This window comes from Actinomycetota bacterium, assembly GCA_040757835.1.
Taxonomy (GTDB): domain Bacteria; phylum Actinomycetota; class Geothermincolia; order Geothermincolales; family RBG-13-55-18; genus SURF-21.
In genome coordinates, this window is the sequence record JBFLWJ010000002.1 from 234922 (window position 1) to 337144 (window position 102223).

Below are 102223 nucleotides of genomic sequence, written 5' to 3' on the forward strand. Positions count from 1 at the left end.
ACCGTTACCTGGAGGCTCGGGCCGTCAGGAAGCCGTCTGTGCAAACACCAGCCCGAGAACTACCAGGTCGGTCTCCGCGAGGCCCCGCGAGCGGGACCGTTACCTGGAGGCTCGGGCCGTCAGGAAGAGGGAGGGGATGCAAAGGGGAGGGGCGGAGCCCCTCCCCTTTGGAGCTACTTAAATTACATCATGCCCGGGGGCATGCCGCCACCCGGCATTCCCATGCCGCCGCCGCTCTCTTCCGGCTTCTCCGCCACCACGGCTTCGGTGGTGAGCAGCAGGCCGGCGATGGAGGCCGCGTTCTGGAGGGCGGAACGGGTGACCTTGGCGGGGTCGATGATGCCCTCCTTCATCATGTCCACATAATCGCCGTTGATGGCGTTGAAGCCCTGGCCCTTCTTCAGGCCCTTGACCTTCTCCACCACCACGGAGCCCTCGGCGCCCGCATTGTTCGCGATCTGACGCAGTGGCTCCTCCAGGGCGCGCCGTACGATCTCGGCGCCTGTCTTCTCGTCGCTCTCGAGGCTGTCGGTCTTGATGGCCGCCACGGCGTTCACTAGAACCACGCCTCCGCCGGCAACGATTCCCTCCTCAACGGCGGCCTTAGTCGCCGAGAGTGCGTCCTCGATGCGGTGTTTCCGCTCCTTGAGCTCCACCTCGGTGGCGGCCCCGACCTTGATCACGGCTACGCCGCCCGAGAGCTTGGCCAGGCGCTCCTGCAGCTTCTCGCGGTCGAACTCCGAGTCGGAACGGTCGATCTCCGACTTGATCTGGTTGACGCGGCCCTTGATGTCCTCCGCGGCGCCGGCGCCCTCCACCACGATGGTCTCTTCTTTGCTGACCTTGACCTGGCGGGCCCTACCCAGCATGTCCAGGGTGATGTTCTCCAGCTTGATGCCCAGTTCCTCACTTATGGACTGACCGCCGGTGACGATGGCGATGTCCTGCAGCATGGCCTTGCGCCTGTCCCCGAAACCGGGGGCCTTGACCGCGGCGGACTGGAAGGTGCCACGGATCTTATTGACCACCAGGGTAGCCAGGGCCTCTCCCTCCACGTCCTCGGCGATGATCAGGAGGGGCTTGCCAGCCTGCATGACCTTCTCGAGCACGGGCAGAAGGTCGGCGATGGCGCTGATCTTCTGGTTGGCGATGAGGATGTAAGGGTCGTCCAGCACCGCTTCCATGCGCTCCGGGTCCGTGACCATGTAGGGGGAGAGGTAGCCCTTGTCGAACTGCATACCCTCGACGACCTCGAAGTTCATCCCGAAGGTCTGGCTCTCCTCCACGGTGATGACGCCGTCCTTGCCCACCTTGTCCATGGCGTCGGCGATGATCTGGCCGACCTCGTCGGAGTCGGCGGAGATTGCGGCAACGCGGGATATCTCCTCCTTGGTCTCGACCTCCTTGGAGTTCTTCTTGATGTCCTTGACCACCATTTCCACGGCCTTCTCGATACCGCGCTTCAAGGCCATGGGATTGGCGCCCGCGGCTACGTTGCGAAGGCCTTCGCGCACGATGGCCTGGGCCAGAACGGTGGCAGTGGTGGTGCCGTCACCGGCCACGTCGTTGGTCTTGGTGGCGACTTCCTTGGCTAGCTGCACGCCGCAGTTCTCCCATACGTCCTCCACCTCGATCTCGCGGGCGATGGTCACGCCGTCGTTGGTGATCACGGGAGCGCCAAACTTCTTCTCCAGTACCACATTGCGTCCCTTGGGGCCCAGGGTCACCTTGACCGTGTTTGCCAGCTTGTTCACACCTTCCTCGAGTCCGCGGCGCGCGTCCTCGTCGTACATTATCTCCTTGGCCATTTCCTCATTCTCCTCCTTTAAAAGGGTTTCCCGTCGGATGTTTACGGGTTTACTTCTTCTTCTTTTCCTTCTCGACCACGGCGAGAATGTCGCGCTCGCTGAGGATGAGGTGCTCCTCTCCCCCGATCTTGACCTCGGTTCCGCCGTACTTGGAATAGATGATCGTGTCCCCCTCTTTCACCTCCAGGGGAACGTACTTGCCGTCTTCCCACCTGCCGGGACCTACGGCGATGACCGTCCCCTCCTGCGGCTTCTCCTTGGCGGTGTCGGGTATCACCAATCCGGACGCGGTCTTCTCCTCGCCCTCTCCCGGCTTGACGATCACCCGGTCGCCCAAAGGCCTCAGTTTCATCTACACATCCCTCCTATCCTCGTTCTTTCCTCCGAAAAACAACCCGGCAATCCTAACACTCTTGCACTCAAGAGTCCAGAGTGTTATCACTCACCGGCTCTGACTGTTAGCACTCAGGGTGCATGAGTGCTAAGCATGAGGATAGTACAGGGGGAGCGAAAAATCAAGTGGGATAATCAGAATGGGGTCAGTCCCTGACTCGCTGACCCCAGGGGAAGGACGGCGGCGGCATCCACGTCCAGCGGGGAGATCTCGCCTTCCTCGAGCATGCGCCATCCCAGGGCGGCGATCATCGCGGCGTTGTCCATGCACAGGTCGAGGGGAGGGTAATAAAGCTCGATGCCCCTTCCTGCAAGCGCGGCCCCCAGCTCGCCGCGCAGGTGGCGGTTGGCGGCCACGCCGCCCGCCAGGAGCACGCTTTCCACCCCCGTCTCCCTGGCCGCTTGCACGATCTTGTGTACCTGCACTTCGACCACCGCTGCCTGGAAGGAGGCGGCGATGTCCGCTACCGGCACCTCCTGCCCACTCTCCCGCAGCTTACGCACGTGATTTATCACCGCGGTCTTCAGCCCCGAGAGGGAGAAGTTGTATGTACCGTCGCGCATGATGGCTCGGGGAAAGGCCACGGCTTCCGGGTTCCCCTGCGTGGCCAGGCGATCGATTGCCGGACCGCCGGGATAGCCCAGGCCCAGGAACCTTGCCACCTTGTCGTACGCCTCCCCGGCGGCGTCGTCCAGGGTCTCACCGAGCACGCGATAATCGCGGTGGGCCCTCATATGCACCAGCAGGGTATGGCCGCCAGAGACCACGAAAGCTACCAGGGGAGGCTGCAGCCCCGGGGAGGAGAGAAAATTGGCGTAGATGTGCGCTTCCAGGTGGTTCACGGCCAACAAGGGCTTATCCAGGGCGAAGGAGATGGCTTTGGCGGCGGTGAGCCCCACGAGCAGGGCCCCGATGAGTCCCGGGCCCCTGGTGACGGCCACACCCTCCAGGTTCGCAAGGCCTACGCCGGCGAGGTCCAGGGCCTCATATATCGCCGGAAGGACGGCCTCCAGGTGAGCACGGCTCGCCAGTTCCGGCACCACCCCTCCATATCGCGCGTGCAGGTCGGCCTGGGAGGATATCACCAGGGACAGTATCTCGTCACCGCCGCGCACCACCGCCGCGGAGGTCTCGTCGCACGACGTCTCGATGCCCAGCATCAGACCACGTTCACGAACAGGCATCGCCGTACCTCCTCCGCAGTCCCTCCAGGAGGCCGCGGTATTCCGGCGCCGTTATGTCCTCCGTCCACATGATCAAGGCGTTCTCCATGTTGTCCAGGTAGTAATTCTTGCGTTCCCCCATGATCTGGAAACCGAACCTGGCATAGAGGTCGATAGCCTCGCGGTTTGATTTCCTCACCTCCAGGGTGAAAAAACGCGCCCCCATCTCCCGTGAGGCGTCTATAATCTCCAAGAACAGGCGCGCGCCCAGCCCGCGGCGGCGGTAGTCCCCCCGCACCGCCAGGGTCATGACATGGGCCTCGTCCAGGATGAGCAGCGTACCTCCGTACGCGGCCAGGATCCCGTCATGGCGGGCCGTCATGTAGCAGCCCTCGCTCTTCTCCAGCTCGTGCAGGTACATGCCCCTGGTCCAGGGGCTCGAGAAGGACTTCCTCTCGATTTCCATGACCTCATCCAGGTCATTGATGTCCATACGCTGCACGGTCAACAATTCCCGCCCCTTGCCTCGTCCCCGCATCTCTCGCGGGTGTCCGGACGCCTTAGGTAAAAGGGAAGGAGCGTCATGGGGTCCGCGTCCTCCCCGCGGTCCCGAGCCAGCCGGCACATGCCCACCAGGCCTTCGGCGCAAGGATGGCGTCCGCCGACGGGTCTCATTTCCCGAGGCCAGGCCGTGCGATACGCCTCGATACCGCTCCCTGTTCCGATGACCGCATGCCCTTCCCCCTCCATCCAGGAAAGCAGGGATGCTGCCGCCGACTCTGGAGTAGCCACGCTCGGCTCCATCAAGACATGGGGGCGGCCACCTTCGACGCGGTAGAGAGCGTGATAGACCTCTCCCCTGCGGGCGTCGATGGCCGCGAAGACATACCGGCCTTCCTCCCCTCCTCCCCCTGTCTCTCCTGCCCCCGCCGCCAGGACCATCAGGCTGTCCGGGGCGACCAGGGGGACATGGAGGGCTGCCGCCAGGACCTTGGCGGCGGTCACCGCCACCCTGACGCCCGTGAAAGAGCCGGGGCCACATCCGACCCCGAGCAAACCGAGCGCGTCCTTCGCTATCCCCGCCTCGGCGAGTAGCTCTCCCGCCACGACGAAGAGGCGGGAGACGCGCATCGCGCCAGCGATCTCATGCCGCAGGGTCGTTCCGGGTCCGTCCAGGGCCAGCACCCCCCGCGGAGCGGACAGGTCCCAGGCCAGGAGCCAGGCCTTTTCCCCGGTCATGGCTCATCCACCCCCGAGCGCCGCTCCGAGCGGGCGGCGCGACCAGCCATCACCGCGCGCCGTGATGACGAGATTCCTCTCCTCATCGCCGTCGCCGAAGAAGATCGCGATCTCCAGGTGGTCGCCGGTGAAGAAATCGCGTGCACGGTCTCCCCACTCCACCAGCAGGACGCCGCCCGCGTCCAGATATTCTTCCACCCCGATGGCGAAAAGGTCCGCCGCGCCCTCAAGCCGGTAGGCGTCCAGGTGATACAAAGGCAGGCTGCCTCGGTATTCCCGCATCAGGGTGAAGGTGGGGCTGGTAACCTGTTCCGCGACCTCCAGCCCCTTTGCCACGCCCTGCGCGAAACAGGTCTTGCCCGCGCCCAGCTCCCCGACGAGCAGCACCACATCACCGGCCCGCAGCAGGGCCGCCAGGGCTACTCCAAGCTCCCGGGTCTCATCAGCGCCATGTGTGATACGGACAACAGACCCGACAGCGTCATCCCCAAACATCATCCCTCCGCTCCCCGGGGTTTCAGAAGAGGCCCATCTGTTCGGGCTCAGGCTCGGGCGGGGCTTCGGGTTCCGCGGCTGGGGCCGCCTCCTCCCTCCAGCGCACCCTCTCCGAATCCAGGTGCTCCCGCAACCTCTGGAAGTCCTCGATGAGGGTGTTCTTCAGGGGCGGCTTATGCAACGCCGCGGCGGGATGAAACAGCGGGACGTAAGCGAGATCCCCTTTGCGAGTGAGCCTGCCGTGCAGCTGGGTTATACCGGTGCTCGTGGCGAGCAGGGTCTTGGTGGCATGGTTGCCCAGGGTGCAGATTATGCGCGGACCGATTATCTCGATCTGTTTAAAGAGAAACGGGGTGCAGGTCTCCAGTTCCAGGGGCTGGGGGTCACGGTTCTCCGGAGGCCTGCACTTCAGGGTGTTGGCGATGTAGACCTGGGAACGCTTGAGGCCTATGGAGCCCAGGAGCTGATCCAGCAACTGCCCGGCCGGACCCACGAAGGGTATGCCCTGCTTGTCCTCGTGAAAACCGGGCGCTTCTCCCACGAACATTATCTCCGCCCGCTCGTCCCCCGTGCCCAGGACCAGGTTGGTGCGGGTTGCGCCCAGGGGGCATCGCATGCAGTCCCTGATGGCTTCGAAGAGATCGCCGAGGGTTGAAGCCCGTTCCCATTCCTCCCCCATGGCGCCACCTAGTGGGAGCAGCTGGTGCAGCTCGAGGAGGTGCAGGAGCCGCATGCCGACGGGCCCGCCGAGGAGCGATAATCGCCGGAGGAGGCGCTGCCGCTCTTAAAGCCGAAGGTGGACAGGAGCTTCCTTATCTTCTTCTTTCCGCATGCCGCACAGCACTCGGCCTCGTCGGACATGTTGCGCGCGAAATGCTCGAATCTCTCCCCGCAAGCCTCGCACTTATACTCGTAGAAAGGCATCCTCGCTCACTTCCTCTCAGGTTCTCTACCGTCATTGTAAACGCCGTGGCTTGGGCGGGCAACGAAGCCCGTCAGTACCCGGTTGCGTGTCAGGCCGCTATGTGACAATGTTTTCAATATGTATCCAAGCAAGGCAACGGCATCAGGTGCGGGATGAAGAGATCGCATTCCGATCTGATCGTGGAGGAAAGCCCCCGCAGGATATGGCCCCTGCTGGTCATCACCCTGGTCATAGCCATCTTCTTCCGCTCCATGCTCACCCTGGGCAAGGTACCCTATATATCGGATATCAAGACCTATTACTACCCGGCCTGGACCTATTTCTCGCAGGCCTTTCGCGCCGGATGGCCGTCCTGGTGGAACCCGGGCATGTACTGCGGTTTTCCGCTCTTCGCCGACAGCGAGATGGGGCTCTTCTACCCCCTCAACCTGCTGCTCTTCCAGCTGCCGGCCACGGCGGGGTTCAACTACTCCATCATCCTCCATTATCTCCTCGGAGGGTGTTTCACCTTCGCCTACTGCCGCCGCATCCGCCTCAGCCGGCCCGCCTCCCTGTTCGTCTCCATCCCTTTTGTCCTGGGGGGCTTCTTCCTCGCCCACATTGTCCACCCCAACGCGGTGGCCACGGCGGCGTGGATGCCCATCTTCCTCTACTGCCTGGAGGGTGCCCTTGAGGACAGGAAGCTCTCCCTCTTTGTCGCGGCGGGGGGTGTGCTGGGCCTGCAGTGTCTCTCCGGTTTTTTCATGCTTCCCCTCATGGAGTTGATGCTGGGTTTCTTCTACGTCATCTTCCATCCCTCACACCGGGGCGAAGACCGGGGCCGCCTTGTCCTGCGCTCCCTGGGCGGGTTGGCCCTGGCCGCTGGGCTGGGCATGGGTCTGGGTATGATCCAGAACCTGCCCGCCTTCGACCTGGTGCAGAACTCCTACCGTGCCGGGGGACTGAACGACCAGGTGGCGAACATCGGCAGCCTGCCGCCTGCCCAGCTCACCGGGATGGCCTTCCCGCGCCTCTTCGGCATGGGACTGGCCCAGGGGAGCTACCTCGGCGCCTGGACCTTCGAGGAGACCTACTCCTATATCGGTATCCTTCCCCTGCTCTTCGCGCCGGCCGCATTGTACAGGCCGCGGCGATGGCACGCGGTGTTCTTCTTCTGGATCGGCGTGGTCTCGCTGCTGTTGAGCCTGGGCAACCGCGGGCTTCTCTGGCCCCTGCTGCGCATGTTCCCCGGCTTCAACGTGCTCAAGGGCTCGAGCCGGTTCATCCTCACCATGAACCTGGCGGTTCTGATCCTGGGGGGCATCGGTTTCGACCGCTGGCGGGAGGGCAGGCTCTCGCGCCCCACGCGTTCACGCCTTGCCCGTTTCTGGGTGGTCGTCACCGCCGTGGTTGCGGGACTCATCGGACTCTGCGTGCTCCTCTACCGTCTCGATCTCCTCTGTTTTCGCGAACTGGCGGAGGCGGTGGTCGGGCACCTGGCGGTGGGGATAAACACGGCACCAGGCAAGCTGACCGAGGGCTTATATGCTTTCTTCTCCAAACCCCGGTTGGATATCCTGTTCCCGCTGGTGATAGTCCTCCTCTTCTTCCTGCTGCTGCGCAACGGGGAGGCGCAGCGGGGCCCTAACCGCCTCAAGGTCGGCCTGGCGGTCTTCATCGCCGTCGTCGATGTCTTCGCATTCGGGAGCTTCGTGCTCAAACCCGTCCCGCGCGCCCGGGTCGAATTCCAGCCAGAAGTCATCGAAGTGCTCGCGGAGGAGAGCGAGGGAGGCAGGGTTACGCTGCTCAAGGAGCCGGGCATAAACCGCGGGGAGTTCTCCCTGGCTCCCAACCAGCTCCTGCCCTACGGGCTCGAGGACGCCTTCGGGTTCTCGACCATCCCCCCCGCACGCCTGGACCGCTTCCTCGGCAACCTGAACAACAACGCGTCCGCACCCGCCTTCGAGCTCCTGGGGGTGAAGCTGCTCTACAGCAACCTCGTGCGCATCAAGGGGGTGCCCTTCGACCTGTCTCTGCCCTACGGATTCCCCGCCGGGCTGGGGATCCGCCGCTACCTCTATCCGGAGGACACCGTGGGCAAGGAGCTGCGCTTCCTCATCGACGGTAAGATTCTGGAGGCTGATGCGGCGGGCCGTATCTACCTCCAGCTCAGCTCCATCAATCACGGACAGGTCCGCGACCATCCGTCCCTCATGCTGGAGAAAGAGGCGGGGAGCGAGGGGTACCTGCTGGAGGTGATCGGCGGCGACCAGCCGGTATCCTTCAGGGAAACGACCTTCAGGTCACCTGGTCACGGAGACGGGCGAAGCGCGCTGGAGATGCGGGTTCCGCTGGGACGCCTGGGAGAGGCGGACGAGATGATCGTGACCACGGCCTGCGACCCCACACTCGAGGGCACGCGCCTTGCGGCCGTGAGCGTCATCGACGAGGACGGCCGGGGGATCCCCCTGGGGACGTGGCCGCATATCTACTCAGACAGCAGCTACGCCGTTTACAGGCTGGAGGACTCGCTGCCCCGCGCCTTCGCGGCTTCGGACGTCATCTGGGCGCGGGACTGGAAGGAGGCAGCGGACCTTACGTGGAACGAGAGCATCCTCCCTAACCGGGTGGTGCTCGCGCTCGACGAGGTCGATGCCGCAACGCGCGCGGCCATAAAGGAACTTGATGCGGATGACCCGGGCACCAACGTCAATATCGAAGAGGAAGGCGAGGACCACGTGTTGCTGCATGCCGAGGGAGACGATGACGCCATCCTGGTCATCGCCAGGGACCATCTCCCGGGCTGGAGCGCCCGCATAGATGGCAAGGAGACCGAGCTGTTCTCGGCCTACGGCTTCTTCAGCGCCATCTACCTGCCGGCGGGTGACCACGAGATAGCATTGTCCTACCGCCCGCCGGGACTGGCGGCGGGCATCCCCATCAGCGCGGCTTTCCTGATCGTTCTGTGCGCGTTGTACTACTTCTTCAGGAGAAGTGAGCGCATGGCGGCGAAAGCCGGCGCCCACGAACCCGTGATCCCGCCGCCAGACGGCGGGGGGATCAGCGCCTTCTTCCCCTGCTATAACGACTCCGCAACCCTGCAGGCACTGATAGAGAAAGCCCTTGAGGTCCTGGATGACCTCGGCGTGGACCACGAGGTTATCGTGGTAGACGACGGCAGCTCCGATGCCTCCGGCGAGGTCATAGACGCTCTCGCCGCCTCGTACGATAAGGTGCGGGTGGTCCGCCATGACCGCAACCGGGGCTACGGCGCGGCTTTGCGCAGCGGCATCAAGACCTCGACCAAGGAATGGGTCTTCTACACCGACAGCGACGGCCAGTACGACGTCGAGGACCTGCGCCGCCTGCACCGGCTCAGCGGGGCGGCCGACGTGGTCAACGGCTACAAGCGCAGCCGCAGCGACCCCTGGTATCGCATCTGGCTGGGCTCCGTCTATAACGCGGCCATCCGCCTCATCTTCGCCATCCCCGTCCGGGATACGGACTGCGATTTCCGCCTCATGCGCGGAGACCTCGTGCGCGGCCTCGAACTGCGCTCCGAGGGAGGTGCCATCTGCGTGGAGATGGTCAAGGGCTTGCAGGCTGCCGGAGCCAGCTTCGCCGAGACGCCCGTCAGCCATTACCCCCGCGAGGAGGGGAAGAGCCAGTTCTTCCGGTTGAAGAATCTGGTTGTAATGGGCGGCGAGCTTGCGTCATTATGGTGGAGGTTACTGAAAAGAGGTGAGGTATAGTATGCGGGAAGCGCCGGTTCCGGACGGTTTCTACAACGGCAAACGGGTCCTGGTCACCGGTGGGCTCGGTTTTATCGGAAGCAACCTGGTGCAACGGCTCGTGCGCAGCGGGGCCAGCGTAACCGTCATCGACGCCTGCTTTCCCGACCAGGGAGCCAACCTCTTCAACCTCAAGGGCGTCCTGGAGGACCTGGTGCTGGTGGTCGCGGACATCGGCTCGCTGGACGAGATCTCCAGCTTCATCGTCGACCAGGAGGTCGTCTTCAACCTCGCGGCGTGCATCAGCCACATCGGCTCGTTGCACAATCCCCTGCAGGACCTGGAACGCAACTGCACCAGCCAGCTCCGCTTCCTCACCGCCCTCACCGAACTGAGCCCGCGGACCCGCATCATCCACACCGGCTCACGCAGCCAGTACGGCAACCCGGTTTATTCGCCCATCGACGAGGAGCACCCTTTGAGGCCGGTGGACATAAACGGCGTCCACAAGACAGCGGTGGAGGAATACCACCGCATCTTCCACGATCTCGGCAAGATGCGCTTCACGTCTTTGAGGCTCACCAACATCTACGGGCCGCGCCACCAGATGCACCACGACGGCCAGGGGTTCCTCAACTGGTTCATCCGCCAGGGTCTCTCGGGGCAGGAGATCTGCGTCTTCGGGGACGGCAGCCAGGAGAGGGACTTTCTCTACGTGGAAGACGTGGTCGAAGCGCTATTGCTGGCAGCCCCGGACAGCAGGTGCGAGGGCGGCATCTTCAACCTCGCCTCCGGGACCCCCGTATCGGTGGCCGAAGCCGCCGAGGCCATATGCAGCCTCACGGAGACGTCCTGGCGCTGCGTCCCCTATCCCCCGGAGCGCAACTCGGTCGAGCCCGGCAGCCTGCGCATTGACGGTTCCCGCCTGCAGGAGCTCCTGGGTTGGAGGCCGCGATCCGATTTCCGCGCCGGCCTGGAAGATACCATCTCCTACTACCGCCACTTCGGTTCCCGCTACTTCTACGGCCGTATGGGAAGCGTCTTCTATTCCGAGAAAGGCGTCGATTGAACGCGGCCGCGGTGCCCTTCCTGGACCTGTCACGCCAGGACAGGGAACTCGCCGATGAGCTGGGGCTGGCCTTCTCCCGTTTCCTGCAGGGGGGCATCTTCATATTGGGCCCGGAGGTCTCCAGCCTGGAGAAGGAATTCGCCTCGTCATGCGGTGCAAGGGCGGGAGTCGGAGTGGCCTCCGGCACCGACGCCCTGCTGCTCGCGCTCAAGGCGGCGGGAGCTCGCCCCGGGGACGGGGTCATCACGCCGGCACTTTCAGCCCCCCCCACCGCTGTCGCCGTATCGCTCTCCGGCGCCGAGCCGGTATTCGTCGATATCGACGCGGATACGCGCTGCATGGACCCCGAGGCGCTGCGCCGGGGCATCACCCCGCGCTCCCGCTTCGTCCTCGTGGTCCATCTCTACGGGCGCATGGCGGACATGACGTCGTTGGCGCGGGCCGCCGCTGAAAACGACCTGGTGCTCATAGAGGACTGCGCCCAGGCCCATGGCGCCGCCATGGCCGGCAGGGCCGCGGGCACCTGGGGCAAGGCGGGCTGCTTCAGCTTCTATCCCACCAAGAACCTGGGCGCCTATGGAGACGCCGGCATGATCGTCACCGCTGACGAGGAATACGCATCACGCTTGCGCGGCTTGCGCGATTACGGGCGTGTTGACCGCGACCACCTGGGAGAGATCGGCCAGAGCAGCCGCCTGGACGAGTTGCAGGCCGCGCTGTTGCGGGTGAAACTGCCTCGCCTCGACGCCTGGAACCGGCGGCGGCGGGAACTGGCGAGCAACTATCTGGACGGGCTGGCGGGCCTGCCCTTGCGCCTCCCGCAGTGGGACAGGAAAGAAGACCATTGCTTCCACCTCTTCGTGGTGGAATGTGAGCGCCGCGACTCGCTGCGCTCGTACCTGGAGGGCCGGGGAATCCAGACCGCGGTGCACTATCCGCTTCCGCTGCACCTGCAGCGCCCCTACCTGCGGAGCGGCTTTGACACCGGTTCGTTCCCCGTCGCCGAGCGCCTCGCGCAGCAGGCTATCTCTCTGCCCCTCTATCCCCACCTCACCGACGCGGAACAGGAGATGGTGATCGGGGCCGTGCGCGATTACTTCCGTCGCTCACGCAGTGGCCGTTAGAGGAAGGTGACCAGGCGGCGGCAGTCCATCTTGCGCGGGGGCTGCGTCTCGCCAGAGGCATATCCCACGGGGATGAGCGCCAGGGGGCGCAGGTCCTTGACCAGGCGCAGCGCCCGGGACGCCATTTCCTCATCGAACGCACCCACCCAGCACGCGCCCAGTCCCAGGGCCGTCGCGGCCAGCAGCATGTTCTCGGTGGCCGCGGCCGTATCCTGGATGGAGTAGAGCTCAACCCCCCTCCGGCCGTAGCTGAGGGAGTGGGATGAGAGATCGGCGCAGACCACGATGACCACCGGTGCCGAGGCGACGAAGTCCTGGCCGTGGGCCGCCGTGGCCAAGGCCTTCTTCAGCTCCCCGTCCCTGACCACGATGAAGCGCCATGGCTGCACGTTTCCCGCCGAGGGCGCCTGGCAGCCGCAATTGAGGACCTCCTCCACCAGCTCCTCCGGCACCTCCCGGCTCGCATCGAACGAGCGCACGCTGCGCCTTTTCTCAATCGCCTCGAAGACATCCACTTGGATCTTCTCCTCTCAGGCCAGATCAGAGCTGGCGGGTATGCCCGCCACCGCCGTCGCGTGCCTGACCGCGTTGCGCACCGCCTGCGACACGGCCACCGAGCCCACCACTCCCACCATATCCGCAGAAGCTTCCACCTGCCCGGTGGCGGCCGCGAACACCAGGTCTCCGTCTAGCTTGGTGTGGCACGGCGAGATAGCCCTGGCGAAGCCGTTGTGGCCCCTCTGCGCAACCCAGTTGACATCGGTCTTGGAGAGCCTGGCGTTGGTCACTATGACCCCCAGGGTGGTGTTGGTGAGAGGCGGGGGTTGGCAGGTGGCGCAGAGCATGGACTCGATGCAGGCCTCGGTGCAGGCGAACCCCCCTTCGGGCGAGCGGGCGCCGGCGATGATCCTTCCCCTCTCGTCCACAACGTCCCCGAAGGCGTTCACCACCACCAGCGCGAAGACCTTCAGGGCCCCGGCCTCGATGAAGGCCGTCCCCAGGCCGCTCTTGGTACAGTTGGCCGCCCCGAACATCATCCCCACAGTGGCCCCCATACCCACGCCCACGTTTCCCTGTCGGGTGATGTCTTCACTGGTATCCAGGCAGGCGCGGTAGCCCATCTCCGCGTCCGGCCGAGCGTTGGGATCTCCGACTCCCAGGTCGAAGATGACCGCCGTGGGCACTATGGGAACGCGTGCCACTCCCGTCTCGAAACCGATGCCCTTTTCCTCCAGGTACCTGACCACGCCGATGCTGGACGCCAGGCCGAAGGCACTGCCGCCCGTTAGTACAAAGGCATGCACCTCCTCCACCAGGTTGACCGGGCTGAGCAAGTCGGTCTCGCGCGTCCCCGGGGCGCCGCCTCGCACGTCCACACCGCCCTTGCTCCCCGGCGGCAGCAGGACCACCGTGCACCCCGTAAGGCCCACCTCGTCCTGCGCGTGTCCCACCGTGACCCCGTCCATCCTGAAGGCCATGCTTCCCCCTTTACTCCTCTGATCCCTTCGGCGTACGGCCGAAACAGGTGGCGATGAAGGTCCCCATCTCCGCGTTGAGCTCATCGGTGCGTTCCAGGTGGGTGGAATGGCCGGCGCCCTCGTAGACCACCAGGCGGGCGTCGGGAAGGAGATCGCAGGTGCGCCGGTTGGCCTTTGCGCTGGTGAGCTTGTCCTTTGTCCCCACGAACATGATCACCGGGACGTTCACATGGGGCAGGTGCTCCTCCACGTGATAGTCGAAACATGCCTTCGCCGCCAGGCAGGTCGTCGGCACCGGGGTGGAAAAGGACATCTCGCGCTGCATCTCCACCGCCTCCGCCGGGGGCTTTGCGCCGAAGGCTGCCCAGCGGCAGATGAGATAGGCGGCGGACGAATCGCGCAGCACCTCTCGCCCCCACTCCACCAGGCGGTTTCTCCGCCCTCCAAGGACCAGGAACGGCGAGAGGGGAAGGGGGTAGAAGCGCCTGACCACACCGCTCATGTAGATGCTCTCCAGTACATCGGTCCCGGTGGAATCGATCATCACCATCCCTTTGAGCCTGCCGCGGTACTCATCCCCGAAACGCTGGTGGAACTTGAACGCTGTGAATCCGCCCATGCTGTGTCCTACGATGACGAACTCCTCGGGGCCCGCTGCGTCTATCACCGCCTTGAGGTCCTCCGCCAGGCGGTCGATGCTGTGGTCCCCGCTCGCGGGGGCGCCGGACTTGCCGTGGCCGCGCTGGTCCATGGAGATCACCCGGTAATCCTTGCAGAGAAAGGACATCTGGTGCCTGAAGACATCGTGGCGGCAGGTCCAGCCGTGCGCGAAGAACACGGTGGGGCCGGGCTCGCCGCAGAACTCCGCGTACAGGCGGGTCCCGTCCCGAGACACCACCCCACCCAGGACCTCCTTGCCCGCGCTGCAGCGGGATCCCTCGCCGCCGTCGCCCGACCTTGCGTGATCGAGGCGCCTTATCGCCGTCGGGACCGCCAGCAGGCCCAGTGAAACTGCGGCAGCACCCAGCGTGGTCTTCTTCATAACCCCTCCTTGAGATCCCACGGTCACTCGACAGCCCGGTGCGGTGCTAGTCTCCGAAACGGATGAGGTCGCCCGCGAACCTCAATGCGTCCCCCCTGTGCTTGAGCGCTCCCTCCAGCTGCGCGATGCGCACTTCCTTGAGTATCTCCCCGATGGCCGGCCCTTCGGGCAGGCCCAGTTCGTCCATGAGGTCCCGCCCACCTATGAGGGGTGGGACCTCCTTCTCCCGGTAATATGCGTCGAGGAGGCGGCCGCATGCTTCGACATAGGACTGCAGTTCCTGGGGGGTGGACAGTGGTCCCCTGGTCGCACGGCGGTCCGCCACGGACAGCAGGACGATGTCGACCAGCTCGTCCCCCAGGTTGGCAACGACCCTCCTGAGCTGCCGTTCCGAGGCGCGCTCCGGGGTGGTGATGCCGATGTCCATATGTTTCCCGACCGTCACCGCCAGGTAATCCAAGGCCTTGCGCGACAGGCGCAGCCTCTCCGCGAGATCGATCACGGCATCCTGGCTGTGCCTCTGGTGGGAGTAGAAGTGGATGCGTCCCGAGGCATCGGTGGTCGAGGTATCCGCCTTGCCCGCGTCGTGATACAGCGCCGCAAGCCGGAGGAACGAGCTGCGCGGCTGCAGGTCCTGTATGGTCTGTGCCATATGCTCCGCGATCCTCGCCGCGTGGCCTGGGAACACCCGGCCCGGGTCCTTGAGCAGGATGTCCAGTTCCTCGATGGTGAGCAGGGTATGCGACCAGACGTCCAGGTGGTGGTAGGCGTTCTGCTCCAGTCCCACCGTTTCGGTTAGTCCCGGGAACACGTAATGCAGAAGTCCGGTGGATTCCAACTCCGCGAAGATCCGTGAGGTGTCCGGGAAGAGTAGGGTCTCCAGAAGCTCAACGCTCACACGCTCGCCCGGAGCCTTGGTCACCAGGGAGGCGTATTTCTTCATATGGTTCAAGGTGCGCTCCTCGTACTCCAGCCCCAATACGTGCCGGAAACGCATGGCCCTCATCAGGCGCACCGGATCCATGAGGAAGGTCTCGTTGGAGCATTCGCGAAGGATGCCTCGGGACAGGTCCCTCCAGCCGTAATGCTTGTCGATGAGATCGCGCGGCAGCCTCAGTTCCTCGCGCGTCAGCCTCTCCACGTCCACCGCCATGGCATTGATGGTGAAGTCCCGGTAGGAGAGGTCCTCCTCGACGCTTATGCCTTTGATGGGCGAGAAGTCGATGGTCCTCCTGCGGTTATCGCTGTCGATGACCACGCGGTGGGTCCTCTCCTCCTCTTGGAGCACGAAGGTCTTGCCGCTCCATCTTTCGGCTACTCCTCCCGCGACTGTCTCCGGGTCGGCCGAGGTGATGAAGTCTATGTCTTCCGGTATCTCACCCAGGAAATAATCCCTCAGGTAGCCGCCTACCAGATAGACCTCGCCGGATTTTATGGAGGCCAGGTGGGTCATGAGGGCGCCTAGAAACGGATCGGCACGGCCCAGGTCGTCCATGGTCAAGGCATTGGGGAGGACCTTCAACTTCCCTCCTTCACGCTTTAGTGACGGCTCCGCCCCGCGCCAACATTATAGCTCATGGCCATACAGGAATTGGCCAAATCCACGATATCATCGTGGACCCCAGGTAATATTGCCCGGAGACGATCCTGCCTTGTAGCCCTGACCCCCCCGCAATAAACTTACGGAAAGGCCTGCCAGGACAACTCCGCGCCCTTAAGCGTTTTACAGCATCCCCTAGACCCGCAATAAACTTACGGAAAGGCCTGCCAGGACAACACCGGAGGGCTTTCGGGCGTCCGCTGAGGAAAGGAGAAGGAAATGCTCATGCTGTCCACGGTCACATTTCCGGCAACGTCGGCGGCGGAGTTCGTCAAGAAAGCGATTGAAGAGCTGACCAACAATCCATATCCCGAATTCACCAAGAGGGACTATTACTTCAAGTTCAGCGGGGAAGGCCTGGTGATGTACATCATCTACGATATCGCAGCCGGCAACGAGGAAGCCGCCCTTCGCGACATCAACGAGAGGATCTTCAAATTCTCGAACGCCATCGACGGGTTCAAGCCTACGCTCGAGCCACTCATCGGATTCGAGGATGCCTTCTCCCTGATAAACATGACCGCCCCCGAGCAATAAGCGGTTAATAGCACGGCGGACACGGCGTTCGGGCAAAAACCATCCGCGCTGCCCCCAGCCCGGCGAGCAAGGTGCTCGGAGGAGCCTGCGACGACGACCAGCCTTGTCGCCGGGCCGGAAAAGCACCCCGCCCGAACGCCCAAGCCCCGGGCTAGTCCCGTGTCCAGTATACGCGGGCGAAATCCGAATGCTGCTGCCACTGTATGTCCAGATGGCCGGAGTACGCCTTCTCGAACTCCTTTCCCAGCCGTTCAGCCAGTACACGGTCGGTCGTCTCGATGACGATCTCGTCCTTTTTCTCCTCGATGTGGTAGATGCGTGCGGCGATGTTCTTGCGCAGTTTTTTCTGCGCCACGCTGCGGATGAGGTTTTTCGCCTCTTCGCGGTGTGTATTGAGGAAGTCCCCCCTGAGATAGACCACGCCGTCCACTTGACCCTTCGCCACCCTCTCGCAACCGGGGCAGAGGTGCTTCTGCCACCCGTTGCCCTTCATGGCCTTGGCCCTGACCGCTTCGTCGAAATCCCATTTTTGGTCGATGCAGACGGCGTAGCAGGAAGGACATATCTTCATGATCCTCTTCCTCCTTCAGGCTCTACGGAAAATCAGTTGTCCGTCAAGATCCTGCTCAGTGAACCATCGATCACCTCCAGAAGCCTTTCTCTCTCCGTGGGTCGCAGAACGAAAGGGGTCACATCCCCTCTCGCAAGGATGTCCGCCAGGAAATCGCCCTTCCCGCTCTGCGCGGTGGCCAGTACGGGTACGGGAGCGTCCAGAAGCCGTGGCAGCATATCGCGGAAATGGCGGGAGAACAGTTCCATGCGTCCTATCTCGTCGATGATGAGCAGGTCGGCTTCATCTCTTCCCACCTGCATAGCGGGTATGGCGACGCCCTCGAATGCCGCTGTATCTACACCGTACTTTCCCACGCGCTGCTTTCCTTTGTAGGCGATATGCGCCAGCACCGCCGCGTCTCCCCTCAGGTCCCGCACGCGGAAACCCACGCGGTGGGGCCCTTCCCTTATCTCCTCGGTAACGAAACCTCCCGCCTTGAACCCGCGGGCGGCAAACCTCTCCGCCAGGCTCACGACCATGGTGGTCTTTCCGCTTCCGGGCCTTCCGGTCACCACGATGTTATCGGGCATATAGAAATCATACCCTGGGGGGGCTTTTATAAACGGTTGAGATATACACGCGGGACGCGCTTCCCGATACCGCATATGACCTCGTAGTTTATAGTGCCCAACACCTCCGCCGCACGCTCGGCCCCCCATTCTTCCGCGCCGTACCCGCCGATGACCGTGACCTCTTCGCCCGGTTCGCGGACGTCCTCTCCCAGGTCCACCATGCACAGGTCCATGCACACCGTACCTACCAGCGGGTAGTGTTTTCCGGCGATGAGCACTTCCCAGCGGTTCGAGAGGGCGCGCGGCAGCCCGTCCGCGTATCCTATGGGCAGGACCGCGATCCAGGTGTCGTGTTTGCACCTGTAGGTGAGCCCGTAGCTGACGCCTTCCTCCTCGCACGCCCTGAACACGTGGCTCACGTGCGTCTTAAGCGCGAGGGCGGGGTGCAGATCGATGCAGCCGCGGTAACCGCTGCCCGGCAGCAGGCCGTACATGGCGATGCCCAGCCTGATCATCCCCAGGCGAGACTGCGGGAAAGAAAGGGCCGCCCCGGAGGCCGCGGCATGGCGCAGCGGCGCCTTTATGCCTCTCCCCTCCACCTCCCTCAATACACCCTGAAAGATCTCCCATTGTCGCAAGGTAAAAGGGTCTCCGGGAACGGAGGCGTTGGCCAGGTGGGTGTATATACCCTCCACCTCGAGATGGGGAAGGGATGCGGCTTCGGCGGCCAGTGGCGCCGCCTTCCCCGGTTCGACGCCGACGCGGTGCATGCCCGTGTCCACCTTGATATGCAACTTCAACCCCTTGCCGCTCGCCGTGGCCGCGCGCGAGAGGGCATGCGCGTAGGCAGAGGTATAGACGCTGGGTATGAGGTCCAGTTCGGCCACCCTGGCGGCGGCATCTGGCGGCGGCTCGAAGAGGAGGTGTATGGGGGCGGTTATCCCGGCCGCCCTGAGCGCCTCGCCCTCCTCCACCAGCGCCACCCCCAGGCGGCTGGCCCCGGCCTGCAGCGCGGCGCGGGCGGTCTCCACCGCTCCATGTCCGTACCCGTCCGCCTTGACGATGGCCATCACCTGGCAGCCGGGGCTAACGAGACCGACGAAAATGCCTACATTGTGGCGGATGCATTCCAGGTCGACCTCGGCGCGGGTGGGACGCCAGGCGGCACTCCCGGTCATGGCCTTCAACCCTCGGTCAGGGTCTTGAGGATATCGGCCCTGGTGATCACGCCACGTAACTTACCGCCCTCGACGACGAGCACGTATTCGAGGTCCTTCTTGACCATCAGGGTGGCGACCTCCTCCACGCTGTCCGTCGGGCTCACCGCCTCGTACTCCTCCTCCATGACGTCGTGGGCTACCGCGCCCACGGCCTGCCGCAGCTCTTTCTGGAAGCGGTTGAGCGAGGAGGGCAGCATGATATAGCTGTCCAGAAAGTGGATGAAGGAAGGAAACTGTATCTTGGCGTCCTGGTGGACCAGGTCCTCCTCGTCCACCACACCGAGCACGTTTCCGTCGGGGTCGACCACGGGCAGGCAGCGTATACGGTTGTCCAGCATCGTCTGGGCGATATCCTTTACCGGGACATCGGGGTCCACGGTCAAGGGGTCGGGGCTCATGATCTCTTGCGCCGATTTCATATCACTCTACCTTCCTCTCATCACGCGGGATCTACGACGACAAAGCCAGGGGCAGGTGGGAGATGATGTCACCGGCCACCATGCCGACGGGGCCCACAAGGTGGCTGGCCAGCTCCGCCGCTTTTCCGTGTATGAACACGCCGCACACGGCCGCATCCAGGGGATCGAGCCCCTGGGCACAGAAAGCCGCGATGCAACCGGTCAGGACATCCCCGCTCCCCGCCGTCGCCAGTCCCGGCAGCGCCAGGGTGTTTATATATATCCTTCCTTCGGCCTCTGCGACCAGGCTGTTTGCGCCCTTGAGCACGACGGTGCAGTCGAACCTGCGCGCCGCCTCCGCCGCGGAGTCCACGCGCGATGCCTGGATTTCGCCGGCCTCGCGTCCAAGCAGGCGGCCCAACTCGCCGGGGTGAGGGGTGATCACCGTCGCACCCTCCCTGCCGGAGAGGCCATCCCTGCCCGCGGAACAGTTGATGCCATCTGCGTCCAGGACCACCGGCACGCGTGCCCGGCGCAGCAGTCCGTCCACCACCTCACATGTGGCTGGCGCCGTCCCAAGGCCGGGTCCCAGGGCCAGCACGTCGTAGGACTGCAGCTTATCCAGCACCGCCTCTACGGCTCCGTGGCCCAGGTATCCCCCGCCCCCATCGGGCAGTGGCAAAGTCATCACCTCGGTCAGCTTGACCTCCATGATAGGATTGAGCGACGAGGGGATCCCCAGCGTCACCACCCCCGCACCGCACCGCAAGGCCGCCCGTGAACAGAGGGCGGCGGCTCCCGTGAGCCCGACCGAACCGGCCACCACCAGTACGCGCCCGCTGTTTCCCTTATGAGCATCGGGGCTGCGGCGGGGCAGCCTGGCCGCCACTTCATCCTCCTCTATCGTATATATCTCGCTCTCCACCACCTCGGCCAGGAGGTGGCCTGGTATCCCGATGTCCACCACCACTATCTCCCCGGCCTGACGCGCCCCCGGGAAGAGGTAGAGCCCCACCTTCGGCCAGGCGAAGGTGACCGTGCGCGCGGCGAGAACGGCGGGACCGCCCACTGCCCCGGTCTCGGCGTCTACCCCTGAAGGGATGTCAACCGCCAGCACCGGGGCCGCGCTGGCGTTCACCGCCGCGATGGCCGTGGCGTGATCGCCCTCCGCAACTCCGCGAAACCCCGTCCCGAAGATGGCGTCTATGACCAGGTCCGAACCGATAAGCTCCTCGGCCAGCCGGGACGGGTCGCACCTCTCCACCACACCGACCTCCTCCCGGTAGCGGCGGTAGTTGGCGGCAGCATCCGCGGACAGCTCGTCCTCGTCGCCCAGCAGGTATATCCCGACCTCAGCCCCCCAGGATGCCAGGTAGCGCGCGGCGACGAAGCCGTCTCCCCCGTTGTTGCCTTTTGCCGCAACCACGTTTATCTTCTTGCCGGCACAGAGGCCCACGAGGTCCCGCGCCTGCTCCGCAACGTGCCTCCCTGCCCTCTCCATGAGGTCAAGGGACGGTGTTCCGCCCTCGATGGCCCTGCGGTCCAGGGCCGCCATCTCGCGCGGCAGCACCACCCTCATGGCCGCTGCCCCCCTCCCAACGCCTGGGCCACCGCCACCGCCATTCCCCCGCTGTGGGACACGCTCACCACGATCCGCTCCACGCCGCGGCGCGCCGCCACCTCGCGGGCGTGCCCTGACAGCTCCATGTAGGGGGCCCCGTTCTCTCCCGCGAGCACCTCCAGTTCCGGCCAGGAGAACCCCCTGATGCCGGTCCCCAGGGCCTTGGCCGCGGCCTCCTTTGCAGCGAAGCAGGCCGCGTATCGGCGACCGGGCCGCCTGCAGCCATCACACCTCTCCTGCTCACGCGGCGAGAAAACGCGCGACACGAAACCCTCGTGGCGCGCCATGGCTCTCTCTATCCTTGCGACCTCGACCAGGTCCACTCCTATGCCCAGGATATCCATAAGCCCTTTCTCGAGATTGCGCCCGGTTACCGGGTGCCTGAGCGTTTATATCTTCATTCTCCGCCCCGCCGCGCTTCCCTCCCCCTACTCCACCGTCACCGTCTTGGCGAGGTTGCGCGGTTGGTCCACGTTGCAGCCCCTCAGCTTGGCGATGTTGTACGCAAGGAGCTGCAGGGCAGGGGCCAGCACCACCGGATTGAAATGAGGTTTTACCTCCGGCACGAAGATGGTCTCCTCGCAGCATCCCGCGACTTCCTCATCCCCCGTGGTGGCCAGGGCGATTACCGGGGCCTGGCGGGCGCGCACCTCCTCGATGTTGCTGCGCACTTTGTCATAGACGGGGTCCCGGGGGATGAGCACCACCACCGGGAAGCCGGGGTGGAGCAGGGCGATTGGCCCGTGCTTCATCTCGCCAGCGGGATAACCCTCGGCGTGTATGTAGGAGATCTCCTTGAGCTTTAGTGCGGCCTCCATGGCCATGGGGTAATTGATGTTGCGCCCCAGGAAGAGGAAGTCCTCGCAGCGGCAGTACCTGTCGGCGCACCGCTCCACCGCCTCCGTGTTCTCGAGGACCTTCTCCACCTTGCCGGAGAGGGACTCCAGCTCCCCGAAGGTCTCCCTCACGAAGCCCTCCTCCAGCAGGCCGCGCTCCTGGCCCAGGTAGAGACCCAGCAGGTAGACCGCCGCGATCTGGGTGAAGAACGTCTTGGTGGCCGCGACACCTATCTCCGGACCCGCGTGGGTGTAGAGCACGGCATCGGATTCCCGCGCCATCATGCTTCCCACCACGTTGACGATGGACAGGGTATGCGCGCCGCTGCCCGTCGCCCAGCGCACGGCGCTCATGGTGTCCGCGGTCTCGCCGGACTGGCTCACCGCCACCACCAGGCAGGAGGGGTCCAGACGGGGCTCGCGGTAGCAGAACTCGGAGGCGATGTCCACCTCCACGGGTATATCCATCCAGGTCTCGATGATATAACGGCCCAGGAGGGAAGCGTGGTATGAGGTACCGCAGGAGACGAAGATGATCCTCTGTATGGAGCGGAAGTCCAGCCGCGCCTCGTCCAGCTCCTCGATGCGCAGCTCCCCCGTCCTGGACAGCCTGCCCCTCAGGGTGTCCGTCCAGGCCTGGGGCTGTTCGAATATCTCCTTGAGCATGAAGTCGGCATAACCGCCCTTCTCCACCGCCGCCACGTCGAAGGGGACCTCGTAGAGCTCCCGCTGCACCCGCTGGCCCCGTGCGTCGATTATCCGCCAGTCCTGGCGCGTGATCCTCGCCAGCTCGCCGTTCTCCAGGGCTACCGCCTCCCGGGTGCTGTCCAGCAGGGCCGGGGTGGCGGAGACCAGGAAGTTCTCATCCTTGCCTATGCCCATGACCAGCGGGCTGTCCTTGCGCGCCCCCACCAGGACTCCGGGCTCACGCGCGCACATCAGCACCAGGGCATATGCGCCCTCCATGTCCTGCAGTGCACGGCGCGCCGCCTCCAGCAGGTCCCCCTGGTAGTACTCCTCCACCAGGTGGGCCACGATCTCGGAGTCGGTCTGTGAGCGGAAGCGGTGGCCCCTGGCCTCCAGCCCCTCCCGCAGCTCGCGGAAGTTCTCGATGATGCCGTTATGGACCACGGCGATCTCCTCGTTGCAGTCCAGGTGGGGGTGGGCGTTCTCCATTGACGGCTGGCCATGGGTGGCCCAACGGGTATGCGCTATGCCCATCTCGCTCCCGCCCTGGAACCAGTCCAGGTTGGGCTCCAGGCTGTCCAGGTTGCCCTTGCGCTTGAGCAGGGCTATCCTCTCGCCGTCATAGACGGCGATACCGGCGGAGTCGTATCCACGGTATTCCAGGCGGCGCAGCCCTTTGAAGAGGGTCTGGGGCACATCACGCTCTCCGACGTATCCGATTATGCCGCACATCTCAGCCTGTCTCCTTCTCGATGAGGGACGCCAGCGTCTCGGCAGCCTCCCTGGCCAGCTCGGGGTCGGTGGCTTCCACCATCACCCTCACCACCGGCTCGGTGCCGGACGGGCGCAGGAGCACGCGGCCCTCTTCCGCCAGCCTCTCCTCCCACTCCCTCACCGCCCGGACGACGGCCGGTGACTCGAGCGCTGCCTCCCTGTCCCTGACCCCGACGTTGATGAGCAGTTGAGGGACCCGTTGCATGATGCCGCTGAGGGAGGAGAGCGGCTCGCCGGAGCGGATGAGCGCCTCCAGTAACTGGAGGGCGGTGAGCAGGCCGTCTCCGGTGGTCGCGTGGTCTCCGAAGATGATATGGCCTGACTGTTCCCCGCCCAGGTTAAGGCCTTCCTGCAGCATCATCTCGAGGACGTAACGGTCCCCGACCTGTGTGACCATCACCTCTATGCCTTCCCGTTGCATGGCGCGGTGAAAGCCCAGGTTGGTCATGACCGTGGTGACCATGGCATCGCGCGCGAGCAGGCCTTCGTCCTTCATGTGCAGGGCACAGATGGCCATGATGAGATCCCCGTCCGCCAGCCGACCCTTCTCGTCCACCGCCAACAGGCGGTCGGCATCGCCGTCGAAGGCCAGGCCCAGGTACGCTCCGCTTTCCACCACCGTCCGCTGCAGGGCTTCGGTGTGGGTGGAACCGCAATCGCGGTTTATGTTCAACCCGTCCGGTGCGGCGTTCATGACCACCGTCTCCGCTCCCAGGCGCTCCAGCAATACGGGGGCGAGGCGGTATACCGCCCCGTGGGCGCAGTCGACCACCACCTTGCGTCCGGCGAGGTCCGGGCTGGCTACGGAGAGCAGCCTTTCCAGATACAGGTCCTCGGCATCCAGCGCCTGGCTCACGCAGCCCACGGCATCTCCGTCGGGACGTTCCGCCGTCTCCGCCGCGGCGATAAGGGCCTCCATCTCCTGCTCGACCTCGTCGGGCAACTTGTATCCGGTGCGGTGGAAGAACTTGATGCCGTTGTCCCGCGCCGGGTTATGCGAGGCGGAGATGACCACCCCCGCGTCAGCCCCCCTGTGCGCGGTCAGGAAAGCCACCGCCGGCGTGGGGATGACCCCCAGGCTCTCGACCCTCCCCCCGCTTGAGCAGATCCCGGCCACCAGCGCCGCCTCCAGCATGCTGCCGGAGATGCGGGTATCCCTTCCCACCAGCAGGAAGGGCCGGGTATTGCCGGTTGCCAGCACCTTTACCGCCGCATAGCCTACCCTCAGGGCGAGTTCGGGGGTCAGTTCGAGGTTGGCCGCTCCCCTAATGCCATCGGTCCCGAAGAGCCGGGTCCTCTCCTGTGGTCTATGCATGACTCGCTCCCCTTCCATCCATACCAGGACTATAGCACCGTTTTTTTCGGACCTTCAATAAGAGGTGAGCCCGGACGTTCACACGACGTGGTCGGTGCATGGGCGGCGGCATGAAACGCCCGTAAGGGCATGGGATCAGCGCTTCGAGAACTGTGGGCGCTTGCGGGCTTTCTTCAACCCGTATTTCTTGCGCTCCTTCATGCGCGGGTCGCGCCTGAGGAGGCCGGCCTTCTTGAGGTCCGTACGCAGGGTCTCGTCGCAGTCCACCAGGGCACGGGCTATGCCGTGGCTGAGGGCTCCCGCCTGCCCCGATATCCCGCCGCCCTTGATGGTGGCGAACACGCGGTAGCGGCCGGAGCTGCCGGAGACCTCCAGGGGCTGCATGACCTGATAACGCAGGGTGGGGCGTGGGAAATAGGCCTCGATGCTCTTGCCGTTGATCTCGAACTCGCCTTCTCCGGGGAAAAGCCATACCCGCGCCACGGCTTCCTTGCGCCTGCCCGTTCCGTAACCCAGTTGCTGTGGCAAAACCTCCACCCTCTCTTTCAGTCCGCGCTGGAAGCCAGGGACATCTTCTCCGGCTTCTGGGCCTGGTGGGGATGATCGGGACCGGCGTAGACGTGCAGTTTCTTGATCATCGCGCGGCCCAGGCGGTTCTTGGGCAGCATGCCCCTTACCGCCTTCTCCACCACCAGCTCGGGCTTTTCCCGCATGAGCACCTCGTAAGGCGTCTCCTTGAGGCCTCCAGGATAACCCGAATGACGATAGTATATCTTCTTCTGGAGCTTGTTCCCCGTTAGCAGCACTTTTTCCGCATTGACCACGATGACGTTGTCGCCAACGTCCAGGTGGGTGGTGTATATGGGTTTGTTCTTCCCCTTGAGGATCTTGGCCAGTTCCGCCGCCAGCCTTCCCAGGGCTATGCCATCCGCATCGACCAGCCACCATGACCTGGTTATATCCGCCTGTTTCACGCTGTAGGTCTTCATCTTTCCGGGAGCCTTTTTCCGTCTGTTTCTTCGCACGACAAACAATAATGATAGAGGTCAGAAGGGGTGCTGTCAAGGAAATACGGCCCGGATGCTACCTTGCGCTGAGCACGCCGTCGCTCATGTGGAAGGCCTTGTCCGCCACCTCCAGGATGGACTCGTCATGGGTCACGATGAGCACGCATTTCCCGTCCTCACGGGCCAGCCTGACCAGGATGTCCACAACCGTCCTGCCGCTGGCCGAGTCAAGGTTGCCGGTGGGCTCGTCGGCCAGGATGATGTCGGGGTCGTTGGCCAGGGCGCGGGCGATGGCCACGCGCTGTTTCTCCCCGCCGCTCATCCGGTTGGCACGGGTGCGCTGCAGCCGCCTGTCGATACCCATCCTCTCCAGGAGGTCCACCGCCCGGCGGCGCTGCTCCTCGGCGGACACCGCAGACAGGTCCATGGGGAGGGTGACGTTCTCCAGGGCGGTGAGGGCCGTCACCAGGTTGAAGAACTGAAAGACGAAACCCACGCGCTCCCGGCGGTAGGCGATGAGGTCGGCGCCAGGGGCGCAGATATCCACGCCGAAGACCCTGACCTCGCCTCCGTCGGGGCTTTCCAGGGAGCCGATGAGGTAGAGCAGGGTGGTCTTGCCCGAGCCGGACGGCCCCACGATGACCACCACCTCCCCCCGGCAGGCCGCGAGGTCCGCCCCGTCCACGGCCGTAACGCTCCCGGCCTTGGCCCGGAAGGTCTTGGAGAGCCCCTTGACCTCCAGGACGCAGCCATTGCCTTCCCATCTCTCCGCCCGCCAGCCGTTCTTGCCGCTCTGCATAAGCTCCCCTTCATTCCATGCTCAGGACCCGGGCCGGCCTGAGGCGGGTGATCCACACCACTGGTATGGCCATGCCCAGCAGGCTGATGCCCAGCAGGATGAGGATCCCGTAGAGCAGCATCTCACCCTGGTACACCACGTCGAGCTCCGCCTTCTCCTCCTGCCCTACAGGCGTGGAGAAGAGACCGCCTTCCTTGTAGAGGTTGCGTTCGGTGAGGCGCGACATCATCGCCGCCGGCCCGGAGGCTTCCTCCTCCTGCACCATTGCCGTCTCGTTACCGGAGAGCAGCCAGTCGCCTATCTTCTGGCTGACGAGGGCGGTGGCCCCCGTGGCCAGGACGGTGGCGACCAGGCATATGCATACTACCTCCACGGCGAACTGGGCGATGACCTGGCGGTCCGTGGCGCCGATGGCCTTGAGCACCCCCAGCTCCCGCGTGCGGCCGCCGACGATTATGGCCATGGCCAGCAGGATGATGAGGGCGCAGGCCCCCAGCGCTCCCGCCAGGCCGATGGCCGAGGTCTTGCCCACCTTCTGCAGGGGGCCGGATATGATCTCGTAATCGGCATAGTCGGTGACGAACTCGTACTGCCCGCTGCCGCCGCTCAGGTCCGCGAAGGCCTGTTGCAGCTCGTCGGTGTGGTCGACGTTGTCGAAATAGAACGAACCGAGCTCGACGTATCCCGGTGTCTTGTTGAGCGCCTGCACCACCGAGAGGGGGGCGAAGAACTTGTTGCCCGCCGGGTTGAAGGTGGCAAAGGAACCGCCCTGGCTCTGGCGTTCCGCCTCGATGGTCTCGTAGATGCCGACCACCTCCAGCTCCATCTCAGCGTCGGAGCCCCTCTCGCCGCTCACGGTGGCGGTTACGGTGTCGCCTACCTCCAGCCCGTTCTCCTCGGCCAGGTTCTTCTCGACCAGCACCACCCGGTTTCCAGCCTGCTCGTCCGCGTAGGTATAGTAGGTCCCGGCGATGAGTCTCTTGCTCCCGTTCAGGAACTCCGAGGCGGAGGCACCGTTGGTGTTGCCCTCGAAGACGAAGGTGTTCCCGGTGATACCGGAGGCGGCTGCGCTCTCCTCGATCTCCTTGCTGATGCCGAGCATGGTTGCGAGCTCGACGTTCTCGAGGCCGGGCATGGTAACTCCCGCGGTGAGCACCTTGTCGTAGGTGATGAGGTAAGGGTCGCGCGAGAAGGCGTCGACCAGTTCCTCCGGCACCAGCGTTTTGGCCCTCTCCGCCAGTTCCTCCTCCTCCGACATCCCCCGGGCCTCCTTCGCCCTCTCCGCCTCGCTCTTCTCACGCTCCGTCTCGAAGGTGGACATCATGAAACCGGAGCTGGAGCGCACCTCCGCGTAGTTTCCCACCCTCTGTTTCACCGCCTCGGTCTGGCTGTCGGCGGCCAGCTCCACAGCCAGCATGGAGAGGGAAAAGGCGAGGCAGACGAAGAGCAGCAGCACCACCACCAGGTTGGCGGCTGGATGGCGCCTGAAGCTGCGAAAACCTCTCTTCACCGCGCGCATACCCGAATCCCCCTAATCGGGGTATCCGGCCAGGTTGGCCTCGACCTGCTCTCCCGCATCATCTCCCCGCTCCTTGTAGATGACCAGGTTGGTGCCCTCTTTGGATATACCCTGGTTGCGTGCAGTGTTCTTGGGATTGAGGTCGTAGAAGAGGAAGACCCCGTCCACGGTCTCCCCCATCTTCAGGGTGTACGCGGCGGGCTGAAGGGTGGCGTAGTCGAGCAGCACCGCCGAGATCATGTTCTCCGACACGTATGCGCCGAAGGCGCCGCTGGTGCGGTAGTAATCCGCGTAGTCGTCAGCCGCTATGCCCTCGCTCCAGATACGGAAAGAGAACTCGGAGAGGTCTACGAGGTCGTCCCCGATGTTTTCCACCAGCAGCTCTATCTCGAGGTAGTCCCCCTCCACCTCCCTCTGTCCCGAGGTGATCGCGTCCGCGTTGGAGCCCTGGCGTGAGGCCTCCACCACCGTGAAACGCGCACCAGCCAGCTCCAGCGTTGCCGCGGGAGGTCCGCCTGTGTCATCCTCCATCTCTTCCTCCTCCGTGGCCGCGGTCTCCTCGCCGCCCTCCAGGACCAGGCCCGCATCGCCGGTGGTCTCGGCGAGCATCTCCTCGCTGGTGCCGGGGGGATATTTGGCGGCCTCCGCTCCGGCTGGTGGCGCATCGCCTCCGCCGCAGGATACGGCCAGTACCGCGATGAGACCCAGGCAGAGCACGGCCGCCAGCGTCCCGCAATATCTGCACGTTTTCCTTCTCTTCATCCTCGCATCAACTCCCGTTTTCTACGCCAGGTATCGTTCATCTGACGGACCGCCCGCCCTGGCGGTTACAACGATTAGCATTGCTAACATTGAACCCCCCACGTGTTAAACGTCTGTTAAGGAATCGTTAGGTTTGGCTTAAAGCTGAAGTCCCGGGCGATACGGCCGGCAGCTGATCGAAAAGTGCCCGGAAGCTCACGGCTTCCGGGCCGTCATGGCACCGAGTTCATGCCGTCGCTCTGAATCCCCGCCCCGGAGGTACCTCCATGACCTTGCCGACCGCGAGGAGCTTCGCGACGAACTCTTCCTCCAGCACGCGCAGGCTGCTCGCCTCCTCTGGGTCGAGCCGCTCAGGGGCTCGGCCCCTGAGCTCCGCGGATAGCTTGCCCGGGCGGGCCAGGGTGATGCGGTCAGAATCCCAGCCAGGCAGCGATGACCTCGCGCAGCCGCGGCGCTGCCTCTTCCGCCGTTTTCAGCACCTCGTCGTGGGAGGTGGGATAGGGCCTGCGCAGGTCCCGGACGTTGGTGATCACGCTCACCGCGGTCACGGAAAGACCCAGGTAGCGTGCCATGAGGGCCTCGGGCACCAGGCTCATGGAGACCGCGTCACCTCCAACCAGGCGCATGTAGCGCAGCTCGGCACCGGTCTCGAAGCTCGGGCCGCAGACGGCTACCAGCGTGCCGCCCTCCATGGGCCATCCGGATGCCTTGCTCGCGTCCATGAGCCTGTCTCCAGCGGTTTCGTCGTAGAGGGAAGATACATCGAGGAAGGCGGGGACGCCGTCCTCGTCCGCCACGCCGCGCAGGGGGTTCACCCCCATGAGATTGATGTGATCACGCACCAGCATCAGGTACCCGCAGCCGTAGACGGGGTTGAGGGCCCCGGCGGCATTGGCCATGAACACCCTCTCCACGCCCAGGGAGGCCATGACCCTCACCGGCAAGGTCACCTCGTTCATCTCACGGCCCTCGTAGTAGTGGACGCGCCCTGCCTGTATCATCAGGGCCACGTCCTCAAAGGTGCCGAACCGCAGGACGCCCGCGTGCCCAGGCACGCCGCATCGCGGCCAGCCGGGGACGTCGCTCCACTCCACCTCCAAGGGTCCATCGAGAGGCGGGGCCGCATCCCCGAGACCGCTGCCGAGCACGACCCCCACACGGGGCGCCGGCAGGCCGGCTTCGCGCAGGCATGAACTCAGATACTTCCGGGCCTCTTCCACCCGCAAGTCCGACCCTCCTTCCCGCCGCCGTCCCTGGAAGTGCCCGCCTATCCCTCCTGTGCCATGCGCTCCTTGAGCAGGGAGATGCTCTCCACGGGAGTGGGGTCCACGCCGCCCAACAGGGCGAGGTATGCCGATACGAAATCCCCCAGGTGGATGGCGGAGAAGAGCTTGTCGGTGCGGGTGCGGCCGCCCACACGGATCACCGTCACCCCGCCCACCTTGTCCTCGATGATCTCCGCGGTCACCTCGACCCTTTTGGCGACGCGCGAGTCGTCGTCGTCCTCCAGCAGGAAGATGACCTCGACCCGCCTGGAGATGTCGTCCAGCTCGTGCCATCCTACGATCTCGTTGTGGTTCATCTCTGGCAGGGTGTGGTTGAAGGCAGGGACCTTGGAGTTCTCGTTGAACTGGCACTTCCAGCGGTAGGCCGCCACCGACAGCACCCCCTCGGTACCGTAAACGACCGGTATCTTTCCCTGCAGCCTCTGGGCGAGCTGTTTGGCGAAGTTCTTGCTCACCGGCGCCAGGCGGCCCCAGACCTCCCGCTTCCCCTGCAGGAAGTCGGCCGTCTCGTAGGCTACCTTCGTAAAGCCCTGCAGCAGTTTCATCTTCTCGAGGACCGCCGCGGCGGGGAGGGAGAGATAGGCCAGGGCCGCGCGGGGCTGCAGGCCGCCCGGGACCACCACGGCGGGAAAGCGGTACCCGCGGGCTTGTTCGAGCAGCGTCCCTCCGGTGGTGATGGCCATCACCCTGCACCCCAGGTAGACGGCGTCGTCCAGGGCGGACAGGGTCTCCTCGGTGTTGCCGGAATAGCTGGCGAAGATGGCCAGGGTATCGGGCCCGAGCATGCATGGCAGGCGGTAGGAGCGGTGCACGGTCACGGGCAGCCCCAGCGCGTCCTCCAGGAGCGAGCGCAGGATATCCCCACCGATGGCGGACCCGCCCATGCCCACATAGGCGATACGGTTGATGCCCTCCGCGTCGGGGATGTCCATCTGGTCCCTCCCCAGGTGCAGCGCCTCCGTGCAGTGCCTGGAGAAGGACTCGACGGCCGCGAGCATCCCGCCGGGATCTTTATCCTCCAGGACCATCACGTCGTCCAGGTTGATCGGCTCGGCCATGAGAACCCCCTTGCTGTTCATCTCACCGGCATCGCCGCGGCACCCAGCCGCGCGGAGAGGCCTTGGAAACGGGCTTTCCCGCGACGATTCTTCGCCCTTCACCTCTATCTGCCCTTCCTCGCGGCTGTGATAGAATTCTATCATGCGAGAGAAAAGGAGGAATATGCAGGACATGGACGCCGCCATCTTCAAGGCCTACGACGTCCGGGGCATCTACCCCGATCAGCTCGACGAGGATGTCGCCTACCGCATCGGGAGGGCCTTCGTCGTCTTCCTCGGCGAGAAAGGGATAGTCACCGGAAGGGACATGCGCCTTTCCTCCCCCGCGCTCTCCCGCGCCTTCATCGCCGGGGCCACCGACCAGGGGGCGGAAGTGGCGGACATCGGGCTGTGCTCGACGGACATGCTCTACTATGCCTCGGGCGCGCTCGACCGGCCGGGCGCCATGTTCACCGCTTCCCATAACCCCAAGGAGTACAACGGCCTAAAGCTGTGCCACCGTAAGGCTGGCCCCATAAGTTCCGACACCGGTATCCTGGACATCAGGGACCTGGTGCTGGGCGGCGACTTTCCCGAACCGCCCAACAGGGGGACGGTGGAGGAGATAGACATGCTGCCGCGCTATGTGGACCACGTCCTCGGGTTCATCGACGTCTCCGCCTTGCGGCCCCTGAAGGTGGTGGCCGACGCGGGCAACGGCATGGGGGGCCTCATCCTCCCGGCCCTCTTCGAACGCCTGCCGTGCACCCTGGTGCCGCACTGCTTCGAACTGGACGGCTCCTTCCCCCACCATCAGCCGGACCCCATAAATCCAGAGAACATCAAGTTGCTATCGGGGTGGGTACTGGAGGCCGGAGGCGACCTGGGAATGGCCTTCGACGGCGACGCCGACCGCGTATTTCTCGTGGACGACCTGGGGGAAGCGGTGAGCGGTTCCCTCACCACGGCCATGGTGGCCAAGCGCATCCTCGAGACCCACGCGGGCGAGAACATCATCTATAACTGCATCAACAGCTGGGTGGTGCCCGAGACCATACGCGCCTACGGCGGCACTCCCGTCCGTGAGAGAGTGGGCCACTCCTTTATCAAGCAGACCATGGCCGAGACCGGCGCCGTCTTCGGAGGAGAGCATTCAGGCCATTATTACTTCCGCGACAACTACCGTGCCGACTCCGGCCTCATCGCCGCCATGTTCATCCTCGAGATAGTCAGCCTGGAGGAAAAACCCCTCTCGGCCATCCTCGCGCCCTTTAAGAAGTACTTCGCCTCGGGGGAGATAAACAGCCGCGTCGAGGACATACCGGCCAAGCTGGAGGAGATCGCCCGCCTCTACGCCGCGGGCAGGGTGGACCGTCTGGACGGCATAACGGTGGAGTTCGACGACTGGTGGTTCAACGTGCGCCCCTCCAACACCGAGCCGCTCATCCGCCTCAACCTCGAGGCCAGGTCCGCGGAGCTCATGGAAGCGAAGCGCGACGAGGTCCTGGCGGTGATACGTTCCTGATGGCTGTGCTGCGCCATTTCATCATCCCCGTCCTGCTCGTGGCGCTGCTCGCTGCGGTTTCAGGCTGCGGCGCCGGGGAGAGCGAGGAGGAAGCCGCCTGGAGGCAGGAGGTCGACTCCTCCTTGCGGGGCCTCAAGGACGCCCGTTCCTTCCGCTACCTTACGCACCTGGAGACCTGGATCGGAGTGTCGGGGCAGAGCGTTTTCGGGGACGAGACGGGGGAGGGCCTTTACCGGGACGGCGACTTCTCGGTGTCCATCACGCGCACCTCCCCGGAGGGAGAGGAGCGCCTCGAGCTGTCCTCTGGGGATGGGGGATATTACCTGCGCGAGGCGGACGCGTGGAGCGCCATACCCCCCGGCAGCGCCCCCAGCCCTCTCCATGATCCCGCTGTGGCGGTGGAGCTAGCTTCCTCTTACGGCTCCGTCTCTCTACAGCGGGAAGAGGAGCGCTCCGGTGTCGGCTGCCGGCGTTACCTCCTGCGCCTAGAAAGCGGGAGGGCACGTGAAGCCCTCACCGGGGCCGCCTGGTCCTATTTCTCGTCCCTGAGCTTCGAGCTCAGCTGCACCTTGTGGGTATGCGATGCGTCCGCGCCGCCCGTGGCGCTCCAGATCGAGGTTGTCGGGTCGGATCCCAGGGAGAGCCTGCAGCGCTACCGCACCTTGGCCTCTACGGACTTCAGTGACTTCGATTCCCCCGACATCCAACCCGCCTCGCCGAGCGAATAGGCCTCATCCTTCGGCCTTGAGTATCATCACCGGGCGTTCGCTCTTGCGCATGACCTTCTCCGTTACACTGCCCAGGAGGTCCTTGGTTATCCCTCGCGCGCCGAAGGCACCCAGTATGATCAGGGATGCGTCGATCTCGTTGGCGTAGGCAAGGATGGCCGAGGGAGGATCGCCGTTTACGATGTCCATCCTGACGTTCTTGCAGAAATCGCCCAGCTCGTAGCTCAACTCCTCTAGTATCTGCATCTTCTCTTTTGCCTGTTCCTTCTTGTATTTGTCCAGGAGCTGGTATCCACCATCGCTCTTCCCCTCCACGACGTGCAACAGGGTCATGGGAGTGCACAAGGTCCTGGCCAGGTCGATGACAATTGGCCTGACGCTTGCTGCATAATTCGAGAAATCGGTCGCTACCAGGATATTCCCGAAGAGGGAGGAGCAGACGTTCTCGCAGGTATAGGTCTTACTGTCTTTAACCATCCGGCAGAACTGGACCATCACCGAGCGGTCGGCGAGCTTCACCACCTGTTCGCTAACGCTGCCCAGGAAAGCCCGGCTCATGAACCCCTTGCCCTTCGCGCCTAGGAATATGAGGTCGGAACCCTCTTCCCTTGCCGTATCCACGATCTCCGCTGCCGGGTTTCCATGTTTAAGGACCCGGTTGACCTTCATCCCATCGGCCTCGAGCTCGACTGCGAGCTTCTCCAGGTGTTCCTCCGCCTCCCTCATCTCCGCCTCGAAGGCGGGGTTCTTGTGATCGCCGAAATCGGCTTGCTTCTTGGACTCGAGCACGTAGAGCAGGTCCACCTCGTTGAGTCCGTATTGCGCCAGCTCGCCGGCGCAGCCCACGAGTTTCTCCGTGTAGGGTGAGAAATCCACCGCGAAAAGCAGTTTGCGCGCCATTGTCTCTCCTTTCTTCGAAAAGAGCTGCCTGAACAATATTATTGCCCCAGCGAGAGCCTCTAAACCGGCTGGCCGCAGCGTTCGCCGGACCTTATCGCCGCCGCAGGAGCCTATATAGCCCGATAATAGACCTTTTCCAGGAACAGTCCCCGGGGGGGCAGCGCCGGCCCGCTGGCGGCATTGTCCCGCGCCTCCAGGACCTCCTTGAAGTGGTCCACGGACCATTTCCCTCTCCCGACCTCGAGCAGGCTGCCGCAGAGTATGCGCATCATCATCCACACGAAGGCGTTGGCCTTGACCCTGATACTCAGCGTATCTCCGCTCTGCCGCAGTTCCGTCTCGTAGACCTCCCGAACGTTCGATCTGCTCTCCTCGCGGCGGCAGAAGGCCGCGAAGTCGTGCACACCCATGATGGCCTTCAGGGCTTCCTCCATGGCATCCTGGTCGAGCTTCTGCGGGTAGTGCGATGTATACCTGCGTTTGAAGGGCGACGGGTGCTCGCCGCGATGGATATAATACCCGTACTCCCTTGCCAATGCGCTGCGGCGGGCGTTGAAACCTTCCTCCACCTCCTCGCAGCCCAGCACCACGATATCGCCGGGGAGAAAGGAGTTGAGGGCGGCGGCCATGGCCGCCGGCGCCGGCTTGATCGCGCCGTGGAAGCTCACCACCTGCCCCCTGGCGTGCACCCCGGCGTCGGTGCGTCCAGCCGCATAGAGCGGGGAGTCGAGCACCGCGACCCGGGCCAGGGCCTCCTCCAGGACTCCCTGCACCGTGGAAAGCCCCGGCTGCCTCTGCCACCCGCTGTAGTCGGTCCCGTCGTATTCCAGTATCAGCTTGTAATTGGCCATAGACCGATTCTACCCCATATGAGCTGCCACCAGCCCGGTATCCTGGGGTCGGCACTTTATCGGTACGAAGCGGTTTTCGCGAGCAGCAAGAGTGCGTATATAGACGCTGACTGGATTCATTCCGCCCGGGTGTCGCCTGTATCGAAAAAACATCCGTCTGAGCAATGACTGGCCCGGGGAACTACCAGGTCGGTCTCCGTGAGGCTCTGCGAGCGGGACCGTTACCTGGAGGCCCCGGGCCGGAAAACGACGGTGCATTCGATCAGGCAGCGAAAGCAAGGGGGCGCCCGGGTGTCGCCTGTATCGAAAAAACATCCGTCTGAGCAATGACTGGCCCGGGGAACTACCAGGTCGGTCTCCGTGAGGCTCTGCGAGCGGGACCGTTACCTGGAGGCCCCGGGCCGGATATAAAGCTCAGACGAACTCGATGACCGCCATGGGAGCGGCGTCGCCCTTGCGCGGTCCGGTCTTGACTATGCGGGAATAGCCGCCGTCGCGGTCGCTGTAACGCGGCCCTATCTCGTCGAAGAGTTTGTGCACCACGTCACGGTCGTGGATTATCGACAGGGCCCGGCGGCGAGCGTGCAGGTCGCCGCGCTTTGCCAGCCCCACCAGCTTCTCCACCAGGGGCTGCACCTCCTTGGCCCGCGTCTGGGTCGTCTCCAGCCTCTCGTGCTCGATGAGCGACTTGGCGAGATTGGACATCATCGCCTTCTGGTGGGAGGCACTCCCTCCCAGTCTCTTGCCTTTCCTCGGTTGCGGCATTTAGCTACCCCTCGTATCCAGATCAATGCGGGCCTTCAGTCCTCCTTGGAACGGAGCTTGAGCCCGCGCTTCTCCAGTTTCTCCTTGACGTCCTCTATGGAGCGCGCCCCGAAACTGCGCAGCGCCAGCAGGTCGTCCTCGGTCTTCTCCACCAGCTGCCCCACGGTGTTGATGCCCCCGCGGTGCAGGCAGTTGAGCACCCTCACCGGGAGCTCGAGGTCCTCGATGGAGAGCTGCCAGTCCTTGCTGCCCGGTGGCTTGGCGTCCGTCCCGAACAGGGTCTCGGCCATATCCTCCTCCCCCTCGGCGAGGGAGGTGAAGATGTTCACGTGCCCGGCCAGGATCTGTGCCGCCTTGAGCAGGGCCTCCTTGGCGTCTATGCTGCCGTTGGTGTTGATGTCGAGCACCAGCTTGTCGTAGTCGGTGCGCTGCCCGACGCGGGTGTCCTCCACCTGGTACGACACCCGCACCACGGGTGAGAACATGGCGTCCATGGGGATGCTGCCGGCGACGTCACGGTAGCTGCTGATGTGCTCGGCGGACACGTAACCCCTGCCCTTCTGTGCGGTCAGCTCCATCTTCAGGCGGGCCTTCTTGTTCAGGGTGCATATCTTCAGATCCGTATTTACTATCTCCACGCCCGCCGGCACCTCGATGTCCTTGGCCTTGACGTCCTTGGGGCCGGTGACGTCCAGAGTGAGGGCGAACTGGCCTTCACCCTCGATCCTCAGGATGACCCCCTTGAGGTTGAGGATGATGTCCATGGTGTCTTCCTTGACGCCCTCGATGGTGGAGAACTCGTGCATGACTCCCTCGATGCGTATCGAGGTGATCGCTCCCCCGGGTATAGAGGAGAGCAGGATGCGGCGCATGGAGTTGCCCAGGGTATGGCCGAGGCCCCTCTCCAGGGGTTCGATGATGAACCTGCCGTAGGAATCCTCCAGCTTGTCCACCACGATGTGGGGTTTCTGCATCTCAAGAACCAATGCCTAATCCCTCCTTGTAACGGCTCGAGAACAAGAGCCCTGCTGGATACACCGCCTACTTGGAATAGAGCTCCACAATGAGGTGTTCCTTTACCGGCAATTCTATATCTTCCCGCTTGGGCTGGGAGGTCACCTCGACCCGTCTCTTGTCCAGGTCCACCTTCAGCCAGGGCGCGACGGGTCGCCCTTCCGCGAACTTGACCGCCTGCAGGACCCTCACCAGGTCCCTGCTCTTCTCTTTCAGCTCCACCACGTCCCCTTCCTTGGTCTGGTAGGAGGGGATATTGACCTTGCGCCCGTTCACGGTGACGTGGCCGTGCAGCACCATCTGCCGTGCGTCCTTACGCGAAGACGCGAGCCCGCCCCGGTACACGATGTTGTCGAGCCTGCTCTCCAGCAGGAAGAGCAGGTTCTCGCCGGTGATGCCCTGCTGCCTGGAAGCTTTGCCGTAGTAACGGCGGAACTGCTTCTCGAGCACGCCGTAGATGCGCTTGGCCTTTTGCTTCTCGCGCAGCTGCAGCAGGTATTCCGTCTCCTTGACGCGTCCGCGGCCGTGTTCGCCCGGCGCGTAGGGGCGCCTCTCCATGGCGCATTTATCGCTCTCGCAACGCGCGCCCTTGAGGAAGAGCTTGTCTCCCTCGCGGCGGCACTGCTTGCAGGACGGATCCGTGTTTCTGGCCATGGGATCCCCTTTATACCCTTCTTCTCTTTTTGGGACGGCAGCCGTTGTGCGGCTGCGGCGTCTCGTCGGTGATGCTGGCGACTTCCAGCCCGTTGGCCTGCAGGGTCCGGATGGCCGTCTCCCGGCCCGAGCCCGGGCCTTTCACGAACACGTCCACCTTCTTCATGCCGAATTCCTGGGCAGCCTTCTTGGCCGCGTTCTCCGCGGCCTGCTGCGCCGCGTAGGGGGTACTCTTGCGCGATCCCTTGAAACCTACCGTGCCGGAACTGCTCCAGGTGAGGGTATCCCCACCTTTATCGGTGATGGTGATGATGGTGTTGTTGAAGGTCGACTTGATGTGCGCCTCACCATGCAGCACCGTCTTCTTCTCCTTCTTCTTCCCTCTTCCTCTACCACGCGTGGGCTTGGCCAAATCTCAACCTCCTGTCGCGGTCAGCCTGCAAGCGGCCGGGCCTTCCTCTTACTTCTTCCTCTTCACGCCCACCGTCTTGCGCGGCCCCTTGCGGGTGCGCGCGTTGGTGTGGGTGCGCTGCCCCCGCACGGGAAGGCCCACGCGGTGGCGCAGTCCCTGGTAACACCCGATCTCCATCTTCCTCTTGATGTTCTGCGCTACCTCGCGCCTGAGGTCTCCCTCCACCTTGAGGTTCTGGTCTATATAGGAGCGCAGGCGCACCACTTCCTCGTCGGTGAGGCTGCGCACCTTGGTGTTCGGGTCTATCTGGCAGTTCGCCAGGATGAGCTTGGAGGTGGTCCTTCCGATCCCGTAGATGTAGGTGAGAGAAATCTCCACCCGCTTGTCTCTGGGAAGATCAACACCCGCTATACGTGCCAAGACCTCATACCTCCCTCGGGATCAACCCTGCCTCTGCTTGTGACGCGGGTTCTGGCAGATCACCAGCACCCTGCCGTGGCGGCGGATAATCTTGCATTTGTCGCACATCTTCTTGACCGACGCCCTGACCTTCATCTCCGTTCCTTCCAGATCCTTGCCTACTTGTACCTGTAAACGATACGACCGCGGTTGAGGTCGTAGGGGGATATCTCCACCACGACCCGGTCACCGGGAAGGATGCGTATATAATGCATCCTCATCTTGCCAGAAATATGCGCCAGCAGCTTGTGGCCGTTTTCCAGTTCCACCCGGAACATGGCGTTGGGCAGCGGCTCCAGGACTGTTCCCTCGACCTCTACGGCGCCTTCTTTCTTGGCCAATCCTCACTCTCCCGGCGCTGCCGCGATATCACCAGCGGCGAGCGATAATTTTTTCGCACCAGCCTTGTATTCTAACAAACTCCGTTAGCTACGTCCATATGACCTGCTCACGGCAGGGTAAGCACGTACGGGCCGTCGGCGGTCACCGCGACGGTGTGCTCGTAATGGGCCGAGAGCATGCCGTCGGCGGTGCGCACCGTCCAGCCGTCGCCTGAGTCCACCTCCACCTCGTAGGTGCCCTCGTTCACCATGGGTTCCAGGGCGAAGGTCATCCCTTCCTCCAGCAACGGGCCCCTTCCCGCCGGACCGAAATTGGGTATCTGCGGCTCCTCGTGCATCTCCCTGCCGATGCCGTGGCCGACGAACTGGACCACCACCGAGAAACCCTCCTTCTCCACGGTCCGCTGGATGGCGTTGGATACGTCACCGAGCCTTCTGCCCGGGCGGCACGCGTCGATCCCCGCCTGCAGTGAATCCCGGGTCGTCGCCATGAGATGGCTGGCCACGTCGCTGACCTTGCCCACGGCATAGGTGCGGGCGGCGTCGCCCTGGTAACCGTCCAGGATGACCCCCACGTCTACCCCGACGATGTCGCCTTCCCTGAGGCGGGTCCTTCCCGGTATGCCGTGCACGACCACGTCGTTAATGGAGGTGCAAATGGAGGCCGGGAACCCGCGGTATCCCAGAAAGGAGGGCACACCGTCCCTTTCCCTGATGAACTCCTCGGCGAGCTCGTTCAGGGTCTCCGTCCTCACGCCGGGCTGGATGTGCTCCTCTAGCATGTCCAGGACCCCGGCGACGATGCGGCCTGCTTCTCTCATCTTCCCGATCTCTTCCTGCGACTTCCTGATGATCATCCTTCCACCACACCGCGTATGGCCTCGAAGACCTCGTCTGCCTCCGCGCTCCCGTCTATGTCACGCAGCAGGCCCTCCCGGCCATAATAGTCGATGAGGGGCTGGGTCTTCTCCTTGTATTCCTCCAGGCGCGCGCGGACCGTCTCCTCGCCGTCGTCGTCGCGGCAGTACAGCTCCCCCCCGCAGTCGTCGCAGACGCCCTCCTGGTGCGGCGGGTCGTAAAGGAGGTGACAGACGCTGCCGCAGGAACTGCAGGTCCTGCGAGCGGTCAGCCTAGCCACCACTACCTCGTCGGGTACCTGGATGTTGAGCACGTGGTCGATGCTCAGACCGCTGTCAGCGAGCATCTTTCCCAGCGCGTCCGCCTGTTCGACGGTACGGGGGAACCCGTCCAGGATGAACCCCTTGCCGCAGTCAGGGGCGCACAGCCGGTCCTTGACGATGCTGATCACCAGCCCGTCCGGTACCAGCTCTCCCCGGTCCATGTACCCCTTGGCCTCCAGCCCCAGCTCCGTGCCCTTCCTGAGGTTCTCACGGAAGATGTCCCCGGTGGAGATATGGGGCAGGCCGTAGAGGGAGGCTATCCTATCGGCCTGGGTGCCCTTTCCGGCGCCCGGCGGTCCCAGCAGTATCAGGTTCACGGATATCGCCTCCTCCGTCGCCGCTACCCGAGGAAGCCCTCGTAGTGCCGCATCTGCAGTTGGGCCTCGATCTGTTTCATGGTCTCCAGGGCGACGCCCACGATGATCATGATGGCGGCGCCCCCGAAGGGGATCTGCCTGGTTCCGAAGAAGTAGAACATCACCGCCGGCAGCAGCGCGATGGCCGCCAGGGCGATGGACCCCGGCAGGGTGATACGGTTGATGACCTTGCTGAAATATACCGCCGTGGGGGTGCCCGGACGGATGCCGGGCACGAAAGCTCCGTACTTCTTGAGGTGTTCCGCCTGGGTGAAGGGGTCGAAGACGATATATGTATAGAAGTAGGCGAAGAAGATGATCATGCAGGTATAGAGGACGAAGTATATCCACCCCTGGGTTATCCTCTCCGCGAAACCCTCCAGCGCCGGGATGAACTGCGCCAGCATGGTGGGGAAGAAGATGACCGACGAGGTGAAGATGATGGGGATGACCCCCGAGGTGTTCAGCTTCAGGGGGATATAGGTGGTCCCGCCCATGGTCATGCGTCTCCCCCGGATCTGCTTGGCGTACTGCACCGGGATACGCCTCTGCCCCTGGTCCAGGTATATGAAGAACACCACCACGACCAGGGTCATGACCACTGATATGAGGATGCCGTAGACCTCGCTGCCGTAGCGAAGGTCGGTCTGCTCGGCGAGCGTCTTGAACTCGCTGGGGACGCGGGCGATGATGGAGGTGAAGATGAGGATGGACATGCCGTTGCCTATTCCACGCTCGGTTATCAGCTCGCCGAACCACATCAGCAGCGCCATCCCCGCCGTGAGGGTGACCACGATGATGATCCCCTTGAGCCAGGTGAACTCCAGTATCTTCAGGTTCTCCGCCCCCACCGTCTGGTTGGAAAAAGTATAGACCAGGCCGATGGACTGCATGAGCGCCAGCCCCAGGGTGAGGTAGCGGGTCACCTGGGTGATCTTCTTGCGTCCCGACTCACCCTCCTCCTGCCACTGCTTGAGTTTGGGGATCACCGCCACCAGCATCTCCATGATGATGGCCGAGGTGATATAAGGCATGATACCAAGCCCGAAGATGGCCAGCTGGGCCAGGGCGCCCCCCGAGAAGAAGTTGAGGAACCCCAGGATGCCGCCCTCCTGCACGAGCAGGTCCAGGGCGGTGGTGTTGATTCCCGGTGACGGTATGGCGCAACCAAGGCGGTAGAGGAGGATGATCAGCAGCGTAAACAGTATCTTTTTGCGAAGGTCTGCGATCTTGAATATATTGCGGAAGGTCCGGAGCAAACTATACCACCTCTGTGCTTCCCCCGGCGGCCTCGATCTTGGCCACTGCGCCGCGGGTAAAGGCATGGGCCTTCACCGTCAGCCTGCGCTCGAGCTCTCCCCTTCCCAGTATCTTGACCTCTTTGTCCAGTCTCTTGAGCAGTCCCCTCTCCACCAGGGTCTCGGGGGTTATGGTCTCGCCGTCCGCGAAATCATTCAACCTCTCCACGTTCACCAGGTGGAATTCCTTCTTGTTGCGCGGCTTGAACCCGCGCAGCTTGGGCACGCGTCTCTGCAGGGGCATCTGGCCTCCCTCGAACCCGATGCGTGTCTTGGAGCGCGCTTTCTGGCCCTTCATCCCCCGGCCACTGGTCTTGCCGTGCCCCGATGAGCGCCCTCTCCCCACGCGCTTCGGCGCCTGCACCGAGCCTTCCGCCGGTTTGAGGTCGTTGATCTTGATTGTCATTCGCCTAAACCTCTTCTTCTGCGCAGGGCTCCACCTTGACCAGGTGGCTTATCCTGCTGATCATGCCCTTTATCTCCGGGGTGCTCTTCTGCACCACGGAGTGGTTCATCCGCTTCAGTCCCAACGCGCGCACCGTCCGCCTCTGTACGGCGGGGCGCCCGATGGGGCTGCGGACCAGCGTTATACGCAGCATCTTCTCCCTGGTGCTCACGCTTCCACCGCCTCCCCTGCCTTGCGCAGTTGGGCCTTGCGCAGCTGGGCCACTTCCCGTGTATGGTTTATGGACTTCAGGCCCTCCACCGTCGCCTTGACCACGTTGACGGGATTGCGCGAGCCATAGGTCTTGGTCAGGATGTCCTGCACGCCGGAAAGCTCCATGACCGCACGCACCGGGCCGCCCGCGATCACTCCCGTGCCCTCGCTGGCCGGCTTGAGAAGTACGCGCGAGGACTCATATTTCCCTACCACTTTGTAGGGGATGGTCGTCCCGCGCGTCGGTACCTTGAACAGGTTGCGCTTCGCTTTCTCCACGCCCTTCTGGATGGCCAAGGGCACCTCTCGCGCCTTGCCGTAGCCGTAGCCCACCATACCCGCGCTGTCCCCCACCACCACCAGGGCGGTGAAACTGAAACGGCGCCCGCCCTTGACCACCTTGGCCACGCGGTTTATATGTATGACTCTCTCCTCCAGCTCGAGGACCGTCGGGTCTATCTTGGGCATATGCAACCTCCGCGCTCTTCTTCGTACTCGGGCATCAGAACACCAGGCCTCCCTCGCGGGCTCCGTCGGCCAGGGCCTTTACCCTGCCGTGATACAGGTTACCCCCGCGCTCGAAAACCACTCTCTCCACGCCTTTTTCACGGGCCCTGCCCGCAAGGACCCGGCCCACCTCCGCGGCTACGCCGCTCTTGTTCTTGCCCGCCAGGTCGAGCCCCTTCTCCATGCTGGACGCGCTGACCAGGGTCCTGCCCGCCCTGTCGTCGATGATCTGGGCATAGATGTGCCGGTTGCTGCGGAACACCGAGAGTCTCGGCCTTTCCGCGCTACCGGAGACCTTCTTGCGCACGCGCCGGTGGCGGCGCTGCCTGCCCAGCTGTTTCGGGTCCGTCTTCTTCATCCCGCGCTCACTCTCTCCTGTTCCTTGCGCGGCATCACACCGCGGTCTTGCCCGCCTTGCGCTTGATGTACTCGCCGGCGTAGCGCACTCCCTTGCCCTTGTAGGGGTCTGGCTTGCGCAGCGCCCTGATCTTGGCCGCCATCTGGCCCACCTTCTGCTTGTCGATGCCCTTTACCCTGATCTTAGTGGGCGTGACCACCTCGAATTCGATTCCCTCCGGCGCCTTTACCAGGACCGGGTGCGAGAAACCCAGTGTGAGCTCCATATCCCTATCTTTGGCCACGGCCCTGTAACCGACACCGTGTATCTCCAGGTTCTTCTCGTAACCGTTGGTTACCCCCTCCACCATATTTGCGATGAGAGTACGCGTTAGGCCGTGCAGCGACCTGTGCATCCCGGAATCGGAGGGCCGCTTCACCACCAGGTTCCCCTCCTCGATAGCGAGGAGCATGTCCGGATGGAATTCCCGGGTCAGCTCTCCCCTGGGTCCCTTCGCGGTCACCGTGTTTCCCTCTATCTTCACCTCTGTCCCCTGCGGGATGGGTATGGGCATCTTTCCGATCCTCGACAACTCTGACCTCCAGCTCTATCCATTACCACACGTAGGCTATTACTTCGCCACCGACGTTCATCTCCCGCGCCTCTCGGTCGGTTATCACGCCCTTGGAGGTGGAGATGATGGCGATCCCGATCCCGCCGAGCACGCGGGGCACGTCCGTCCTCTTGCTGTAAACGCGCAAGCCGGGCTTGCTGATCCTCTTGATGCCGTTTATAAGTTGCTCGCGGTTGGGCCCGTACTTCAGGGTCATCTTCAAGGTATCGTAACTCTCGCCCTTGATGACCTCGAATCCGGCGATGTAACCTTCCCTCTGCAGTATCTCCGCGATGGACTCCTTGATCCTGGAGAACGGCATCTCCACCACCTCGTGGTGGGCGGTGTTGGCATTGCGTATGCGGGTCAGCATGTCCGCGATGGGATCGGTCATTGTCATTCGCTACACGCCTCCTTACCAACTCGATTTGGTCATGCCCGGGACCTCGCCCTCGTGGGCCAGTTCACGCAGGCAGATGCGGCAGAGGTTGAACTTGCGGAAATACCCCCGCGGCCGTCCGCAGCGCGCGCAGCGGTTATACGCACGCGTACTGAACTTGGGGGGCCTCTTCTGCTTGGCAACCAGCGACTTCTTCGCCATGAAGTCTCTCCTTATCACTTGCCGCGGAAGGGCATGCCCATGGCATCCAGCAGGGCCAGCCCCTCCTCGTCCGTCAATGCGGTGGTCACGATGGTGATGTCCATCCCTCTCACCCTGTCGATGTCGTCGTAGTCTATCTCCGGGAACACCAGCTGCTCGTCGAGGCCCATGTTGAAGTTCCCCCTGCCGTCGAAGGACTTGGGGTTCAGTCCCCGAAAGTCCCTTACCCTGGGGATGGCCAGGGAGGTGAGGCGGTCCAGGAACTCGTACATGCGGTCGCCGCGCAGGGTGACCTTGCAGCCCACGGACATGCCGGTGCGCAGCTTGAACCCGGCTACCGACCTGCGGGCCCGGTTCAGCTTCGCCTTCTGGCCGGTGATCACGGCCATGTCCTTCATGGCTCCGTCGATGGCCTTGGGGTCGTGCGCGCCCTCTCCCACGCCCATGTTAACCACTATCTTCTCCAGGCGCGGGACCTGAAGATCGTTGCTATAACCGAACCTCTCCTTCAGCGAGGGAATGATCTCCTCGCGATACTTCTGCTTTAACCTCGGCACCATGTTTCCTTCCTCGGCCTGAAGTATCCGCCTAATCCAGGTCCGCCCCGCACTTGCGGCAGACACGCTTCTTGCCCCCATCCGCGTCGACCCGGTATCCCACCCGGATCCTGCGGCTGCATGAATCGCAAACGAGAGCGACGTTGGAGACGTCGATGGGCGCCTCCTTGGTGACGATCCCGCCCTGGGGGTTCTCCTGCGACGGACGCGTGTGCCTCTTCACCAGGTTGATCCCCTCAACGACGACGCGGGCGCTCTCCGGGATGCTCTTGAGCACCTTGCCCTGCTTTCCGCGGTACTTGCCGGCGAGCACCTCTACCTTGTCGCCTCTCTTTATCTTCATACCAGCCATCGCATCTCTCCTCGTCACCCTTACAGGACCTCGGGGGCAAGGGATATGATCTTCATGAACTTCTTCTCACGCAGCTCCCTGGCCACCGGTCCGAAGATACGCGTACCTCGCGGGTCCTTGACCTCGTTGATGAGCACTACCGCGTTCTCGTCGAACTTGATATAAGACCCGTCCTGGCGGCGGCGTTCCTTCCTGGTCCGCACCACCACCGCCCGCACCACTTCGCCTTTCTTCACCGCGCCGCCCGGCGTGGCCGCCTTCACCGTACCGACCACGATGTCGCCGGCGTAGGCGTAACGGCGCCCCGAACCCCCCAGGACCCTGATGACCAGGAGTTCCCGGGCGCCGGTGTTGTCGGCTATCCTGACTCGCGATTCCGCCTGTATCATGATCTTCCTCCGAATCGCGGTGCTCTACCGCTATTCCGCCTTCTCCACGATCTCCACCAGGCGCCAGCGCTTGGTGCGGGAGATGGGCCTCGTCTCCATGATACGCACCAGGTCTCCGACACCACACTGGTTGCCCTCGTCGTGCGCCGTGTACCTCTTGCTGCGGCGGACGATCTTACCGTAAAGCGGGTGGGGCATGCGAGTCTCCACGTTTACGACGATGGTCTTGTCCATCTTGTCCGATACCACCGTGCCTACTCGCACCTTCCTCCTGCTCGTCCTCTCCGCCATGTTCCGGTTCCCTTCCTCTATACGGAGGCCGCCGCTCGCCCGTACCGGGCGCTCAGGACGCCTCCTCGCTGAGCTCCTGCTCCCTTATGACCGTACAGATGCGCGCGATATCCCTCTTCGTCTCGACAATCTTCGATGTATTGTCGAGCTGGCCGGTGGCCGCCTGAAAGCGCAGGTTGAACAGCTCCTCCTTCGCCTCCTTGAGCCTGGCGGTCAGCTCCTCGTGGGAATACTCGCGCAGTTCTCTCGCCTTCAAGATCATTCACCACCCGTGCTCTCGCGCTTGACGAAACGGCACTTCATGGGCATCTTGTGAGCCGCCCTGCGCATGGCTTCGGCAGCGGTCTGCTCGGGCACGCCCGAGAGCTCGAACATCACGCGCCCCGGCTTGACCACGGCTACCCAGTGGTCCGGGTTGCCTTTTCCGCTTCCCATGCGCGTCTCCGCAGGCTTCTTCGATACCGGCTTGTCTGGAAAGACGTTTATCCACACCTTTCCGCTCCTCTTCACGTGCCTGGTGATGGCCACCCTGGCCGCCTCGATCTGTCGCGCCGTCACCCAGGAAGGCTCCAATGCCTGCAGGCCGTAGTCCCCGAAATGGACCTTGGTCCCGCCCTTGGAGCGCCCTTTCATGCGGCCGCGCTGGACCTTCCTGTGCTTGAATTTACGAGGCATCAGCATGAGCTGTCAGACCTCCTCGACCTCTTTCTCCTCGCCGGCTTTCTCTTCGCTCTCCGCGGCTTCCTCCACTGCCGCTGCGGCTCCCTCACCGGCCTCCTCGGCGACTGGCGAGCCGGTGGCCGCCGCGGCGGCCTCCTTCTCCGCCACCGGGACCTTCTCGGGTTCCATGGCCGTCTTTTCCCTGGGCTTGCGCTCGGGCTCGGCGATGAGCCCCTTGTAGATCCACACCTTGACGCCGATGACCCCCATGGTGGTGCGGGCCACGTAGTAGCCGTAGTCGATGTCCGCCCGCAGGGTCTGCAGGGGCACCTGGCCCTCGCGGTACCACTCCCGGCGCGCCATCTCGGCGCCGCCCAGCCTTCCCGAGCAGGACACCTTGATGCCCTTGGCCCCGGCCCGGATGGCGTTCTGCACCGACCTCTTCATGGCGCGGCGGAAGGACACCCTGCCCTCCAGCTGCTCGGCGATGTTCTGGGCAACCAGGTAGGCGTCCAGCTCCGGCGTGTTCACCTCCTGGATATTCACCTGCACTTCCTTGCCGGTCATCCTGGCGAGGTCACGCTTGATGCGGTCCACCTCCGCTCCGCGGCGACCGATGACGATGCCGGGACGGGCGGTGAAGATGTCAACCTTGATGCGCTTGGTAGTGCGCTCTATCTCCACGCGTGAAACCGCGGCCCTCCTCAGGTGCTGCTTGACGTAGCGGCGTATGGAGAGGTCCTCCTGGAGCAGGTCGGCGTAGTCCCGGTTGGCGAACCAGCGGGACTTCCAGTCATATATCACTCCCAGGCGAAAACCGTATGGATGGACCTTCTGACCCACGCTCTCATCCTTTCCTTCGCGCTCCGGCGCGCCGTCTCGAACCCCGGCGGCCTTCCCCGGCGAGCTCTTCGCGCTCGCCGACTACCACGGTGATATGGCTGGTCCGCTTACGGATGCGGGTAGCCCTGCCATAGGCCCTGGGCCTCCAGCGTTTCAGCGTCGGCCCCTCATCCACGTAACAGTTGACCACCATGAGGTCGTCGGCGCGCAGCCCTTTGTTGTGCTCCGCGTTGGCCACCGCCGACTCCAGCACCTTCCCCACCAGACGCGCGGCGTTGTGCGGAGAGAAGGTGGTGATGTACCGGGCCTCCTCCAGGTCCTTGCCTCGCACCAGGTCGGCGATCTGCCTGGCCTTATAGGGCGATATGCGCACGTGTTTGGCCACCGCGCGCACCCTGACGCCTTCGCCTGCTTCCGCCATCTCTCTCTCCGCCTCCTGCTCTTTCCTCTTCGTCTACTTCAGGCGGGTGGGTCGTTCGTGGGCGTGCCCGTGCCTGGTGCGCCTGCGCGTGGGGGCGAACTCCCCCAGCTTGTGCCCGACCATGTTCTCGGTCACGTATACCGGCACGTGCCGCTTGCCGTCATGCACCGCTATGGTGTGCCCCACCATCTCGGGAAAGATGGTGGATCGGCGTGACCAGGTCTTGACGACCCTCTTCTCGTTGCGCCGGTTCAGCTCCTCGATCTTGAAGTAGAGCTTCTCGTCGATAAAGGGGCCTTTCTTCAGCGACCTGCCCAAGACTACCTCCCTGTCCCTCAGCTCTTCCTGCGGCGTACGATGTATTTGTCCGACGGCTTGTTCTTCTTGCGTGTCCGGTACCCCAGGGTCGGCTTGCCCCAGGGGGTAACGGGATGGCGCCCGGAAGAACTCTTGCCCTCGCCGCCGCCGTGGGGATGGTCCACGGGGTTCATCACCGTGCCGCGCACGGTGGGACGGCGGCCTTTGTAACGCCCGCGGCCGGCCTTGCCCTCGGAGAGGAGCTCGTGCTCCACGTTACCGATCTGGCCGATGGTCGCGCGGCACTTGATATTCACCAGGCGCACCTCGCTGGAGGGGAGGCGCACGTGCGCGAAGTCCCCTTCCTTGGCCATGAGCTGCGCCGACGCGCCTGCGGAGCGCACCATCTTGCCTCCGGCTCCCGGCTTCAGCTCGATGTTATGGATGGTCGTGCCCACCGGGATGGATGAAAGCGGCAGCGCGTTGCCCGGCTTGATGTCCGCGTCGGGCCCGGACATCACGCGGTCCCCCACTTTCAGCTTGAGGGGAGCGAGGATGTAGCGCTTCTCGCCGTCCTCGTAGTGCAGCAGGGCGATGCGCGCGCTGCGGTTGGGGTCGTATTCTATGGCGGCCACCTTCGCCGCGATATTGTCCTTGTCCCTCCGGAAGTCGACGATGCGGTATTTGCGCTTGTTGCGCCCACCCTTATGCCGGGTGGTGATCCGGCCCTTGTTGTTGCGGCCCGCCTTGTAGTTCATGGGGGCGAGCAGGGTCTTCTCCGGCTCCTTCTTGGTTATCTCGGAGAAATCGGACACCGAGGCGAAGCGCCTCCCCGGCGAGGTGGGCTTGTATCTCTTGATGCTCATAACCTTACCGTCCTGTGCTTATCAGCCCAGCGGGCCCTCGAAAAACTCTATACTGTATCCCGGCGCCAGCGTGACCACGGCCTTCTTGCGCGCCGTGGTCTTGCCGGAGGTCCAGCCCTGCCGCTTCGGCTTGGGCGGGACCTTGATGGTGTTCACCCCGGTGACCTTGACGTTGAATATCTCCTCCACCGCCTTGCGCACCTCGGTCTTGTGGGCCTTGGGGTGCACCTCGAAGGTGTACTTGTTGTGGTCCAGGAGGGTGTAGCTCTTCTCCGAGATGATGGGCCGGATGATCACGTCATGCGCGTCCTTCATCTTCCACCCCTTCCTGCAGCTTATCCAGGGACGAACGCGTAAAGATCACCCTGTCGCTCGCCAGTATGTCGTAGGTATTGAGCTTCCACACCCAGGTCACCTCCACGAAGGGGAGGTTGCGCATGGACCTGACCAGGTTATGGTCCTCCTCCGCCAGCACCAGGAGTACGTAGTCGTCCACGCCCAGCGCCTGGAAGACGGCCGCGGCCAGCTTGGTCTTGGGTTCGGAGAGGGTGAAGTCCTCGAGCACCATCACCCGCCCCTCCTCGGCCCGCGCGCTCAGCGCGGATCGCAGGGCCAGCTTGCGCACCTTGCGGTTGACCTTGAAATCGAAATCGCGCGGCTGTGGCCCGTGCACGGTACCGCCTCCCCGCCACAACGGTGAACGGGATGAGCCGGCGCGCGCCCTGCCGGTGCCCTTCTGGCGCCAGGGCTTGCGCCCCCCGCCGCTGACCAGGCTGCGGGACTTGGTCGAGGCGGTGCCGCTGCGCGCGGCGGCCAGCTGGTGTCGCACCACCAGGTGCATGACGGGTATGTTCACCTCGCAACCGAAGAAGTAGTCGTGCAGCTGCACGTCTCCCTTCTCGTTGCCCTCTATATCGTAAACCTTCACTTCCCTCATGGTCTTTCCCGCCTATCAGGTGAGCACGTGCGCTCTTTTTTTACGCTTTTTTACCGACTTCACCGATTCCCTGATCAGCACCAGGCCGCCGTCCGGGCCCGGAACGCTGCCCTTGAGCAGCAGCAGGCTGCGCTCGGGCTTGATGTCCACGATCTCCAGGTTGAGGGTGGTGACCTTCTCCGCCCCCATGCGGCCCGGCATTCGCGCGCCCTTGAAAACGCGGGAGGGTGTAGCGCACGCGCCGATTGCGCCGGGGGCGCGGTGGAAGTGCGCTCCGTGGGAACCTGGTCCGCCCGCGAAATTGTGCCGCTTGATCACACCCGCGAAGCCCTTGCCCCGCGACCTGCCCGTGACGTCCACGCGATCGCCCTTACTGAAGGTGTCCACGGTTATCTCCTGCCCAACCCGGTAACCCGAGGGGTCATCGACTCGCAGCTCGGCCAGGTGACGCTGGGGCTGCAGTTCCCGGCTGGAGAAATGGCCTCTCTGCGGCTTGTTCAGCTTCTTCTCGCTGACGGGGCCGAAGCCCAACTGCAGGGCGTTGTAGCCTTCCTTCTCCACCGTTTTGATCTGGGTGACCGTGCAGGGCCCTGCCTCGACCACCGTCACCGGGATGACCTGGCCTTCCTCGGTGAAGATCTGCGTCATGGCTATTTTCTTGCCTAGTATTCCCTTCAACTTACCCACCTCTCAGCGGCGTCCCGCCCTCCCGGGCGGCGCCGGGGAAGAGTCTACAGTTTTATCTCGATATCCACTCCGGCTGGAAGGTCCATGCGCATGAGCGAGTCCACCGTCTTCGGCGTGGGCTCCATGATATCTATGAGCCTCTTGTGCACGCGCATCTCGAAATGCTCCCGTGAATCCTTGTTCACGTGTGGCGAACGTATCACGCAATAGACGTGCTTCTCCGTGGGCAGAGGCACCGGCCCGGAGATAGAAGCCCCCGTGCGCTTCGCGGTCTCCACGATCTGTCGCGCGGACCGGTCGACTATCTCGTGATCGTAGGCCTTCAGCCTGATCCTTATTTTCTGCTTCGCTTTCGCCATATCCCTACTTCTTTATCTCCGTTACCCTTCCCGCTCCCACGGTGCGGCCGCCCTCGCGGATGGCGAAGCGCAGGCCTTCCTCCATGGCGATGGGGTTGATGAGCTCCAGCTCCATCTCGATGTTGTCGCCGGGCATGACCATCTCCACGCCCTCGGGGAGCATGGCGGTGCCGGTGATGTCGGTGGTGCGGAAATAGAACTGGGGACGGTAGCCGCTGAAGAAGGGGGTGTGGCGGCCGCCCTCCTCGCGGGATAGCACGTACACCTGGGCCTTGAACTCGGTGTGGGGGGTGATGGAGCCGGGTATGGCCACCACCTGGCCGCGCTCCACGTCCTTGCGGCCGATGCCCCGCAGCAGCAGGCCCACGTTGTCGCCGGCCTGGCCCTCGTCCAGGATCTTTCTGAACATCTCCACCCCGGTGACCACCGTCTTCTTGGTGGGGCGGATACCCACGATCTCCACCTCGTCCCCGGTGTGGATGGCCCCGCGCTCGATGCGGCCGGTGACCACGGTGCCGCGGCCGGTGATGGAGAAGACGTCCTCGATGGCCAGCAGGAACGGCTTGTCCACGTCGCGGGCGGGGGTGGGGATGTAGTCGTCCACGGCGTCCATGAGCTCCATGACCGAGCCGCAGGACTCGCACTCGCGCTTGCCGCAGCCGCACTCCATGGCCTTGAGCGCCGAGCCGGCCACCACCGGGATGTCGTCGCCGGGGAACTCGTACTCGGTCAGGAGCTCGCGCACCTCCATCTCCACCAGCTCCAGCAGCTCGGGGTCGTCCACCATGTCCGCCTTGTTCAGATAGACCACCATGGCGGGGACGCCCACCTGGCGGGCCAGCAGGATGTGCTCGCGGGTCTGGGGCATGGGGCCGTCGGCGGCGGAGACCACCAGGATGGCCCCGTCCATCTGGGCGGCGCCGGTGATCATGTTCTTGATGTAGTCGGCGTGGCCGGGGCAGTCCACGTGGGCGTAGTGGCGCTTGTCGGTCTGGTACTCCACGTGGGCGATGGCGATGGTGATGCCGCGCTCCTTCTCTTCCGGAGCGTTGTCTATGGAGTCGAAGGACCGCACCTCCACCTCCTGGCCCTGGCTGGCCAGGCACCTGGTGATGGCCGAGGTGAGGGTGGTCTTGCCGTGGTCCACGTGTCCGATGGTGCCCACGTTCACATGTGGCTTGGTCCTTTCGAATTTCTTCTTGGCCATTTTATCTTCCTCCTGAATCGACTACGTGTCGCGCTCTGGACACAACTTCCCTATTCTAAATGCCTTAAGACCTGGAAACAAGCCTCATTTATTCTCCCCTGATACGGCGGACGATCTCGGCCGTGATCCCCGACGGCACCTCGCTGTAGTGCGAGAACTGCATGTGATGGGTGGCCCTTCCCTGGCTGAGCGACCGGATGTCTGTGGCGTAGCCGAAGGTCTCGGCCAGGGGGATGAGGGCGGTTACGATCTGCTGTTTGCCGCGCGTCTCCATGCCCTCGACCTTGCCGCGCCTGGCGTTGACATCGGCGATGATGTCGCCCAGGTATTCCTCCGCCACGGTGATCTGTACCTTCATCACCGGCTCTAACAATATGGGCTCCGCACGGCGCAGCGCCTCCTGCATGGCCGCTGAGCCCGCCGCTTTGAAGGCCAGCTCCGAGGAGTCGACCTCGTGGTAGGAGCCGCCTTTCAGGGTGACCTTCACGTCCACCACCGGGTAGCCGGCCAGGCTCCCGAACTCCATGGCGCCCTTGACGCCCTGCTCCGCCGCGGGGATGAAGTCCTTGGGGATGGCGTTACCGGTCACCTTGCTCTCGAACTGGAAGCCCTCTCCCGTGGGCAACGGCTCGATGTCGATGACCACGTGGCCGTACTGCCCGCGCCCCCCGGTCTGGCGGATGAACTTGCCCTCCACGCCACGGGCACTGCCCACGATGGTCTCGCGGTAGGAGACCTGGGGCCGGCCCACGTTGGCGCCCACCCCGAACTCCCTCAACAGGCGGTCCACGATTATCTCCAGGTGCAGCTCCCCCATACCCGAGATGATGGTCTGCCCCGTCTCCGGGTCCAGTTTCACCCGGAAGGTGGGGTCCTCGTCAGAGACGCGCTCCATGGCCGTGCTCAACTTGTCCTGGTCCGCCTTGGTCTTGGGCTCGATGGCCACTGAGATCACCGGCTCCGGGAATTCCATGGACTCCAAAAGGATGGGGCGGTGGGCAGAGCAGAGCGTATCCCCGGTGAAGGTATCTCGCAGCCCTACGGCGGCCACGATGTCCCCGGTGTAGATCGTCTCCCTCTCCGCGCGGTGGTTGGCGTGCATCTGCAGAAGGCGGCCGATGCGCTCTTTCCTCCTGCGGGTGCTGTTGTAGATGGTCGATCCCGCGCGCAGCGTGCCGGAATACACCCTAAGGTAGATGAGCTTGCCCACGTAAGGGTCGGATACCACTTTGAAGGCGAGGGCCGCGAATGGCTCGTCGTCCGAGGCCAGCCTGGTCTCCTTCTTCTCCTCCCTGCCCAGGTGGATACCCTCGACGGGTGGCACGTCCAGGGGGGAGGGAAGGTAGGCCACCACCCCGTCCAGGAGGGGCTGCACCCCCTTGTTACGGAAGGAGGAGCCGCAAAAGACCGGGGTTATCTCGCACGCGAGGACGCCGGCGCGCATGCCGCGCATGATGTCCTCGCCGCTGACCTTCTCCTCGCCCTGCAGGTATTTGTCCATGAGCTCATCGTCGTAGTGGGCGCAGGTCTCCACCATGGCATGGTGATAGAGCTCCGCCGCCACCGCGAGGTCCTCGGGGATCTCCCGCCACTCCCACTGCGTGCCCAGCTCGTCGGTGTATACGAGGGCGCGCATCTCCACCAGGTCCACGAACCCCCGGAAGTCGCCCTCAATGCCGATGGGGATCTGCACCGCCACCGGGCGGGTGTCGAAACGGTCCTCGATCATCTCCAGGCACTCGAAATAGTCGGCCCCGGGACGGTCCATCTTGTTTACGTAGCAGATACGCGGCACGCCGTAGTGGTCAGCCTGCCTCCACACCGTCTCCGTCTGCGGCTCCACCCCGGCCACGGCGTCCAGGATGGCGATGGCCCCGTCAAGCACCCTCAAGGAGCGTTCTACCTCTACCGTGAAGTCCACGTGGCCGGGAGTATCTATAATATTTATCTTATGGTCTTCCCAGAAACAGGTGGTCGCGGCGCTGGTGATGGTGATACCACGCTCCTGTTCCTGTACCATCCAGTCCATGACCGTAGACCCCTCGTGGACCTCGCCCATCTTGTAGGTCTTGCCGGTATAGAAGAGGATCCTCTCGGTCGTGGTGGTCTTGCCCGCATCGATATGGGAGATGATGCCGATATTGCGCACGCGCTCGAGGGGAAAGCGTTCCTCTTCCTGGGTCAATTTCTCCACCCTGCTCGAAGTCGTAACCTTCATGCTACCACCGGTAATGGGCAAATGCCTTGTTGGCCTCGGCCATCTTGTGCAGGTCTTCTTTTTTCTTGATCGAGGCGCCCATGCCGTTGGAGGCGTCCAAAAGCTCGTTCGCCAAGCGTTCCTTCATGGTCTTCTCCTTGCGCTGGCGCGTATAGTTGACGATCCACCGTATTGCCAGGGTGGTGCTGCGCCGCGGCCTCACTTCAACCGGCACCTGGTAACTGGCGCCGCCCACGCGGCGTGAGCGCACTTCCAGCACGGGGCGGACGTTGTCCGTCGCCTTGCGCAGAATCACCAGCGGGTCGTTTCCCGTCTTCTCGTGCAGGATATCCAGGGCACCGTAGACCACCTTTTCCGCCGTGCTCTTCTTGCCATCCAGCATGATCTTGCGGATATATTGCTCAACCAGGACGCTGTGATACCTGGTATCCGGCGGTATCTCCCGCTTTGGCGCTGGTCCTTTTCTCGGCATCTTAACTCCTCGATTCCTCGGCCTACAGGCCGGCCGTCTTCTTCGTCCCGTAACGGGAGCGCGACTGCTTGCGGTCCACCACTCCGGCAGCGTCCAGGGTGCCGCGGATGATCTTGTAGCGTACTCCCGGGAGGTCCTTAACCCTGCCGCCCCTCACCAGGACTATGGAATGTTCCTGCAGGTTATGCCCTATCCCCGGTATGTAGGAGGTGACCTCGATGCCGTTGGTGAGCCTGACCCTGGCGATCTTGCGCAAGGCCGAGTTGGGCTTCTTGGGGGTCGATGTCTTTACCTGCGTACAGACTCCCCGCCGCTGCGGGCATCCCTGCAGCGCCGGCGTCTTGGTCTTCTTACGCTTGTCCGTGCGGCCCTTGCGCACCAACTGGTTTATGGTCGGCAAACCTACCTCCTCCGGAGAAAAATTACCTTCTCTACCTGCTTTTTTACAATAAACACACCAAGGCGAAAGTTTACCATCACCCTATACGGGTGTCAATCGACCGCGTTTCCGCGGGATCAGGACTCTTCCGCCTCCTCCTCTTCTTCCACTTCCTCGGCTTCCTCCAGCACGATCTCCTTGAGCAGGCCCGATTTCTTCAGCTCCTCAACGTTGCTCTTGCCCAGGCCGGCTTCATAGAGGTCGTCCTCGTTCACCCTCAGCAGGTCCCCCCTGGTGTTGATGTTCGCCGCCTTGAGCATATTCTTGGTGCGTGTAGAGAGCTCCAGGTCAGCGATGGCCGTCTCGTCTGCCTCCAGCACCGCCGAAACTGCCTCGGCTCCGAAGAGGTTCTCCAGCTCCTCCACCGTAGGCGCACCTGTCCTTCCGGCGCCGGTGGTCAAGGCCTCCACCTCTTCCAGGAGACTGATGCCCACGTGCTTGGGTTTGACCTTGATATTGCGGTAGCAGCTCATCCCGGTCCCCGCTGGGATCAGCTTGCCGATGATAACGTTCTCCTTGAGCCCAAGCAGGGGATCCACCCTGCCAGATATGGCCGCGTCGGTGAGTACCCGTGTGGTCTCCTGGAAGGAAGCCGCCGAGAGGAAAGAATCGGTGGCCAGGGAGGCCTTGGTGATGCCCAGCAGCATCTGGCGTGCCGACGCCGGCTCGCCTCCCTCCGCCGTCACCATCTCGTTGACCTCGGCGAAGACTTTGCGGTCCGACTTCTCCCCGGGCAACAGTTCCGTGTCGCCGGCCTCCACCACTTCCACTTTCTTCATCATCTGGCGCACGATGAGTTCGATGTGCTTGTCGTGGATATCCACGCCCTGGCTCCTGTAGACCTCCTGCACCTCCTGGACCATGTACAACTGGGCCGCCTGCGGGCCGAGCACGCGCAGTATGTCGTGGGGATTGGCCGAGCCCTCGATGAGCTGGTCTCCGGCCGCCACCTCCTGGCCATCGCGCACCCTCAAGCGGGCACGTCGCGGCACCTGATAGGAGCGCTCCTTGTTGCCTGAGCCGGTGATGGTTATCTTGCGCGCCTTCTCCGACTCCTCGATCTCCACCTTGCCCGAGATGTCCGCGATGACCGCCTGGCCCTTGGGCTTGCGCGCCTCGAACAGCTCCACCACCCTGGGCAAGCCGTGGGTGATGTCCTCCCCCGCTACGCCCCCGGTATGGAAGGTGCGCATGGTTAGCTGGGTGCCGGGCTCTCCGATGGACTGGGCGGCGATGATCCCCACCGCCTCACCTATCTCCACCAGCCTGCCGGTGGCCAGCATGGTACCGTAGCAGCGACTGCATACTCCGTTGCGCGCCTCGCAGGTCAAGACCGAGCGCACCATGACCTCCTCTATACCTGCCTTGGACAGCCTTTCCGCCGCCTCCAGGTCGATCTCGGCGTTCTTGGCCAGCAGCACTTCCTTGGTCTTTGGGTGGGATACCCGCTTCAGGGTGACCCGGGCGGCAAGCGAGTTGTTCAGCTCTCCCTGGGCGTTGAGCACCTTGACCGGGATGCCCTTGTCGGTGCCGCAATCGAGCTCCCGCACGATCACTTCCTGGGACACGTCCACGAGTCGCCGGGTGAGGTAGCCGGAGTCCGCGGTCCTGAGCGCGGTATCGGCCAGGCCCTTCCTGGCCCCATGGGTGGAGATGAAGTACTCGAGCACCGTCAGCCCCTCGCGGAAGTTTGACTTGATGGGACGGTCGATTATCTCTCCCTTGGGGTTGGCCACCAGGCCGCGCATGCCTGCCAGCTGGCGTATCTGCTTGATGTTGCCGCGCGCTCCCGAGTTGGCCATGAGGAAGATGGGGTTGAAGGTGTCGAAACTGCGCTCCATGGCCTCGGTCACCTCGTCGGTGGCCTCGGTCCACAGCTCCACCACCCGCTGGTGGCGTTCGTCATCGGTGATGAGACCGCGCTTGTAGTTCTCCTCTATTTTCTCCACCTCCGCCTCCGGGGTCTCTAGGATGCGTTCCTTATCCGGAGGGACGGTAATATCCTGCACGGAGATGGTGATACCGGCCAGGGTGGCGAAATGGAAACCTACCCGCTTGATGTTGTCCAGGATCTCGGCCGTCTTCACGGTGTCATAGCGGACGGCTATGTCCGTTACGATGTGCTGCAGGTTGGATTTGTTTATGGGCTCGTTGATATACGGGTAGTCCTCGGGCAGCGCCGAGTTGAAGATGACCCGGCCCACCGAGGTGTCGATGATCTTGTGGGGACGGCCCTTCTTGCGGATGCGCACTTTCACCGGGGCGTGCAGTGCCACCTCCTTGAACTCGTAGGCCATGACGGCTTCGTCCGCCGAGGCAAAGATCTTGCCCTCGCCCTTCTCCCCCTCCTTGATCACCGTGAGATAAGAGGCCCCCAGCACCATGTCCTGGGTGGGGGTGGTGATGGGGCGCCCGTGGGCCGGGGAGAGGATGTTGTGGGCCGAGAGCATGAGGATGCGCGACTCCGCCTGCGCCTCGCTTGACAGCGGCAGGTGGACGGCCATCTGGTCGCCGTCGAAGTCGGCGTTGAAGGCGGTGCACACCAGGGGGTGTATCTGGATGGCCTTGCCCTCCACCAGCACCGGCTCGAAGGCCTGGATACCCAGGCGGTGCAGGGTGGGGGCACGGTTCAGGAGCACCGGGTGCTCCTGGATGACCTCGTCCAGCACGTCCCACACCTCGGGGCGCTGACGTTCCACCATGCGCTTGGCGCTCTTGATGTTCTGGGCGTATTCCTTGTCCACCAGTAATTTCATCACGAAAGGCTTGAACAGCTCCAGGGCCATCTGCTTGGGCAGGCCGCACTGGTGCAGCTTGAGGTTGGGCCCCACCACGATGACCGAGCGGCCGGAGTAGTCGACCCTCTTGCCCAGCAGGTTCTGGCGGAAGCGTCCCTGCTTTCCCTTGAGCATGTCGGAGAGGGACTTCAGCGGCCGATTGCCAGGTCCGGTCACCGCGCGGCCGCGGCGTCCGTTGTCGAAGAGGGCGTCCACCGCTTCCTGCAGCATCCGCTTCTCGTTGTTGACGATTATCTCCGGGGCCCCCAGGTCGAGCAGCCTCTTCAGGCGGTTGTTGCGGTTGATTACCCTGCGGTAGAGGTCGTTCAGGTCCGAAGTGGCGAAACGCCCGCCGTCAAGCTGCACCATTGGGCGCAGGTCGGGAGGGATCACCGGGATGCAGCCCAGGACCATGGCCGTGGGGTCGTTCTCGGTTGAGAGGAACGCCGCCACCACCTTGAGGCGCTTGGTGGCCCTCTGCCTCTTCTGCCCCTTGGAGGTGCGGATGGCCTCCCGCAGCTCGGCGGCCTCGGCCTCCAGGTCCACCCCCGCCAGCATCTCCCGCATGGCTTCGGCGCCCATGCCGCCGCGGAAGTAGTCGCCGTAGCGCTCGCGCATCTCGCGGAAGAGCATCTCGTCCCCCACCAGTTGCCTGACCTCGAGGGCCTTGAACTCCTCGAAGACCCGCTTAAGCTCCTCGACCCGGCGCTTGGCCTTGTCCTCGATGGACTTGATCTCCTTCTCCAGGGCCTGTGGCTTGGGCTTGGGGGTTATCTCCTCCTCCTCCTCGGCCTCCTCGGCCTCCTCCTCCTCGGCCTCCTCCTCGGGGGGATTGCGCAGCTCTTCGATCCTCTCCCGCGCCGTCTCCTCGATCTCGGAGATCTCCTCGTTCAGCTCCTCCTCCAGCATGGAGAGGTCCTTATGCCGTTTCTCCTCGTCCAGGTAGGTGACGATATAGGAGGCGAAATAGAGTATCTTTTCCAGGTCCTTGGGGGCGATGTCCAGTAGGTAGCCCATGCGCGAGGGCACGCCCTTGAAGTACCAGATATGGGCGACGGGGGCGGCCAGCTCTATGTGGCCCATCCTCTCACGGCGCACGCGGGCGCGGGTTACCTCCACCCCGCAGCGCTCGCAGATGATGCCCTTGAAGCGTACCCGCTTATACTTGCCACAGTAGCACTCCCAGTCGCGGGTGGGGCCGAAGATCTTCTCGCAGAAGAGCCCGTCCTTCTCCGGCTTGAGGGTGCGGTAGTTGATTGTCTCAGGCTTCTTCACCTCTCCATGGGACCAGCTCCGTATCTGATCCGGAGTGGCCAGACCGATCTTGAGCTTGTCGAAGTCGTTGACGTCCAGCAAGGGACCAACCTCCTTAAAACGTCGCCTTTATCGTTTCACGCGGCGTGATATCCGTCACGGTCAGAAATCCTCCGGCCTCTCGGCCTCCAGCTCCTCCTCGGTGCGGGTGGAGAGGAGGGCCGCCGATGCGCTGCGCAGGTCGATGCCCAGGTCCTCTGCGGTGCGCATAAGGTCCTCATCGGACTCCCGGATCTCTATCTCCACGCCCTCCTCGGAGAGCACCTCCACGTTGAGGCAGAGGGCCTGCATCTCCTTGACCAGGACCTTGAAGGACTCCGGGATGCCCGGCTCGGGGATGTTCTCACCCTTGACGATGGCCTCGTACACCTTCACCCTGCCCATGACGTCGTCGGACTTCACGGTGAGCAGCTCCTGCAGGGTATAGGCGGAGCCGTAGGCCTCCAGGGCCCACACCTCCATCTCCCCGAACCTCTGGCCGCCGAACTGCGCCTTGCCTCCCAGGGGCTGCTGGGTGACCAGGGAGTAGGGGCCGGTGGAGCGGGCGTGTATCTTGTCGTCCACCAGGTGGAGCAGTTTCATGACGTAGATGTAGCCCACGGTGATGGGCTGGTCGAACGGTTCCCCGCAGATCCCGTCGTATAGCACGGTCTTGCCGGACTCGGGGAGCTCCGCCTGCCTGAGGGCTTCCTCGATCTCGTGTTCCCTGGCGCCGTCGAAGACGGGGGTGGCCACGTACACCGGGCCGTCCGCCCTGTTCGCTCCCTTCTTTGGCCAGCCCTCGAAGGCGGCCCAGCCCAGGTGGGTCTCGAGGATCTGCCCGATGTTCATGCGCGAGGGCACGCCCAGGGGGTTCAATACCAGGTCCACCGGGGTGCCGTCCTCCATGAAGGGCATGTCCTCCAGGGGGAGGATTTTGGAGATGACCCCCTTGTTGCCATGGCGCCCGGCCAGCTTGTCGCCGTCGGAGATCTTGCGCACCTGGGCCACGTAGGCCCTGACCATCTGGTTGACGCCCGGCGGCAGCTCGTCGCCGGCGTCGCGGGTGAAGACCTTGACGTCGATGACCTTGCCGGACTCACCGTGGGGCACCTTGAGGGAGGTGTTGCGCACTTCGCGGGCCTTCTCCCCGAAGATGGCCCGCAGCAGCCTCTCCTCCGCCGTGAGCTCGGTCTCGCCCTTGGGGGTCACCTTGCCCACCAGGATGTCGCCCGGGTTTACCTCGGCTCCCACTCGGATGATGCCCATCTCGTCCAGGTCCTTGAGCATCTCCTCGCTGACGTTGGGGATGTCGCGGGTTATCTCCTCCGGGCCCAGCTTGGTATCGCGGGCGTCCACCTCGTGCTCCTCGATATGGATACTGGAGAGCAGGTCGTCGTAGACCATGCGCTCCGATACGATGATGGCGTCCTCGTAGTTGTAACCCTCCCAGGGCATGAAGGCCACCAGCAGGTTCTTGCCCAGGGCTATCTCCCCGCGGTCCGTGGAAGGGCCGTCGGCGATGATCTCGCCCTCCGTGACCTTCTGCCCCTCGTCCACGATAGGCTTCTGGTTGACGCAGGTGCCCTGGTTTGAGCGGCGGAACTTGGCCACCCTATATATATCTGTGTCGCCGTTCTTCCTCTTGACCTCGATACGGTCTGCGTCCACGTAGGAAACCGTGCCGTCGGCCACGGCGATGATGACGTCGCCGGTGTCCTTGGCCGCCCGGTATTCCATACCCGTGCCGATGAGCGGGGCCTCGGAGCGCAGCAGCGGCACCGCCTGGCGCTGCATGTTGGAGCCCATAAGCGCCCGGTTGGCGTCGTCGTGCTCCAGGAAGGGTATGAGCGCGGTGGCCACGGATACGATCTGGCGCGGCGAGACGTCCATGTAGTCCACGTCCTCGGGGTGCGCCGCCACTACGTTGCCGCCCTTGATGCGGCAGAGGATGGTGGGGTTCTCGAAGCGCCCCCGCTTGTCCACCGGCGCGTTGGCCTGGGCGAGGACGTACTTCTCTTCCTCGTCGGCGGTGAGGTAGACGATCTCGTCCGTGACCCTTCCCTTCACCACCTTGCGGTAGGGGGTCTCGATGAAACCGAACTCGTTCACCTGGGCATAGGTTGCCAGGGACCCGATCAGCCCGATGTTGGGGCCTTCCGGGGTCTCGATGGGGCACATGCGCCCGTAGTGCGAGGGGTGCACGTCGCGCACCTCGAAGCCGGCCCGCTCGCGCGAGAGGCCTCCCGGCCCCAGGGCGGAGAGGCGGCGCTTGTGGGTGAGGCCCGCCAGCGGGTTGGTCTGGTCCATGAACTGCGAGAGCTGGCTGGAGCCGAAGAACTCCTTGATGGCCGCCACCACCGGCCTGATGTTGATGAGGTTCTGGGGGGTGATGGCCTCCACCTCCTGGGTGGTCATCCTCTCCCGCACCACCCTCTCCATACGGGCCAGGCCGATGCGCACCTGGTTCTGTATGAGTTCCCCCACCGAACGCACGCGGCGGTTGCCGAAATGGTCGATGTCGTCGGCCTCCTCCACGTCGCTCTCGATGATGTTGAGCAGGTAACGGATGGTCTGCAGAACATCATCGAAGGTGAGAGTGGTGATGGACAGGTCGATGTCCAGCCCCAGCTTCTTGTTGAGCTTGTAGCGGCCCACCCGGGCCAGGTCGTAACGCTTGCGGTTGAAGAAGAGGTTATCGAGCAGGGTGTTGGCCGAGTCCGCCGTGGGCGGCTCGCCGGGCCTGAGCTTGCGGTAGATGTCCACCAGGGCTTCCTCGCGGTTGCCGGTATGGTCCTTCTCCAGGGTGGTCTCGATGAGCGGCGAGTTCCCGAAGAAGGAGAGGATCTGGTCGTCCCCTTCGTAACCCATGGCGCGCAGCAATACCGTCACCGGCTGCTTCCTCTTGCGGTCTATCCTGACCCCGATGACGTCGCGCTTGTCCGTCTCCAGCTCCAGCCATGCCCCCCGCGATGGGATGATCTTGGCGTAATAGAGCTCCTTGTCCGAGGCCTTGTCCAGCTCCTTGTCGAAGTAGACCCCCGGGGAGCGCACCAGCTGGGACACCACTACCCTCTCGGTGCCGTTGATGATGAAGGTGCCCTTGTCGGTCATGAGGGGGAAGTCCCCCATGAAGACCACCTGTTCCTTGATCTCGCCCGTCTCGCGGTTGATGAACCGCACGGTGGCGAAGAGTGGCGAGGAATAGGTCATGTCCTTTTCCTTGCACTCGTCGACATCGTACTTGGGTTCCTGGAACTGGTGGTCCCCGAACTCGACCGCAAGGTTGCCCGTGAAGTCCTCGATGGGCGAGATGTCCTCAAAGACCTCGCGCAACCCCTCGGTGCGGAACCACTCGAAGGACTTTCTCTGGATGTCGATGAGGTTGGGCACGGTCAGGATCTCCGGGATCTTGGCGAAGTTTCTTCTCACGCGACCGCCATGGGTTTGGTTCACCGTTTCCCTCACTCCTTTTCCCTCGCAAGGCGCAAAAAATCCCTACACATACGCAAAGCCTAATATTATGATAAATAAGGGTGGGGTGTCAAATACAAGGTAGGCATAAGACACCACGCTCCGGGCGCGATCCTCGCTAACCTACAGGATAGCATCTCCGCGGTCATATGTGCCATTTTCTTTCGGACCTCGGCCCCTGGAGGAAGGGGTTCGCCGCGTAGTCCGGAGATCCATGGAGCCGACGCAGGTCTCATGTGATGGCGAGTGGGCCATGAAAAACACTGGACCCAGCGACGCGGGAGGATGCTCAATGCGCTTTCCTGCGATAACGGTTATATTAGCTGCATGAACATAAAGGAGAGGCTGCGGGAGAGAGCGCTTGAACTGGGTTTCGCCGCGGTGGGTTTCACCACTGCGGGGCAGATGCCGGTCTATACGGCCGAGGTCGCGACCAGGCCGGAGATGTATGCCTGGGTAAACACCGATTTCTTCAGCACCCTGCGCGGGGCGGATCCAGCTTCCAAGCACCCCTGGGCCCGTTCCCTGATGGTACTGGCGCGCAACTATTACCGGCGCGGTTTCCCCGATGAGTTGATCGGGCTCTATGGACGGTGCTACCTCGTGGACGAGCGCAAGGTACGGGGGGAGGAGTTCGCGAGGATCAAAGCCCTGTTTGACTTCGCGCGCCTGGAGGGAATAAGGATACAGTTCGACGACGAGATACCGGCGCGCATGACGGCTGCCCTGGCAGGCATCGCCACCTATGGCAAGAATTGCTTCGTTTTCTGCCGGGACGCCATAAAGGGCTCGTCCTGGCTGGAGAGCATCCCCCTGCTACTGGATGCCGATCTGGACCCGGACGAGCCTTCACTGGAAGTGGATTGCCCTCCCAATTGCGACAATCGCTGCATCAAAGCCTGCCCGACCGGCGCCCTTTACGAGCCCCTCAAGATGAACCCCTTCCGCTGCATCGCGTTCAACTCATATTATGGGGCGGACATCACCCCGAAAGAGCTGCGTGAGCCCATGGGCGCCTGGGTCTACGGCTGCGACCTGTGCCAGGAGGCCTGCCCCCGCAACCGCCCCTGGATGAGGACGGTACTGCCCCCCGACCAGGACCTGGCATCCAGGGCCGCCGATTACCGCCTTGCCTCCCTGCTCCACATGGACCAGGATTTCTACGAGGATAGAATATGGCCGAGGTTCTTCTATATGTCCCGTTCCCGGGTTGACCGCTGGCAGATGAACGCCGCCAGGGCGCTGGGCAACCTCAAGGATCCAGGTTTCGTACCCGACCTGGAGAGATCGCTCTGTGAGAGCCCCTTCTACAATGTCAGGGGCATGAGCGCCTGGTCCCTGGGTCGCATCGGCGGGAGCAAAGCCCGCTCCCTTCTGGAGAGGCGGCTGGGGATGGAGGAGGGCGTCGTCGCCGAGGAGATCCGGGCAGCGTTGGAGGGGGAATAACCGGGAGCGCCGTCCCTGGCAGTCCGGATTTACAATACCGCCTGGTGGTCAACAGGTCTAACGCGGTCCTTACGCAATGGCGACCGGGGCCGGCATGGACGGTGGCCCCAGCGCCATGCATCGCTGGCAAAAGCGCGCGGATGCACCTACTTCCGAACGTAAACGTGCCAGGCCCGGCCGACCGGAATCGGCCGGGCCTGGCACCGTCGCGTCATCCTCCGGGTGCTGCTGTCGCTTACGCGATGCAGTCTGCCGAGGGGGGCCCAAAAGACCCGGGTTACTTTATCTCGACCTGGGCGCCGGCGTCGCGCAACTGTTCCGCGATGCGGTCTGCCTCGTCCTTTGAGATCTTCTCCTTGACCGCCTTGGGGGAGTCGTCCACAAGGGCTTTGGCCTCTTTCAGGCCCAGTCCGGTGATGGCCTTGACCTCCTTGATGACCTGCACCTTACGGTCACCGGCAGCCAGAAGGACGACGTCGAACTCCGTCTTCTCGCCCTCCTCGGCAGCGGCCTCTCCGCCCGCGGCAGCGGCCCCGCCGGCCGCCATTACCGCCATGGGCGCCGCGGCGGTCACCCCGTACTTCTCCTCGAGGGCCTTCACCAGCTCGTTGAGTTCGAGCACGGTCATGGCGTCTATGGCCTCGAGCATCTCATCCAGACCGATCTTCTTCTCCGCCAATTCTCACACCTCCAGGTTGCATATCGCCTCGATTCCCGCATACCCCAGGTAGGGACACGGCGACATCAGGCGGCCTCCGACTTTGAATCCGCCACCGCCTGCAGCGCGTACACCAGCTTGCGGCAGGGGCCGGCAAGCACGTTGTGCAGGCCGTATATGGGCGACTTGAGGGCGCCGCTGACCTTGGCCAGCAGTACCTCGCGGGAAGGCAGCAGCGCGAGGCTGCGCACGTCGGCCGCCTCCAGCACCTTGCCCTCCATGAACCCGCCCTTGATCTCGAGCTTCTGATTGTTGCGCAAGAAGGCCACCAGCTCCTTGGCCACCACCATGGGGTCGCCAGCGCAGAAGGCGGCCGCCACCGGCCCCACCAGCAGACTGCTCATTCCCTCGTAGCCCGTATCCCTGATGGCCAGCAAGGTCAGGGTGTTCTTGAGCACGCGGTACTCCGCGCCCAGGTCCCGCAGATGAAAGCGCAGGTTGTTGATCTCCTCGACGTTCAAACCGCTGAAGTCCGTGAGGAAGATCACCTGGTGGTCAAGGAACATCTTCCTGATCTCTTCCACCCTGGCTATCTTCTCAGCTCTGGCCACATCCTCCTCCTTCCTATCTTCCCGGCGTGTCAGCCGCCCGGCCGGTTCCGATCAGCCGGGCCTGATACCCGTTAAAACAATACCCCTCGCGGAGAGCGAGGGGTGACATGCATATGCGTGTTCATCCAGCCTCCGCGGGTCGGTATTAAGCCCTTACGGACGCCCGCTTCTCAGGCAAACAAGAAATTATCATGCGCGGCCGGGTGCGTCAAGCGGTCGCTTCCTGCTGCTCCGCCAGGACATCCCTCACCGCGAGGGTATCCACCTTGACGCCAGGCCCCATGGAAACCGAGAAGGTGATGCTCTTGAGGTAGCGACCCTTCGCCGCCGCCGGCTTGGCCCGGATGATCTCCTCCAGCACCGCCACGTAGTTCTCGAGGAGGCTGCGCTCGTCGAAGCTCTTCTTGCCCAGGATGAGATGGAGGTTTCCCTGCCGGTCCACGCGGTACTCTATCTTGCCCGCTTTGATGTCCTTGACCGCCTTTTCCACCTCGAAGGTCACCGTGCCCACCTTGGGATTGGGCATGAGGCCCCGCGGCCCCAGCAGTTTGCCCAGCTTTCCCACCTGGGACATCATGTCCGGGGTGGCTATCATGGCGTCGAACTCGAACCAGCCGCCCTGGATCCGCTCGAGGACCTCCGGACCCCCTACGACATCCGCTCCCGCGGCCTCCGCGTCCCGTGCCTTGTCCCCCTGGGCGATCACCAGCACGCGCATCTCCTTGCCGGTGCCGTGGGGAAGGCTCACGGTGCCGCGGATCATCTGGTCGGCCTTGCGGGGGTCCACGCCCAGACGGAAGGCCACCTCGACCGTGTCATCGAAGCGGCTCCCCGGCATCTTCTTGATGATGGCCATGGCTTCCCGGGGATGGTATAGCTTCTGGTGGTCGTAAAGCTCCAGTGCCTGCCGGTAACGCTTACTTCTCTTCTTCAATCCGTTCACCTCCGTGGTTCACGCGGGTTTTCACCCTCCCACACCGTTCCGTATTGGTACATCTTCCTTTAGCTCAGGGGGTTCCCGTCGCGGGGGACGCGGCCCACTGGCCGCCTTGCGCCTCCGTGGTCATGCCGGGCCTGCGGCCCTCCCACCTGAGTTACTCGTTACTGCTCGACGGTGATGCCCATGCTGCGGGCAGTACCCTCGATGATGCGCGCGGCCGCCTCCAGGTCCTTGGTGTTGAGGTCGGCCAACTTCTGCTGGGCGATATCCAGCACGTCCTGGCGGGAAAGGCGGGCTACCTTCTGCATGTTGGGCTCGCTGGAGCCCTTATCGATACCCGCTTTCTGCTTGAGCAGCACCGCCGCCGGCGGGGTCTTGGTCACGAAAGAGAAACTGCGGTCTTCGTAGACGGTGATCTCCACCGGGATGATCGTCCCCATCTGGGACTGGGTCTGTGCGTTATAGGCCTTGCAGAACTCCATGATGTTCACGCCGTGCTGGCCCAGGGCCGGACCCACCGGGGGTGCCGGGTTCGCCTGTCCGGCGGATATCTGCAGCTTGATCTTGGTTATGACCTTCTTGGCCATCTCTCTCCTCTTCCTCCTTACAGTTTTGTCACCTGGTCGAAGGTGAGTTCGACCGGCGTCTCGCGCCCGAAGATGGACACCATCACCTTGAGCTTGCTCTGATCGATGTTGATCTCGGAGATGGTACCGCTCATGTCCGCGAAGGGTCCGGCGGAGACCCGCACGCTCATCCCGTCCTCGAACTCGGTCTTGGGGCGGGGCTTCTCCGCCGCCGGCCGTTTGAGCAGCTTGATCGCCTCGGTTTCGGTCAACGGCGTCGGCTTGGCGCTCGAGCCGACGAAGCCGGTGACGCCCGGGGTGTTGCGCACCACATACCAGCTGTCGTCGTCCAGCTCCATGTTCACCAGGATATATCCCGGGAGCATCTTCTTCTGCACCACTTCCTTCTTGCCCGCCTTGATCTCCATGACGTCCTCGGTCGGGACCACTACCTTGAAGATCATCTCCCCCATGTCCATGGATTCTATGCGGTGCTCGAGGTTGCTCTTCACCTTGTTCTCATAGCCGGCGTATGTGTGTATCACGTACCACTTGGGGTCCATTCTCGCTCTCCCGATCTACAAGATGATCACGTCCACCAGCTTGGTGAACAGGATGTCGGCAAAGTACACGATTCCGCCCATGAGGACCACGGTCACCAGCACCACTATGGTGTACGACACCACCTCGTCCCTGGTAGGCCAGGTCACCTTCTTCATCTCCGCGCGGACCTCCGTCAGAAACTGGGAAACGGTCACCCTCTGCTTCTTGGGTCCGCCTTTCTTGCGGCCGCCGCCCGACTTCTTCAGCTGGGCCTTCTTCTTCTCCATGCCCAGCTTCTGCTGCATGCGGCGCATCTCTCGGCTCGGCACTTCGCCTCCTCTTTCTCACAAAAATAATGGCAGGCCTGGAGGGATTCGAACCCCCAACTTCCGGTTTTGGAGACCGGCGCTCTACCAGTTGGAGCTACAGGCCTACACTTATCCCTTAAGCCGGGTGCTCACTCTCAGGGCAGTTGGAAGCACCCTCCTCGCTTTCATTATATTAGCCTAGCGTGTCTCCCGGTGCAAAGTATGCGTGCGGCACCACGGACAGTATTTCTTCAGTTCGATCCTGTCCGGGTCGTTGCTCTTGTTCTTCTTCGTCGCGTAGTTGCGCCGCTTGCACTCGGTGCAAGCCATCGTCACCAGTATCCTCATCTGCTTACTCCTGCCGTATTCTGGAACCGAAGAGTAAAGCTACCACCGCCTCAGAGCGCTGTCAATCCCGCCGCCACGCGCGATAGCCCGCACCGCGCAAGCGATCGTGCCGTTATTTAACCGCGGGTAAGCGCCTCCGCACGGGAGGTGTCGCGGCCTGGCCCCAGTCATATCTTTTTCGCGGCGGTGTCCCGGCGCCATGACGTTTCCGAATATCGTGGCCCGGCACGCATGCGATCGCACTGTCATCGAGCCTCCGGTCCTTGTGATCACTTCTTTATCTCCGTTACCCTTCCCGCTCCCACGGTGCGGCCGCCCTCGCGGATGGCGAAGCGCAGGCCTTCCTCCATGGCGATGGGGTTGATGAGCTCCAGCTCCATCTCGATGTTGTCGCCGGGCATGACCATCTCCACGCCCTCGGGGAGCATGGCGGTGCCGGTGATGTCGGTGGTGCGGAAATAGAACTGGGGACGGTAGCCGCTGAAGAAGGGGGTGTGGCGGCCGCCCTCCTCGCGGGATAGCACGTACACCTGGGCCTTGAACTCGGTGTGGGGGGTGATGGAGCCGGGTATGGCCACCACCTGGCCGCGCTCCACGTCCTTGCGGCCGATGCCCCGCAGCAGCAGGCCCACGTTGTCGCCGGCCTGGCCCTCGTCCAGGATCTTTCTGAACATCTCCACCCCGGTGACCACCGTCTTCTTGGTGGGGCGGATACCCACGATCTCCACCTCGTCCCCGGTGTGGATGGCCCCGCGCTCGATGCGGCCGGTGACCACGGTGCCGCGGCCGGTGATGGAGAAGACGTCCTCGATGGCCAGCAGGAACGGCTTGTCCACGTCGCGGGCGGGGGTGGGGATGTAGTCGTCCACGGCGTCCATGAGCTCCATGACCGAGCCGCAGGACTCGCACTCGCGCTTGCCGCAGCCGCACTCCATGGCCTTGAGCGCCGAGCCGGCCACCACCGGGATGTCGTCGCCGGGGAACTCGTACTCGGTCAGGAGCTCGCGCACCTCCATCTCCACCAGCTCCAGCAGCTCGGGGTCGTCCACCATGTCCGCCTTGTTCAGATAGACCACCATGGCGGGGACGCCCACCTGGCGGGCCAGCAGGATGTGCTCGCGGGTCTGGGGCATGGGGCCGTCGGCGGCGGAGACCACCAGGATGGCCCCGTCCATCTGGGCGGCGCCGGTGATCATGTTCTTGATGTAGTCGGCGTGGCCGGGGCAGTCCACGTGGGCGTAGTGGCGCTTGTCGGTCTGGTACTCCACGTGGGCGATGGCGATGGTGATGCCGCGCTCCTTCTCTTCCGGAGCGTTGTCTATGGAGTCGAAGGACCGCACCTCCACCTCCTGGCCCTGGCTGGCCAGGCACCTGGTGATGGCCGAGGTGAGGGTGGTCTTGCCGTGGTCCACGTGTCCGATGGTGCCCACGTTCACATGTGGCTTGGTCCTTTCGAATTTCTTCTTGGCCATTTTGACCCTCCTCGATAAAGCTCCGGACTTCTCTATATCTGGGCGACTCGCGCCCTCTCCTCTCCTGGTAGCGGTGAGAGGATTTGAACCTCTGACCTCACGGGTATGAACCGTGCGCTCTAACCAACTGAGCTACACCGCCTTGCAGGTGGAAAAAATGGAGCCCGCTAGCAGATTCGAACTGCTGACCCCATCCTTACCATGGATGTGCTCTACCTGCTGAGCTAAGCGGGCTCGTCAATCCTCCAGCGCGTTAATTATGTTACACCAACGTATGTGGTGAAACAACAATCCCGGCCCTTTGTAAAAGAGCAAGCGGGTGAGACTTGCATCTGAGCGTTGGGCGTGAACGCGTGAACCCGCCTGACCGCCTATTGGTCCGATGCGACCAGAAACATCGCCAGGGTGGTCTCCTGCCCGGGTTCGACCACGACGTATTCCGAGTTCCAGTCCCCGTCGAGCATGGCGCGCAACATGCGGTTGGACCCCGGTATCTCCTCGTAGTTGAGCTCCAGGGTATCGGCCATGGACTTCGCCGCGGCCCGGAACTCGTCCAGGAGGTAGTTGCCGGTGTTGATGAGCACCACGCGCTTGTAATTGGCCAGCATCACCTTGGTGACACGCATCGCTCTATCCTCGCCGTACTTCTCCACCAGGCGCATGTAATCGTTGATAGGCAGTTCCGCCGCCTTGATCCACCCCTTGGTGAGGAAATAAGTGCCCGGCTCCTCGCGCAATCTCCGCAGGTGTTCCTGCCTGGAGCCCAGGAAGAGAGCGATGCAGTCATCCACCCGGGGGATGATGATACGGTGGTCCCGCGATACCAGCCCCACCGCCGCATTGGAGCACAGTCCGTAACCGAGCACGACGTCACCTTCTCCGGGCACGGCGTCTATCTCTCTCTGCAGTGTCTCGCGCAACTTCTCGGGGTGGACGTGCAGCCCGAACTCCAGCTCCCTGAGCTCCTCTTCAGGCACGCCCATGAGGCGCAGCTCCTCCGCCACGGTGGCGCAGGCTATGATCTTCCTGCCGTTGCCGCCCGCATCTTTCATCTCTTCTCTCCTGGCCTCGGCCTGACGTCTTCGCGCCGTCCCCCCGTGTCCGCGCTGCCACCTATTTTACCCCCGGCATGCGTCGCGATACATGATGCGTTCAGGCCACGCGCCGTGCGGCGCCGTCGTTCCGCGGCAATATCGCAAGCCGCCCTCATCGGGCAGCGGCGCGGTTGAGCCTGGCGCATGCGCCGGACAGCCTGGGATAGAGACATCGAAAGGCACCGTACAGTTCGTCATAGATAGGGCAGCAGTCAGGCCGCGGCTCGAAAGACTTCCTGACCCGCACGGCCTCCTTGATCAGTCGGAAGGACCCGCGTTCCCCCACGGCCAGCGCGGCGGCCAGGGCGCAGCCCATGGCCCCCGCTTCCTGGGGATGCTCCACCGCCTCCACGCGACGCCTGGTGACGTCGGCTATGATCTGCATCCACACGTCGCTCTTGGCGCCGCCGCCGATGGCCCGGAGGGGATCGCAGGCGAATCCGGCCCCCGCCGCCGCATCCAGCAGCCAGCGCAGGTTGAAGGCGACGCCCTCGTAGATGGCGCGCAACATGTGGTCCCTGCCATGCTCCAGGCTGAGGTTGACGAAAGAGGCGCGTACGCTGGTGTCGGTCACCGGGGACCTCTCGCCGAACATCCAGGGGGCGAAGAGCATCCTGCCGGCGCCCGGTCCGGTGCCAACGACGATGCCGTCCAGGGCGCGGAACACGTCGCCTTCGCCATCCTCCCGTCCCATGGCATCGGGAGGATAGAGGTTGCCCGCGAACCACTCCAGGCAAGCCCCCGCCGTCTCCGATTCCCCGATCATGAGGTACATATCCGGGTCGGCGGATACCACGGGCGCGATGCCGTTCCTGCCGAGGTTGCGGGGGCGTGAGACCGAGAGGCAAAGCCAGCTCGAGGTGCCGATGTTGATATGGGCATCGCCGTCATCCAGCGCACCCGAGCCGGCGGCGGCGGCGGGGATATCGGACATGCCCGCGATGACGGGCGTACCGGCGTCCAGGCCCATCTCCCGCGCTGCCTCCTCCCGCAGGGTGCCCACGACATCGATGCTCGACCTGATGGGCGGCATCTTCTCCAGGTCCAGGCCCACCAGTCTGGCCAGCGGGCGGGACCACTCCCTCCTGCGGCCCGCGAGGATGCCCGTGCCCCCCGCCCCGGTGTGGTCCATGGCCATCTCACCCGTGGCGCGGTGGACGAGGTATCCCGTGGCATCGAGAAAGCAGCGGGTGGAACGGAAGAGCTCCGGCTCGTTCTCCCGCAACCAGGCCAGTTTGCAGATGACGTCCTTCCCGGAGGGCTCCGCTCCCGCCACGCGGATGACCACCCTGCGGCCGCCGAACCTGCGGATTATGCGGGCCGCCTGTTCGTCGGCCCGGCTGTCCAGCCATATGATGGCCCGGCACAGGGGGGCTCCCTCGCCCCCCACGGGCACTATCCCCAGCATCTGGCCCGCGAACCCCAACCCCACCACCCGGCCGGGGTCGATGCCGCTCTCTCCCATCATGCGGCGCGTGGCCGAGGCCGTCGCCCGCCACCAGTCCCCGGGGTCCTGCTCCGCCCAGTTCGGCCGGGGATGGTAGATGGGGTAGGGCTCGAAGCTGCGTGCCAGCAGTTCGCCTCCGGTGGTGGCCAGAACGCTCTTGCATCCTCCGGTCCCGATATCGTGGCCTATCACGTAGCCATGCAAGCTCTTGTCCTTTCTCCTCCCGCCAATGACATTGTAATCCATCCATCGCGCCGGCCCCCAGACAGGAGATCAGGGTGCGTTAGATGCCGCCTGGCATCCGGGAACGGTTCGCTTTGCTGCATGAGGCTGCCATGGCGGCATCGCGGTCTCTTTCCTTTATATGGGGAAGGAATAAACCGGCTGAAGTGGAAATATATATCAGGAGAACGTGAGATCACGAGAGCACAAGGGAGGCCGAAGATGGAGATCAAATGCATGGGGTTGTGCGATGAATGCCCCATATCGTCCTGCTCGCTGCATCCGAGCTTCCAGCTGTTCATACAGGCGTACCTGAGGGACATGACCATGAAGGCCCGTCGCCGTTGAGGGACCGGGTGCGGCCCGGGAAGGGCGGAGGCGGGATGACATGGTCCCGCCTCCGCTTTGTCTTTCGCCGGTGTGATATCGGCTGCCGGCGTATAGCCGCTGAGGTTCAGGTCATCAGGTTGCCCAGGGACATGGCGAAGGGCATGTCGCCCTCGATCTTCATCTTCCCGGTCATGAAAGCGGTGGGACCCGCCAGCTCTCCCCTCTGCATCGCGGCCCAGTCCTCGAGCGCGATCTTGAAGGTAACCTGGGGCGAGTCCGCGTTATTGAAGACCACCTTGAGATCGGCCACCGACCCGTCCGGCACCGTCATCTCCACGTTCATGGTGCCCTTGGTGGATGCAAGCGTGTCGTACCTCTTGCGGTTGGCGTTCTGGCTCATGTCCGTGAACATGTCCATGGCGCCTTCCATCTTTCCGGTTACCGCCTTGCGCCATACGTCCTCGCTGATGACGACCTTGATCATGGGGCTGTCGAGGGCGCCCTCGCTCACCGTCAGCTCCTTGGCGTCCTTGACGGTGATGCCGTACTTGTATTCCTGATCGCCCTGGATGTCGAACTCCACCGACATCTCCGTGCCCTCCATGCCGGTGATGGCGGAGCCGGAGAGCTGCTCGTCGACCATCTTGGGCACTACCTCCTCGAAATACTCCTTCACGCCGATGTTCTCGGGAACGTCCATTCCGACCTCCTTCTTATTACTGCCTCTAAACCGACGTGGATAGATCCACGGATCATGGCCTGGCACGCTGCGCATCCGTAACCTACCCATATGCCGCACCTTTTGGTACTGACATGTCATTACTATAAATATATGTTACCATAATGTCAACAATACAAACGGGACGGTTACGTACGGGGGGTGCGGGAACGCGTTCCCCGTCAGCCAGCTCACCTGCAGGGCCTTGCGAAAGGGGGAGGAGGGTACACATGGAGGTCACGGCATCCGGCATCAAGGACTTCCTCGGCACCGAGGGCATGGACCTGGTGGGTATCGCGGACGCGGAAGCGCTCATCCTGGCCTCTCCTCCCCGCCCGGCCACGGACCTCATGCCCAAGGCACGCAGCGTCATCGTCATGGCCGTCGCGCACAGCCTTGGTGCCGTATACGCGCCGGACATCCGCATGTGGACGCGCAACAAGATGCAGACCTCGCGCCTGCTGGACCAGGCGGCGGAGAGGTTGGGGCGGCTGCTGGAGGGAGAGGGGTTCCTCGCCCTGCCGGTCTCCGCCGACAAGCCGGTGGAGATACACAAGCTGGACCCGGCGACGGGAAGGAAGCTGCCGCACACGCGTACCGTGGGGCACATCTCCCTCAAGCACGCGGCGGTCAGCGCCGGGATGGGGCAGCTCGGCCGCTCCAACCTCCTTCTCACCCCGGAGTTCGGGCCCCACCAGCGCCTGGGGGGCATCATCACCGCGGCCCCCCTCGACCCAGACCCCTCCCGGGAGTGGGACCTCTGCATCCCGGGATGCTCCAGGTGTGAGGACGCCTGCCCTGTTCGGGCCCTGCGGGGAGGGCGCTACGACGTCGACCCGTGCTTCGACTTCTGGTCCCTGGGGTTTGAGCGCATGCTGCCGCGGCGGCTCTCGGAGTGGCCTGGCTTCCTGGCGATGCTCCGCCGCCACCTGCGGCGCCGGGACCCGCTGATCGAGAGCGGGCAGCTCTACATAACCGACGTCGACTTCTGCATAGAGTGCATGAAGGCATGCCCGGTGGGCGAGAGGTGGGCGGGCATCAGGCCGGCCTGAAGGCTGGCGGGGACGCACCGCGAGAGAATGTCTTGTTAATGGGGCGCCTGGCGGGTTTAATATTGTCTGGACAGAGCGCGGCCGCCGGCACGGGCCTGTGGCGGCAGCGATCAGCCATTAACGGCAACGTTCGCCGCAACGCAAGCAGTAAACGCGGGCGAAACAGCAGGAACGTGATGCGCAAGGAGCGGGAGCAGTAAATGGACGAGCGGCTGAGAAACCTCGATTACGCCTTCGACCCGCGTTCCATAGCCTTCATCGGGGCGACGGAATCCATAATGAAATGGGGGTACCTCATCCTCAACAACCTCATGACTGGAGGGTACGGGGGCGAACTCTACCCGGTGAACCCCAGCCGCGAGACCATCCTGGGCCGGCTGGCCTATCCCAGCGTGCGGGACATCCCCGGCGAAGTGGACCTTGCCGTCTTCACCGTGCCGGCCGGCCTGGTGCTGGAGGCCCTGGACGACTGCATCGCCAAGGGGGTCAAGGCCGGCCTGGTCATCACCGCGGGTTTCAAGGAGCTCGGCGACGAGGGCGCCGGCGTGGAGGCGGAGCTGCTGCGCAGGGCACGCGAGGCGGGAATGGTGCTCATCGGGCCCAACTGCCAGGGCATCTGCTGCCCCAAGAACCGGGTCTTTCCCTGGATGCCCATCCTCTACCATCCCCCGCACGGCAACATCAGCTTCGTCGCCCAGAGCGGGAACGTCCTGAACATGCTCATCGGCCCGACGGTGATCTCCGGGCTGGGGGTGGCGAAGGCGGTGTCGAGCGGGAACGAGGCGGATATCTCTACCGAGGAATATTTCTCCTATTTCGGGGAGGACCCCGACACCGAGGTCATCGTCGCTTATATCGAGGGCCTGGACGACGGCCGCCGTTTCATCGACCTCTCCCGCGAGGTGACCCGGCGGAAACCCATCATCGCCTTGAAGGGGGGGCGCACCCAGTCGGGCATGTCGGCGGCCCGCTCGCACACCGGCTCCATGGCCGTGAGCGAGTCCCTCTTCGAGGCCGCCTGCCGCCAGGCGGGGATCGTCCTCACCTCCACCATCGAGGAGGCGGCCGTGACCGCCGGCGCGTTCGTCAACCGCCCCCTCCCGAAGGGTAAGCGCGTCGGCATCGTCACCGGGGGAGGCGGCCTGGGGGTCATCGCCTCCGATTTCTGCACCGAGATCGGCCTGGACGTCGTCCCGCTGTCGGCCGGCGTCCTGGCGCAGCTCACGGACCTCCTCCCTGACTGGTGGGTGCCCGGCAACCCCGTCGACCTCGTGGCCGGGCTCGATTTCCGCGTCCTCAAGCCGACAATCGAGATACTCATGAGGAGCGGAGAGGTGGATGCGGTCATGTTCCTGTGGATAGGCGCGCCCCGCCGCGAGGCCGGGATCGAGGCCTTCAAGTCGCTGCACGGCACCGACGTCACCTCCATCTGGGACTTCATGGACAACATGCTCCGCAAGACCTATATCGAGCTGCATGATCTTATGCAGGAAGTACAGGTCCCCCTGTACATGGCGTCCGGCTTGCGCTACTCCGATGACGGGGAGGACCCCATGGTGAGCAGCGGCCGACCGCTCATCTTCACAAGCGTGGAATCCGCCTGCCGTGCCCTCAGCGCCATGGCCGACTACCAGGAATATCTGGCGGCAAGGGACTGACCGCGGAACGACGGCCGACTGGGATGCTTTGGTCAAGAGGATAGATTGACATAATATGGCTGCTAGTCATAGCCATGAACGGGGGCGCAGTCGGTTGCGGGAGCCTTGGTCGTATACCTAATATCCACCTTTCGAAGCTCTCGGCAGACAGCACAGGAGGAGGTCCAGGCATGGATAAGGCGCAATGCGTGGTGGTGGGCGCGGGGCCGGCCGGTTCGGCCTGCGCCCTCAGCCTGGCGAGGAAGGGCATAGAGACCGTGCTGCTCGAGCGCGGGCAGCGGGCTGGCGAGAAGAATGTCGCCTCCTTTGTTCTGATGACGCCGGTGCTGGACCGCCTCGTTCCTGACTTCCGGGACGAGGCTCCACTGGAGAGGCTGGTCTCCGACCACTGTCTTGTCTACCTGGGAGAGAAGGACATGCTGCAGTTGCGCTGGCGGATGCAGGAGCACACGGACAAAGGGCTTGCCTATACCGCCTACCGCAGCAAGTTCGACGCCTGGCTGGCCGGGAAGGCCGAGGAAGCCGGGGCAGAGCTCTTGACCGGCGTACTGGTGACCGGCCTCATCACCGAGAACGGCAAGGTGGCCGGGGTGAGGATAGGTGACGAGGAACTGCGCGCCGACGTCGTGGTGGGAGCCGACGGATTCCACACCGTAGTGGGCAGGGCGGCCGGGCTGGTAGTGGACGACCCGCGCGCCTGCATGCTGGGGGTGAAGGAGGTACTCGATCTTTCTCCCGAGGTCCTGGAGGAGAGATTCCAGCTCGCCCCGGGGGAGGGTATCTGCTACGAGATGGTGGGGCATGCCGTCGAGGACATCCTGGGGGCGACCACCCTTTATACCAACCGGGACAGCATCTCGCTGGCCACTTTCGGATGGGTCGACCGGCTCAGAGATGTAGGGATAGACCTCCACGACCGGTTGCAGCGAGTGAAGGAACACCCCTTCATCGCATCCCTCATCGCCGGCAGTGAACTGCGCGAGTACCAGGCCCACATGATCTCCAACGGGGGGAGGCTGGGTTTTTCCAACCTGTACTCCCACGGCGTGCTTCTGTGCGGGGAGGCCGGCGGATTCATGGACTACGCCTACATCGGGGTACCACCGGGGATGCTGTCAGGGATGATGGCAGCGGAGACCATCGAACGTGCGGCGCGAAAGAGGGACTTCAGCGCCGACACCTTGGGCGGTTATGTCTCTTCGCTCGAGAAGACGGGCCTGGCGCGCATGCTCTACAACTCCAGAGCGGCCGGCAACTACCTGGTGAACAGTGGCAAGGCGAACCTGCCGGGATACCTGGAACACCTGGTCGATATCATGGGCAACATCTTCGAGGACGAGGTCACCTTTATGGATCCCGAACCGTATGCGTACGGCAGGGATCTCTATGAACGAATCGCCGAGAACTGGGTGCCGGGGCCGTTGCGGCGCCCGTTGCGCGCCGCCGTCAAGGCCTATGCCCCCCTGGGCTCGGCCATGCGCAAGAGGAAGATCGGAAAGGCGATGCGATGAAAGAGCGCCGGCAGGAGATCGAGAACAAGCTCTCCAAGGTCAAGATCGAGAGGGACAAGGAAGCCCATATCCTGGTCAAGAAAGAGTTGTGCCCGGCATGTCCCACCAGGCCCTGCATCCCCGCCTGTCCGGCGGCCAACTACGAATGGGATGAGGGCACGGGCCAGCTCGCCTTCAACTATGAGGGCTGCCTGGAGTGCGGTACCTGCCGCTTCATCTGCCCCCTGGACGCCATCGACTGGTCTTACCCACGCGGGGGATTTGGGGTCCGTTATCTCTGGGGGTAGACCTTCCGGTTCAAAGGGCAGGCCTTGAGGCACTCGTCGCAGTCTATCCAGTAGTTGTAGCCAGTGGTGTTGATGATCCGCTCGATGAATTGGAGATCCTCCGCGCCGCTGAGGGCCAGTTTATAGATACCGTGTTTTATAGTGTGGCCCAGGCAGACCATCTTCCGAAAATCACCGCCGGTAAAGGCCCCGGGCGGGCAAGCCTCCTGACAAGCCCTGCTCTTGGGCGGGCAGGGTTCCTCCTCCATCGCCGTATCGCCCGGCAGTTCCGCGGCGGTGATCACCGCCCCCAGGCGCAACAGTGAGCCGAAGCGTGGATGGTAGACCAGGCCGCTGCGGCCGAAAGTTCCCACGCCCGCGAGGGCCGCCGCGTGCTTGAGGGAGATGAGCCCCCACGGCTCGAGCCCGTGGAAGACCATGGGGGCGTAGGACGGTATCACCACCGCGGGAAACCCCCCGGCCTCGATATGGTTGGCCAGCCGCAGGCCCACCTGGTCCAGGTAGGGGTAGGCGGTGTGGTAGCCGCGCTGCAGGAGGTGCAGCCCGTACCCGGGCGAGGTCAGCACGGCCTGGGGCACGGTGACGCCGTAGACGATGACCGTGGCCGCATCCTTGCACACGAGCGAGGGGTGATGTTCCCGCGGCGCTTCCGAGAACCTGTCCACGGGCGCATACCCGAACGCGTCGACATGTTCACAAAGCCAGTCAGAGATGGAATCCTTGAACTCCCCCATCCTCCATACCCCTCCTTTTTGCGCCGCCAGGCGCACGGGCGCCGCACGAAATCGCCTGGTTCCCATCCACGCCTCGCGCAGCCGTACACCACATGAAGAGACACTTACGCCGGGACCATCAATATAATACACTCAACTCTTGACCGGCAGAGCGGCGAAGCGAGGTACTACTCATGTCCGGTGGCAAGCGGTTCATCTCCAAGGCCAGGCAGGCGGAGCTGTCTCTTATAGCCATAACCGTGGTGTGGGGGCTGACCTTCTCCATGGTCAAGGAGACCCTGGCCTCCATGCCGCCCTTCGTCTTCATGTCCTACCGCTTCACCCTGGCCTTCCTGGTCGTGCTCGCGGTATGCGGCAGGCGCTTGAGGGACATCGACTGGGGAACGGCGGCCGCGGGGCTGCTGCTGGGGGTGTTCCTCTACGCCGCCTATTCCTTCCAGACCTTCGGGCTGCAGCGCACCTCTGCCGGCAACGCCGGCTTCATCACCGGCCTCTTCGTGGTCTTCGTGCCCATCCTCTCCACCGTCATCCTGCACAAGCGGCCGGGCATGCGCTCGGTGTTCTCGGTGATCGTGGCCACCATCGGGCTGGGCCTGCTCTCCCTGCAGCCGGGGCTCAAGGTGAACACGGGGGACATCCTGGTGCTCGCCTGCGCCTTCACCTACTCTCTGCATATCATCTACATGGACCGCTTCGTGCGGCGCCACGACCTCCTCCTGCTCACCCTGGTGCAGATGGGGGTGGTGGCGGTGCTGCAGACCGCCTCCGCCCTGGCTTTCGAGGAGTATGTGCTGCCCGGCGGGGCTTATGCATGGATCACCATCATCGTCTGCGGCGTCTTCGCATCCGCGCTGGCCTTCTTCGTGCAGGCCTGGGCCCAGCGGGAGATCTCCCCGGTGCGCACCTCGGTGGTGCTGATCATGGAGCCGGTCTTCTCCGTCTTCTTCGGGATCATCCTCCTGGGGGAGACGCTGACCTGGAGGGGATGGCTGGGGTGTGCCCTCATGCTTGCGGGGATGCTCATCAGCGAGATCGCGCCGGAAAAAGCGGCGGCTGAAGCCGTCCCGGTGTTAGAATGATCCCATCGACAAGGGTAGATGAGAGAAGGCAAAACATCTCTTGTAAGCAGTCCGCTCGCCAGGGAGGGGGTCGAGATGGCCGAAACGACCGTGGGCAAGGACGTCTATTCCAGGCTGCGCCAGTACCTGGATGAGCTGCCGGCCGGGTATCCTGAGACTCCTACGGGGGTGGAGATACGCCTGCTGGAGCGGATTTTCACCCCCGAGGAAGCGGAGCTCTTCCTTCACTGCAAGCTCGTGGCCGAGCCGCCCGCGGTGATCGCGAGGCGGGCCGGGATGCCGGAGGCGGAGGCGGCCGAGATGCTCCCCCGCATGGCCAGCAAAGGCCAGCTCTTCCCGGTGGAGAGCGGCGACCATACCCTGTACATGGCCCTGCCGTGGATGCCCGGCATCGTTGAGACCCAGATCAAGATAATGGACGAGGACTTCGCGCGCATGTTCACGGAACACAGTGAATATTACTTCCCGAGCTGGACCTCCCTGGACACCCAGATGTTCCGGGTAGTCCCGGTGGAGTCGGCCATCGAGGCCGCTCCCGCCGTCGAGACCTACGACCGCATCCGCGACCTGGTGAAGCAGCAGACGCAGATCTCCGTGATGACCTGCCTGTGCCGCGCCACCAGGGACAACCTGGACGGAGGCTGCGAGGCCCCCCGCGACTCCTGTTTCGTGTTCGGCCCGTACTCGAAGCACTTCGTGGAGAACGGGGACGGGCGCTACATCAGCGTGGAGGAGGCCCTGGAAAAACTCGACGAGTGCGAGAAGTCGGCCCTGGTCATCCAGCCGGTGAACGCCCGCGAGCTCAACGGCATGTGCACCTGCTGCTCCTGCTGCTGCCTGATGCTCAGGAACCTGCGTGGCCTGCCGAACCCCGCCGAGGTGGTGCAGTCGTCCTTCCAGGTGGCCATAGACGGCGGCTTGTGCAGCGACTGCGGGAAGTGCCTCGGGCGCTGCCAGATGGACGCCCTTATCGAGGGCGACGGCTGCATGGAGGTGGACATAGCCAGGTGCATCGGCTGCGGGCTGTGCGTGTCGGCCTGCCCCGAGGGTGCCGTGGCCCTCGTCCCCAAGGGCCAGGCCGCCGGGATCCCGGCCAACGTCTTCGACACCCTGACCCGCATCGCCAGGGAGCGCGGCCAGCCGTTCGGGAAGTTCAACTTCTTCATGAAGCACACCTCGTCGCCGGCGTTCTTCCGTAACTGGCGGCTCCTGGACAGGACGGGCCTCGCCCGGCCCATCGTCAAACAGCTCGAGAAGCGCGGCCTGGTATAGGGATCAGAGAAGAGCCCGTTGCTATGGCTTTATCCTGCAGCCGTAGTCTTCGGCTTACAGCCGCGATAATCTCTCCAGGAAAAGGTCCATGAAGCGGGTGCCGTCGAGTTTGAGGGGCATGTTCACCGGCCTCTTCCCGTTCCCGGCCTGCATGCCGCCCGCCCGCTTGACGTTGACCAGACGGCCCCTCCCAAGCCCCTTCTCCACGATTTCGAAGGTGCAGGGGTTGTCCTCGAAAAGGGTGTGGTCCACAAGGTAAGAGGCCGCTACAACGTCCCAGGGGAAAAAGCCCTTCTTGCGGAAGAAGACCTTTCTGTTCAACTTGAGCCACGGCTCTATGAAATCAGCGCATAACCTGGATACATCGCTCTTGTTTCTTCTGAGCCTGGCCAGGTGTTCGTCCCTGAAGACGGCCTGGGAGCAGACATCAGCGGTAATAAGGGTCTTGGCTACCGGTTGAGATATTACCACGGCCGCCGCCCTGGTGTCCTGGTGGAGATTGAACTCGCCGATGTACTTGAAGACCCAGAAATCGAGGGTTCCGCCCATGATCACCAGTCCCGCGAGGCCGGCCGCGAATCCCTTGTCGAGCATGCAGGCGGTGGCGACGTTGGTCAGCGGGGCCAGGGCCAGCAGGGTCATCTCGCCCGGGTTTTCCCGCACGGTGTCGATGAGGAATTCCACCGCCTCGTTCGCCCTGCCCAGGTCGTCCGGTCCGGCGGCACCCTGAAATACGGGTATGTCCGCCCCCGCGGCTCTCAGGATGTCCCCCGCCGCCTGGAAACCCACCGGCGTCTTGACGTTGCCGAAATTGACGGTGATCCCCTCCACCTTTACCTCCGGGGAGGCTACGCAGAAGAGGATGGCCAGGGCATCGTCGATGTCTCTCATGCGCAAGTGGATGTTGGGGTCGGTGTCGATCAGAAGGCGTCTGGTCAAGATCGCCCCTCCTTTCTCGAGGCAGCCTCCATCTCATCCCTGGTGACCGGACGGATGCCGGGCCGGTGGTACTGCAGGGTGCCGGCAAGCACGGCCGCCTCGCTTGCTTCCCAGAGGCTTTTCCCCCGCAGCAGCTCTACGCACAGCACCGCCGTCACCTGGTCCCCGCATCCCGTTTCGTCGCTGACGCCCTCATCCGGCAGCCGCGGCGCCGGGATGTGCCTGCCCTCTTCCCCGGCGAACACGTAGGCCCCGTTGCTTCCATGAGTGAGCACCAGGCTATCGATCCCACGGCCGCGAAATATACGGGCGGCCTCCCGCGCCGTTTCCATATCCGATATCTCGACGCCTGTCAGTATGCGGGCTTCGTGTTCGTTCGGGGCCAGGACTTGGATGCCCAGGCCCAGGAGTTCGCCGTAGTCGTCGCGCTCGTTGACATCGCCGGGGTCGAGGACGACCCTCATCCGGCAGGAGCACGCCTTGCGGACGGCGTGGATGACTGTCTGCAGCGGCGGTCCGAGGGTCAGGGCGAGCATGCGCGCTCCGGCGGCCCCGTCGAACAACACAGAAGCGTCATCTATGTCCCGGGGCTCGAAGGCATCGTTCATCCCCGGCAGGGAATATATCTGGTTCTCACCTCTGCCGTTCACCGGGATCAGGGCGATGCCCGGATATGCCCCCGCGGTATCGAAATCCTCTACCTTCACGAACCCGGTATCAACTCCGGCGCCTTCGAGGGCATCCACCGGCACCCTCCACAGCCCGTACGGGTCCCGTGCCGTCTTGCCCACCATGGCCACCTTGCCCGGCCCCATCAAAGCGGCCGCCATGCGCGCGATGTTACATGATTTGCCGCCGGGACCGATGAGCAGGTTTCCGCTGTGCGTGAGCTCACCCGCAGAGAGGAGCCTGTCCACACCCAGGGCGACGATATCGGTGTTCAGGTTTCCCGCGACTACGAGGTCGATTCCCTGACCGCTCACCTTTCCCCCTGTCCTGATGAAGGGATGAAAGACTATCCGACTAGAGGTGGCTCAATATCTTGGAGAAGAAGTCGATGGCACGAGGGCTCTTGGGGTTGGAGAAGATCTCCTCCGGCGGCCCCTCCTCCACGATAATACCGTCGTCCATGAAGATGAGGCGGTCCCCCACCTCCTTGGCGAAGCCCATCTCGTGGGTGACCACCAGCATGGTCATGCCCTCTCTGGCCAGGTCCTTCATGACGTCCAGAACTTCCTGTACCAGCTCGGGATCGAGGGCCGAGGTGACCTCGTCAAAAAGCATGAGGTCGGGGTCCATGGCCAGGGCCCGGGCGATGGCCACTCGCTGCTGCTGCCCCCCCGAGAGGTGCGCGGGGTAAGCCTCGGCTTTGTCTTTGAGGCCTACCCTCTCCAGCATATGTCTTGCTTTGTCCTCAGCCTGATCTGGTTTTTCGTTCTTGACCTTGATGGGTGCAAGAGTCACGTTACGAAGGGTAGTAAGATGCGGGAAGAGATTGAAGCTCTGAAATACGATGCCCACCTTCTGGCGTATGGCGTTGATGTCGGAATTGCGATCGGTGATGTCCACACCCTCGATGAAGATGTGCCCGCTGGTGGCGTGCTCCAGTCCGTTCACGCAGCGCAGCATGGTGCTCTTACCGGAGCCGCTGGGGCCTACGACCACAAGGACCTCCGATGCTTTGACCTTGAGGTTGACGCCCTTGAGCACCTCGTGATGTCCGAAACTCTTGTGGAGGTCTACTATTTCCACCATGCTCTCGTCGTTCACACGCTCCTCCGGAAACCGGGTCCGCTCTCATCGCGCCATCTCTCAAGACCTGTGGCGCCTTAGAGAAACGATCATCAACGACTTCCATTCTAATGCATCATCTACCGCAGCGGGACACCCTCAATCCTTCAAGGACAGACGAGTGGTCATATACTGCACCAGCCGCATCAGGGGGATGGTAATGATGAGGTAGCAGATCGCCGAAATAATCAGTGGGGTAACGTTAGCATATTTTCCCATCATTTCCTTGCCACGGAAAAAGACCTCGGCGAGACCGATGGTCGCCACAAGGGCGGTGTCTTTGAGCAAGGCGATGAACTCATTGGAGAGGGGCGGGATGACGTTTCTCACCGCCTGGGGCAGGACCACGTAGCGCATGGCCTTGAAATAGCCCATGCCCAGAGAACGCGCCGCCTCCATCTGTCCCTTGTGGATAGATTCAATCCCGGCACGAAATATTTCAGCTTCGTATGCAGCATAACAGATGGTAAGCGCTAGAACTCCTGCAGTGAACTGGCTGAGATTCAACCCCAGATAGCCTAGACCGAAATATACGATGAATATCTGCACTAGGAGTGGCATGCCTCGGATCACGTCAATATATATTGCCGCGATTGTCCGGAAGGTCTTGATGCGAGATATCCTTGTCAGGGCAATCACGAGTCCAAGGATGAGAATGAATATTTCAGATACCACGGCGAGTTCGATGGTAATGACAACTCCCCTGACAATGTATTTCCAGGTTATTAAGAAGGTATCCCAGTTCAAGAAGTCTTCCAAGAACGAGTCAACGGGCTCCAGATATGTAAGGATAAATATACCGAGTCCTACAGCAAGAACACCCAAACCGATCCCCAACGATAACGCGACCCTTCTGCCCTCGTGGGCCAAGAGCAGCCTCATGACCAGGATGAAGATAACACTCACCAGCACAGCCACGAGGGCTAGCCACGACCACAGCAAGACAGCAGGCACGGATTTCATAGTCACTCCCCCGTCAGATCATCTCAGCTCTGCTACGGTCAGAAAAAGGCCGGGGGGGAGCAAGGCCTTCCATGGAGGGGATGCCGATGTGGTGGTTTCATTAGTCATTTCAAACCGCGGTATCGCCCCTCCTTGCCTGTCCCCCAAATCAAATGGGCCTGCACACGATACGTGGTGCAGGCCCAGAAAATCACGGCACAAAACCGTCTATACCTTTTTACTCCTCGCCGAACCAATCCTCGAAGATCTTGTCATAGGTCCCATCGGCCATTATATCGGCAAGTGCTAGGTTTATCGCATCGAGCAGCTCGTCATTGCCCTTCTTCACGCCTATGCCGTACTGCTCATCCGTGGTGACGGTGGCAGCGATCTCGGTCTGACCTCTGATCTTGCTCAGGTAGGCGTTGACCGGGTAGTCGTTCATGATGGCATCGATCCTGCCCAGCTCCAGCTCCTGGAAGGCTATGAGGATGGTGTCGTACTTCCGTATTTCCGCGATCCCTGGTATTCCCTCCGCAGTGAACTGGCCGGTGGTGTCCACCTGCACTCCCACCACCTTACCTGCCAGATCCTCGGGACCGGTGATATCGGTGGTCCCTTTCATAACCGCTATGGACTGGTTGGAGTCGATGTAGGGGTCGCTGAAGTCGATCTCGGCCAGCCTCTCCTCGGTGATGGTCATAGCGGACATGATGATATCGTATTTATCGGTCTTCAAGCCGGGGATAATGCCCTCCCAGGCCGTCGTCACCACTTCGAGCTCCAATCCCAGACGATCTGCCAGCTCAGTGGCCACATCGATGTCGAAGCCTTCCGGCTCTCCGTCGTCCCCGATGCTCTCGAACGGCGGGTAGGTGGTGTCGCTGCCCATGAGGAGCTTGCCCTCCTCCAGGGTGGTGACGGTCACCTCCTCCTTCTCCTCGGTCTCTTCCTCCTTCTCGCCGCATCCAGCCGCAAACATCGTGGCGACCAGAACAAGGGCGAGCATGAGCGCCATCACTGCAAACAGGCTTTTTCTGCTCATCTTCCCTCCTTTTTCCCCATGACTCGGCAACGCTGAAGATTATATATTCATTCCGGGGTTTAGACAAACCGACCATTAACCACAGAAGCGGGTTCTTAAGGAGCGCGATCGGGGAGCTTTTTGTGTGAGCTCCCTTTCATCCCCATGAGGTCCTATCAGCGTATTCCTATGACTCCTACGGCGCGCAGCGGTGGCTTGAGGCCTACGACTGCGTTTACCGCTGTCTCGTCGATGTCGCTCAGGCAAAGGTCCAGGGCCAGGCCCATGGAGGCGGCCATGAGGGACATCTGGGAGAGGGCGATGGGCAGGTCGATCATCCAGAACGGTTTCTCCATCTTCTCGTATAGGCGGCTCATATCCTTGTCGCCTGCGCCGACGATGGCGGCCCTCCAGGCGCTCTCCACCCCGCAGGCTTGTGCCAGGTCCCGCAAGGCATCCTCGCCGCGGACCGCGATAAAATGCCAGTTCTGTACGTTCCCGGCGCTGGGCGAGATGCGGGCGGCCTCGAAGCAGGCGTCGACCGCCAGGTCCAGTGGAACGTCAGCATCGCTATCGCGCTTCTCCCCCAACTGCCGCAGCAGACCTGCTATATCCTGGGCGCCCGCGGCGGCGAACGAACCTTTCTCGAACTCCGGCAGCTTATAAGGCTTGTCGATGGCCTCCAGGCAGGCGATATCCGGCAGCGGCTTGCGCTTCCTGGATATCTGCAGGTACATCATGTGGTCCATGTCCATGGCCTTAACCCGCGGCTTCGGTTTCCCGAAGGGGATGACGGCGGAGACGAAGATGTCCTTGCCCAGGCCCAGGACCTCCCTCATCTCCCTCTGGTTCAATCCCCCCAACCAGCAGGTGCCCATGCCCGCTTCCGTCAGCCACAGCACGACGTCCTCCGCCGCCGCGGCGGTAGCGGGGAGCTCACGCGGCCTCTCCGCGCGCACGTCCTGCTTCGGCAGGGCCAGCACCAGGAACCCCTGCACCGGCGACCGGTTGAGCCACAGGTTGATCTTGCCCTGCATCCCCTTGTGCAGGCGCTTCCTGATCCTCTCGACCGTCCCCGCGTCCGTCACCGCCAGGAGGCTGTCCTCGGAAGCCCCCCTAACGGCACACGCCAGGCGCACCGTCTCCTTCAGGGAATCCGATATGTCCCGTCCGGCGTCCGGCGGCAGGTACTTGCGGTGCGACCTGCGAGCGTAGAGGACGCCCCACAGGCTCCAGGGTGTTGACGACAGGGAGGGGTAATCCCGCGTTGGTTCCTTGGTTTGTTCCATGCTCAACCACCTCCCGCTTCAGAGCTTAAGCCGTATTCCACACAGGATAGCACAGTAAACGACGAGGGGCAGCACTGGCTGAATGCGAACAGCGCCTGCTTGCAGACGCTGTTCCTGGCTTTCAATTCAGCTGTCGGTTACTATGGACGGCTGATCTATTCCCCGATCAGCCTGGTCACGGAGGCCAGGAGCGCGTCCGGCTCGACCGGCTTTTCGACGTAGTCGTCGGCGGAGACCTCCATGCCCCTGCTCCGCGGTATCTCTGTCTCCTTGGTCATGCGCGTGCCGAAGCTGGTCAGGAGCATGAGGGGGATCTTGTTCAATTCCTCGTCGCCCGCGATCTCCTCGGCCGCCGTGAAACCGTCCTCGACCGGCATGATCACGTCCAGGATGATCAGGTCCGGCTTTTCCTCTCTCGCCCTGGCTATTCCTTCGTCCCCGTCAAAGGCCACGACAACTTCGTACTTCTCCTCCAATACGGTGCGCGTCGACTCGATGAAATCTTTGTCATCGTCCACGAGTAGAATCTTCTTCATCTTCGTCCCCTCCTTTGGCCGTTCCGCTACAACCCCTGCTTCTATCGGTTCAAGGCCGACTGTTATCTCTTATCTTCCCCACTCGCGGTCCGGATAAACCGTTCATTACCGCCCATACCAGGCTATTCCTTCCTTGCCAGGATCTTGCGCACCCTGGCCATCACCACATCGGGGTCGATGGGCTTCTCCACATAGTCGTCGACGTCCATGCGCACCCCCGTCTCCAACTCGTAGCGGCGTTGGCTCGCCTCCTCCCGGACCGACGTCAGGACGAGGATGGGGATATCCTTCCACTTCGACCAGCGGGGGTCCTGCAGGGTCTTGCACACACCGTAGCCATCGAGTTTGGGCATGAGGAGATCCAGGATGATGAGGTCGGGGTTCTCTTCCTTGATACGCTCCAGCCCCTCCTCCCCGTCGCTGGCGGAGACGACATCGTAGCCCTCCGCCTCCAGCAGGACATAAAGCGCGTCTACGATGTCCGGATCGTCGTCAACGATCAAAATCTTTGCCGCCATATATCAGCACCTCCTTATAGCACCGGCCGCGGCAACAGTCCCGCTTTCTCCATGATATCGGGCACTATCTCTTCCCACCCCACCGCCTGGACGTGGATCCCGTGCACTCCAGGTATCTGCTTCACCTGATCGATGATCTCCAGGATGAGTTCTATCCCCTCTTCCTTGACGTCCTTCGCGTCCTCCAGCCTGCTGATCATCCCGTCGGGTATCTCCACGCCGGAGACGAACTTCTTCATATATCTTGCCATACCCACCGACTTTACGGGAATAATCCCCGCCAGTACGTGCGTCTTCCTGTCCAGTCCCGCATCGCAGACCTCCTCCATCCAGGCGGCGAACTTCGGCACGTCGTAGACCGCCTGGGTCTGGATGAAATCGGCCCCGGCCTCTATCTTCTTGGCCAGCCTGGCGGTGCGGAACTCGAAGGGGTCGGCATAGGGGTTCTCCACCGCCCCGATAAACAGGGGTATATCCCCCGCCACTTCCTCTCCACAGATGAACTTGTGCTCGTCACGCATCATCTTCACGGTATGTATCAGCTGCACGGAGTCGATATCAAAGACCCCCTTCGCCTCGGGGTGGTTGCCGAACTTCACGTGGTCCCCGGAGAGGCAGAGGATGTTCTTGATGTCAAGCGCCACCGCCCCCAGGATGTCGCCCTGCAGCCTGATGCGGTTGGCGTCCCTGCACAAGGTCTGCATGACGGCGTCGAGACCCATGCGCCGCAGTATCGCGCACGAGGCCAGGCTGCACAGCCGCACCACGCCCGTCTGGTGGTCGGTCACGTTGAAGGCATCTGCGGCATGGCCGATCTCCTCTCCATGGGCCTCTATCACCCTTGCCGATCCGCTCTTCGGCGGGCCTATCTCAGCCGTGACTGCGAAATGGCCCGCTTCGAGAACGCGTTCCAGGTTGCTTCCGGATTTCACGACCTGTCCTCCTTTTGTCTATCCCAGAATGTCAAATCGCAAATGGCCCCTTTGGGGATGGTGAAGGTGATACGCGTACCCTTGTCCTTGCCCGGAGGCGGGCTCTCCGCCCATATCCTGCCGTGGTGCATCTCCACGATACGTTTACAGATGGACAGCCCCAGGCCGGTCCCCTCGCGGGATTCCCGGTCGCCCTTGAAGAAGTCGTCGAAGATATTGGGCAGTACGGCGGGTTCTATCCCCGATCCTTCGTCCTCGACATACACCACGACATCGTCGTCCCGGTTGAAAGCTCTTATGTAAATCCTCGCCCCGCTCGGGGTGTAGCGTACGGAGTTCGATACCAGGTTGTTGATGAGCTGGCAGAGCCGCACCTCCGAGGCGAAGATCTCCGGCAGGTCGGGCTCGATCTGCTCGACCAGTTCTATGCCCTTTGGCTCCACCAGGCCCCTGGCGACCTCGATGCAGTTCTCCAGGACCTGCTCCCACGATATCGAGGTCAGTTCCGGGGCTATATGGCCGGTCTCGAGGCGGGAGATATCCACGATATCGCTGATGAGTTCGAGCATCCCCTCTATGCGCTTGACGCTGCGGTTCAGCCATTCCTCCTGTTTCTCCGTCAGGGGCCCCGTGCTCCCCCTGAGGATCACCTTGATGTAGCTCTGCACGGCCGCCAGCGGGGCCTTGAGGTCGTGGGCGACCATGCCCATGAGGTAGACGAAACGTTCGCGTTCGTCGCTCATGCGGCACAGCTCTTCCCGGGCCCTGTCCGCCTCCTCGGCTATCCTTTCCCGTTCCTCGGCCTTGTCCAGCACCAGGCCCGACAGCTCCGCGATGGAATCGAGGAAATCGATCTCCTCCCGGCTGAAATCCCGCCGCTCAGCCGTATAGACGCGCATCACCCCGATGATGCCGCTGTAGGAACGCATGGGTATGGAGAGTATCGAGGCGATGCCCTCCCGCAATGCCTCCTGCTGGTACTGCATGCGCGGGTCGTTCGCCACGTCCGGGATGGAGACGGCCTCTCCCTGGAGTACTTTTTTCACTGTCTCGTCGATCTCGATCTCTCCCTTGGCCAGGAAATCTCCGCTGATGCCATAGCTGATGCGGTGGACCAGCCTGCTCCTGTCGGCGTTCATGATCAGGAGCGAACAACCCTTCGCGCCCGTTCCCTTGGCGATCGACTCCACTATGGCCCGCAGGACGTTCTCCACGCCTACGGCCGCGATGACCGGCTTGGAGATCTCGTATAAGAGCTGTTTTCTCATTCTTTCCCTTCTTGCGGGGTTGGAGGCGGTGGCACCGGGATGCGCATGCGCCTGGCGCCGCCGCTCACGGACTTGCTCCAGTCCTTGTACGGCCTGATCTTGGACAGCTCATCGACCCTTCCCAACGCTTTCATGCGGTCGTAGATGAGCTGCCAACCGCAGGGCAGGGTGGCATTTACCTCGCACTTGCCTCCCACCGAGCCACCGCAGGGCCCGTTGAAGAGGCTCTTGGCGCAGTGTACGATGGGGCATATGCCGCCGTTTTCCCCCAGCACGCAATCGCCGCACTGGGCACATTCCTCCACGAAGAACCCGGGTTCCGCCTCCCGCCCGACGAAGAGCGTGTTGAGAGCGGGCAGTACCGGCAATCCCGTATAGTCGGAGACCATCCTGACTCCCAGCGAGCAGGCCAGGACCAGCACCGCCTGCGCCGGCTCCAGCAGCCGCTCGAATTCGACCCGGGCTTCGCCGGGCAGAGGTTCGCAGGCCACGGGGATCACGGTCCGCGAGACCGCCTCAAAACCCGCGTCCGCCAGGACGGCGGCCATCTCCTCCACCTCTTTGAGCCCGCCCGTCTCCGCCATGGCAGGACACGTGCCACACCCTACCAGGAGGACCTGACGGGCCGTTCCCAGCGATCCCGTGATCTCCTCGAGGCTCTTCTGTTGAGTGATGTTCTTCATCTTCCCCCCTCCTGATCCCCGGCCTCGACCGCCGCTTCGCAGGAGCCCGCCATGCAGGTGCCCCGTGCCGAGTGTTCTTCGAATTCCTCCCCGAACTCCAGCAGGCAGTCCTTGACAGGTTGCAGCTTTTCCAGCAGCCGTGGGCACATGGCAAGCCCACTCGCCTGTTCGAGGAGTTTCCCCAGGCCCTCGAGCACGCCCGTTTCCGCGCCGGGCTCAAGTATGCCCCTCAGGAGCCGTGCCGCCGCCGCCGGAGCCGTCCTCCCCGGGATGCAGCCCCCACAACAGCTCCTCTCCGCATCCCAGGAGAGATACAGGGCCCAGCGGGGCATGCAGCTCAGGGTGTCCAGCACCACCACCTCCCTCGCGCCCTCTGCCTTTACCTCGCCGTTCCGCGCCGGCACGACCTCGGCCCCGCTGCGGCGGGCCACGTGGACGGCTTTCGCCGACCCGTACTCCGGCGCCAGGCCGGGGTCCGATAATATGCCGGCGATACTCCCGCCCGGCGATACCTCCAGCAGGCGGGGGGGCCCTTCACCGCCCGCAAGGCACAACATCCGCCCGCTTTCCTGTCCCTGCCTCTGCGCGGGTTCCCCGCCGGCCCGCCAGGGGACCCTCCAGACGTCCTCGGCATCGAGCACAACCAGCGGCCTGCCGCCGTCCCCGGTGCCTTCCCAGCCGTAAAGGGACGCCGCACGCCATAACATCATGCCCTGCACGAGCGCTGCCCTTCCTATATCCCACGCACTTGCCAGCCGTGCAGGTCCCCTGAAGACCGAATACCGGATCCCCGACCCGGAAAGCAGGTCCGCCGCGGTCTTCTCCAGTCCGCCCGCGAGCTCTTTTTCCTCCCAGGGAAGATAGAAGACCACCTTGCGTACGCCGCAGGCGGCGGCGGCCAGCGCACAACCCGCCACGACCGCCCTGGGAAAGAGCTGGAACGAAGCGAAGCTCACGCTGTTCTCTCCCTGGGGTCCCGCAAGGTCGCAGACTATGGCCGCCGCTCCCTTGTCCGGACGGGGCGGAGGCCCTTCCGCGATGCCTTTCCATATCTCTTCGGGGTGTTCGGAGGCCCAGGAGAGCATGCCCGGGCCCCAGCTCTCCGGCAGGCCTTTTTCCGCCGCGGCCTGCGACCACGGAGAAGCCTCCCGCCCGGACAGGTCCCGCGGTAGAGGGGGGTGGACATCGCGCCATGGCCTGAAGGAGGGCGGACGCCCGCTTTCCAGGTCGCCCGCCAGGCGGTCGATATCGTCCGGCGTAAGCCCCTCCGCGATCCCCGTTCCCTCCCCCTGGACGTCCACGCATACCGCCGGCGAGCTGTGCCAGCGCGAAAGCCCGGGGTCGGCGAGGACCTCTACTCCGCCGGGGGCTTTCTGCTTCAGTTCCTCATAGATGGCCCATGCGCCCGCATCGGCGCAGGCGAGCCCGGTACAGACCCTCAGCCGTATCCGGCATGGGTGCTGGGGCAGTTCCTCGAACTGGCTGATAAAACCGTAAACCTGGCTGCTGGGCATGCGGAGGCGTGAGGCGACGCCCTCTATCTCCTTCGCGCCCGCGTAGCCTCTCTTATCTATCTTTTCCAGGATACGGAGCATCAGCTCAGGCCGGACCGGCGTTCTCACCGCCCTCACCTCCCTGCGATCTCTCCAGCCTCACCGCGCATACCTTTAGGTCCGGTATCTTGCTCTTCGGATCCAGGGCCGGGTTGGTTAGGATGTTGGCGGTCTCATCCGCGAAGTGGAAGGTGGCGAACACGCTCCCCTGCTGCAGCTGCGGGGATATATGAGCGTGGCTGAGCAGGCTGCCCCTGCGGGAGGTGACCCGCACGGCGTCTCCCTCCCTGATCTTCATCTTCCTCGCATCGGTGGGGTTGATCCCCACCCACCCCCGCCCCGCTTTTTCCTCCAGGCTGTGGGACCGCCTGGACATCGAGCCGGAATGGAAATGGTAGAGCAGGCGCCCGGTTGAGAGGATGAAGGGGTACTCCTCGTCGGGCAGCTCGTCCGGCGGCAGGAATTCGACCGCCGTGAACTTCCCCTTGCCGTGCGGGAAAGACCCCGCGTGCAGCACCGGCGTACCGGGGTGCTCCGTGTCGGGACACGGCCACTGCAGGCCGCCACCCTCCAGCCTTTCGTAGTCTATCCCTCCATATGACGGCGTCAGGGAGGCTATCTCCCGCATGATCTGCCCGGCTGAGACAGCGGGCATGTCATAGCCCATGCGTTCAGCCAGCTCGACGATTATATCCAGGTCCTGTTTCGCCTCTCCCGGAGGTTCCACCGCCTTGCGCACGCGCTGCACCCTGCGTTCCGTGTTGGTGAAGGTCCCTTCCTTCTCCGCGAAACAGACTCCCGGAAGCACCACGTCGGCCATGGCGGCGGTTTCTGTGAGGAATATGTCCTGGACCACCAGCAGGTCCAGGGACGCGAGGGCTTCTTCGACATGGCCCACGTCGGGATCGGTCACCATTGGGTTTTCCCCCAATATGTAGAGAGCGCGTACCTCTCCCCGCCCGGCGGCCCGCATCATCTCCACGATGGACAGACCCGGTTTCCCGGGCAGTCGTCGTCCCCATGCCCCGGAGAACTTTCCGCTGGCCCCCTCGTCGTCCACCTTCTGGTATCCGGTGAAGACGTTTGGGAGGGCTCCCATATCGCACGCCCCCTGCACGTTGTTCTGGCCCCTCAGGGGGTTCACCCCCGTCCCCTCCCTGCCCAGGTTGCCGGTGAGCATGGACAGGTTGGCGAGGGCCGAGACGTTGTCGGTGCCGCTTATATGCTGGGTTATACCCATGGCATAGAGGATCGCCGCGCGCTTCGCCTTGGCATATATACGCGCCGCCCTCACCAGGTCCCCGGCGGGGATACCGCTTATCTCTTCGACCCTTTCCGGAGTGTATTCCTCCAGCGTCCGGCGCAGTTCCTCCAGCCCTTCCGTCCTGCTCGCTATGAAATCCCCGTCCTCCAGCCCTTCATCCAGGATCGCCTTGGCCATGCCGTTGATCCAGGCCACGTCGGTGCCCGGGCGGGGCTTGAGGTGCATGACGGCGTAACGGGAGAGAGAGATCTCGCGGGGATCGACGATCAACATCCTGGTCCGGCCGTAGAGCACCGCCTGTTTTATCTTCTCGGCGATCACGGGATGGTTGACCGGTGTGTTGGTGCCTGTGAGCAGGATCACGTCCGCCTTCTCCAGGTCGGAGATGGAATTGGTCATGGCCCCGCTCCCGAACGCTGCCGCCAGACCGGCGACGGTGGGACTGTGTCATAAACGGGCGCAGTGGTCGATGTTGTTGGTGCCGACCACCGCGCGGGCGAACTTCTGCAGCAGGTAGTTCTCCTCGTTGGTGGCTTTCGCCGAGGAGAGGAAAGCGACCGCGTCCCGTCCGTTCTCCTCTATCACGCGGGAAAGGCGCCTGGCCACCTCGTCCAGGGCTTCGTCCCATGACACCTCCACCAGTTCGCCGTCCCGGCGCATGAGCGGGCGGGTGAGGCGGTCGGGGTGATGTACGAAGTCCAGGCCGAAGCGTCCCTTAACGCAAAGGCTGTAACCGTTCACGGAACCGGGGACGCCCGCCCGCACGCCGGCGATGCGGCCATCCCGTATGCGCAGTTCCATGGAGCAGCCTACCCCGCAGTAAGGACATATGGTCACCACCGCCGTGTCCTCGTTGCCCAGGTGCAGGGACGGTTTTTCCATCAATGCGCCCACCGGGCACAGCGACACGCACAGGCCGCAGAACTCGCACACCGACTTGTCCACGGCACTGTCCAGGCTCGTTGCCGGCCGCGCGCGCGCGCCGGTGCCCTTTACCTCGTAAGTCCCCACCCCCTGGACCTCCTGGCATGCCCTGATGCACAGGCCGCAGGAGATACATTTGGAGAGGTCGCGCAGGTAGAAGGGGTTGGCGTCCACTATCGGCCTGAAGTCCTGCATGAAAGGCAGCTCCCTGCCCGAGATCCCCGCTTCCGAGGCAAGCCTCTTCAGCCGGCATGAGTTGTTGCTCTCACATACCTCGCAGTGAAAGGGGTGGGCCGAGAATATCAGCTCCAGCATGGTCCGCCTGGCCTCCCTCACCCGCTCGCTGTCGAGGAGTACCGCCATCCCCTCCTCCACCGGTGTGTCGCAGGCGGTGATCAGCCGGCCGCTCCCTTCCTCCTCCACCAGGCAGACCCGGCATACCCCGCTGTCCGCGACGGCGGGATGGTGGCACAACGTGGGTATGGACATGCCGGCGCCCTGCGCGGCCTGTAACAACGTGCCACCTTCCGGCACCTCTACCCGCTGCCCGTTCAGAGTGACGCCAACCATCGCTCTCCCCCCTGTTTCAGGTCAAGCCACGCCCACCGGATCAAAGGTATATGAAGGGTGCTGCGGAAATGCTACGGCTGCAGGTTTTCGTGATACGGATATTGCGAAGAATACTCGAATTGCTTCCCCTTTGGTTACTTCTTATACCCACTTGATAAGCAAATCTAACAGGGTTCAAACCGGTCTTTTTCATCTTGCCGGTCGCAGAGGCCGGGCGGGGGCGTGAAGCTGCGGCTCCTGCGAGTCTGGACCAGCCTTCCCGACGGCCCGGCGCCGTACGAGACGATGGATTCCGGCGCCGATCCCAGAAGACCCGTAAGGCCCCCCGCGCCCAGGCAGTTGGCATGCCGGGACGGGTGCGGTCATCAGCGGTGGGTGTTTGCCGGTGGGAGGTGGTCCTATTCCTCCAGGGCCTTGGCTTTTTCCCGGAGTTCCTGGCGGCCGCGGCCGCTCTCCAGGCCGGACGCAAGGTCATCCACTATCTTCAGGATGCGGATCCTCTTATAGCGGGCGAGGTGCTGGTTGGCATATTCCCGCAGTTCTTCCTCTCCAGCCTCGTAGCCCCCTTCCAATTCGACGAAGGCCACCGGGAACTCGCCGTAGCGCTCGTCGCTCTTCCCCACCACCACCGACCTGGATACGGCGGGATGTCCGTTGAGCACTTCCTCCAGCTCCCCGGGATAGACGTTGTACCCCTTGTAGATCAGCATCTCCTTCTTGCGGCCCACGATATACAAGTATCCGTCCCCGTCGAACTTCCCGATATCGCCGGAATAGAGCCAGCCGTCGCGCAGTACCCGTGCCGTCTCCTCGGGATCCTTCCAGTAGCCCTTCATTACCTGAGGGCCCCTGATGCATACCTCGCCCGCCTCGCCGGCCGGCACCTCCCGCTCGCCGGTCTCGAGGTCGACTATCCTGATTTCGGTATCCGCCAGGGGAAGGCCCACCGAACCGAGCCTTATCCGGTCCCTCGCGGGGGGGTTGGCGGTGCAGCCCATGGTACACTCCGTGAGCCCGTACCCCTCGCAGACCACCCCGGGGATCTTCTCCATCACCCTTTCCAGGAGATGGACGGGCATGGGGGCGGCTCCTGAGACCACCAGCCTCACGTTGGACATGTCCGCCTTTTCGAACAGGGGGTGGTCGACCAGGGGGACGAAGAGCTGGGGAGCCCCCCCGAAGCCGGTCGCGCCGTACTTGCCGATGGAACGCAGGTATTGCTCGGGGTCGAAGCGGTGGGACACGATCATGGTCCAACCGTTCATGACCTGGATATCAAGGGCACCGATGATCCCCATGACGTGGAACCAGGGGATGACGATGAGAGATATCTCACGCGCCAGCCTGACTACATGGTCCTCTTCCCGGTCGTCCTCCATGCGTTCGACATCCAGCAGGCCGTCCTCGTATGCCACGCCACCACCGATGAACCACTGGGCATACTGGCAGCAGTTCACCACGACGTTGTAGTGGCTGCTCATGACCCCCTTGGGGGCCCCGGTTGTCCCGCCCGTGTAGGTGATATGGGCGAGGTCTTCACGCACATCGAAATCAAGGGGGGGCGCCTCTTCCGGATAACGCTCCAGGAGATCGGAGAAATCGATGGCCTTGACATCCAGCGGTTTCTTCCTCAACGCTTTCACCGGAGCGGTCACGCGCGGGTAACAGTCCGAGAGGCTGGTCAGGATGACCCTCTTCACCGGGGTCTCGGGCATCACCCGGAGCGGCTTCCTGGAGATGATGTCGAGTCCCAGGTAGGTCTCCACGCCTGCGTCGCCGAGCTGGAAAGCCAGTTCCCTCTCGGAGAGATGGGGGCTCAGGGGCACGAAGACGGCGCCCGCCTTCAAGAGCCCGAAGTAAGCTATGGCGAACTGCGGGCAGTTGGGCAGGTGCACGCCCACCCGGTCACCTTTGCTCACCCCCTGGTCCGCCAGGGCCGCGGCGAAGCGGTCCGAGAGCAGGTCCAGTTCCCGGAAGGTTATCTCCATCCCCCCGAAGATCATGGCGTTCCTCTCCGGCCATTTCGCGGCGGATGAACGTAAGATCTGGAACACGGGGATGTCGGGATAGTTCAGGTGTTTGAAAACGCCCGCGGGCCAACTGGCATAGTTCTTCTCCATGCGCACCCTCCTGGTTCTGATTATAGCGCCGTTGTTCCACCCTGTCCGCGCCACGTCAGGAGGGCGCGGGACATGCCTCGACGGCCCGGACAGGGGGGAGCTTGCACCCCACGGACATCAGTCACCGCTGAGGGGATAGCGGCCGTGTTCCTCCACCGCCTGCAGCATCCAGCGCAGGCGCTGCATGTCGATGGACGGGTGGCTGTTGGTGGGAGCGACGATATATCCGCCGCCAGCTCCCGCCGCACGGATGGAATCGCGCACCGCCGCGAAGACCTCCTCCCTGGACGCGTCCACCAGGATGTGGGTGATGTCCAGGTTTCCGCACAGGCAGAGGCGGTCCCCCACCATCTCCTTGGCGTGGGCGAGTTCCACCCCGGCGGTGGGCTCCAGGGAATGCACGCCGTCGAAGCCGCAGTCCGCGAACCAGGGCAGCAGCGGATAGACCATGCCGTCGGTGTGCACCACGATCTTCATGCCGTGGGAATGCGCGGTCTCGGTGATGCGCCGGAAGGAGTCCCCGTAGAGCTCGTCCATGAGGCGGGGGTTTAGCATGGGCCCGGAGCGGTAGGCCATGTCGTCGGAGTAAACAGCGCCGGGCACGCCGGCGTCTGCCCAGGCCTCGATCATCAGGCAGTAGTGGTCCTCGTAGAACTTGATCACCTGCTCGATGAACTTCCTCTCCCGGCGCAGCGCCACCGCGAAGCGCTCGAAGCCAAGGGGCTGCCAGGTGTTCTCGAAGAGCCCGTAGAGGAAGCTGGCGAAGACGGCGATGCGGTCGCCGAAGTCCTTCTGTATGCCGCCGTACACCCGGTTCGCTCTCTCCGGCAGGCGCAGGATGGCCCGCTTGTCCCACGCCTTCCAGTCGGCGGGCGAGGTGATGAGACCGCCGCGGTAGACGGGGGTTGCGATATTGCCGCGGTCGTCCACCACCACGTCGTAGTAGTGGCCGAAGATGTCCTCGGCCACCCGGGAATCCCGGAAGCGCCAGATGGGCACGTGCATGACCCAGGCGGAGTCATAGCCCAGCTTGACCGCCGCCTCGGTGCGGTCGTGGGAGAAGCGGTCCATCTCCGAGTCCATGAAACCGATGCGGTTGAGCAGGGGCATGACATGGTCGAAGAGGGCGGAAGCGTAGTGGTTGGTGACGAAAAAACCCAGGGGGGTGGGTTTCTTTCCCAACACGTCGTAGATGTTCGCGTACTCCTCCATGACGTCCATGGTGGGAACGCGGTCCGGTTCGCGCAGCTCCAGGGCCGCTCTCACACGGTCATGCTGCTCCCCCACTCCACTTCCTCCTCAAGCCGCTCCTCCCGCTTGTATTCTATATGATAACCCCCCATGCATCTTGGATCATATCCAGCATTGCTCTTACGGCCAGGGGCCGGGCCCGATAACGCAGCCCGACCCCCGGAGTCCCGTTCGGCTATTCGGCCGCCTCTTCCCGCGCTGGCGGGCCCTCGTAGACCTCCATGAACTTCTCGGCCAGGGGTGGGATGAGGTTGGCGTAGAAGTCGGTCTTCACGCACACCACGGCGGGAAGCTCGTGGTTCTTCGCCCGCTCGAACGCCTCGAGCAGGTCCTCCTCCTTCTCCACGTATTCGCCGTAGCAGCCCATGCTCTCCGCCGCCTTGTCCCACCTGATGGGGTATTGCCGGCAGGAGATGACCCTGGAGGCGTCGCCCTCGAAGAAGGCCAGCTGCTCGATCTCCTCCATGCACCAGTGCTCCTCGGCGTGGACGATGACGGTGATCTTCACCTTCTCCAGGGCCGCCGTGGCCATCTCCATGAAATTGAACCCGGCGGCGCCGTCACCGGTGATCACGTAGACGTCCTTGTCGGGATTGGCCAGCTTGGCCCCGATGGCCATGGGGATGCCCGTCCCCAGGTGGCCGAACTCGAAGATGCCCAGGGAGGTCCTGGGGGTGGTGAAACGGAGATAGAGGGCGTCGAAGAGGCTGGTGTTGCCGCCGTCCCCCACGTTGATGGCGGCCGGGCCGAATACCTTGGCAGCCGTCTCCACCGAGGTGGCGGGGTGGACCTTGTCCCCCTCGTAGCCCTTGGGGGCCGCCTCGAGCACGGCCATCTGCTCCGCCTCGATCTCCTTGTACTTCTTGACCATCTCCCCCGAGGACGGCTTCACCCCCAGTTCCTTGAGCCTTCCCAGCAGGGCCTGCAGGGTGGCCCTGGCGTCGGCCACGATGCCCATGGAGATGGGCCGGTTGGCCCCAACGTTCCTGGGGTCGATGTCCACCTGGATCAGCTTCTGCTTGCCGCTCTCCCCGAAGTAGATATCGTAGGGGAGGTCCAGGTTTCCCAGGCGCGTCCCCACCGCCAGCACCACGTCAGCCTCCCGCCGGGCCGTCAGGGCGCCCTCGCCCAGTCCCAGCAGGTAGTTGGAGTGGTCGTTGCTGAAGGCGGTCCTGGCGGACATGGAGGTGGAGGCGGGGCAGTTGAGCAGTTCCACCATCTCCAGGAAATCGTCCCACCCCCCGGAGTTGAGCACCCCCGTGCCCGCGATGAGCATGGGGTTCTCCGCTGCGGCGATGAGCCTGGCGGCCTCCTCTATCTGTGCCGCCGGAGGCTCCATGACCATGGAGCGGTATTCCGACGGTTCCAGGTACTTGAGCTCGGAGTCGTCGCCCTCCTCGAAGATGATGTCGTAGGGTATGTCCACGTGCACCGGTCCCGGCCGCCCCGCCATAGCCTCCCGGAAGGCCCTCTGGATGATCTCGGGGATCCTGTTCCACTGGTGCACCACCGCGTTCCACTTGACCACCGGCTTCATGTAGTCGTACTGGTTCACGGCCTGGAAGGCCCCGGAGACGAAGGGGTAGACTATCCCCGAGCGGGCCTGGGAGGAGATGGCCACCACCGGCACTCCCTCCTCGCGCGCGCAGATAAGGCCGGAGACCATGTTGGCGGTGCCGGGTCCGTATCCCGCCATGGCCACAGGTATCTCGCCCGTGGTCTTGTAGGCGCCCTCCGCCATGTGCACCCCAGCCGCCTCGTGGCGCGGCCCCACCCACCTGATGCCGTTGGCCACGGCCGCCGCCATCACCGGGTGGTACCCGGCGTCGGTGATGCCGAAGATCCTCTTCACTCCCTCCTTGAGCAGGCATTTGACGATGACTTCCCCACCCATTACTTTCGCCATATCAGCACCTCCCGTGATCCCCCGCAGGTCTGACCCCGCCTATCCTTCCGCCTTGAAATCCTCCATGTTCAGCGCTTCGTCGAAGATCTTTTCGTAGAGTGGCCCGATCACCCCCAGGCTGGGCCCCGCGGTCATGCCGCCGTCGATGGGTATGGCCAGCCCGGTGACCATGCCGCAGTCATCACTTGCCAGGAAATGGTAGAGCGCCGCCACCTCCTCCGGCTGCACCAGGCGGCCCAGGGGCTGCAGCATGCAGGCCAGTTTGAGTTCGACCTCCGCCCCCTCGATGTAGGCCATGGGGGTGTCGGCTGTCCCGGGGCAGATGCAGTTCACCCTGATCCAGCGGGGCGCCAGCTCCAGGGCCGCCGTGCGCGTGATGGCGATGATGGCCGCCTTGGAGGCCACGTAGCACCCGTAGGTCGGGGTGCCGAAGAGGCCAGCGTAGGAGGCGGTGTTCATGATCGAGCCGCCGTCCTCTATCACGGGAGCGGCGTGCTTTATCCCCCACAGCACTCCCTTGAAGTTGATGTCCAGGGCCTCGTCGATGCCCTCCCGGGTGATACTGTCCACCGTGCCCATCTGGCCGCCGATGCCCGCGTTGTTGACCACCGTAGTCAGTTTCCCGAACTCCGCCACCGCCGCCTCCATGAGCGCCTTTACCTCGTCTTCCCTGCTGACGTCGGTCTTGATGTAGACGCCGCCGCTTTCCTTTGCCACCTCGCTCGCGTCGTCGATGTCCGCCAGCACCACCTTGGCCCCCGCCCGCGCGAAACGCAGGGCGGTCGCCTTGCCCAACCCGGAGGCCGCCCCCGTCACCACCGCCACCTTTCCCTTCAGCGAGAACATCGCGCTCCCCCTTCCCCGATCTGTGACTTGATCTTCTAAGGACGGCCCGCTTTCATGACCGCCGATGCGTTCGCCTTGAGGAACTGGCGCAGTTCTTCGAAACCGCGGTCGTCACCCATAAGGCCGCGATAGTAGTAGTATCCTTCCATGAGCGAGATGATGAAGTCGGCGAACCTGACGGGGTCCGCTTTCGCCACGACCCCCAGGTCCATCAGCCCTTTGAGCTCCTCGGCCAGCACCTCGCGTAGCCTCGAGTACATCCTCTGGAAACTGTCCCTCACCCTGGCGTTGCGAAAACTGAGCGCGTAGCAGGAGTAGAAGACGCCGATGTCCACGAGCTTCGCCCAGTCCTGGCCGAAGATGGCGTCGATGGCGGCATGCAACCTCTCCTCGGGGTCGGCGATCCGCCGCAGCCGTGGCAGGAAGGTCTCCTCGTACATGGCGAGCATGTAGTCCACCAGCTCGACCACCATCTCCTCCTTGTTCGAGAAGTAGTGTACGATGAGACTGGGGTGGATGCCCATGCGCGAGGCTATCTTGGCCATGGAAGCGCCTTCCAGCCCTTCCTCGGCGAGCACGGCGTAGAAGTTCTCCAGGATCTCTTTCTTCCGGGTCTCCGCCTTGTCTTTGGGCCGGGCCATCTCTCCCCCCCAGTGGTCCCACATATTAATTAAATGAATGTTCTATTAATTTAGCCCCAACTCCGCGTTCTGTCAAGGGAATGGGCAATGGAATGGGGGGCAGTTGCGCGGATAAACGAGGTGGCTGGAAGCCGGGATCAGATCGCGGCGTTGATGTCGATGGTCAGGTCGCCGTCGGGAGCTACCTCCCATGCCACATCGCCGGGCTGGCCGAAGATGAG

Annotated in this window: 109 protein-coding genes, 3 tRNA genes and 1 pseudogene; 14 read left to right on the plus strand and 99 right to left on the minus strand. The window is 63.4% G+C overall.

The window, feature by feature from the left end:
- Nucleotides 1-182: 182 nt before the first annotated feature.
- The 8 genes from groL to AB1384_03445 form a co-directional block, all read right to left on the minus strand.
- The gene (groL, locus tag AB1384_03410) at nucleotides 183-1808 is read right to left on the minus strand and encodes a chaperonin GroEL (GenBank protein ID MEW6553320.1); all 1626 of its coding nucleotides are present in this window, start codon (nucleotides 1806-1808) and stop codon (nucleotides 183-185) included.
- Between the two features lie 49 nt (nucleotides 1809-1857).
- The gene (groES, locus tag AB1384_03415; GenBank protein MEW6553321.1) at nucleotides 1858-2160 is read right to left on the minus strand and encodes a co-chaperone GroES; all 303 of its coding nucleotides are present in this window, start codon (nucleotides 2158-2160) and stop codon (nucleotides 1858-1860) included.
- A 176-nt stretch (nucleotides 2161-2336) separates the two neighbouring features.
- The gene (tsaD, locus tag AB1384_03420) at nucleotides 2337-3386 is read right to left on the minus strand and encodes a tRNA (adenosine(37)-N6)-threonylcarbamoyltransferase complex transferase subunit TsaD (protein MEW6553322.1); all 1050 of its coding nucleotides are present in this window, start codon (nucleotides 3384-3386) and stop codon (nucleotides 2337-2339) included.
- Nucleotides 3373-3867, minus strand: coding sequence for a ribosomal protein S18-alanine N-acetyltransferase (rimI, locus tag AB1384_03425; GenBank protein MEW6553323.1), 495 nt, complete (start codon nucleotides 3865-3867; stop codon nucleotides 3373-3375). The genes tsaD and rimI overlap by 14 nt, the downstream gene beginning before the upstream one ends.
- 2 nt (nucleotides 3868-3869) lie before the next feature.
- Nucleotides 3870-4604 (minus strand): tRNA (adenosine(37)-N6)-threonylcarbamoyltransferase complex dimerization subunit type 1 TsaB, encoded by a 735-nt coding sequence (gene tsaB / locus AB1384_03430; GenBank protein ID MEW6553324.1) that lies wholly within the window; start codon nucleotides 4602-4604, stop codon nucleotides 3870-3872.
- Between the two features lie 3 nt (nucleotides 4605-4607).
- Complete coding sequence (gene tsaE / locus AB1384_03435) at nucleotides 4608-5102, minus strand: tRNA (adenosine(37)-N6)-threonylcarbamoyltransferase complex ATPase subunit type 1 TsaE (protein ID MEW6553325.1); 495 nt, start codon at nucleotides 5100-5102, stop codon at nucleotides 4608-4610.
- Between the two features lie 19 nt (nucleotides 5103-5121).
- Nucleotides 5122-5778 carry a uracil-DNA glycosylase gene (locus AB1384_03440; protein ID MEW6553326.1) on the minus strand — a complete coding sequence of 219 codons (657 nt, stop codon included), beginning with the start codon at nucleotides 5776-5778 and terminating at the stop codon, nucleotides 5122-5124.
- 8 nt (nucleotides 5779-5786) lie between these two features.
- Nucleotides 5787-6023, minus strand: a complete 237-nt coding sequence (locus tag AB1384_03445; protein MEW6553327.1) for a zinc ribbon domain-containing protein — start codon at nucleotides 6021-6023, stop codon at nucleotides 5787-5789.
- Nucleotides 6024-6176: 153 nt separating this feature from the next.
- Between AB1384_03445 and AB1384_03450 the strand changes: the two genes are divergently transcribed.
- Genes AB1384_03450 through AB1384_03460 form a run of 3 tightly spaced genes read left to right on the plus strand, consistent with a single transcriptional unit; the run spans nucleotide 6177 to nucleotide 11927 of the window.
- Complete coding sequence (locus AB1384_03450; GenBank protein MEW6553328.1) at nucleotides 6177-9755, plus strand: glycosyltransferase; 3579 nt, start codon at nucleotides 6177-6179, stop codon at nucleotides 9753-9755.
- Between the two features lies 1 nt (nucleotide 9756).
- On the plus strand, nucleotides 9757-10803 hold the full coding sequence (locus tag AB1384_03455; GenBank protein ID MEW6553329.1) for an NAD-dependent epimerase/dehydratase family protein: 1047 nt from the start codon (nucleotides 9757-9759) through the stop codon (nucleotides 10801-10803).
- A complete protein-coding gene (locus AB1384_03460) occupies nucleotides 10800-11927 on the plus strand; it encodes a DegT/DnrJ/EryC1/StrS family aminotransferase (protein ID MEW6553330.1) in 1128 nt (375 codons plus the stop codon). The genes AB1384_03455 and AB1384_03460 overlap by 4 nt, the downstream gene beginning before the upstream one ends.
- Here AB1384_03460 and AB1384_03465 read toward each other — a convergent pair.
- From AB1384_03465 to AB1384_03480, 4 genes are read right to left on the minus strand one after another with little or no spacing between them, the layout of a single operon-like run.
- Nucleotides 11924-12442 carry a nitroreductase family protein gene (locus tag AB1384_03465; GenBank protein ID MEW6553331.1) on the minus strand — a complete coding sequence of 173 codons (519 nt, stop codon included), beginning with the start codon at nucleotides 12440-12442 and terminating at the stop codon, nucleotides 11924-11926. The genes AB1384_03460 and AB1384_03465 overlap by 4 nt on opposite strands.
- Before the next feature lie 15 nt (nucleotides 12443-12457).
- Nucleotides 12458-13405, minus strand: coding sequence for a P1 family peptidase (locus tag AB1384_03470; protein MEW6553332.1), 948 nt, complete (start codon nucleotides 13403-13405; stop codon nucleotides 12458-12460).
- 10 nt (nucleotides 13406-13415) lie between these two features.
- The gene (locus tag AB1384_03475) at nucleotides 13416-14447 is read right to left on the minus strand and encodes an alpha/beta hydrolase (protein ID MEW6553333.1); all 1032 of its coding nucleotides are present in this window, start codon (nucleotides 14445-14447) and stop codon (nucleotides 13416-13418) included.
- Between the two features lie 46 nt (nucleotides 14448-14493).
- Nucleotides 14494-15969 carry an HD domain-containing protein gene (locus AB1384_03480; protein MEW6553334.1) on the minus strand — a complete coding sequence of 492 codons (1476 nt, stop codon included), beginning with the start codon at nucleotides 15967-15969 and terminating at the stop codon, nucleotides 14494-14496.
- Between the two features lie 297 nt (nucleotides 15970-16266).
- On the opposite strand from AB1384_03480, the gene AB1384_03485 reads away from it, so the two are divergent.
- Entirely contained in the window at nucleotides 16267-16584 is a 318-nt protein-coding gene (locus tag AB1384_03485) for a hypothetical protein (protein ID MEW6553335.1), read from the plus strand.
- Nucleotides 16585-16735: 151 nt separating this feature from the next.
- On the opposite strand, the gene AB1384_03490 is transcribed toward AB1384_03485, so the two are convergent.
- The 15 genes from AB1384_03490 to AB1384_03560 all read right to left on the minus strand — a co-directional run bounded on the left by AB1384_03490 (nucleotide 16736) and on the right by AB1384_03560 (nucleotide 30991).
- Complete coding sequence (locus tag AB1384_03490) at nucleotides 16736-17155, minus strand: BCAM0308 family protein (protein MEW6553336.1); 420 nt, start codon at nucleotides 17153-17155, stop codon at nucleotides 16736-16738.
- A gap of 32 nt (nucleotides 17156-17187) precedes the next feature.
- Nucleotides 17188-17727, minus strand: coding sequence for a nucleoside-triphosphatase (locus AB1384_03495; protein ID MEW6553337.1), 540 nt, complete (start codon nucleotides 17725-17727; stop codon nucleotides 17188-17190).
- Between the two features lie 26 nt (nucleotides 17728-17753).
- Nucleotides 17754-18887 (minus strand): alanine racemase, encoded by a 1134-nt coding sequence (gene alr / locus AB1384_03500; protein ID MEW6553338.1) that lies wholly within the window; start codon nucleotides 18885-18887, stop codon nucleotides 17754-17756.
- 5 nt (nucleotides 18888-18892) lie between these two features.
- Nucleotides 18893-19348, minus strand: coding sequence for a CBS domain-containing protein (locus AB1384_03505; GenBank protein ID MEW6553339.1), 456 nt, complete (start codon nucleotides 19346-19348; stop codon nucleotides 18893-18895).
- 31 nt (nucleotides 19349-19379) lie between these two features.
- Nucleotides 19380-20906 (minus strand): NAD(P)H-hydrate dehydratase, encoded by a 1527-nt coding sequence (locus AB1384_03510; protein ID MEW6553340.1) that lies wholly within the window; start codon nucleotides 20904-20906, stop codon nucleotides 19380-19382.
- A complete protein-coding gene (gene acpS / locus AB1384_03515) occupies nucleotides 20903-21292 on the minus strand; it encodes a holo-ACP synthase (GenBank protein ID MEW6553341.1) in 390 nt (129 codons plus the stop codon). Before acpS ends, AB1384_03510 begins: the two co-directional genes overlap by 4 nt.
- Nucleotides 21293-21376: 84 nt before the next feature.
- Nucleotides 21377-23203, minus strand: a complete 1827-nt coding sequence (gene glmS / locus AB1384_03520; protein ID MEW6553342.1) for a glutamine--fructose-6-phosphate transaminase (isomerizing) — start codon at nucleotides 23201-23203, stop codon at nucleotides 21377-21379.
- A gap of 1 nt (nucleotide 23204) precedes the next feature.
- Complete coding sequence (gene glmM / locus AB1384_03525; GenBank protein MEW6553343.1) at nucleotides 23205-24560, minus strand: phosphoglucosamine mutase; 1356 nt, start codon at nucleotides 24558-24560, stop codon at nucleotides 23205-23207.
- A gap of 135 nt (nucleotides 24561-24695) precedes the next feature.
- A complete protein-coding gene (gene rpsI, locus AB1384_03530) occupies nucleotides 24696-25088 on the minus strand; it encodes a 30S ribosomal protein S9 (GenBank protein ID MEW6553344.1) in 393 nt (130 codons plus the stop codon).
- Between the two features lie 17 nt (nucleotides 25089-25105).
- Nucleotides 25106-25549 (minus strand): 50S ribosomal protein L13, encoded by a 444-nt coding sequence (gene rplM / locus AB1384_03535; GenBank protein MEW6553345.1) that lies wholly within the window; start codon nucleotides 25547-25549, stop codon nucleotides 25106-25108.
- Between the two features lie 94 nt (nucleotides 25550-25643).
- Nucleotides 25644-26366 (minus strand): ABC transporter ATP-binding protein, encoded by a 723-nt coding sequence (locus tag AB1384_03540; GenBank protein MEW6553346.1) that lies wholly within the window; start codon nucleotides 26364-26366, stop codon nucleotides 25644-25646.
- Nucleotides 26367-26376: 10 nt separating this feature from the next.
- On the minus strand, nucleotides 26377-27885 hold the full coding sequence (locus AB1384_03545) for an ABC transporter permease (protein ID MEW6553347.1): 1509 nt from the start codon (nucleotides 27883-27885) through the stop codon (nucleotides 26377-26379).
- Between the two features lie 12 nt (nucleotides 27886-27897).
- Nucleotides 27898-28647, minus strand: a complete 750-nt coding sequence (locus tag AB1384_03550; GenBank protein MEW6553348.1) for a hypothetical protein — start codon at nucleotides 28645-28647, stop codon at nucleotides 27898-27900.
- 410 nt (nucleotides 28648-29057) lie between these two features.
- Entirely contained in the window at nucleotides 29058-29867 is an 810-nt protein-coding gene (locus AB1384_03555; protein MEW6553349.1) for a purine-nucleoside phosphorylase, read from the minus strand.
- A 47-nt stretch (nucleotides 29868-29914) separates the two neighbouring features.
- On the minus strand, nucleotides 29915-30991 hold the full coding sequence (locus AB1384_03560; GenBank protein ID MEW6553350.1) for a bifunctional phosphoglucose/phosphomannose isomerase: 1077 nt from the start codon (nucleotides 30989-30991) through the stop codon (nucleotides 29915-29917).
- A gap of 163 nt (nucleotides 30992-31154) precedes the next feature.
- On the opposite strand from AB1384_03560, the gene manB reads away from it, so the two are divergent.
- Nucleotides 31155-32495: a phosphomannomutase/phosphoglucomutase gene (gene manB, locus AB1384_03565; protein ID MEW6553351.1), complete on the plus strand. Its 1341-nt coding sequence runs from the start codon at nucleotides 31155-31157 to the stop codon at nucleotides 32493-32495.
- Nucleotides 32495-33223 (plus strand): hypothetical protein, encoded by a 729-nt coding sequence (locus AB1384_03570; protein MEW6553352.1) that lies wholly within the window; start codon nucleotides 32495-32497, stop codon nucleotides 33221-33223. Before manB ends, AB1384_03570 begins: the two co-directional genes overlap by 1 nt.
- A gap of 3 nt (nucleotides 33224-33226) precedes the next feature.
- On the opposite strand, the gene AB1384_03575 is transcribed toward AB1384_03570, so the two are convergent.
- The 39 genes and pseudogenes from AB1384_03575 to rpoB all read right to left on the minus strand — a co-directional run bounded on the left by AB1384_03575 (nucleotide 33227) and on the right by rpoB (nucleotide 62703).
- Nucleotides 33227-34123, minus strand: coding sequence for a universal stress protein (locus AB1384_03575; GenBank protein ID MEW6553353.1), 897 nt, complete (start codon nucleotides 34121-34123; stop codon nucleotides 33227-33229).
- Nucleotides 34124-34233: 110 nt separating this feature from the next.
- Complete coding sequence (gene truA / locus AB1384_03580) at nucleotides 34234-34974, minus strand: tRNA pseudouridine(38-40) synthase TruA (protein ID MEW6553354.1); 741 nt, start codon at nucleotides 34972-34974, stop codon at nucleotides 34234-34236.
- A 423-nt stretch (nucleotides 34975-35397) separates the two neighbouring features.
- Nucleotides 35398-35739, minus strand: a pseudogene (gene rplQ / locus AB1384_03585) (50S ribosomal protein L17).
- 35 nt (nucleotides 35740-35774) lie between these two features.
- Entirely contained in the window at nucleotides 35775-36725 is a 951-nt protein-coding gene (locus tag AB1384_03590) for a DNA-directed RNA polymerase subunit alpha (protein MEW6553355.1), read from the minus strand.
- A gap of 55 nt (nucleotides 36726-36780) precedes the next feature.
- The gene (rpsD, locus tag AB1384_03595; protein MEW6553356.1) at nucleotides 36781-37407 is read right to left on the minus strand and encodes a 30S ribosomal protein S4; all 627 of its coding nucleotides are present in this window, start codon (nucleotides 37405-37407) and stop codon (nucleotides 36781-36783) included.
- 10 nt (nucleotides 37408-37417) lie between these two features.
- Nucleotides 37418-37819: a 30S ribosomal protein S11 gene (gene rpsK / locus AB1384_03600; protein MEW6553357.1), complete on the minus strand. Its 402-nt coding sequence runs from the start codon at nucleotides 37817-37819 to the stop codon at nucleotides 37418-37420.
- A 48-nt stretch (nucleotides 37820-37867) separates the two neighbouring features.
- Nucleotides 37868-38239 (minus strand): 30S ribosomal protein S13, encoded by a 372-nt coding sequence (rpsM, locus tag AB1384_03605; GenBank protein ID MEW6553358.1) that lies wholly within the window; start codon nucleotides 38237-38239, stop codon nucleotides 37868-37870.
- A gap of 21 nt (nucleotides 38240-38260) precedes the next feature.
- Nucleotides 38261-38374 carry a 50S ribosomal protein L36 gene (gene rpmJ / locus AB1384_03610; GenBank protein MEW6553359.1) on the minus strand — a complete coding sequence of 38 codons (114 nt, stop codon included), beginning with the start codon at nucleotides 38372-38374 and terminating at the stop codon, nucleotides 38261-38263.
- Nucleotides 38375-38397: 23 nt separating this feature from the next.
- Entirely contained in the window at nucleotides 38398-38619 is a 222-nt protein-coding gene (infA, locus tag AB1384_03615) for a translation initiation factor IF-1 (GenBank protein ID MEW6553360.1), read from the minus strand.
- A gap of 107 nt (nucleotides 38620-38726) precedes the next feature.
- Nucleotides 38727-39476: a type I methionyl aminopeptidase gene (gene map, locus AB1384_03620; GenBank protein ID MEW6553361.1), complete on the minus strand. Its 750-nt coding sequence runs from the start codon at nucleotides 39474-39476 to the stop codon at nucleotides 38727-38729.
- Nucleotides 39473-40117 carry an adenylate kinase gene (locus AB1384_03625; protein ID MEW6553362.1) on the minus strand — a complete coding sequence of 215 codons (645 nt, stop codon included), beginning with the start codon at nucleotides 40115-40117 and terminating at the stop codon, nucleotides 39473-39475. Before AB1384_03625 ends, map begins: the two co-directional genes overlap by 4 nt.
- A gap of 23 nt (nucleotides 40118-40140) precedes the next feature.
- Nucleotides 40141-41415, minus strand: a complete 1275-nt coding sequence (secY, locus tag AB1384_03630) for a preprotein translocase subunit SecY (protein ID MEW6553363.1) — start codon at nucleotides 41413-41415, stop codon at nucleotides 40141-40143.
- 1 nt (nucleotide 41416) lies between these two features.
- Entirely contained in the window at nucleotides 41417-41854 is a 438-nt protein-coding gene (gene rplO, locus AB1384_03635; GenBank protein MEW6553364.1) for a 50S ribosomal protein L15, read from the minus strand.
- A gap of 10 nt (nucleotides 41855-41864) precedes the next feature.
- Nucleotides 41865-42053 carry a 50S ribosomal protein L30 gene (rpmD, locus tag AB1384_03640; protein ID MEW6553365.1) on the minus strand — a complete coding sequence of 63 codons (189 nt, stop codon included), beginning with the start codon at nucleotides 42051-42053 and terminating at the stop codon, nucleotides 41865-41867.
- A gap of 14 nt (nucleotides 42054-42067) precedes the next feature.
- Complete coding sequence (gene rpsE, locus AB1384_03645) at nucleotides 42068-42580, minus strand: 30S ribosomal protein S5 (GenBank protein ID MEW6553366.1); 513 nt, start codon at nucleotides 42578-42580, stop codon at nucleotides 42068-42070.
- Nucleotides 42581-42614: 34 nt separating this feature from the next.
- Nucleotides 42615-42977 carry a 50S ribosomal protein L18 gene (gene rplR / locus AB1384_03650; protein ID MEW6553367.1) on the minus strand — a complete coding sequence of 121 codons (363 nt, stop codon included), beginning with the start codon at nucleotides 42975-42977 and terminating at the stop codon, nucleotides 42615-42617.
- 34 nt (nucleotides 42978-43011) lie between these two features.
- A complete protein-coding gene (rplF, locus tag AB1384_03655; GenBank protein MEW6553368.1) occupies nucleotides 43012-43548 on the minus strand; it encodes a 50S ribosomal protein L6 in 537 nt (178 codons plus the stop codon).
- 22 nt (nucleotides 43549-43570) lie between these two features.
- Nucleotides 43571-43969 carry a 30S ribosomal protein S8 gene (gene rpsH, locus AB1384_03660; protein MEW6553369.1) on the minus strand — a complete coding sequence of 133 codons (399 nt, stop codon included), beginning with the start codon at nucleotides 43967-43969 and terminating at the stop codon, nucleotides 43571-43573.
- A 15-nt stretch (nucleotides 43970-43984) separates the two neighbouring features.
- On the minus strand, nucleotides 43985-44170 hold the full coding sequence (locus tag AB1384_03665; GenBank protein MEW6553370.1) for a type Z 30S ribosomal protein S14: 186 nt from the start codon (nucleotides 44168-44170) through the stop codon (nucleotides 43985-43987).
- Nucleotides 44171-44184: 14 nt separating this feature from the next.
- On the minus strand, nucleotides 44185-44730 hold the full coding sequence (gene rplE, locus AB1384_03670) for a 50S ribosomal protein L5 (GenBank protein MEW6553371.1): 546 nt from the start codon (nucleotides 44728-44730) through the stop codon (nucleotides 44185-44187).
- Between the two features lie 28 nt (nucleotides 44731-44758).
- Nucleotides 44759-45079, minus strand: coding sequence for a 50S ribosomal protein L24 (rplX, locus tag AB1384_03675; protein MEW6553372.1), 321 nt, complete (start codon nucleotides 45077-45079; stop codon nucleotides 44759-44761).
- Between the two features lie 20 nt (nucleotides 45080-45099).
- Entirely contained in the window at nucleotides 45100-45468 is a 369-nt protein-coding gene (gene rplN / locus AB1384_03680; protein ID MEW6553373.1) for a 50S ribosomal protein L14, read from the minus strand.
- Nucleotides 45469-45498: 30 nt separating this feature from the next.
- On the minus strand, nucleotides 45499-45759 hold the full coding sequence (gene rpsQ / locus AB1384_03685; protein MEW6553374.1) for a 30S ribosomal protein S17: 261 nt from the start codon (nucleotides 45757-45759) through the stop codon (nucleotides 45499-45501).
- A 52-nt stretch (nucleotides 45760-45811) separates the two neighbouring features.
- On the minus strand, nucleotides 45812-46021 hold the full coding sequence (rpmC, locus tag AB1384_03690) for a 50S ribosomal protein L29 (GenBank protein ID MEW6553375.1): 210 nt from the start codon (nucleotides 46019-46021) through the stop codon (nucleotides 45812-45814).
- Entirely contained in the window at nucleotides 46018-46440 is a 423-nt protein-coding gene (rplP, locus tag AB1384_03695; GenBank protein MEW6553376.1) for a 50S ribosomal protein L16, read from the minus strand. The genes rpmC and rplP overlap by 4 nt, the downstream gene beginning before the upstream one ends.
- 6 nt (nucleotides 46441-46446) lie before the next feature.
- Nucleotides 46447-47262: a 30S ribosomal protein S3 gene (rpsC, locus tag AB1384_03700; GenBank protein MEW6553377.1), complete on the minus strand. Its 816-nt coding sequence runs from the start codon at nucleotides 47260-47262 to the stop codon at nucleotides 46447-46449.
- 4 nt (nucleotides 47263-47266) lie between these two features.
- On the minus strand, nucleotides 47267-47683 hold the full coding sequence (gene rplV, locus AB1384_03705; GenBank protein MEW6553378.1) for a 50S ribosomal protein L22: 417 nt from the start codon (nucleotides 47681-47683) through the stop codon (nucleotides 47267-47269).
- Between the two features lie 33 nt (nucleotides 47684-47716).
- Entirely contained in the window at nucleotides 47717-48001 is a 285-nt protein-coding gene (rpsS, locus tag AB1384_03710; GenBank protein ID MEW6553379.1) for a 30S ribosomal protein S19, read from the minus strand.
- A gap of 17 nt (nucleotides 48002-48018) precedes the next feature.
- Nucleotides 48019-48846: a 50S ribosomal protein L2 gene (gene rplB / locus AB1384_03715; GenBank protein ID MEW6553380.1), complete on the minus strand. Its 828-nt coding sequence runs from the start codon at nucleotides 48844-48846 to the stop codon at nucleotides 48019-48021.
- 21 nt (nucleotides 48847-48867) lie between these two features.
- Entirely contained in the window at nucleotides 48868-49161 is a 294-nt protein-coding gene (gene rplW / locus AB1384_03720) for a 50S ribosomal protein L23 (protein MEW6553381.1), read from the minus strand.
- Nucleotides 49145-49783 (minus strand): 50S ribosomal protein L4, encoded by a 639-nt coding sequence (gene rplD / locus AB1384_03725; protein MEW6553382.1) that lies wholly within the window; start codon nucleotides 49781-49783, stop codon nucleotides 49145-49147. The genes rplW and rplD overlap by 17 nt, the downstream gene beginning before the upstream one ends.
- A 15-nt stretch (nucleotides 49784-49798) precedes the next feature.
- On the minus strand, nucleotides 49799-50461 hold the full coding sequence (rplC, locus tag AB1384_03730; protein MEW6553383.1) for a 50S ribosomal protein L3: 663 nt from the start codon (nucleotides 50459-50461) through the stop codon (nucleotides 49799-49801).
- Between the two features lie 53 nt (nucleotides 50462-50514).
- Complete coding sequence (gene rpsJ / locus AB1384_03735) at nucleotides 50515-50829, minus strand: 30S ribosomal protein S10 (GenBank protein ID MEW6553384.1); 315 nt, start codon at nucleotides 50827-50829, stop codon at nucleotides 50515-50517.
- Nucleotides 50830-50833: 4 nt separating this feature from the next.
- A complete protein-coding gene (gene tuf, locus AB1384_03740; GenBank protein ID MEW6553385.1) occupies nucleotides 50834-52036 on the minus strand; it encodes an elongation factor Tu in 1203 nt (400 codons plus the stop codon).
- An 88-nt stretch (nucleotides 52037-52124) separates the two neighbouring features.
- The gene (fusA, locus tag AB1384_03745; GenBank protein ID MEW6553386.1) at nucleotides 52125-54254 is read right to left on the minus strand and encodes an elongation factor G; all 2130 of its coding nucleotides are present in this window, start codon (nucleotides 54252-54254) and stop codon (nucleotides 52125-52127) included.
- A 1-nt stretch (nucleotide 54255) separates the two neighbouring features.
- Nucleotides 54256-54726: a 30S ribosomal protein S7 gene (rpsG, locus tag AB1384_03750; GenBank protein MEW6553387.1), complete on the minus strand. Its 471-nt coding sequence runs from the start codon at nucleotides 54724-54726 to the stop codon at nucleotides 54256-54258.
- A gap of 22 nt (nucleotides 54727-54748) precedes the next feature.
- Complete coding sequence (gene rpsL, locus AB1384_03755; protein MEW6553388.1) at nucleotides 54749-55126, minus strand: 30S ribosomal protein S12; 378 nt, start codon at nucleotides 55124-55126, stop codon at nucleotides 54749-54751.
- Nucleotides 55127-55242: 116 nt separating this feature from the next.
- The gene (locus tag AB1384_03760) at nucleotides 55243-59298 is read right to left on the minus strand and encodes a DNA-directed RNA polymerase subunit beta' (protein ID MEW6553389.1); all 4056 of its coding nucleotides are present in this window, start codon (nucleotides 59296-59298) and stop codon (nucleotides 55243-55245) included.
- Between the two features lie 60 nt (nucleotides 59299-59358).
- A complete protein-coding gene (rpoB, locus tag AB1384_03765) occupies nucleotides 59359-62703 on the minus strand; it encodes a DNA-directed RNA polymerase subunit beta (GenBank protein MEW6553390.1) in 3345 nt (1114 codons plus the stop codon).
- Nucleotides 62704-63036: 333 nt separating this feature from the next.
- On the opposite strand from rpoB, the gene AB1384_03770 reads away from it, so the two are divergent.
- Nucleotides 63037-64155: a 4Fe-4S double cluster binding domain-containing protein gene (locus tag AB1384_03770; GenBank protein ID MEW6553391.1), complete on the plus strand. Its 1119-nt coding sequence runs from the start codon at nucleotides 63037-63039 to the stop codon at nucleotides 64153-64155.
- A gap of 277 nt (nucleotides 64156-64432) precedes the next feature.
- Here AB1384_03770 and rplL read toward each other — a convergent pair whose 3' ends face one another.
- The 13 genes from rplL to AB1384_03835 all read right to left on the minus strand — a co-directional run bounded on the left by rplL (nucleotide 64433) and on the right by AB1384_03835 (nucleotide 72388).
- On the minus strand, nucleotides 64433-64804 hold the full coding sequence (rplL, locus tag AB1384_03775) for a 50S ribosomal protein L7/L12 (GenBank protein ID MEW6553392.1): 372 nt from the start codon (nucleotides 64802-64804) through the stop codon (nucleotides 64433-64435).
- Between the two features lie 95 nt (nucleotides 64805-64899).
- Nucleotides 64900-65424 carry a 50S ribosomal protein L10 gene (rplJ, locus tag AB1384_03780; protein MEW6553393.1) on the minus strand — a complete coding sequence of 175 codons (525 nt, stop codon included), beginning with the start codon at nucleotides 65422-65424 and terminating at the stop codon, nucleotides 64900-64902.
- A gap of 208 nt (nucleotides 65425-65632) precedes the next feature.
- A complete protein-coding gene (rplA, locus tag AB1384_03785; GenBank protein MEW6553394.1) occupies nucleotides 65633-66358 on the minus strand; it encodes a 50S ribosomal protein L1 in 726 nt (241 codons plus the stop codon).
- Between the two features lie 167 nt (nucleotides 66359-66525).
- The gene (gene rplK / locus AB1384_03790) at nucleotides 66526-66951 is read right to left on the minus strand and encodes a 50S ribosomal protein L11 (protein ID MEW6553395.1); all 426 of its coding nucleotides are present in this window, start codon (nucleotides 66949-66951) and stop codon (nucleotides 66526-66528) included.
- Between the two features lie 17 nt (nucleotides 66952-66968).
- A complete protein-coding gene (gene nusG, locus AB1384_03795; GenBank protein ID MEW6553396.1) occupies nucleotides 66969-67493 on the minus strand; it encodes a transcription termination/antitermination protein NusG in 525 nt (174 codons plus the stop codon).
- Between the two features lie 15 nt (nucleotides 67494-67508).
- Nucleotides 67509-67802, minus strand: a complete 294-nt coding sequence (gene secE, locus AB1384_03800) for a preprotein translocase subunit SecE (protein MEW6553397.1) — start codon at nucleotides 67800-67802, stop codon at nucleotides 67509-67511.
- 27 nt (nucleotides 67803-67829) lie between these two features.
- Nucleotides 67830-67906: transfer RNA gene (locus tag AB1384_03805), tRNA-Trp, on the minus strand.
- A 73-nt stretch (nucleotides 67907-67979) separates the two neighbouring features.
- Nucleotides 67980-68129: a 50S ribosomal protein L33 gene (rpmG, locus tag AB1384_03810; protein MEW6553398.1), complete on the minus strand. Its 150-nt coding sequence runs from the start codon at nucleotides 68127-68129 to the stop codon at nucleotides 67980-67982.
- A 269-nt stretch (nucleotides 68130-68398) separates the two neighbouring features.
- On the minus strand, nucleotides 68399-69601 hold the full coding sequence (gene tuf, locus AB1384_03815) for an elongation factor Tu (protein ID MEW6553399.1): 1203 nt from the start codon (nucleotides 69599-69601) through the stop codon (nucleotides 68399-68401).
- Nucleotides 69602-69666: 65 nt separating this feature from the next.
- Nucleotides 69667-69743 (minus strand) — tRNA-Met (locus AB1384_03820).
- 16 nt (nucleotides 69744-69759) lie between these two features.
- A tRNA-Thr gene (locus AB1384_03825) sits at nucleotides 69760-69835 on the minus strand.
- Between the two features lie 137 nt (nucleotides 69836-69972).
- The gene (locus tag AB1384_03830) at nucleotides 69973-70653 is read right to left on the minus strand and encodes a DUF1638 domain-containing protein (protein ID MEW6553400.1); all 681 of its coding nucleotides are present in this window, start codon (nucleotides 70651-70653) and stop codon (nucleotides 69973-69975) included.
- 154 nt (nucleotides 70654-70807) lie between these two features.
- Entirely contained in the window at nucleotides 70808-72388 is a 1581-nt protein-coding gene (locus AB1384_03835; protein MEW6553401.1) for an FGGY-family carbohydrate kinase, read from the minus strand.
- A gap of 198 nt (nucleotides 72389-72586) precedes the next feature.
- Here AB1384_03835 and AB1384_03840 point away from each other — a divergent pair, with 198 nt between their 5' ends.
- Nucleotides 72587-72712 carry a hypothetical protein gene (locus AB1384_03840; protein MEW6553402.1) on the plus strand — a complete coding sequence of 42 codons (126 nt, stop codon included), beginning with the start codon at nucleotides 72587-72589 and terminating at the stop codon, nucleotides 72710-72712.
- Nucleotides 72713-72818: 106 nt separating this feature from the next.
- On the opposite strand, the gene AB1384_03845 is transcribed toward AB1384_03840, so the two are convergent.
- A complete protein-coding gene (locus AB1384_03845; protein MEW6553403.1) occupies nucleotides 72819-73394 on the minus strand; it encodes an SCP2 sterol-binding domain-containing protein in 576 nt (191 codons plus the stop codon).
- A gap of 248 nt (nucleotides 73395-73642) precedes the next feature.
- Between AB1384_03845 and AB1384_03850 the strand changes: the two genes are divergently transcribed.
- The 4 genes from AB1384_03850 to AB1384_03865 all read left to right on the plus strand — a co-directional run bounded on the left by AB1384_03850 (nucleotide 73643) and on the right by AB1384_03865 (nucleotide 77920).
- The gene (locus tag AB1384_03850) at nucleotides 73643-74464 is read left to right on the plus strand and encodes a hypothetical protein (protein MEW6553404.1); all 822 of its coding nucleotides are present in this window, start codon (nucleotides 73643-73645) and stop codon (nucleotides 74462-74464) included.
- Between the two features lie 200 nt (nucleotides 74465-74664).
- On the plus strand, nucleotides 74665-76122 hold the full coding sequence (locus tag AB1384_03855) for a CoA-binding protein (protein MEW6553405.1): 1458 nt from the start codon (nucleotides 74665-74667) through the stop codon (nucleotides 76120-76122).
- Between the two features lie 170 nt (nucleotides 76123-76292).
- Nucleotides 76293-77633, plus strand: coding sequence for an FAD-dependent oxidoreductase (locus AB1384_03860; protein MEW6553406.1), 1341 nt, complete (start codon nucleotides 76293-76295; stop codon nucleotides 77631-77633).
- Nucleotides 77630-77920, plus strand: coding sequence for a 4Fe-4S dicluster domain-containing protein (locus tag AB1384_03865; GenBank protein MEW6553407.1), 291 nt, complete (start codon nucleotides 77630-77632; stop codon nucleotides 77918-77920). The genes AB1384_03860 and AB1384_03865 overlap by 4 nt, the downstream gene beginning before the upstream one ends.
- Here AB1384_03865 and AB1384_03870 read toward each other — a convergent pair.
- Nucleotides 77905-78654, minus strand: a complete 750-nt coding sequence (locus tag AB1384_03870; GenBank protein ID MEW6553408.1) for a hypothetical protein — start codon at nucleotides 78652-78654, stop codon at nucleotides 77905-77907. The two genes, AB1384_03865 and AB1384_03870, sit on opposite strands and share 16 nt — an antisense overlap.
- Before the next feature lie 173 nt (nucleotides 78655-78827).
- Between AB1384_03870 and AB1384_03875 the strand changes: the two genes are divergently transcribed.
- Nucleotides 78828-79733 carry a DMT family transporter gene (locus tag AB1384_03875; GenBank protein ID MEW6553409.1) on the plus strand — a complete coding sequence of 302 codons (906 nt, stop codon included), beginning with the start codon at nucleotides 78828-78830 and terminating at the stop codon, nucleotides 79731-79733.
- Between the two features lie 75 nt (nucleotides 79734-79808).
- On the plus strand, nucleotides 79809-81005 hold the full coding sequence (locus tag AB1384_03880) for a 4Fe-4S binding protein (protein ID MEW6553410.1): 1197 nt from the start codon (nucleotides 79809-79811) through the stop codon (nucleotides 81003-81005).
- Nucleotides 81006-81059: 54 nt separating this feature from the next.
- On the opposite strand, the gene AB1384_03885 is transcribed toward AB1384_03880, so the two are convergent.
- From AB1384_03885 to AB1384_03970, 18 genes are all read right to left on the minus strand, one after another.
- Nucleotides 81060-81944 carry a nucleoside hydrolase gene (locus AB1384_03885; protein ID MEW6553411.1) on the minus strand — a complete coding sequence of 295 codons (885 nt, stop codon included), beginning with the start codon at nucleotides 81942-81944 and terminating at the stop codon, nucleotides 81060-81062.
- Nucleotides 81941-82927, minus strand: coding sequence for a PfkB family carbohydrate kinase (locus AB1384_03890; protein MEW6553412.1), 987 nt, complete (start codon nucleotides 82925-82927; stop codon nucleotides 81941-81943). The genes AB1384_03885 and AB1384_03890 overlap by 4 nt, the downstream gene beginning before the upstream one ends.
- Before the next feature lie 40 nt (nucleotides 82928-82967).
- Complete coding sequence (locus tag AB1384_03895) at nucleotides 82968-83699, minus strand: amino acid ABC transporter ATP-binding protein (protein ID MEW6553413.1); 732 nt, start codon at nucleotides 83697-83699, stop codon at nucleotides 82968-82970.
- Between the two features lie 135 nt (nucleotides 83700-83834).
- Complete coding sequence (locus AB1384_03900) at nucleotides 83835-84698, minus strand: amino acid ABC transporter permease (protein ID MEW6553414.1); 864 nt, start codon at nucleotides 84696-84698, stop codon at nucleotides 83835-83837.
- Between the two features lie 217 nt (nucleotides 84699-84915).
- Nucleotides 84916-85722, minus strand: coding sequence for a basic amino acid ABC transporter substrate-binding protein (locus AB1384_03905; GenBank protein MEW6553415.1), 807 nt, complete (start codon nucleotides 85720-85722; stop codon nucleotides 84916-84918).
- Between the two features lie 155 nt (nucleotides 85723-85877).
- The gene (locus tag AB1384_03910) at nucleotides 85878-86990 is read right to left on the minus strand and encodes a nitroreductase family protein (GenBank protein ID MEW6553416.1); all 1113 of its coding nucleotides are present in this window, start codon (nucleotides 86988-86990) and stop codon (nucleotides 85878-85880) included.
- A 155-nt stretch (nucleotides 86991-87145) separates the two neighbouring features.
- Complete coding sequence (locus tag AB1384_03915) at nucleotides 87146-87526, minus strand: response regulator (protein ID MEW6553417.1); 381 nt, start codon at nucleotides 87524-87526, stop codon at nucleotides 87146-87148.
- Between the two features lie 122 nt (nucleotides 87527-87648).
- Nucleotides 87649-88044: a response regulator gene (locus AB1384_03920; GenBank protein ID MEW6553418.1), complete on the minus strand. Its 396-nt coding sequence runs from the start codon at nucleotides 88042-88044 to the stop codon at nucleotides 87649-87651.
- Between the two features lie 14 nt (nucleotides 88045-88058).
- Complete coding sequence (locus AB1384_03925; GenBank protein MEW6553419.1) at nucleotides 88059-88976, minus strand: methylenetetrahydrofolate reductase; 918 nt, start codon at nucleotides 88974-88976, stop codon at nucleotides 88059-88061.
- Complete coding sequence (locus tag AB1384_03930; protein ID MEW6553420.1) at nucleotides 88973-90244, minus strand: HAMP domain-containing sensor histidine kinase; 1272 nt, start codon at nucleotides 90242-90244, stop codon at nucleotides 88973-88975. Before AB1384_03930 ends, AB1384_03925 begins: the two co-directional genes overlap by 4 nt.
- Nucleotides 90241-90927, minus strand: a complete 687-nt coding sequence (locus AB1384_03935) for a methylenetetrahydrofolate reductase C-terminal domain-containing protein (GenBank protein ID MEW6553421.1) — start codon at nucleotides 90925-90927, stop codon at nucleotides 90241-90243. Before AB1384_03935 ends, AB1384_03930 begins: the two co-directional genes overlap by 4 nt.
- A complete protein-coding gene (locus AB1384_03940; protein MEW6553422.1) occupies nucleotides 90924-92549 on the minus strand; it encodes an NAD(P)H-dependent oxidoreductase subunit E in 1626 nt (541 codons plus the stop codon). The genes AB1384_03935 and AB1384_03940 overlap by 4 nt, the downstream gene beginning before the upstream one ends.
- Nucleotides 92527-95238 carry a formate dehydrogenase subunit alpha gene (fdhF, locus tag AB1384_03945; protein ID MEW6553423.1) on the minus strand — a complete coding sequence of 904 codons (2712 nt, stop codon included), beginning with the start codon at nucleotides 95236-95238 and terminating at the stop codon, nucleotides 92527-92529. Before fdhF ends, AB1384_03940 begins: the two co-directional genes overlap by 23 nt.
- A 398-nt stretch (nucleotides 95239-95636) precedes the next feature.
- Nucleotides 95637-97358: an AMP-binding protein gene (locus AB1384_03950; protein ID MEW6553424.1), complete on the minus strand. Its 1722-nt coding sequence runs from the start codon at nucleotides 97356-97358 to the stop codon at nucleotides 95637-95639.
- Between the two features lie 117 nt (nucleotides 97359-97475).
- Nucleotides 97476-98645: a uroporphyrinogen decarboxylase family protein gene (locus tag AB1384_03955; GenBank protein ID MEW6553425.1), complete on the minus strand. Its 1170-nt coding sequence runs from the start codon at nucleotides 98643-98645 to the stop codon at nucleotides 97476-97478.
- A 139-nt stretch (nucleotides 98646-98784) separates the two neighbouring features.
- On the minus strand, nucleotides 98785-100515 hold the full coding sequence (locus AB1384_03960; GenBank protein ID MEW6553426.1) for a thiamine pyrophosphate-binding protein: 1731 nt from the start codon (nucleotides 100513-100515) through the stop codon (nucleotides 98785-98787).
- Nucleotides 100516-100554: 39 nt separating this feature from the next.
- On the minus strand, nucleotides 100555-101361 hold the full coding sequence (locus tag AB1384_03965; GenBank protein MEW6553427.1) for an SDR family oxidoreductase: 807 nt from the start codon (nucleotides 101359-101361) through the stop codon (nucleotides 100555-100557).
- 35 nt (nucleotides 101362-101396) lie between these two features.
- Nucleotides 101397-102002: a TetR family transcriptional regulator C-terminal domain-containing protein gene (locus AB1384_03970; GenBank protein MEW6553428.1), complete on the minus strand. Its 606-nt coding sequence runs from the start codon at nucleotides 102000-102002 to the stop codon at nucleotides 101397-101399.
- Nucleotides 102003-102223: the final 221 nt, after the last annotated feature.

Excerpts from the sequence above, each read along its gene's own strand:
- rplL (MEW6553392.1), bottom strand. The coding sequence starts at position 64,804 with ATGCTCGAGGCCATAGACGCCATGACCGTGCTCGAACTCAACGAGCTG.
- AB1384_03960 (MEW6553426.1), bottom strand. The coding sequence starts at position 100,515 with ATGGCGAAAGTAATGGGTGGGGAAGTCATCGTCAAATGCCTGCTCAAG.
- alr (MEW6553338.1), bottom strand. The coding sequence starts at position 18,887 with ATGACCGGGAGTGCCGCCTGGCGTCCCACCCGCGCCGAGGTCGACCTG.
- AB1384_03510 (MEW6553340.1), bottom strand. The coding sequence starts at position 20,906 with ATGAGGGTGGTGCTGCCGCGCGAGATGGCGGCCCTGGACCGCAGGGCC.
- AB1384_03470 (MEW6553332.1), bottom strand. The coding sequence starts at position 13,405 with ATGGCCTTCAGGATGGACGGGGTCACGGTGGGACACGCGCAGGACGAG.
- manB (MEW6553351.1), top strand. The coding sequence starts at position 31,155 with ATGCAGGACATGGACGCCGCCATCTTCAAGGCCTACGACGTCCGGGGC.
- AB1384_03550 (MEW6553348.1), bottom strand. The coding sequence starts at position 28,647 with ATGAAGAGAAGGAAAACGTGCAGATATTGCGGGACGCTGGCGGCCGTG.
- rpmJ (MEW6553359.1), bottom strand. The coding sequence starts at position 38,374 with ATGAAGGTCAGGGCGTCGGTCAAGAAGATGTGCGACAAATGCAAGATT.
- rpsE (MEW6553366.1), bottom strand. The coding sequence starts at position 42,580 with ATGCCCAAGATAGACCCGACGGTCCTCGAGCTGGAGGAGAGAGTCATA.
- AB1384_03845 (MEW6553403.1), bottom strand. The coding sequence starts at position 73,394 with ATGGACGTTCCCGAGAACATCGGCGTGAAGGAGTATTTCGAGGAGGTA.
- AB1384_03865 (MEW6553407.1), top strand. The coding sequence starts at position 77,630 with ATGAAAGAGCGCCGGCAGGAGATCGAGAACAAGCTCTCCAAGGTCAAG.
- rplX (MEW6553372.1), bottom strand. The coding sequence starts at position 45,079 with ATGGCTGGTATGAAGATAAAGAGAGGCGACAAGGTAGAGGTGCTCGCC.
- AB1384_03900 (MEW6553414.1), bottom strand. The coding sequence starts at position 84,698 with ATGAAATCCGTGCCTGCTGTCTTGCTGTGGTCGTGGCTAGCCCTCGTG.
- tuf (MEW6553385.1), bottom strand. The coding sequence starts at position 52,036 with ATGGCCAAGAAGAAATTCGAAAGGACCAAGCCACATGTGAACGTGGGC.
- tsaB (MEW6553324.1), bottom strand. The coding sequence starts at position 4,604 with ATGACCGGGGAAAAGGCCTGGCTCCTGGCCTGGGACCTGTCCGCTCCG.
- AB1384_03850 (MEW6553404.1), top strand. The coding sequence starts at position 73,643 with ATGGAGGTCACGGCATCCGGCATCAAGGACTTCCTCGGCACCGAGGGC.
- acpS (MEW6553341.1), bottom strand. The coding sequence starts at position 21,292 with ATGGATATCCTGGGCATAGGAGTGGACCTGGTCGAGGTCGCAAGGATA.
- rpsD (MEW6553356.1), bottom strand. The coding sequence starts at position 37,407 with ATGGCCAGAAACACGGATCCGTCCTGCAAGCAGTGCCGCCGCGAGGGA.
- tuf (MEW6553399.1), bottom strand. The coding sequence starts at position 69,601 with ATGGCCAAGAAGAAATTCGAAAGGACCAAGCCACATGTGAACGTGGGC.
- rplB (MEW6553380.1), bottom strand. The coding sequence starts at position 48,846 with ATGAGCATCAAGAGATACAAGCCCACCTCGCCGGGGAGGCGCTTCGCC.
- AB1384_03455 (MEW6553329.1), top strand. The coding sequence starts at position 9,757 with ATGCGGGAAGCGCCGGTTCCGGACGGTTTCTACAACGGCAAACGGGTC.
- AB1384_03970 (MEW6553428.1), bottom strand. The coding sequence starts at position 102,002 with ATGGCCCGGCCCAAAGACAAGGCGGAGACCCGGAAGAAAGAGATCCTG.
- rplP (MEW6553376.1), bottom strand. The coding sequence starts at position 46,440 with ATGCTGATGCCTCGTAAATTCAAGCACAGGAAGGTCCAGCGCGGCCGC.
- AB1384_03770 (MEW6553391.1), top strand. The coding sequence starts at position 63,037 with ATGAACATAAAGGAGAGGCTGCGGGAGAGAGCGCTTGAACTGGGTTTC.
- AB1384_03880 (MEW6553410.1), top strand. The coding sequence starts at position 79,809 with ATGGCCGAAACGACCGTGGGCAAGGACGTCTATTCCAGGCTGCGCCAG.
- glmM (MEW6553343.1), bottom strand. The coding sequence starts at position 24,560 with ATGCATAGACCACAGGAGAGGACCCGGCTCTTCGGGACCGATGGCATT.
- AB1384_03495 (MEW6553337.1), bottom strand. The coding sequence starts at position 17,727 with ATGCCCGATAACATCGTGGTGACCGGAAGGCCCGGAAGCGGAAAGACC.
- rplV (MEW6553378.1), bottom strand. The coding sequence starts at position 47,683 with ATGGCGGAAGCAGGCGAAGGCGTCAGGGTGCGCGCGGTGGCCAAACAC.
- rpmC (MEW6553375.1), bottom strand. The coding sequence starts at position 46,021 with ATGATCTTGAAGGCGAGAGAACTGCGCGAGTATTCCCACGAGGAGCTG.
- rplE (MEW6553371.1), bottom strand. The coding sequence starts at position 44,730 with ATGGTGCCGAGGTTAAAGCAGAAGTATCGCGAGGAGATCATTCCCTCG.
- tsaD (MEW6553322.1), bottom strand. The coding sequence starts at position 3,386 with ATGCCTGTTCGTGAACGTGGTCTGATGCTGGGCATCGAGACGTCGTGC.
- rpsH (MEW6553369.1), bottom strand. The coding sequence starts at position 43,969 with ATGACAATGACCGATCCCATCGCGGACATGCTGACCCGCATACGCAAT.
- AB1384_03560 (MEW6553350.1), bottom strand. The coding sequence starts at position 30,991 with ATGGCCGAGCCGATCAACCTGGACGACGTGATGGTCCTGGAGGATAAA.
- AB1384_03505 (MEW6553339.1), bottom strand. The coding sequence starts at position 19,348 with ATGAAATCGGCGCAAGAGATCATGAGCCCCGACCCCTTGACCGTGGAC.
- rpsJ (MEW6553384.1), bottom strand. The coding sequence starts at position 50,829 with ATGGCGAAAGCGAAGCAGAAAATAAGGATCAGGCTGAAGGCCTACGAT.
- rplM (MEW6553345.1), bottom strand. The coding sequence starts at position 25,549 with ATGAAGACCTACAGCGTGAAACAGGCGGATATAACCAGGTCATGGTGG.
- tsaE (MEW6553325.1), bottom strand. The coding sequence starts at position 5,102 with ATGATGTTTGGGGATGACGCTGTCGGGTCTGTTGTCCGTATCACACAT.
- AB1384_03835 (MEW6553401.1), bottom strand. The coding sequence starts at position 72,388 with ATGGATTACAATGTCATTGGCGGGAGGAGAAAGGACAAGAGCTTGCAT.
- AB1384_03935 (MEW6553421.1), bottom strand. The coding sequence starts at position 90,927 with ATGAAGAACATCACTCAACAGAAGAGCCTCGAGGAGATCACGGGATCG.
- AB1384_03665 (MEW6553370.1), bottom strand. The coding sequence starts at position 44,170 with ATGGCGAAGAAGTCGCTGGTTGCCAAGCAGAAGAGGCCCCCCAAGTTC.
- fusA (MEW6553386.1), bottom strand. The coding sequence starts at position 54,254 with ATGAAGGTTACGACTTCGAGCAGGGTGGAGAAATTGACCCAGGAAGAG.
- rplR (MEW6553367.1), bottom strand. The coding sequence starts at position 42,977 with ATGAAGAAGACGGACCCGAAACAGCTGGGCAGGCAGCGCCGCCACCGG.
- rpsQ (MEW6553374.1), bottom strand. The coding sequence starts at position 45,759 with ATGGCGGAGAGGACGAGCAGGAGGAAGGTGCGAGTAGGCACGGTGGTA.
- AB1384_03450 (MEW6553328.1), top strand. The coding sequence starts at position 6,177 with ATGAAGAGATCGCATTCCGATCTGATCGTGGAGGAAAGCCCCCGCAGG.
- AB1384_03930 (MEW6553420.1), bottom strand. The coding sequence starts at position 90,244 with ATGAGAAAACAGCTCTTATACGAGATCTCCAAGCCGGTCATCGCGGCC.
- AB1384_03545 (MEW6553347.1), bottom strand. The coding sequence starts at position 27,885 with ATGCGCGCGGTGAAGAGAGGTTTTCGCAGCTTCAGGCGCCATCCAGCC.
- rpmG (MEW6553398.1), bottom strand. The coding sequence starts at position 68,129 with ATGAGGATACTGGTGACGATGGCTTGCACCGAGTGCAAGCGGCGCAAC.
- AB1384_03860 (MEW6553406.1), top strand. The coding sequence starts at position 76,293 with ATGGATAAGGCGCAATGCGTGGTGGTGGGCGCGGGGCCGGCCGGTTCG.
- AB1384_03915 (MEW6553417.1), bottom strand. The coding sequence starts at position 87,526 with ATGAAGAAGATTCTACTCGTGGACGATGACAAAGATTTCATCGAGTCG.
- AB1384_03875 (MEW6553409.1), top strand. The coding sequence starts at position 78,828 with ATGTCCGGTGGCAAGCGGTTCATCTCCAAGGCCAGGCAGGCGGAGCTG.
- truA (MEW6553354.1), bottom strand. The coding sequence starts at position 34,974 with ATGGCCAATTACAAGCTGATACTGGAATACGACGGGACCGACTACAGC.
- rpsG (MEW6553387.1), bottom strand. The coding sequence starts at position 54,726 with ATGCCGAGAAAAGGACCAGCGCCAAAGCGGGAGATACCGCCGGATACC.
- AB1384_03540 (MEW6553346.1), bottom strand. The coding sequence starts at position 26,366 with ATGCAGAGCGGCAAGAACGGCTGGCGGGCGGAGAGATGGGAAGGCAAT.
- glmS (MEW6553342.1), bottom strand. The coding sequence starts at position 23,203 with ATGTGCGGCATAATCGGATACGTCGGAGAGCGTGATGTGCCCCAGACC.
- AB1384_03910 (MEW6553416.1), bottom strand. The coding sequence starts at position 86,990 with ATGGAACAAACCAAGGAACCAACGCGGGATTACCCCTCCCTGTCGTCA.
- AB1384_03485 (MEW6553335.1), top strand. The coding sequence starts at position 16,267 with ATGCTCATGCTGTCCACGGTCACATTTCCGGCAACGTCGGCGGCGGAG.
- groL (MEW6553320.1), bottom strand. The coding sequence starts at position 1,808 with ATGGCCAAGGAGATAATGTACGACGAGGACGCGCGCCGCGGACTCGAG.
- AB1384_03575 (MEW6553353.1), bottom strand. The coding sequence starts at position 34,123 with ATGGCGCGCAAACTGCTTTTCGCGGTGGATTTCTCACCCTACACGGAG.
- AB1384_03445 (MEW6553327.1), bottom strand. The coding sequence starts at position 6,023 with ATGCCTTTCTACGAGTATAAGTGCGAGGCTTGCGGGGAGAGATTCGAG.
- rplK (MEW6553395.1), bottom strand. The coding sequence starts at position 66,951 with ATGGCCAAGAAGGTCATAACCAAGATCAAGCTGCAGATATCCGCCGGA.
- AB1384_03905 (MEW6553415.1), bottom strand. The coding sequence starts at position 85,722 with ATGAGCAGAAAAAGCCTGTTTGCAGTGATGGCGCTCATGCTCGCCCTT.
- rplD (MEW6553382.1), bottom strand. The coding sequence starts at position 49,783 with ATGAGGGAAGTGAAGGTTTACGATATAGAGGGCAACGAGAAGGGAGAC.
- AB1384_03830 (MEW6553400.1), bottom strand. The coding sequence starts at position 70,653 with ATGAAAGATGCGGGCGGCAACGGCAGGAAGATCATAGCCTGCGCCACC.
- nusG (MEW6553396.1), bottom strand. The coding sequence starts at position 67,493 with ATGGACCCCAAGTGGTACGTGATACACACATACGCCGGCTATGAGAAC.
- groES (MEW6553321.1), bottom strand. The coding sequence starts at position 2,160 with ATGAAACTGAGGCCTTTGGGCGACCGGGTGATCGTCAAGCCGGGAGAG.
- AB1384_03490 (MEW6553336.1), bottom strand. The coding sequence starts at position 17,155 with ATGAAGATATGTCCTTCCTGCTACGCCGTCTGCATCGACCAAAAATGG.
- AB1384_03965 (MEW6553427.1), bottom strand. The coding sequence starts at position 101,361 with ATGTTCTCGCTGAAGGGAAAGGTGGCGGTGGTGACGGGGGCGGCCTCC.
- rplW (MEW6553381.1), bottom strand. The coding sequence starts at position 49,161 with ATGAAGGACGCGCATGACGTGATCATCCGGCCCATCATCTCGGAGAAG.
- AB1384_03840 (MEW6553402.1), top strand. The coding sequence starts at position 72,587 with ATGGAGATCAAATGCATGGGGTTGTGCGATGAATGCCCCATATCGTCC.
- AB1384_03570 (MEW6553352.1), top strand. The coding sequence starts at position 32,495 with ATGGCTGTGCTGCGCCATTTCATCATCCCCGTCCTGCTCGTGGCGCTG.
- AB1384_03440 (MEW6553326.1), bottom strand. The coding sequence starts at position 5,778 with ATGGGGGAGGAATGGGAACGGGCTTCAACCCTCGGCGATCTCTTCGAA.
- AB1384_03475 (MEW6553333.1), bottom strand. The coding sequence starts at position 14,447 with ATGAAGAAGACCACGCTGGGTGCTGCCGCAGTTTCACTGGGCCTGCTG.
- rplN (MEW6553373.1), bottom strand. The coding sequence starts at position 45,468 with ATGATACAGGCGGAATCGCGAGTCAGGATAGCCGACAACACCGGCGCC.
- AB1384_03870 (MEW6553408.1), bottom strand. The coding sequence starts at position 78,654 with ATGGGGGAGTTCAAGGATTCCATCTCTGACTGGCTTTGTGAACATGTC.
- map (MEW6553361.1), bottom strand. The coding sequence starts at position 39,476 with ATGATCATCAGGAAGTCGCAGGAAGAGATCGGGAAGATGAGAGAAGCA.
- AB1384_03895 (MEW6553413.1), bottom strand. The coding sequence starts at position 83,699 with ATGGTGGAAATAGTAGACCTCCACAAGAGTTTCGGACATCACGAGGTG.
- AB1384_03855 (MEW6553405.1), top strand. The coding sequence starts at position 74,665 with ATGGACGAGCGGCTGAGAAACCTCGATTACGCCTTCGACCCGCGTTCC.
- rpmD (MEW6553365.1), bottom strand. The coding sequence starts at position 42,053 with ATGCTGCGTATAACGCTGGTCCGCAGCCCCATCGGGCGCCCCGCCGTA.
- AB1384_03950 (MEW6553424.1), bottom strand. The coding sequence starts at position 97,358 with ATGGAGAAGAACTATGCCAGTTGGCCCGCGGGCGTTTTCAAACACCTG.
- AB1384_03920 (MEW6553418.1), bottom strand. The coding sequence starts at position 88,044 with ATGGCGGCAAAGATTTTGATCGTTGACGACGATCCGGACATCGTAGAC.